This is a genomic window from Clostridium sp. (assembly GCF_036660475.1).
Taxonomy (GTDB): domain Bacteria; phylum Bacillota; class Clostridia; order Clostridiales; family Clostridiaceae; genus Clostridium_J.
Window position 1 is genome coordinate 115,343 of the sequence record NZ_JAVXAO010000005.1, and the last position, 115,343, is coordinate 230,685.

Annotated in this window: 107 protein-coding genes and 1 pseudogene (2 of these 108 running past the window's edge); 24 read left to right on the top strand and 84 right to left on the bottom strand. The window is 30.2% G+C overall.

What is annotated here, in order from left to right; translation table 11 throughout:
• Positions 1–796: the 3' portion of a CoA-disulfide reductase gene (locus RSA29_RS08835; protein WP_346943189.1), read on the top strand. It extends 1,703 nt beyond the left edge of the window; the window shows 796 of its 2,499 coding nt (coding positions 1,704–2,499); its start codon lies off the left edge, out of view; the stop codon is at positions 794–796.
• Positions 797–1,183: 387 nt separating this feature from the next.
• Positions 1,184–1,351: a hypothetical protein gene (locus RSA29_RS08840; RefSeq protein ID WP_346933887.1), complete on the top strand. Its 168-nt coding sequence runs from the start codon at positions 1,184–1,186 to the stop codon at positions 1,349–1,351.
• Between the two features lie 147 nt (positions 1,352–1,498).
• Here the strand turns inward: RSA29_RS08840 and RSA29_RS08845 are convergent, their stop codons facing one another.
• From RSA29_RS08845 to RSA29_RS08865, 5 genes are all read right to left on the bottom strand, one after another.
• A complete protein-coding gene (locus tag RSA29_RS08845; protein WP_346943188.1) occupies positions 1,499–3,550 on the bottom strand; it encodes a methyl-accepting chemotaxis protein in 2,052 nt (683 codons plus the stop codon).
• Positions 3,551–3,870: 320 nt separating this feature from the next.
• Entirely contained in the window at positions 3,871–5,328 is a 1,458-nt protein-coding gene (locus RSA29_RS08850; protein WP_346943187.1) for a basic amino acid/polyamine antiporter, read from the bottom strand.
• A 373-nt stretch (positions 5,329–5,701) separates the two neighbouring features.
• A complete protein-coding gene (locus tag RSA29_RS08855; protein ID WP_346944399.1) occupies positions 5,702–6,787 on the bottom strand; it encodes an AI-2E family transporter in 1,086 nt (361 codons plus the stop codon).
• 165 nt (positions 6,788–6,952) lie between these two features.
• Complete coding sequence (locus RSA29_RS08860) at positions 6,953–7,654, bottom strand: hypothetical protein (protein ID WP_346943186.1); 702 nt, start codon at positions 7,652–7,654, stop codon at positions 6,953–6,955.
• Between the two features lie 141 nt (positions 7,655–7,795).
• Positions 7,796–8,563, bottom strand: coding sequence for an arginine deiminase family protein (locus tag RSA29_RS08865; RefSeq protein WP_346943185.1), 768 nt, complete (start codon positions 8,561–8,563; stop codon positions 7,796–7,798).
• 214 nt (positions 8,564–8,777) lie between these two features.
• On the opposite strand from RSA29_RS08865, the gene RSA29_RS08870 reads away from it, so the two are divergent.
• Positions 8,778–9,680, top strand: coding sequence for a DMT family transporter (locus RSA29_RS08870; RefSeq protein WP_346943184.1), 903 nt, complete (start codon positions 8,778–8,780; stop codon positions 9,678–9,680).
• A 62-nt stretch (positions 9,681–9,742) separates the two neighbouring features.
• Here the strand turns inward: RSA29_RS08870 and RSA29_RS08875 are convergent, their stop codons facing one another.
• From RSA29_RS08875 to hflX, 5 genes are all read right to left on the bottom strand, one after another.
• A complete protein-coding gene (locus tag RSA29_RS08875) occupies positions 9,743–10,483 on the bottom strand; it encodes a YebC/PmpR family DNA-binding transcriptional regulator (protein WP_346943183.1) in 741 nt (246 codons plus the stop codon).
• Between the two features lie 112 nt (positions 10,484–10,595).
• The gene (locus RSA29_RS08880) at positions 10,596–11,243 is read right to left on the bottom strand and encodes a YigZ family protein (protein WP_346943182.1); all 648 of its coding nucleotides are present in this window, start codon (positions 11,241–11,243) and stop codon (positions 10,596–10,598) included.
• 33 nt (positions 11,244–11,276) lie between these two features.
• Entirely contained in the window at positions 11,277–12,182 is a 906-nt protein-coding gene (locus RSA29_RS08885; RefSeq protein WP_346943181.1) for an EamA family transporter, read from the bottom strand.
• A complete protein-coding gene (locus RSA29_RS08890) occupies positions 12,175–12,849 on the bottom strand; it encodes a HEAT repeat domain-containing protein (RefSeq protein WP_346943180.1) in 675 nt (224 codons plus the stop codon). The genes RSA29_RS08885 and RSA29_RS08890 overlap by 8 nt, the downstream gene beginning before the upstream one ends.
• A gap of 241 nt (positions 12,850–13,090) precedes the next feature.
• A complete protein-coding gene (hflX, locus tag RSA29_RS08895) occupies positions 13,091–14,878 on the bottom strand; it encodes a GTPase HflX (protein ID WP_346943179.1) in 1,788 nt (595 codons plus the stop codon).
• Positions 14,879–15,010: 132 nt separating this feature from the next.
• On the opposite strand from hflX, the gene hpt reads away from it, so the two are divergent.
• Positions 15,011–15,538 (top strand): hypoxanthine phosphoribosyltransferase, encoded by a 528-nt coding sequence (hpt, locus tag RSA29_RS08900; protein ID WP_346943178.1) that lies wholly within the window; start codon positions 15,011–15,013, stop codon positions 15,536–15,538.
• A 90-nt stretch (positions 15,539–15,628) separates the two neighbouring features.
• Here hpt and yunB read toward each other — a convergent pair whose 3' ends face one another.
• A complete protein-coding gene (gene yunB, locus RSA29_RS08905; RefSeq protein WP_346933875.1) occupies positions 15,629–16,261 on the bottom strand; it encodes a sporulation protein YunB in 633 nt (210 codons plus the stop codon).
• 186 nt (positions 16,262–16,447) lie between these two features.
• Here yunB and RSA29_RS08910 point away from each other — a divergent pair, with 186 nt between their 5' ends.
• Positions 16,448–18,898 (top strand): transglycosylase domain-containing protein, encoded by a 2,451-nt coding sequence (locus RSA29_RS08910; protein ID WP_346943177.1) that lies wholly within the window; start codon positions 16,448–16,450, stop codon positions 18,896–18,898.
• A gap of 117 nt (positions 18,899–19,015) precedes the next feature.
• Here RSA29_RS08910 and spoVAE read toward each other — a convergent pair whose 3' ends face one another.
• The 16 genes from spoVAE to RSA29_RS08990 all read right to left on the bottom strand — a co-directional run bounded on the left by spoVAE (position 19,016) and on the right by RSA29_RS08990 (position 35,080).
• Positions 19,016–19,369 carry a stage V sporulation protein AE gene (spoVAE, locus tag RSA29_RS08915; RefSeq protein WP_346933893.1) on the bottom strand — a complete coding sequence of 118 codons (354 nt, stop codon included), beginning with the start codon at positions 19,367–19,369 and terminating at the stop codon, positions 19,016–19,018.
• Positions 19,370–19,376: 7 nt separating this feature from the next.
• On the bottom strand, positions 19,377–20,393 hold the full coding sequence (spoVAD, locus tag RSA29_RS08920) for a stage V sporulation protein AD (protein WP_346943176.1): 1,017 nt from the start codon (positions 20,391–20,393) through the stop codon (positions 19,377–19,379).
• A 4-nt stretch (positions 20,394–20,397) separates the two neighbouring features.
• Positions 20,398–20,850: a stage V sporulation protein AC gene (gene spoVAC / locus RSA29_RS08925; protein WP_346933872.1), complete on the bottom strand. Its 453-nt coding sequence runs from the start codon at positions 20,848–20,850 to the stop codon at positions 20,398–20,400.
• Positions 20,851–21,012: 162 nt separating this feature from the next.
• Complete coding sequence (sigF, locus tag RSA29_RS08930; RefSeq protein ID WP_346933871.1) at positions 21,013–21,768, bottom strand: RNA polymerase sporulation sigma factor SigF; 756 nt, start codon at positions 21,766–21,768, stop codon at positions 21,013–21,015.
• Between the two features lie 8 nt (positions 21,769–21,776).
• Complete coding sequence (gene spoIIAB / locus RSA29_RS08935; RefSeq protein WP_346933892.1) at positions 21,777–22,211, bottom strand: anti-sigma F factor; 435 nt, start codon at positions 22,209–22,211, stop codon at positions 21,777–21,779.
• 11 nt (positions 22,212–22,222) lie between these two features.
• Entirely contained in the window at positions 22,223–22,558 is a 336-nt protein-coding gene (gene spoIIAA, locus RSA29_RS08940; protein ID WP_346933870.1) for an anti-sigma F factor antagonist, read from the bottom strand.
• A 346-nt stretch (positions 22,559–22,904) separates the two neighbouring features.
• The gene (locus tag RSA29_RS08945; protein ID WP_346943175.1) at positions 22,905–23,540 is read right to left on the bottom strand and encodes a cyclodeaminase/cyclohydrolase family protein; all 636 of its coding nucleotides are present in this window, start codon (positions 23,538–23,540) and stop codon (positions 22,905–22,907) included.
• Positions 23,541–23,558: 18 nt separating this feature from the next.
• Positions 23,559–24,809 (bottom strand): imidazolonepropionase, encoded by a 1,251-nt coding sequence (gene hutI, locus RSA29_RS08950; RefSeq protein WP_346943274.1) that lies wholly within the window; start codon positions 24,807–24,809, stop codon positions 23,559–23,561.
• A gap of 190 nt (positions 24,810–24,999) precedes the next feature.
• Entirely contained in the window at positions 25,000–25,896 is an 897-nt protein-coding gene (ftcD, locus tag RSA29_RS08955) for a glutamate formimidoyltransferase (RefSeq protein WP_346943174.1), read from the bottom strand.
• A gap of 99 nt (positions 25,897–25,995) precedes the next feature.
• The gene (gene hutH, locus RSA29_RS08960) at positions 25,996–27,519 is read right to left on the bottom strand and encodes a histidine ammonia-lyase (RefSeq protein ID WP_346943173.1); all 1,524 of its coding nucleotides are present in this window, start codon (positions 27,517–27,519) and stop codon (positions 25,996–25,998) included.
• A 229-nt stretch (positions 27,520–27,748) separates the two neighbouring features.
• Complete coding sequence (locus RSA29_RS08965; RefSeq protein ID WP_346933866.1) at positions 27,749–28,633, bottom strand: DMT family transporter; 885 nt, start codon at positions 28,631–28,633, stop codon at positions 27,749–27,751.
• A gap of 32 nt (positions 28,634–28,665) precedes the next feature.
• Positions 28,666–29,319 carry an exopolysaccharide biosynthesis polyprenyl glycosylphosphotransferase gene (locus RSA29_RS08970; RefSeq protein WP_346943273.1) on the bottom strand — a complete coding sequence of 218 codons (654 nt, stop codon included), beginning with the start codon at positions 29,317–29,319 and terminating at the stop codon, positions 28,666–28,668.
• Positions 29,320–29,634: 315 nt separating this feature from the next.
• Positions 29,635–30,804: a DegT/DnrJ/EryC1/StrS aminotransferase family protein gene (locus RSA29_RS08975; RefSeq protein ID WP_346943172.1), complete on the bottom strand. Its 1,170-nt coding sequence runs from the start codon at positions 30,802–30,804 to the stop codon at positions 29,635–29,637.
• 52 nt (positions 30,805–30,856) lie between these two features.
• Entirely contained in the window at positions 30,857–31,963 is a 1,107-nt protein-coding gene (locus RSA29_RS08980; protein WP_346933864.1) for a Gfo/Idh/MocA family oxidoreductase, read from the bottom strand.
• 35 nt (positions 31,964–31,998) lie between these two features.
• Positions 31,999–33,837 (bottom strand): nucleoside-diphosphate sugar epimerase/dehydratase, encoded by a 1,839-nt coding sequence (locus RSA29_RS08985; protein WP_346933863.1) that lies wholly within the window; start codon positions 33,835–33,837, stop codon positions 31,999–32,001.
• A gap of 181 nt (positions 33,838–34,018) precedes the next feature.
• The gene (locus tag RSA29_RS08990) at positions 34,019–35,080 is read right to left on the bottom strand and encodes a capsular biosynthesis protein (protein WP_346933862.1); all 1,062 of its coding nucleotides are present in this window, start codon (positions 35,078–35,080) and stop codon (positions 34,019–34,021) included.
• A 380-nt stretch (positions 35,081–35,460) separates the two neighbouring features.
• Between RSA29_RS08990 and RSA29_RS08995 the strand changes: the two genes are divergently transcribed.
• Positions 35,461–36,951: an aminotransferase class I/II-fold pyridoxal phosphate-dependent enzyme gene (locus tag RSA29_RS08995; RefSeq protein ID WP_346943171.1), complete on the top strand. Its 1,491-nt coding sequence runs from the start codon at positions 35,461–35,463 to the stop codon at positions 36,949–36,951.
• A gap of 155 nt (positions 36,952–37,106) precedes the next feature.
• Here the strand turns inward: RSA29_RS08995 and RSA29_RS09000 are convergent, their stop codons facing one another.
• The 4 genes from RSA29_RS09000 to RSA29_RS09015 form a co-directional block, all read right to left on the bottom strand.
• Positions 37,107–37,961: a hypothetical protein gene (locus RSA29_RS09000; protein WP_346943170.1), complete on the bottom strand. Its 855-nt coding sequence runs from the start codon at positions 37,959–37,961 to the stop codon at positions 37,107–37,109.
• Positions 37,962–38,421: 460 nt separating this feature from the next.
• Entirely contained in the window at positions 38,422–38,997 is a 576-nt protein-coding gene (locus RSA29_RS09005; RefSeq protein WP_346933860.1) for an indolepyruvate oxidoreductase subunit beta, read from the bottom strand.
• Between the two features lies 1 nt (position 38,998).
• Positions 38,999–40,765 (bottom strand): indolepyruvate ferredoxin oxidoreductase subunit alpha, encoded by a 1,767-nt coding sequence (iorA, locus tag RSA29_RS09010; protein WP_346943169.1) that lies wholly within the window; start codon positions 40,763–40,765, stop codon positions 38,999–39,001.
• A gap of 83 nt (positions 40,766–40,848) precedes the next feature.
• Entirely contained in the window at positions 40,849–41,745 is an 897-nt protein-coding gene (locus RSA29_RS09015; protein WP_346943168.1) for a phosphate butyryltransferase, read from the bottom strand.
• A gap of 385 nt (positions 41,746–42,130) precedes the next feature.
• On the opposite strand from RSA29_RS09015, the gene RSA29_RS09020 reads away from it, so the two are divergent.
• From RSA29_RS09020 to RSA29_RS09035, 4 genes are all read left to right on the top strand, one after another.
• Entirely contained in the window at positions 42,131–42,391 is a 261-nt protein-coding gene (locus RSA29_RS09020; RefSeq protein ID WP_346943167.1) for a hypothetical protein, read from the top strand.
• Between the two features lie 247 nt (positions 42,392–42,638).
• A complete protein-coding gene (locus RSA29_RS09025) occupies positions 42,639–44,021 on the top strand; it encodes a TldD/PmbA family protein (RefSeq protein ID WP_346943166.1) in 1,383 nt (460 codons plus the stop codon).
• A gap of 1 nt (position 44,022) precedes the next feature.
• Positions 44,023–45,318, top strand: a complete 1,296-nt coding sequence (locus RSA29_RS09030; protein WP_346943165.1) for a metallopeptidase TldD-related protein — start codon at positions 44,023–44,025, stop codon at positions 45,316–45,318.
• 276 nt (positions 45,319–45,594) lie between these two features.
• On the top strand, positions 45,595–46,143 hold the full coding sequence (locus RSA29_RS09035; protein WP_346944403.1) for a class I SAM-dependent methyltransferase: 549 nt from the start codon (positions 45,595–45,597) through the stop codon (positions 46,141–46,143).
• A gap of 148 nt (positions 46,144–46,291) precedes the next feature.
• On the opposite strand, the gene RSA29_RS09040 is transcribed toward RSA29_RS09035, so the two are convergent.
• From RSA29_RS09040 to RSA29_RS09065, 6 genes are all read right to left on the bottom strand, one after another.
• Complete coding sequence (locus tag RSA29_RS09040; RefSeq protein WP_346943164.1) at positions 46,292–46,930, bottom strand: HD domain-containing protein; 639 nt, start codon at positions 46,928–46,930, stop codon at positions 46,292–46,294.
• Between the two features lie 140 nt (positions 46,931–47,070).
• Entirely contained in the window at positions 47,071–47,835 is a 765-nt protein-coding gene (locus RSA29_RS09045; protein WP_346943163.1) for a GNAT family N-acetyltransferase, read from the bottom strand.
• Between the two features lie 175 nt (positions 47,836–48,010).
• Positions 48,011–48,328 (bottom strand): DUF3795 domain-containing protein, encoded by a 318-nt coding sequence (locus tag RSA29_RS09050; protein WP_346943162.1) that lies wholly within the window; start codon positions 48,326–48,328, stop codon positions 48,011–48,013.
• Between the two features lie 162 nt (positions 48,329–48,490).
• Positions 48,491–49,354 (bottom strand): S66 peptidase family protein, encoded by an 864-nt coding sequence (locus tag RSA29_RS09055; RefSeq protein WP_346943161.1) that lies wholly within the window; start codon positions 49,352–49,354, stop codon positions 48,491–48,493.
• Positions 49,351–49,896, bottom strand: a complete 546-nt coding sequence (locus tag RSA29_RS09060; RefSeq protein ID WP_346943160.1) for a hypothetical protein — start codon at positions 49,894–49,896, stop codon at positions 49,351–49,353. The genes RSA29_RS09055 and RSA29_RS09060 overlap by 4 nt, the downstream gene beginning before the upstream one ends.
• A gap of 107 nt (positions 49,897–50,003) precedes the next feature.
• Positions 50,004–53,087 carry a GNAT family N-acetyltransferase gene (locus tag RSA29_RS09065; protein WP_346943159.1) on the bottom strand — a complete coding sequence of 1,028 codons (3,084 nt, stop codon included), beginning with the start codon at positions 53,085–53,087 and terminating at the stop codon, positions 50,004–50,006.
• A gap of 551 nt (positions 53,088–53,638) precedes the next feature.
• Here RSA29_RS09065 and RSA29_RS09070 point away from each other — a divergent pair.
• On the top strand, positions 53,639–54,937 hold the full coding sequence (locus RSA29_RS09070; RefSeq protein WP_346943158.1) for a hemolysin family protein: 1,299 nt from the start codon (positions 53,639–53,641) through the stop codon (positions 54,935–54,937).
• Positions 54,938–55,109: 172 nt separating this feature from the next.
• On the opposite strand, the gene RSA29_RS09075 is transcribed toward RSA29_RS09070, so the two are convergent.
• The 4 genes from RSA29_RS09075 to RSA29_RS09090 form a co-directional block, all read right to left on the bottom strand.
• Positions 55,110–56,093 (bottom strand): effector binding domain-containing protein, encoded by a 984-nt coding sequence (locus RSA29_RS09075; protein ID WP_346943157.1) that lies wholly within the window; start codon positions 56,091–56,093, stop codon positions 55,110–55,112.
• 189 nt (positions 56,094–56,282) lie between these two features.
• On the bottom strand, positions 56,283–56,996 hold the full coding sequence (locus RSA29_RS09080) for an HAD family hydrolase (protein ID WP_346943156.1): 714 nt from the start codon (positions 56,994–56,996) through the stop codon (positions 56,283–56,285).
• Positions 56,997–57,336: 340 nt separating this feature from the next.
• Entirely contained in the window at positions 57,337–58,725 is a 1,389-nt protein-coding gene (locus RSA29_RS09085; RefSeq protein WP_346943155.1) for a DUF4367 domain-containing protein, read from the bottom strand.
• Positions 58,718–59,272 carry a sigma-70 family RNA polymerase sigma factor gene (locus tag RSA29_RS09090; RefSeq protein WP_346943154.1) on the bottom strand — a complete coding sequence of 185 codons (555 nt, stop codon included), beginning with the start codon at positions 59,270–59,272 and terminating at the stop codon, positions 58,718–58,720. Before RSA29_RS09090 ends, RSA29_RS09085 begins: the two co-directional genes overlap by 8 nt.
• Before the next feature lie 175 nt (positions 59,273–59,447).
• On the opposite strand from RSA29_RS09090, the gene RSA29_RS09095 reads away from it, so the two are divergent.
• The 3 genes from RSA29_RS09095 to RSA29_RS09105 all read left to right on the top strand — a co-directional run bounded on the left by RSA29_RS09095 (position 59,448) and on the right by RSA29_RS09105 (position 61,020).
• The gene (locus tag RSA29_RS09095; protein ID WP_346943153.1) at positions 59,448–59,912 is read left to right on the top strand and encodes an RNA polymerase sigma factor; all 465 of its coding nucleotides are present in this window, start codon (positions 59,448–59,450) and stop codon (positions 59,910–59,912) included.
• A gap of 152 nt (positions 59,913–60,064) precedes the next feature.
• Positions 60,065–60,613 (top strand): hypothetical protein, encoded by a 549-nt coding sequence (locus tag RSA29_RS09100; RefSeq protein WP_346944400.1) that lies wholly within the window; start codon positions 60,065–60,067, stop codon positions 60,611–60,613.
• 248 nt (positions 60,614–60,861) lie between these two features.
• Positions 60,862–61,020, top strand: a complete 159-nt coding sequence (locus RSA29_RS09105) for a DUF6143 family protein (protein WP_346943271.1) — start codon at positions 60,862–60,864, stop codon at positions 61,018–61,020.
• A 231-nt stretch (positions 61,021–61,251) separates the two neighbouring features.
• Here the strand turns inward: RSA29_RS09105 and RSA29_RS09110 are convergent, their stop codons facing one another.
• On the bottom strand, positions 61,252–62,079 hold the full coding sequence (locus tag RSA29_RS09110) for an undecaprenyl-diphosphate phosphatase (RefSeq protein WP_346943151.1): 828 nt from the start codon (positions 62,077–62,079) through the stop codon (positions 61,252–61,254).
• A 432-nt stretch (positions 62,080–62,511) separates the two neighbouring features.
• Between RSA29_RS09110 and RSA29_RS09115 the strand changes: the two genes are divergently transcribed.
• Complete coding sequence (locus RSA29_RS09115) at positions 62,512–63,477, top strand: aldo/keto reductase (RefSeq protein ID WP_346943150.1); 966 nt, start codon at positions 62,512–62,514, stop codon at positions 63,475–63,477.
• Positions 63,478–63,532: 55 nt separating this feature from the next.
• Here RSA29_RS09115 and RSA29_RS09120 read toward each other — a convergent pair whose 3' ends face one another.
• The 4 genes from RSA29_RS09120 to RSA29_RS09135 form a co-directional block, all read right to left on the bottom strand.
• The gene (locus RSA29_RS09120; RefSeq protein WP_346943149.1) at positions 63,533–63,715 is read right to left on the bottom strand and encodes a hypothetical protein; all 183 of its coding nucleotides are present in this window, start codon (positions 63,713–63,715) and stop codon (positions 63,533–63,535) included.
• 3 nt (positions 63,716–63,718) lie between these two features.
• Positions 63,719–63,952, bottom strand: coding sequence for a hypothetical protein (locus tag RSA29_RS09125; RefSeq protein WP_346943148.1), 234 nt, complete (start codon positions 63,950–63,952; stop codon positions 63,719–63,721).
• Between the two features lie 253 nt (positions 63,953–64,205).
• Entirely contained in the window at positions 64,206–65,468 is a 1,263-nt protein-coding gene (locus tag RSA29_RS09130; RefSeq protein ID WP_346943147.1) for an acyltransferase family protein, read from the bottom strand.
• An 11-nt stretch (positions 65,469–65,479) separates the two neighbouring features.
• A complete protein-coding gene (locus tag RSA29_RS09135; RefSeq protein ID WP_346943146.1) occupies positions 65,480–66,049 on the bottom strand; it encodes a TetR/AcrR family transcriptional regulator in 570 nt (189 codons plus the stop codon).
• A 513-nt stretch (positions 66,050–66,562) separates the two neighbouring features.
• Here RSA29_RS09135 and RSA29_RS09140 point away from each other — a divergent pair.
• Positions 66,563–67,987: a DUF4317 family protein gene (locus RSA29_RS09140; protein ID WP_346944401.1), complete on the top strand. Its 1,425-nt coding sequence runs from the start codon at positions 66,563–66,565 to the stop codon at positions 67,985–67,987.
• A gap of 75 nt (positions 67,988–68,062) precedes the next feature.
• Here RSA29_RS09140 and RSA29_RS09145 read toward each other — a convergent pair whose 3' ends face one another.
• The 11 genes and pseudogenes from RSA29_RS09145 to RSA29_RS09195 all read right to left on the bottom strand — a co-directional run bounded on the left by RSA29_RS09145 (position 68,063) and on the right by RSA29_RS09195 (position 78,551).
• Positions 68,063–68,491, bottom strand: a complete 429-nt coding sequence (locus RSA29_RS09145; RefSeq protein WP_346943961.1) for an N-acetyltransferase — start codon at positions 68,489–68,491, stop codon at positions 68,063–68,065.
• A 339-nt stretch (positions 68,492–68,830) separates the two neighbouring features.
• On the bottom strand, positions 68,831–69,763 hold the full coding sequence (locus tag RSA29_RS09150; protein WP_346943960.1) for a phosphotransferase: 933 nt from the start codon (positions 69,761–69,763) through the stop codon (positions 68,831–68,833).
• A 244-nt stretch (positions 69,764–70,007) separates the two neighbouring features.
• The gene (locus RSA29_RS09155) at positions 70,008–70,634 is read right to left on the bottom strand and encodes an HD domain-containing protein (protein ID WP_346943959.1); all 627 of its coding nucleotides are present in this window, start codon (positions 70,632–70,634) and stop codon (positions 70,008–70,010) included.
• An 11-nt stretch (positions 70,635–70,645) separates the two neighbouring features.
• Entirely contained in the window at positions 70,646–71,215 is a 570-nt protein-coding gene (locus tag RSA29_RS09160) for a GNAT family protein (protein ID WP_346943958.1), read from the bottom strand.
• A 360-nt stretch (positions 71,216–71,575) separates the two neighbouring features.
• Positions 71,576–73,306: pseudogene (locus RSA29_RS09165) on the bottom strand (ABC transporter ATP-binding protein).
• 20 nt (positions 73,307–73,326) lie between these two features.
• Positions 73,327–75,063, bottom strand: a complete 1,737-nt coding sequence (locus tag RSA29_RS09170) for an ABC transporter ATP-binding protein (protein ID WP_346943957.1) — start codon at positions 75,061–75,063, stop codon at positions 73,327–73,329.
• 188 nt (positions 75,064–75,251) lie between these two features.
• Positions 75,252–75,746, bottom strand: a complete 495-nt coding sequence (locus RSA29_RS09175) for a carbon-nitrogen hydrolase family protein (protein ID WP_346943956.1) — start codon at positions 75,744–75,746, stop codon at positions 75,252–75,254.
• Positions 75,747–75,980: 234 nt separating this feature from the next.
• Positions 75,981–76,418, bottom strand: a complete 438-nt coding sequence (locus RSA29_RS09180) for a VOC family protein (RefSeq protein WP_346943955.1) — start codon at positions 76,416–76,418, stop codon at positions 75,981–75,983.
• A 143-nt stretch (positions 76,419–76,561) separates the two neighbouring features.
• The gene (locus RSA29_RS09185) at positions 76,562–77,458 is read right to left on the bottom strand and encodes an alpha/beta hydrolase (RefSeq protein ID WP_346943954.1); all 897 of its coding nucleotides are present in this window, start codon (positions 77,456–77,458) and stop codon (positions 76,562–76,564) included.
• A gap of 145 nt (positions 77,459–77,603) precedes the next feature.
• Positions 77,604–78,293, bottom strand: coding sequence for a hypothetical protein (locus tag RSA29_RS09190; RefSeq protein WP_346943953.1), 690 nt, complete (start codon positions 78,291–78,293; stop codon positions 77,604–77,606).
• A gap of 120 nt (positions 78,294–78,413) precedes the next feature.
• On the bottom strand, positions 78,414–78,551 hold the full coding sequence (locus RSA29_RS09195; protein ID WP_346943952.1) for a hypothetical protein: 138 nt from the start codon (positions 78,549–78,551) through the stop codon (positions 78,414–78,416).
• Between the two features lie 481 nt (positions 78,552–79,032).
• On the opposite strand from RSA29_RS09195, the gene RSA29_RS09200 reads away from it, so the two are divergent.
• Positions 79,033–79,473: a nuclear transport factor 2 family protein gene (locus RSA29_RS09200; RefSeq protein ID WP_346943951.1), complete on the top strand. Its 441-nt coding sequence runs from the start codon at positions 79,033–79,035 to the stop codon at positions 79,471–79,473.
• A 260-nt stretch (positions 79,474–79,733) separates the two neighbouring features.
• Here the strand turns inward: RSA29_RS09200 and RSA29_RS09205 are convergent, their stop codons facing one another.
• From RSA29_RS09205 to RSA29_RS09225, 5 genes are all read right to left on the bottom strand, one after another.
• Positions 79,734–80,234: a hypothetical protein gene (locus RSA29_RS09205; protein WP_346943950.1), complete on the bottom strand. Its 501-nt coding sequence runs from the start codon at positions 80,232–80,234 to the stop codon at positions 79,734–79,736.
• A 22-nt stretch (positions 80,235–80,256) separates the two neighbouring features.
• On the bottom strand, positions 80,257–80,703 hold the full coding sequence (locus tag RSA29_RS09210) for an NUDIX domain-containing protein (RefSeq protein ID WP_346943949.1): 447 nt from the start codon (positions 80,701–80,703) through the stop codon (positions 80,257–80,259).
• A gap of 127 nt (positions 80,704–80,830) precedes the next feature.
• On the bottom strand, positions 80,831–81,439 hold the full coding sequence (locus RSA29_RS09215; protein ID WP_346943948.1) for a histidine phosphatase family protein: 609 nt from the start codon (positions 81,437–81,439) through the stop codon (positions 80,831–80,833).
• 377 nt (positions 81,440–81,816) lie between these two features.
• The gene (locus RSA29_RS09220) at positions 81,817–82,509 is read right to left on the bottom strand and encodes an SdpI family protein (RefSeq protein WP_346943947.1); all 693 of its coding nucleotides are present in this window, start codon (positions 82,507–82,509) and stop codon (positions 81,817–81,819) included.
• On the bottom strand, positions 82,487–82,777 hold the full coding sequence (locus tag RSA29_RS09225) for an autorepressor SdpR family transcription factor (protein WP_346943946.1): 291 nt from the start codon (positions 82,775–82,777) through the stop codon (positions 82,487–82,489). Before RSA29_RS09225 ends, RSA29_RS09220 begins: the two co-directional genes overlap by 23 nt.
• A 265-nt stretch (positions 82,778–83,042) precedes the next feature.
• Here RSA29_RS09225 and RSA29_RS09230 point away from each other — a divergent pair, with 265 nt between their 5' ends.
• The gene (locus tag RSA29_RS09230; RefSeq protein ID WP_346943945.1) at positions 83,043–83,372 is read left to right on the top strand and encodes a hypothetical protein; all 330 of its coding nucleotides are present in this window, start codon (positions 83,043–83,045) and stop codon (positions 83,370–83,372) included.
• Between the two features lie 113 nt (positions 83,373–83,485).
• Here RSA29_RS09230 and aac(6') read toward each other — a convergent pair whose 3' ends face one another.
• The 3 genes from aac(6') to RSA29_RS09245 form a co-directional block, all read right to left on the bottom strand.
• Positions 83,486–83,914 (bottom strand): aminoglycoside 6'-N-acetyltransferase, encoded by a 429-nt coding sequence (gene aac(6'), locus RSA29_RS09235; RefSeq protein WP_346943944.1) that lies wholly within the window; start codon positions 83,912–83,914, stop codon positions 83,486–83,488.
• A gap of 54 nt (positions 83,915–83,968) precedes the next feature.
• The gene (locus tag RSA29_RS09240; RefSeq protein WP_346943943.1) at positions 83,969–85,366 is read right to left on the bottom strand and encodes a hypothetical protein; all 1,398 of its coding nucleotides are present in this window, start codon (positions 85,364–85,366) and stop codon (positions 83,969–83,971) included.
• A gap of 64 nt (positions 85,367–85,430) precedes the next feature.
• Entirely contained in the window at positions 85,431–86,837 is a 1,407-nt protein-coding gene (locus RSA29_RS09245; protein WP_346943942.1) for a VanZ family protein, read from the bottom strand.
• A gap of 423 nt (positions 86,838–87,260) precedes the next feature.
• Here RSA29_RS09245 and RSA29_RS09250 point away from each other — a divergent pair, with 423 nt between their 5' ends.
• The 5 genes from RSA29_RS09250 (at position 87,261) to RSA29_RS09270 (ending at position 92,621) form a co-directional block, all read left to right on the top strand.
• Positions 87,261–87,938, top strand: a complete 678-nt coding sequence (locus RSA29_RS09250) for a polyphosphate polymerase domain-containing protein (RefSeq protein ID WP_346943941.1) — start codon at positions 87,261–87,263, stop codon at positions 87,936–87,938.
• A 20-nt stretch (positions 87,939–87,958) separates the two neighbouring features.
• Positions 87,959–88,630 carry a DUF4956 domain-containing protein gene (locus tag RSA29_RS09255; protein ID WP_346943940.1) on the top strand — a complete coding sequence of 224 codons (672 nt, stop codon included), beginning with the start codon at positions 87,959–87,961 and terminating at the stop codon, positions 88,628–88,630.
• Between the two features lie 260 nt (positions 88,631–88,890).
• Positions 88,891–90,540 (top strand): CotH kinase family protein, encoded by a 1,650-nt coding sequence (locus RSA29_RS09260; RefSeq protein WP_346944404.1) that lies wholly within the window; start codon positions 88,891–88,893, stop codon positions 90,538–90,540.
• Between the two features lie 106 nt (positions 90,541–90,646).
• Positions 90,647–91,333 carry a response regulator transcription factor gene (locus tag RSA29_RS09265; protein ID WP_346943938.1) on the top strand — a complete coding sequence of 229 codons (687 nt, stop codon included), beginning with the start codon at positions 90,647–90,649 and terminating at the stop codon, positions 91,331–91,333.
• Entirely contained in the window at positions 91,326–92,621 is a 1,296-nt protein-coding gene (locus tag RSA29_RS09270) for a HAMP domain-containing sensor histidine kinase (protein ID WP_346943937.1), read from the top strand. The genes RSA29_RS09265 and RSA29_RS09270 overlap by 8 nt, the downstream gene beginning before the upstream one ends.
• 173 nt (positions 92,622–92,794) lie before the next feature.
• On the opposite strand, the gene RSA29_RS09275 is transcribed toward RSA29_RS09270, so the two are convergent.
• The 6 genes from RSA29_RS09275 to RSA29_RS09300 all read right to left on the bottom strand — a co-directional run bounded on the left by RSA29_RS09275 (position 92,795) and on the right by RSA29_RS09300 (position 98,824).
• Positions 92,795–93,682 carry a class I SAM-dependent methyltransferase gene (locus tag RSA29_RS09275; RefSeq protein ID WP_346943936.1) on the bottom strand — a complete coding sequence of 296 codons (888 nt, stop codon included), beginning with the start codon at positions 93,680–93,682 and terminating at the stop codon, positions 92,795–92,797.
• A gap of 176 nt (positions 93,683–93,858) precedes the next feature.
• Positions 93,859–94,182, bottom strand: coding sequence for a hypothetical protein (locus tag RSA29_RS09280; RefSeq protein ID WP_346943935.1), 324 nt, complete (start codon positions 94,180–94,182; stop codon positions 93,859–93,861).
• Positions 94,183–94,495: 313 nt separating this feature from the next.
• Entirely contained in the window at positions 94,496–95,557 is a 1,062-nt protein-coding gene (locus RSA29_RS09285) for a hypothetical protein (RefSeq protein ID WP_346943934.1), read from the bottom strand.
• A complete protein-coding gene (locus tag RSA29_RS09290; protein WP_346943933.1) occupies positions 95,558–96,316 on the bottom strand; it encodes a hypothetical protein in 759 nt (252 codons plus the stop codon).
• A complete protein-coding gene (locus RSA29_RS09295) occupies positions 96,309–97,199 on the bottom strand; it encodes an ATP-binding cassette domain-containing protein (protein ID WP_346943932.1) in 891 nt (296 codons plus the stop codon). Before RSA29_RS09295 ends, RSA29_RS09290 begins: the two co-directional genes overlap by 8 nt.
• 23 nt (positions 97,200–97,222) lie before the next feature.
• On the bottom strand, positions 97,223–98,824 hold the full coding sequence (locus RSA29_RS09300) for a hypothetical protein (protein ID WP_346943931.1): 1,602 nt from the start codon (positions 98,822–98,824) through the stop codon (positions 97,223–97,225).
• Between the two features lie 467 nt (positions 98,825–99,291).
• Here RSA29_RS09300 and RSA29_RS09305 point away from each other — a divergent pair, with 467 nt between their 5' ends.
• Entirely contained in the window at positions 99,292–99,531 is a 240-nt protein-coding gene (locus tag RSA29_RS09305) for a hypothetical protein (protein ID WP_346943930.1), read from the top strand.
• A 321-nt stretch (positions 99,532–99,852) separates the two neighbouring features.
• Here the strand turns inward: RSA29_RS09305 and RSA29_RS09310 are convergent, their stop codons facing one another.
• The 13 genes from RSA29_RS09310 to pheT all read right to left on the bottom strand — a co-directional run.
• Entirely contained in the window at positions 99,853–100,500 is a 648-nt protein-coding gene (locus tag RSA29_RS09310; protein WP_346943929.1) for an ATP-binding cassette domain-containing protein, read from the bottom strand.
• A gap of 19 nt (positions 100,501–100,519) precedes the next feature.
• The gene (locus RSA29_RS09315) at positions 100,520–101,371 is read right to left on the bottom strand and encodes a hypothetical protein (RefSeq protein ID WP_346943928.1); all 852 of its coding nucleotides are present in this window, start codon (positions 101,369–101,371) and stop codon (positions 100,520–100,522) included.
• A complete protein-coding gene (locus RSA29_RS09320; RefSeq protein WP_346943927.1) occupies positions 101,358–102,146 on the bottom strand; it encodes a hypothetical protein in 789 nt (262 codons plus the stop codon). The genes RSA29_RS09315 and RSA29_RS09320 overlap by 14 nt, the downstream gene beginning before the upstream one ends.
• 19 nt (positions 102,147–102,165) lie before the next feature.
• Positions 102,166–103,299: a hypothetical protein gene (locus RSA29_RS09325; RefSeq protein ID WP_346943926.1), complete on the bottom strand. Its 1,134-nt coding sequence runs from the start codon at positions 103,297–103,299 to the stop codon at positions 102,166–102,168.
• 170 nt (positions 103,300–103,469) lie between these two features.
• On the bottom strand, positions 103,470–103,859 hold the full coding sequence (locus RSA29_RS09330) for a hypothetical protein (RefSeq protein ID WP_346943925.1): 390 nt from the start codon (positions 103,857–103,859) through the stop codon (positions 103,470–103,472).
• A gap of 493 nt (positions 103,860–104,352) precedes the next feature.
• Positions 104,353–105,477: a hypothetical protein gene (locus RSA29_RS09335; protein ID WP_346944402.1), complete on the bottom strand. Its 1,125-nt coding sequence runs from the start codon at positions 105,475–105,477 to the stop codon at positions 104,353–104,355.
• A 370-nt stretch (positions 105,478–105,847) separates the two neighbouring features.
• A complete protein-coding gene (locus RSA29_RS09340; RefSeq protein WP_346943923.1) occupies positions 105,848–106,873 on the bottom strand; it encodes an alpha-hydroxy-acid oxidizing protein in 1,026 nt (341 codons plus the stop codon).
• 57 nt (positions 106,874–106,930) lie between these two features.
• Positions 106,931–107,404 carry a DUF523 domain-containing protein gene (locus RSA29_RS09345; RefSeq protein ID WP_346943922.1) on the bottom strand — a complete coding sequence of 158 codons (474 nt, stop codon included), beginning with the start codon at positions 107,402–107,404 and terminating at the stop codon, positions 106,931–106,933.
• Between the two features lie 19 nt (positions 107,405–107,423).
• Positions 107,424–109,790, bottom strand: coding sequence for an endonuclease MutS2 (locus RSA29_RS09350; RefSeq protein ID WP_346943921.1), 2,367 nt, complete (start codon positions 109,788–109,790; stop codon positions 107,424–107,426).
• A 17-nt stretch (positions 109,791–109,807) separates the two neighbouring features.
• A complete protein-coding gene (locus tag RSA29_RS09355) occupies positions 109,808–112,249 on the bottom strand; it encodes a U32 family peptidase (protein WP_346943920.1) in 2,442 nt (813 codons plus the stop codon).
• Positions 112,250–112,470: 221 nt separating this feature from the next.
• Positions 112,471–113,466 carry a glycosyltransferase gene (locus RSA29_RS09360; RefSeq protein ID WP_346943919.1) on the bottom strand — a complete coding sequence of 332 codons (996 nt, stop codon included), beginning with the start codon at positions 113,464–113,466 and terminating at the stop codon, positions 112,471–112,473.
• A 168-nt stretch (positions 113,467–113,634) separates the two neighbouring features.
• Positions 113,635–114,291, bottom strand: coding sequence for a cell division protein ZapA (zapA, locus tag RSA29_RS09365; protein ID WP_346943918.1), 657 nt, complete (start codon positions 114,289–114,291; stop codon positions 113,635–113,637).
• 395 nt (positions 114,292–114,686) lie between these two features.
• A protein-coding gene (gene pheT, locus RSA29_RS09370) for a phenylalanine--tRNA ligase subunit beta (protein WP_346943917.1) crosses the window boundary here: on the bottom strand, positions 114,687–115,343 show its 3' end. The gene runs 1,722 nt beyond the window's last position; only the last 657 of its 2,379 coding nucleotides appear in the window; the start codon falls outside the window, past its right edge — the gene reads right to left on this strand; the stop codon is at positions 114,687–114,689.

The window sequence follows — 115,343 nt, forward strand, 5'->3', positions numbered from 1 at the left end:
TTGTTTCAGTAGTAACAACGAGTTAAAGTGTGAAGAAATTCCAAAAGCTACTGTAACTATAAATGCTTGTGGGCTTCAATGCCCAGGACCAATAAGAAAAGTATTCGAAGAAATGACAAAAATGAATTCTGGCGACGTGTTAGAAATTAAAGCCTCTGATCCTGGATTTAAAAAAGATATTGAATCATGGTGTAATAAAACTGGAAACATACTGTTAAAAAGCGAATTTAACAAAGATTCAAATGCCTTTGTAGCTACACTTCAAAAAGGATCAAATACTTCTCTAACTGAAAGTTGCGCTACTGATATATCTACAACTTCACCTAAGGATGGTGCAACTCTTGTAGTTTTTAGTGGAGATTTAGACAAGGCCATAGCTTCCTTTATTATAGCTACTGGGGCAGCTTCCATGGGAAAACCGGTAACAATGTTCTTTACCTTTTGGGGACTTAATATACTAAAAAGAAAAGATAAGCCTTCAGTTAAAAAAGATGCCATGGAAAAAATGTTTGATATTATGCTGCCTAGTAATACAAGTAAATTACCGCTATCTAAGATGAATATGGCTGGCATGGGACCTGTAATGATTAAAAACATCATGGAAAAAAATAATGTAGATAGCCTTGATACTCTTATCATTAATGCCCTCAATATGGGTGTTAAACTCTTAGCTTGCTCTATGTCCATGGATTTAATGGGAATAAAACGCGAAGAGCTTATTCCTGAAATTGAAATTGGTGGAGTGGCCACTTACCTAGCTTCTACGGAAGATTCAGGCCTTAACCTATTTATTTAAATAATATAAAAAAGGTTAAATCATCTTTATTCCAAAGATGATTTAACCTTTTTAACTTATAAATAAACCATAATAAATTTATTTTTCTTTAGGAGCTTTCATCCCTGCCTTGGAAGATATATGACCCTTCGTATTGCCAGTCTTTGGACTACTTGAAGTATGCTCTCGGTTTTTGTTATTTTTGCCCATATTCAATTCCTCCTATGTCAATATAATTTTCAATATTATTATGTGTACAAACAAGCAAATAATACATCTAATATAATCCAATACTTCTTTAATACCCATTTATCCTTTTCATTTCCAACATATTTTTATCACTTTAGTATAAACTACTTTTATAATCATTAATGATTATAAAAGTAGTTTATTATAGGAGGAATTTTTATGGCTGATAACAATAAAAGTCGTTTAAAGGATCATGAACGAAGTCAAACAGAACTTAGAAAAATGTACCCTAAGGATGGTGCTGATGTGGGCATCATAAATGGTGTTAAAATTGGCTCTTATGCAAATAGCAAAGATCATTCAGAGAAAGATGAAATAACCTATTAAAAATTATTTTAATAGATGCAATTCTCTCTCGCATTAATGAATTATACAAAAATTACCCAGTATAACACACTTGTTATTTACTGAGTAATTTTTTGTACAACATATTTCTAAATTAGGTATAGTTTTACAACCTAAATACAACTACATCTATACTTTAAATATGCTTAACTCTTTTTCTAACTCTTCCGTAAGCTCTGTAATTTGCTTCGCAAAATTATTTATCTCGTCTACAGAACTGTTAAATTCCTCTGTAGATGCAGCTATCTCTTCCGTAGTTGCTGATAATTCTTGTGATATAGATGTAGAATTTTCTATCTTTTCACTAATAATTACTTTATCTTCTACAATTTCATTAGAACTAATGTCAACACCTTTTATCTTTGGTATTATTTCACCTATTAATTTCCCAATATTTCCAAAAGAATCTATAGCTTTTTCTATGCTTGCCTTCTGAAGCTGTATATCAGTACCCATAACTTCTGTAGACCTTATAATATTTTTATTTTCCACTACTACACCACTTATTAATTTACTTATTTCTACGGATGATGCTTTACTTTGTTCCGCAAGTTTTCTAACCTCTTCTGCTACTACCGAAAATCCCCTTCCGGATTCTCCAGCTCGTGCTGCTTCTATAGCTGCATTAAGTGCTAAAAGATTAGTCTGCTCTGAAATCGAGTTTATTACATTAACTATGTTGTTTACTGAACCTATTTTCTCATTCATTGCATTTATAATTTTTGTAAATGCCTTAAAACCAGCTTCGAAACTTTCTATAGATATTATTAGCTTCGAAGTATCTTGTCCACTTATTTCTGCTTTTTTATGAATTGTCTCAGATAATTCATTTACTAAAGTTACGTTACTAATCATCCCATTTATCTTATTATTAAATTCTTCTATTACATTACTTATAGAAGTTAAATCTGATGATTGAATATCATTTCCTGCAGCTGCCTCTTGCACTGATTGAGTAATTCCTTCAGATACACTAAGCATATCTTCTGTAGTATCTGACATAGTCCCCATATTAGATTTAAGTGTATTGGCTACAGCCTTAACTGAAAAAATAATGCCTTTTATGTTTTTCCTTGTTTCCTCCATAGCTCTGTATATACTTCCAATTTCATCTTTTTTTATTAAATCTTTACCTTCTATTTCTCCAGTAAAATCTCCACTTGAAAATGCATTTATAGCACCTTCAACTTTTTTAAGATTTTTAGCTAAACTATTTGCAATGATATAATTTACTACACATGTAATTATAAATCCTAAAATAATAAATATAACTAAAATACCTACCATATTTTTTACTGGTTTCATAACTTCTGATTCTCTAATATAAAATCCTAGTGACCACCCATTACTACCTTTGATTGGTTGATATGCTATATACTGCGTTGCCCCAATTCCATTATCATATTCAACTTTTCCAACTCCGCTTTCACCAGCCATCATCTTAGCTTCTAAATTTGCTAAATTTTTATATCCAGGCTCTGTTTTTGCTATTTCAGTTGTATTATACCCACTAGCCACAAGATCAAAACTACTATCTGCTATCATAGTACCCTCTTTGTTTATTATATAAGCCTCTCCCGTTTCTCCATATTTTATTTTTGAAGTAAGCTCTGAAAATTTCTCTGCTTTATCCACTATAGCTAAAACTCCTACTATATCCCCATCTTTATATATAGGTCCTGAATAAACCATTACATATTCATTTGTTATGTCTGATAAATATGGACTAGTTATATGTTTTATTCCACTCATTCCATCTTTAAAGTATTCTTTATCTGCTACATTACCCTTGGTTTCCCCCCCCATAATGTCTCCATTTGAACTTATAAACAATACATCTTCCAACTCGTAGTCACTTTTCAATTTATCTAATTTATATGATTTTTCACTTTTATCACTATTTGGATCAAAAAAAATATTATCATTCACTATAACATCTATAATCATTAGTTTTTTCTCTGATTCTAAGGAAATTATACTTGCACCCTCTTCAGATATTTCCTCCATTAATTTTTTTATATCTGTTGTCATTATACTACTACTTATAATTCCGGCTAATAATAAAATAGTTAATAATATCACCCCTGATGATATTAGATTTTTTATCATTAATTGTGCCTTAATGCCATTGAAATTAATATTATTTTTCTTTGTTTTTTTAATTTTATTTTTATTTATCATAAGTTTATCCCCCTTTTATTTTTAACCTTATTTAACTCTCTATTATATACTCGTATAATTTTATATTTTCTTTATACATATATAGTATGTTTTGTATTTTTAAGTCCTTTTATGGGGGTTGCTACTTTTTATTTTCTTTATTTATGTACTACACTTATAGTATTGTATAAATCAAAACTATTGCTAAATATTTAGCTTTAAAAAAGATGTGAAATTATAGGATTAACCTTTAATTTCACACCTTCTTAATTTATATTAATTCAATTCACCCATACTGCCAACTCTAATAGTTTCTCTTCTTAAATCAAATTTCACCTAATTTAAAAAGGACTTATTGTACCATTTAAAATTAGAACTAATGATAATATAGCAAGGGCAACTAATGCCACTAATATTACCTTATCTCTAGTACTCTCAAAACATTTTTCACCTTTTTCTTTTTTAGCTTTCATATATACTAAGGTTCCTGGTGCATATAGGATTGCTGTAATTAATAGTCCTGTAAGTCCGCTAGCATAAATAAGCCAGCATCCATATATAGTTCCAATCACACCTATAAACCTTGCCAAATTAATTGATTTACTTGTTTCTGTTTCAAATCCATCCTTCTTAAACGAAATAACTAAATAATAAAGTGCACTTAAAAGATATGGAATCATAATCATACTAGCTGATATAGTATAAAATATTTGATAAGTAGATTCATTTAAATAAGTTATTATAAGAAATATTTGAATTACTCCATTTGTTAAAAATAATGAATTTACAGGTGCTCCATTTTTATTTTCCTTTGCAAACACCTTTGAAAATACACCATTCTTCGCTGCAAGATATGGACACTCTGATGCTATTATTGTATATCCAAGTGTTGCTCCAGCAAGGGATATAATTACACCTAAGTTTACAAGTACTGCCCCCCATGGCCCTACTACTGTTTTCAAAATTTCTGCCATTGGTGGATTACCAAGTTCTGCAAGTTCTGCACGTGGCATAACTCCCATACTAAGCATAGAAACCATAATATATATTGCAATTACACATAAAAATGCTGTTATTGTTGCTTTACCAACATCTCTAGATCGTTTAGCTCTACCTGAAATAACTACTGCTCCTTCAATTCCTATAAACGCCCAAACTGTAGTTCCTGATGTAGCTTTTATTTGTTCAACTAAAGACATTCCTCCTGGTTCTCCCCAGAAATTCGACATAAATATTTCTGGATTAAATGATTTTATAAATATTAACGCTACTATAAATACAAGAATAGGTACAATCTTACTTACTGTAACTACAAGATTTATACCTGCAGCCTCTTTTACACCTCTTAATACTAAGTAATTCATAAACCATATAACTAGTGATGCACATACTATAGACCATAGGTTGTTTCCTGTTCCAAACACCGGTGCAAAATAAGATATAGCTGCAAATAATAAAGTTGCATAAGATACGTTTGCAAGTAATGCACTTATCCAATATCCCCAAGCAGAGTTAAATCCTACATAATCTCCCCAGCCTTCGTTTGCATAACTATATATTCCCCCTGTTAACTGTGGTTTTATTTTATTTAATCCAAAGAAACACATTGTCAATGCAAGCATACCAATACCACAAATTATCCATCCAATAATCACTGCCCCTGTATTAGCTCCATTTGCCGCCATATCTCCTGATAGACTAAATACTCCTCCACCTATAGTTGCTCCTATTGCAACTGCCGCAAGCCTTGCATATCCAAGTCCACCTGATTTACCTTCTAATTGGTTGTTATTTGCCATGTTAACCCCCCCCTATATAATTAGTTTAGTATCTGAGTGGTCGTAAAGCTTCATATATACTTTTTTGCCTTACATGATTTTTTCCAATTACACTTTAGTCCTTTTCACCTCCTTAAATTATTATTTTTAACTCTTATAAAAATAGGTTTCACAATACATGTTGGTAAATATATTAAATTATTGTATTAAGTGTAAAACACACACGCAAAACCTTCAATACTTTACCGTGAAAGTTTTTCATAATATTCAATATATTTTAAACATTCTAACTTTATGCCTTTTTTCTATATCATTTACTATTTACATATAAAAAGAGCTACAGAGCTTTAGAATTATTTTCTAAAGCCCTGTAGCTTCTATCACCGTTATATATTTAATCTTCTTTTTCCCTATATTTATACTTCTCAATTATTTTATCTAAATAAATCTTAATAACTCCCATAACTGGTACTGATAAAACCATTCCTATGATTCCAAAGAACCCGCCACCAATCGTTACTGCTAATAGCGTCAATATTGGACTTAATCCTAATTTCCCCCCAACAAACTTCGGCTCTATTATATTGCCCTCAATCTGTTGTAGAATTACTAAAAACACTAAACACCCTATAGCTACTGATGGACTATAGAACATGTTTATAATCACTGTTGGTACCATACCTATGATAGGTCCAAAATAAGGAATCATATTTGTAATTCCACAAAGTATTCCAAGAAGTAATGCATACTTTGATCCAATTAATGATAACCCAATAAAACTTACTAATCCTACAAAAAATGAATCTATAGATTTCGCAACAATATAGGTTCCAATGTTAGAGTTAAATGTTTTAATTACTTCAACAACTAATCTTGCCTTTTCCTTTTTTAATAATATATATGTAACTTTTTTAATATAATATAAGATATTTTCTTTATCAATAATTATATACACTGATATAATTAATCCTAAAATTAAATTAACAACTAATGTAGTCATTGTTACCATTCCATTTAATATATAGCTTAATAGGACATTGATTAACTCCCCAAATTTAGGAACAATTAATAACAAGCTTTCCTCAACTTTAGCCATTGAAGCACGATCAACTTTTCCAACAATATCCACAATCCATGATTCAACTTCACTTGAATACTGTGGAATTTGGTTTATTATTTCTATAATGCTATTCGTAATTGATGGGACTACCATAATTAAAAACACCACGGTTATAGTTAGAGTCACTCCATAAATTATAAGAATAGTTAACCATCTTTTAAGCTTTAGCTTTTTCTCCATAAACTCCACTAAAGGAGATAAAATATATGCTAAAATCATACCTATAAAAAACGGTGTCAATAATGATAAAAACTTAGTAATAATTCCCCAAAAATAACTATAGCTATCCACAAATTGTATCAAAACATATGATACTATAATTGTAATAATCAATCCTAAATAAAATTTTATATTCTTCAATAAATCACAACCTTAATCGTTAATTTTCCATTTATGACCCATGATACCAAAAACATATATGTTTTACAACATAATATTATCACATTTTTTAAATTAGTGTAACCAATATGACTTTATGGTATTAATGATATGATCATATAATTCTTTACACTTTTTATTTATTATTCAAACTTCCACCTTAGCAAATGGGCTAACTTTAATAGCACCACTATATTGGTAAGGATAAGAATCTTCCAAATGACTAAGGTAACGAACCCATTGATATGCTAATGCTTTATACACCCTAGTTGTATCAACTTTAAGATGATTATAATCTGTATCACTAAGTTTTTTATCCTTGAAAAATATAAATTCATCTCTTAAATGCATTAATGATATAAGTAAATCAGCAAAAGATTCATGCTCCAAAATGCTTTCATTACCTATAAGCTGAGCCAGTACATCTCTACTAGCTAACAGTGTTTCTTCAAGCTTAAAATAATTTATCTTATGAAAATTTATATCATGCGGATGTATTTTAAGCTTACTTTCAACTACCTTTAAATCTGAAAAATCCAATTTAAGTATTTTAGCTTCTTCATCACTATCTACCATTAACCCCAATAGCTTGTACCCGACATCACTGAAAAAGAATCCTATTATCATATTTAACCTTCCTAATCGCTCTAATCTCTGACGTTTTTCCATTAGTTTTTCAAAGACTAATGTAACCGCAAGTATGTTTATAGGAATAGAACATATATTCATCAGTGAATAATACATTGTATTTTTTAATTCTCCAAATACTAAATAATGAGCATAAAACATTGTTAATGATAAAACTATCAATCCCAATGAAACAAATATATAGTGTCTTAACTTTTTCATTTAATTCCTCCAAATGGCATATAATCTGTTTCTATTATATACCATTAAATTTAACTATTAAATATATTTATAATAGTTAAAAGATATGAAATTTAAAGATTACATCTTTAATTTCATATCTCTTAATTTAAATTTATTATTTTAGAATCTAAGTGATAGACAACTTAATCCACCATCTATTTTTCTGTATTCTGAAGTATCAACTTCCATAACCTTGTATCCTGCATTCTCTATAGCTGCTTTAGTAGTTGGATATCCTTCCGGTACTATAACTACATCATTTACCCATATACAATTTGCAGAATAACTTTCATCATTATTAATTACTATTTTATTAAAACTTTCAAACTCTGGGCTTGTTACAAATTCTCCAGCCACAAGTAAATTATTATTTTCTATATATGAAAGTCCCGTCTTGAGATGTAATACTTCCCTTAATGAAACAATCGAACCACTTAATTCATACTTCTCAAGAATCTCAATCATTTGTCTTGCACCGTCTTCATTTGTCCTTGCAGAAAGACCAATGTAAAAATGATCTCCCACCATCATTATATCTCCTGCTTCAACAGTTCCTGGATCTCTTATATATTCGATTTTATCAAAAAAATTTTCAAGCGCCTTTTGCATATCTGGTTGTAAAACTTCATTTCTTCTACTGATAGCACCCGGGCGAGTAATTATTACACATTTTCTTGTACAAAGTGCTACATCTTCTACAAAACAAGAATCTGGAAACTCTTCATTTGCTTCTAATACAGTAACTTCCACTCCACATTTTTTTAAGGTGTCAATGTATTTATCATGTTGTTTTAATGCTAACTCATAATTTGGCTTTCCTAAATTAGCCGTTGTTATTCCTTCTACTAACGCATTACATGGTCTTCTTACAATTACATTATTAAACATCTTAACTCCCCCTAAAACTTTTGAAATTTTTTTACATAAGTATTAACTTTAGTATGTAGATTTATAATTATAGCTTTTAATATATACTACCATATTTTTAGTTTATTTTCTAGTATTTGTAATAATGCGTTTAATTGTTAACATATGTATTATATTGTAGTATAATGTAACTAAAATAAATTTACCAATAAAATTTATATTTAAGGAGACTATTATGAGAAATAAAGGGTATTTGCTAATAGCTTTAGCAGGAATCTTATGGTCACTTCTTGGAATTCTTGTAAATGGATTGATAAATAATAATTTTACCCCTGAACAAGTTGGCTTCACCAGGCTCTTTTTAGGCTTTCTATTTTTATCTGCATATTCATTTTTTAAAACCCCCAACTCCCTAAAATTAAACAAAGTAACATTTATGTATTCTTTAATTATTGGTATTATCACTCAAGCTTTATTTAATCTTAGCTATTTCAATGCTATTAATAAAATTGGAGTTTCATTGGCTGCAATCCTTTTATACACATCCCCAATATTCCTAGCTATATTTTCTAAATTAATCTATAAGGAACACTTAAACAAAAACAAAGTTTTTTCTTTAGCTTTATGCTTTATTGGAGCCCTTATGAGTTTAACTGGAGGATTTTTAAATTTCTCAACCCTTAGCATATCTGGCCTACTATTAGGATTATGCTCAGCTTTGACCTATGCTTTAATGCCTATTATCAGTAAAACTGCCTTAAAATCCTGTGATAGATTTTCTCTTTTAATATATGGATTTCTCTTTGGTTCAATATTAATGGCCCCATTTGCAAATCCCCTAGAAATACTTCCACTTCTTCATGATAAGAATAATATAATCTTGTGCCTATGCCTTGGATTATTACCTGGCGCTTCTGCCTATATATGCTATGTATCCGGCATAAATACCGATATAGAGTTATCAAAAGTTGGTATAATCAGCTCTATTGAATTAATTATCTCCGTTATTATAGGTTGGGTTATACTAGATGAACCTTTTTCCATTATTAAGTTAATAGGGCTTTTCACTATGATTTTATCTATATTTATAGTAAAAGATAATGTGAATCCAAAACAAGATATTAAAGAAACTATATAACCTTTATAATGTATAAATAACCCCCTATAGCCTCAGCTATGGGGGGTTCTATTCTTTAAGTATTAACCTTCCCAACCTTCTGGGAACTCTGCATTATGATAGACGTTTTGAACGTCATCATCATCATCAAGGACATCTAACATTTTTTGAATCTTAATCGCAACTTCTTCACTAACTTCAGTATATAAGTCTGGAATCATTTTAACCCCTGCTTCTAAGAACTCAATTCCATTAGATTCCATTGCTTCTCTTACTGTACCAAAGTCTTCTGGTGTTGTTGTCACTATGAATACCTCATCTTCTGATGCAAAATCCTCTGCACCAGCATCTAAAGCCATCATCATTAATTCATCTTCATCTAGCCCATCAGTTCTCTCTATGATAATTTCTCCCTTACTTTGGAACATGAATGAAACACATCCGATATTACCCATATTTCCACCTTGTTTAGAGAATGCATATCTTACATTTCCTGCTGTCCTATTCTTATTTTCAGTAAGACATTCAACTATAACTGCTATTCCTTCTGGACCATATCCTTCATACATTATAGTTTCGTAATCTACATTACTTAACTCACCTGAAGCTTTTTTAATTGCTCTATTTATTGTATCATTAGGCATGTTTGCAGCCTTTGCTTTTGCTATAACGTCTCTAAGCTTAGCATTTATTTCTGGATTTGCCCCACCATTTTTAGCTGCAACAACTATTTCTTTACCAATTTTAGTGAAAATCTTACCTCTTTTAGCATCTATTTTACCCTTTTTACCTTGGATATTACTCCACTTTGAATGTCCTGACATATACATTCCCTCCCGCATTATATATAATTGTTAACTTTAAAATCAATGTACCTATTATAACATAATATGTATAATAATTTCAAATTCAAAGCTCATGTCCTGATTTTCCCCTCTAGTAAGCTCTAAAATATCTATGTCCTTCTTTAAATAAATACTCATGTTCATCTTCACATATATTAACCCTACCATTTGTAGCCTCTACAAATGCAGCAATTATTTCATCCCTATTGCTTACCTCTACAAATATTGATAATTCTACCATATCTGTATATATTGTATCTTCTATATGCCAATTATTTGTGCCACACAAATATTGAATTTTACCAATCAAATCATACTCTAATATAATCTTTAAACTAAGACCTTTTACTTTTTCCACTACTCCAGCTTCTTCAATTGCGGTAGATGCCCCTTTAGAATATGCTCTTATAAGGCCTCCTCCACCAAGTAGAATCCCACCAAAATATCTAGTAACCACCACAGCTACATCTGTTAAATCATTCTTTTTTATAACTTCTAATACCGGTATACCTGCAGTTCCCTGTGGTTCCCCATCATCACTATATCTCTGTATACCCTTATTTTCTCCAACCACATACGCATAAACATTGTGGGTTGCTTCTTTATGCTTACTTTTTATCTCACTAACAAATGCTTTTGCTTCATCCTCTGTATTTACTCTTTTTATATACCCTATAAATACTGATTTTTTCTCTTGAAACTCTGATATAGCATTTCCCTTAACTGTAAAATAACTCATTATTTAACCACCTAACATTACTTAATTACCTCTCTAACTCATAAGAACTATGGCTACTATTGTAAGACCTATTGCAATAACTTCATTTCTATTTAGCTTCTCATTAAAAAATATTACTCCACAAAAGTTTGTAACTAATATAGTTCCTGCACTTACTAATGGAAATGCTATCACTGCTTTAACATGTTCTAATCCCTTTATTAAGAAACTAGGCATTAGAACATTTGGTATTCCTACTAAAACTCCAAAGCATATATCTAAAAATTTAACCTTTCTGTTGTTAATCAACATCATTGTAAAGCTTATTATGAATCCTGTTAGAAAGGTATAAAAAAGATATAATCCCTTATATTCTACCATCCCAAAATTCTGAAATAGTTTTGTTAAAAAGTCTCCACCTCCTGCTAATATAAATAGCCATATTAAATCTAATTTTATATTTTTTTTAGTAGTTTTATTATTAATACCCAAATTCATAACTATTATTGCTATGATTGATACTATTATACCTACTGCAGAAAGAATATCTATTGTTTCACCTAATAGTATAATTGATAATATTGTAGGAATTAACACTCCTAACTTCATAAATGTAGCTGAAACTGATACTCCATTTTCTCCCACAGACTTCTGATATAGAATAAAACTTAGAAAATATAATATTCCTGTTCCTACACCTAGTATAATTGCCAGAGCCATGGTTCCTTCTATTGAAAAAAGTTGTCCATTTGCAAATACATTATGCCCCTCAATAATAAAGTTGGAGAACCACTTAAAATGAAATACATCTAAACTATTCATCATTATAATACTTGCTATCATCCCTGATAAATAATTTATATTGGTAACAATATACCTATTACTTTCTCTACCCTCACTAAACTTGAAAACAATCGCAATTAAGGAACTACATAAGATAGCTAGTAATATATTAATCATTTTTAATATCCTCGTTCTTCGCTTGTCTCATATAATCCTCACAAGCCTTTTTAATATACTCTTTATCTGTATTCTCAAAAAGTAGTTGAACCTTCTTATCTGCTTCCCGTGTATTAATTTTTTGAAGTGATTTCACTGCATAGCTTACAACTTGAGGGTTTTTATCCTCTAAAGCTCTAATTACAGCTATTGCAGCTTTAACATCTCCTATTTTGCCAAGAGCTGAAATTGACATTCTTCTAATATTTACATGGTTATTTACTGTTGCCTTTATTAAAATATCTACACATGCATTACTACGTAGCTCCCCCATTATCCAAATTGCAGCTTCCTTATCCTTAAGCCCCATATCCATATATGATTTAGTTATAAAGTATATTAATTTTTCTCTATTTACTCTATCAATGCTATTTAAAACCATAATTCTTTCTGACTTCACTGCTACCATTAAAGTTTTAAATAATTCTGCTGGAGACTCACTTTTCACTAAAAATCTATATTTAATTTTACAACTTATAATATGTTTTTGTACTGCTGCTCTGTCTATATTTCTTATTTTACTTATAGCGTCTAAGGACTTGCCTTCTAGGCTTAAGAAATAACTTATTTCTTCATCGCTATAGTTCTCAATAAAATTCCAATCATACTTTATTAATCCTGTACTCAAATCACTATCTCCTATTGAAATTATTTGTTATTATTCGATGTTCTAATTGTATACTTACATTATTTCTTTTTCAATGATTTTCAATTGTATACGACTTTGAACTATTCATTTCCTATTAATAAAATATACTTTCACGAACTAAAAATCATTAACCTCATACAATAACCACATTTTCTTAACCACTTAAAGCTAAAGCCCATCTAGAATTCTTCTAAATGGACTTTGATTTAATTCTATTCTTCTACAACACAACATACTTTGAAGACTTATTATAAACCTCTTCATCTCCTTGAACTACAAGTACTGTTCCTTCTTCAACATACTCTTCACTCTCAACCATTGCATTTCTATGAAGATACGCTACTGCTGAGGAATCACTATATGGAACTAAAACCTTAAATAATTTTAACTTATAAGGTAATATCTCTGTACATGTACTTAGGAGTTCTTCAAAGTTTGTTTTATGCTTTGCAGATACTTCTAATATTTTATAGTTTTTAAATCTTTCTTTAAGTGAATTTAAAAGCTCCTCATTAGAATTATCTATCTTATTAAGTACTAGTACCGTTGGTTTATCCCCAGCTCCAAGCTCACTTAAAACTTCTTCAACTACAGTTATTTGTTTCTCTGCTGATTCATTAGCAGCATCCACAACATGAAGTAAAAGATCTGAATATATTACCTCTTCAAGTGTAGATTTAAAAGCTTCTACTAAATCATGAGGTAGTTTTCTTATAAAGCCTACAGTATCCGTTACCGTTGCTAATCTATTGTCTGGAAGTGCCATAGCTCTTGTAGTTATATCTAGAGTTGCAAATAACATATCTGCTTCAAAAACCTTCTCTTTAGCTACTGCTGACTTCATTGGTGAATAATCACAAAGGGCATTTCTTAGTGTTGATTTTCCAGCATTTGTGTATCCAACTAAAGATATTTTTGAGATACTCTCCTTATTTCGTCTCTCCCTTTGAGTGGCTCTTATTCCTTTTATTTTTTCTAACTCTCTATTTAAATCATATATTGTCTCTCTAATCTTTCTTTTATCAGTCTCTAACTTTTTCTCTCCTGGTCCTTTAGTTCCTATACCTCCACCGGTTCTAGACAGCATAGTTCCAAGTCCACCAAGCCTACTAAGTCTATATTTTAATTGAGATAATTCTACCTGTATTTTTGATTCCTTACTTCTTGCTCTTGTTGCAAATATCTCAAGAATTAGAGTTGTTCTATCAATAACTTTTGCACCAATTGCTTGCTCTAGATTTCTTACTTGGGAACCAGATAGCTCTTCATCAAAAATTACTACGTTAGCCCTTAGTGATTGTCTTAGATATGCAATTTCATCTACCTTACCACTACCTATAAAGAATGCAGGATCAATTTTATTTCTTTTTTGAAGAATTTCGTAAACTGGTTCCACTCTACAAGCTTTTGTAAGTTCCTTAAGTTCAGCAAGACTTTCTTCATCCTCTATAGATACTAAAATTGCTCTTTCAGTATCTTCTTCATGGACAGTATCACCCTTGAAAATTTCTTCAATGTACCTAAGTTTATCTAAGAAATTATACTTTAAAATTTCTTCTGTATTTATATTATGAATTTCATCCTCAACTAAAATATTATCCTTCACATCACAAAATCCTATGTCATAACATGTTTCCTTATCCTTGGCTACACCTATAGCTACAATACAGTCTAGCTTTAGTTTCAGTAATGCTGATATATCAAGGGCTGATAACCTTGGATTCCCATTCGGATGAGTGTGTATAACTCTAATTTGAGATAATCTGCCTTCTTTCGTATCAATCATAGGAACTTCTACAGTAGAACTATCTCCAACGGCAACACTGATAACATTTCCTTTTCTATCTATTGCAACACTTACTTCTCTTTCTATCTCTAATGTTACCTCTTTTAATAATTCACTTAATTCCTCTGTTAATATATCTGACTTCTGAAATTTCATATCATATACTAACTCTAATTTTTTCAATATGAAATTTTTTACTCCATCTACATTTCCGTTTATCATATATTTCATCTCCAACTCGGTTTTATTTCTTTATACTGTATTTCTATTTCTACCTTTTTATACTATTGACATTTTTAACTTAATTTTATACTATGAAACCACTAATGTAAATATAAATTGAGGTGTGATTACATGGAAAACAAACAAAGAAACATTCTATTTTCTAGAGAAGAACTTAATTCTGCTGTAGAAAAAATTGGTGCTAAAATCACTAAAGATTACGAAGGAAGACCTATTTATGTATTATCTTTATTAAGAGGAAGCTTTATTTTTGCAGCTGACCTTGTTAGAGAACTTGATCTTCCCACAACTATAGGCTTTATGACTACGTCAAGCTATGGTCATGGCGAAGAAAGTACTGGAGTTTGTAAAATAGTTCAAGATGTACCTGACAACATTGAAGGTATGGATGTACTAGTAGTAGATGACATCGTTGACAGTGGTATTACTATGAAATTTGTAGTAGAACACGTGAAAAAACTTGGTGCTAAAAGTGTTAAATGCTGTACTCTTTTAGATAAACCTGAAAGAAGAGCTGTAGATATTAAACCTGACTACTGTTGCTTTGAAATCCCTGATTTATTTGTAGTTGGATATGGATTAAATTATGGTGATTTATACAGAAATATTCCTTATATATTTAATTGGGAAAGTAAATAATTTCATATTAAATATATAATTTAAACACCACCACCAAAACGGTTTATAACTAATTTGGTGGTGGTGTTTCTTTTATATATATTTTGCTTTTTATTTGCCATTTAGATCCATCTGCACAGCCGTATTTGGAACTTTACCAACTATTATAGTTTCCACTATAGGTATTTGATTTACAATCTCCAAATCGCTAGTATCCGTCGGTATCATTATTCTAATTTTAGTAGTTGTTTCTATATAAATCTTATGCCTTGTTTGATTAATTCCTGCAGATTCAAAGTCTGATATATATCTAGTAGTAATATTTCCTATTGGTTGCATCCTTATTTTAACCTTAGGACCTAAATCTGATAACAGATTATTTTTTGTAATATACCCAATTGGTATCTTCAATTCAACTTCATCTATTGCATCCAATTTTTCTTGTGCTTTCAACACCGTCATAGTTGCAATCTCATTAAGCTTTAATGTGTCTGCCCTAATCATTGTAATATCATTGGCAGCATTTTTTTCAACCTTAATTATGGAATCATAATCAAATTTATTGGAGTACTCCTCGAAGATTGTCTTACTCATTATATTTGTTACTTTAGCTCTCATATGTGCATCACAGGTTACTTTAATTGTTGGTAATAGGACCTTATCTAAAGTGTATATAAATGTAACGCATCCTACCATAAATAAAAATATTATTACCGTAAATTTTATTTTACTTGACAACTTCATTGTATTACTCCTTTACAATTGTGGTATAATGTTAATAAATGTATCTTTTTTACATATGAACATTTATTAGCTTTAGCATTCTATGTATATGTTAAAAATCTTCATTGAAGAATACTATATTGTATTTTTATTCGTATATAGTTATAATATAGTATCTAAATTATATTTCATCTTAAGGAGGAGAATATGGGAGATAATAAAAAACCGACCCCCAAAAACACTAAACACAAAAAGAAAAAAAGAAAAATATTTAAAGTAATATATATAATTTTATTGTTACTAATTGTTACTGGTGTAGCTGCTGGTTTTGGAATCCTATCCGGTATGATTAAAACCGCGCCTAAGCTAGACCTAGATACCTTCCTATCTAATGGAGAGACTTCACTTTTATATACCAATAATGCTGAATACATGGATGAATATAAAACTACTGAAAGAAGACTTTCAATAGATATATCTGCTGTGCCAGAAGATCTTAAAGATGCCTTTATTAGTATTGAGGATCAAAGATTTACTGAACATAAAGGTATAGACATTAGACGACTTGGTGGAGCATTAATTCAAGATGCTAAGATTATTCTTAAATTATCTAATGACTCTATTCAAGGTGCTTCAACTATTACCCAACAACTGGTTAAATATAAGCTATTTCTTGAAGAATCAATTGATGACAGATTAAATATTGAAAGAAAAGTTCAAGAAATTTACTTAGCTCTTCAAGTTGAAAGACAATTATCTAAGGACCAAATTTTACAAGCTTATATGAATACCATATTCCTAGGTGGTAATGCCCATGGAATTGAAGCTGCATCAAATGTATATTTCGGCAAATCTATAGCCGATGGTTTAACCCTTAAGCAGTGTGCTTTCTTAGCTAGTGCAGCACAAAATCCAACTATTTCATATAACAATGCTTATGAAGCCTTTCAAAACAATGAACCCTTTGACTCACCAAGAACAAAACTTGTACTTGGTAAGATGTTAGAGCTTGGTAAAATATCTCAAGAAGAATATGATACTGCTGTTGAAGAACCTCTTACTCTGAGTTTCTCAACTCAAGAAGCAAATAAAATGGCCTATGAATGGTTCTCAAGACCAGTAATAAAGCAAGTTGCTAAAGATTTAATGTCAACCTATGGTTATACTGAATCTGAAGCTTACGATAGAATAAATTACGGTGGTTTACGAATATATACTACCATGGATAAAAACCTTCAAGATTCCGTGCAACAAGTAATGAATGATTACGTTGCTAAGTACCCTGAAGTTCAAGCCTCTGGTATAATAACAGATTATCTTAGTGGTGAAGTAAAGGCTATAATCGGAGGTGTTGGTGATCAACCATCCATGTCCTACAATAGAGCCATTTCTATAGGTAATGATGGTCAGAGCTTTAAACGTTCACCTGGTTCTAGTATAAAACCTTTAACGGTATATGCTCCAGCTATTGACTCCAAAAATCTAACTGCTGGATCGGTACTCGTAGATGGACCACTCCCTAAAGAGACAGGTTCTAAATATCCAACTGAAGATGGTCCATACAATCCAACGAATTTACCTAACGAATACGCTGGGTATATAACTGTACGAGATGCTATTAAGTATTCTAAAAACACAATAGCAGCAACCATAGTTGACAAAATTGGTTTAAACACCTCTGCTTCCTATGGAGAAAAATTTGGTCTTAGTATAACGGATAGAGACAAGACAAGTATTTCTGCACTGTCTCTTGGACAAATAGACGGAACTACGCCTTATGAAATGGCTCAAGCATTTGGTGCCTTTGGAAATCAAGGTGCTATGACAACATCTAGAATATATACTAAAGTAACTGATAAGGATGGTAAGGTTCTACTTGAGCCTAAGTTTGAATCAACTCAAGTTATATCACCTCAAGCTGCTTATATCGTTTATGATATGATGGCTGGTTCAGTTGCACAAACTGGTCCTGGTGCAGCCTTTGGCAATATGGAAGTTAGAGGTAAAACTGGTACAACTACTGATTTTAGAGATCTTTACTTTGCTGGCTTAACTCCATATTACTCTGGAGCTGTATGGCTAGGATGTGATAATAATGATAAACTACCTTTTACTGGCAGTAATATGTCTGCTGCACTTTGGGGTAAAATTATGAAAATTGCCCATGAAGGTTTAGAAAACAAATCCCTTAAAGCTCCATCTGGATTAACTAGCGCATATATCTCTAAAGATTCTGGAACCCTTCCAACGGAGCTTACAAAAAAAGATCTTAGAGGAAATAGACTTTACTCTGAGCTATTTATTACTGGAACCCAACCAACTACACTAGACAGCATTCATGTTGAACTAGAAGTGGTTAAAGGTGCCGATGGAAAATACTACTTGCCATCAGATAAAACACCTAAGGATAAAATTGAAAAAGTAGTATTTATTACTCGTGACCCTAAATATACTGGTGATATGGCTGATAATCAGTGGTTAGCACCTAAGGATAAAGATCCAACTGATTATAAGGTTGAACCTGATAAAGATAAGGATAAAGACAAGGATCCAATTAAACCTGATCCACCTAAACCTAACCCACCTAAACCTGACCCACCTAAACCTGACCCACCTAAGCCTGGGGATGGGGATGATGATAAAGAACCTAATGACTAACCTAAAAATAATAAATACATGTTATGCAAGAAAGCTTCTCAATTTAATGAGAAGCTTTCTTTATTTTACTTAACTAATTTCATTATTTACATAAGCTGCATTTTCACTACTTAGAGCTTATTTTGTTTTTGAATTAAAGATAATTGACATTATATATCCAAATACTATAGCTGCCGTTATTCCCGCAGCTGTAGATTTTACTCCTCCAGTTACAACTCCTAGAAGTCCAATTTTATCTACTTCCTCCATAACTCCCTTTGCAAGTGAATATCCAAATCCAGGTAATGGAATCCGTGCTCCCGATAATCCAAATACAGCTATCTTTTCATATATACCTAACCCTTGAAGCACAACCCCAGAAACCACAAATAATACTAAAATTCTAGCTGGAGTAAGTTTAGTTGTATCCATTAAAATTTGTCCTATAACACAAATTATACCACCTACACAAAACACTTTTAAAAATTCCATCAACATTTTATTCACCTCCGAACTCTAGCGCAATTGCATGTGCAATACCTGGGATAGTTTCCCCTTGGAGGTTTGAGGTAGTACTAAGTAATGCTCCTGTAGCAATTAATAAAACTCTTTTATATTTGTGTTGCAGCAATCCTTTATAAACCATACTACTCATTATTGTTGCAGAACATCCCGCACCACTACCACCACAGTTAGTTCCTTGGCACTGACAATCAAAGATTTCATCACCACAATCTATATAATTAGGTGCAATATTATAGCCATATTCCTTTAATAATTCAGTAGTTATTTGTTTACCTACTGACCCTAAATCACCTGTTACTATTAGGTCATAATCACTAGGTTTTCTACCTGTGTCTTCAAAGTGTTGCTTAATTGTATCCACTGCTGCTGGAGACATTGCTGCTCCCATTTCATTTGGATCCTTTATTCCATAGTCTTTAACTTTTCCAATAGTTATATGAGTTACATAAGGCGCCTTACCTTTCTTTGCTAGTATTACAGCTGCGGCACCAGTTACTGTCCATTGTGATGCTGGTGATCTTTGACTTCCCATTTCTAGTGGTAACCTAAATTGACGTTCTGCAGATGAAAAATGAGATGATGTAGCCACTAAAACATGTTCACCAAAGTCTCCTTCAAGTGCCATCGAAGCCATACATAAGGACTCTACAAATGTTGAACATGCCCCATACATACCTATAAACGGTATATCTACTTCTCTAGCCATAAAACATGATGACATTATTTGATTTAACAAATCTCCTGCAAACATGCATGAAATATCTTTTTCTTTAAGGTTCGCTCTCTCTATAACCTTTTGAACTGCATTTAATTGCATCTTACTCTCCGCAAGTTCAAAACTTTTGCATCCACACATATCATCTGCCAATATTTCATCAAAATAAATGCCTAAGGGGCCTTCGCCCTCTTTAGGTCCTACAATTGTATAAGTTGTCATTATCCTCGGTTTACTTAATAACTCTGCTGTTTGTATTCCCATTTTTCTTGCCATAACATTACCACCTAAAAAAATAATATAGTAGTCCAAGTATTACAGATGCACTTATACTATATACTAGTACAGGACCAGCAATAGTAAACATTTTTGCTGCAACACCAAATACATATCCCTCTTTTTTAAACTCTATAGCTGGTGACACAATTGAATTTGCAAATCCAGTAATAGGAACTACAGATCCTGCCCCTGAATAGTCCCCAATTTTATCATATATGCCCATACCAGTTAACAACGCTCCAATAAATATCATAATTACAGTTTCCCATGTCATTGCCTGTAATTTATCTTGACCAAAATAAATTAATATTTTAAAGATTATTTCTCCAATAATACATATTAATCCACCAGTCCAAAATGCCCTAAAGCAATTTTTTAATATGGGTGGCTTTGGTTTAGAACTTTCATACACCTTTTGAAATTGACTTTTTATCTTACTCTCCTTTACTTTCATTACGCTCCTCCTTATATAATTATAAAAGTGCTAAAGATAGTATTTGCATTTAATAGAATTTTAAACAAAAAAAAAGATGCTAATGCATCTTTTTAAACTAATACTATAAAATCTTACTGTATTTTCTGAAATTTATATAGTAAAGTTTATTTTAATTTTTCATTACCCTATAAGTCTATCCTTCATTATTTTTAAAACCTTCTTTTCTATTCTAGATACTTGAACTTGACTTATACCCATTAACTTTGCAACTTCAATTTGTGTTTTATCCTTAAAATACCTCAATATTATAATCTGCCTAGATTTCACATCTAGTTTGTTTAATGCTTCTTTTAATGCAAGTTTATCAATAACTTCATTATCTTCCTCATAAACCTCACTAAGTTTATCTATAAGAAGCACTGGAGCTCCATCATCTTGATGAATTGTATCATATAAATATTGCATACTAGTAGCAGATTCTAATGCTATAACTATATCTTCTTTTTCTACCTTAGAAAATTCAGAAAGTTCCTCAATCGTAGGATCTCGTCCTAGAGATTTTGTTAATGCGTCCTTATCATAATGAAGTTTTCTAGCTGTATTTTTAATACTTCTACTAACTTTTATCATTCCATCATCTCTAAGAAATCTTTTAATTTCTCCAATAATCATAGGTACCGCATATGTAGAGAATTTCACATTAAAACCATCATCAAAATTATTTATAGCTTTAACGAGACCTATACATCCAATTTGAAAAATATCATCATATTCATACCCTCTATTTAAAAATTTCTTACTTATAGAGGATACTAATGGTAAATTCATTTCAGTTAAATAATCTAGTGCAGAACCATCTCCTGCCTTTGCCAATCTTATAAGTTGTTTATTGTCATCATAATTGTAATTATTATTTTTATGAATTTTTCCACTCATATTTTCACCTATCTTACAGAGTTAAAAACTTTTTTCATTGTTATCGTCGTTCCCTCACCCTTTATAGACTCTACTGTTAATTCATCCATAAATGTTTCCATAACTGTAAATCCCATTCCCGATCTTTCTAAATCCGGTCTAGATGTATACAATGGTTGCATTGCCATATCCACATTATCTATCCCTTCGCCAATGTCACTTATTTTAACAGTGAGTTCATTTCCATTTATTACACCCTCTAGCTTTACATAGTTGTCTTCACTCTCATTTTTATACCCATGGATAATTGCATTTGTAACAGCCTCAGACACCGCTGTTTTTATATCGCTAATTTCATCTAGTGTAGGATCTAATTGTGCTGCAAATGCTGAAATAACAACCCTAGCAAAACTTTCATTTTTTGACAAACTAGTAAATTCAACTTTAATTTTATTCTCCATAATAATTCCTCCCACTAAATGTTCCTTAGTGCTTCTTCAACATTGTCATATATTGAAATTATTTTAAACATACCCGAAAGTTCAAATATCCTTTTAACCGCTGGTGTTACATTTGTTAAACATACTTTACCACCTCTAAGGGACATTTTTTTATACCTTCCTATTACGGCGCCAATTCCTGAACTATCCATAAAATTTACTCCAGAGAAGTTGAAAATCAAGGCTTTAAAGCCATCTTTGTCTAAAATGTCATCAACTCTAGTTCTAACTTCCTCGGCGCTATGGTGATCAAGCTCACCCTGAAGTGTAACTATCACTTTATCATCTAAAGGTTCAAACCTAAGTAACATATACTTCCCTCCAACCTATATTGTATTAATAATTATTCTATTTAGAACACTAAAATTATTATACACTAAATTTATAAACTATTACAGTATTTTCCAAAATTTTAAAAAGAAAAATAATACATATTATGTCATTTTATTGTTTCATTCTACGTTTTATCCGTTGAATAGACCTCATGTTTTCCTAATTAGAAAATAAGATCTTATTCTCTAATTCAATTTTCATAATATGAATTTCCCTAAACACTCATATTAAAAACTAATTGTATATTTAAAATATATAAAAAGGCCCAGTTTAATTAAAAACTGAACCTCTACACATGTTATTACAAATATATTTTGCACACTTTTACATATGACTATTTACAATAGCCAATATCTCTTGTTGTTTCTTCATACCATTTTCACTTAATGATTTAAGTTCTTTTCTTATTTCTTCATTATACACTTCATCCTTTATAGATGATAAATTTATTTTAACATTCATAATTGCACCCTCTACAGCACTCTGTATAAGTAGTGCAGCTACTCCGCCATCTGATATGGCATTCTTGTTACCATACTTAACACATACTAGAATTCCCTCATATACCTCATATGCTTTTCTAGCCACCTTTAATGGTACCTGTGTAGCGGCTTTATAACCTTCTTGAATTTTAGCACTTCTATTAGCCTTTTCTTCATCTGTTTCCTTCGGCATTTTAAATGCTGCCATAACCCCATTAAATGCTTCTGTATCCTCATTCATAAGATCTAAGAATTCATCCTTTTGGTTACTTGATATTACTAAGTACTTATCCACTAATTCCTTTTCTTCAGCTGATAATGCTTCGTATACTTTTTTACCTATTGTTAAGTTAAACACCATCGATGATAGTGCACTTCCTAAAGATGCACAGAGTGCAGCTACACTTCCACCACCTGGCGCTGGTGAATTTGATCCAAGTTCATCTATAAATTCTCTTATTGTTTTTGTATCTAACATACTATATTCCTCCTGTAACTACTTATTTATTTCTCTATCCACAACTATTTTACCATTTTTTATAACCTTGTCTACAGAATTAACTCCGAAATGATACACAAGATAATTTAAATTTTTGCTATTAAACATAGTAATGTCTGCTTTCTTTCCTATTTCAATAGACCCAATAGATTTTTCTCTATTTATAGCACAAGCCGCATTTATTGTCATTGCATTTATAATCTCACTTGGAAGCATTCTCATACCAAAGCAAGCAAACGTCATAACACTTTGCATAGATTCAGTAGGTGAAGTTCCTGGATTACAATCAGTAGCAAGAGCTACTGCAACATTATTATCAATCATGTCTCTTGCTCTTGCAAATTTACCAAGCATTAAATAAAATGCTGTAGATGGTAAAAGTACAGCCACTACATCATTTTCGCTAAGAGACTTTATACCTTCATCAGAAGCTGCAATTAAGTGCTCTGCTGAAATACATTTTAAATCTCCAGCAAGCTCTGCCCCTTTTACAGATTCAACCTCATCACCATGTAATTTAAGTTTTAGCCCATATTTCCTACCCTTTTCAAGTATTTCTCTGCATTCTTCTGTAGTAAATACTCCTTCTTCACAGAAGCAATCTATAAACTCCGCAAGGTTCTCTTCTGCAATAGTCGGTATCATCTCATCCATGATTAACTTTATAAACCCTTGTCTATCTTCCTTATATTCTTTAGGTATTGCATGAGCCCCCATAAACGTTGATACTATATCTATAGAGTGAGTTTCATTTAATATTTTATTAACTTCTAATATTTTTTTCTCGCTAACTAAGTCTAGACCATATCCTGATTTGCTCTCAACAGTAGTAGTACCATGATTTAGCATTATATCAAGTCTACCCTTGGCTTCTTCAACTAAATCATCTACTGATGCCTTTCTAGTGTTTTCTACTGAACTCAGTATTCCTCCACCCATTTTTAAGATTTCTATGTATCCAACCTTATTTAACTTAAGCGGCAACTCATTCTCACGACTACCACTGTAAACCAAATGAGTATGTGGATCAACAAGCCCCGGTGTAACAGTTTTTCCTTTTCCACTAATAACTACAGTATCCTCACTTATGTAAGTCTTATAATTATCATCTTTTCCAACTGCAGTTATAATATCATCAGTTATAACAATAAAACCATTCTCTATGATTTTAGCATCATTCATTTCTTTTCCTTTTTTTCTATGACTGCCTTCACAAGTTACAAGACAATCGATATTTTTAATTAAAATATCCAAAACATCAACTCCTAAACTTTAATTACCTATAATAGTTGGTATGAAATAATTTCTAAATACTAACTAATATTTTAATAACCATATTTAAATATTTCTATTTATATTTATATCATATTTGCTTGATAAGTTTCTAAGCTCCAGAGGAAATTTACACTTTCCCTGAAGCTTAGAAATGTTTAGCTAATTACTCATTTACTCTTCTCTCTAGTATTTGATCCATAGAGAAATTTTCTATTTGCAGATAATATTCTGCACTATTAATCAATGCTGCCATTGGTACAAGTCCAATAACTTCACTTCCGATAACAGGCACACCATAACGTTTTGCTTCCATCTTAATCATTTCGAAAGCTCTATAGACTGCTGTCTTCTCATAGTTTACTAGATTCATAGATACTTGAGCAATATTTCTATCCTCAAGCTTTACACCCATAGCTTTTACAAATCTTAAACCACCACCTAAGTGTCTTACAGTTTTTGCAATTGTGTCAGCAATTTTAACATCGTCAGTGCCTAAGTTTACATTAAATGCCACCAATGGTTGTCTTGCACTAATTGCTACACATCCACCTTTTACATTTACTTCACTTGGACCAAAATCTGGGGCCCAGTTAGCCTCTTTTATTTTTTCAAAGAAACCTTCATACTGTCCTTTTCTAACCGTAGCTAAATTCTCTCTATGCGGTGCTGACGCTGCTTTTTCATATAGGTATACTGGAATGTTAAATCTCTCTCCAATTGCCTTACCTACTCTGCTAGCCATCTCAACGCACTCATCCATTGATACTCCATCGATAGGTACAAATGGAACTACATCTAAAGCTCCCATTCTTGGATGTCCACCTTGGTGTACACTCATATCGATATTTTCATAAACTTTTTCTGCCATATTTATAATAGCATTTTCAAGTGCCTCTGGCTCTCCAACAACAGTTACAACAGTTCTATTATGATCTTCATCACTAGAATAATCTAAAAGCTTTACCCCTGAAACTCCTCTAAATACATTAACTATAGCCTCTATCTTATCCTTGTCTCTACCTTCACTAAAATTAGGTATACATTCAACTATTCTTGCCATATTAACTCCTCCTCTTTATTAATAATTTATACTAAATTTATTCTGTTTTGATATTAATTTTAATTTCAATAAATTTACTACACCTGTAATAAACTTATATTAATAATTAACTTTAACAACCTGTTCTACATTTTTAACTATTTCTCCACTGCATAAAAGTTCTGTAACCTTATCAATTTCTTTATACATAACTAAATCATTTTCTATAAAATCTACTTTACTTCTAACAGTGTCATAAGCAATCTTAGTTCCTTTACCTAATGTACACTCGCCTCTAAAATCAATTGCTTGACATGCCGCTAAAATTTCTGTAGCTATAACTCTTTCAACATTTCTTATGATATCTCTTGCCTTTCTTGCAGCAATTGTACCCATACTAACATGATCTTCTTGGTTAGCTGATGATGGTATTGAATCTACACTTGCAGGATGTGCTAAAATTTTATTTTCAGAAACTAACGCCGCTGCTGCATATTGAGTTATCATAAACCCAGAGTTTAACCCACCATGTTTAACTAAGAATGCTGGAAGGTCATTTAGCTGATAATTAATTAATCTTTCTAATCTTCTTTCAGATACGTTTGCAAGTTCACACATAGCAATTCCTAAAAAGTCAAAACTTAAAGCCATAGGCTGACCATGGAAGTTTCCACCGGAAATAACATCGCCCTCTTCAGTTACAATAGGATTATCCGTAACTGAATTAATTTCTATTTCAACTTTGTGCTGCACATAATTTAAAGCATCCTTAGAAGCACCATGAATTTGTGGTAAACATCTTAATGTATATGCATCCTGTACTCTTATCTCCCCTTGAGATGTTATTAGTGAACTTCCATCAACTAAAGCTAAGATATTTTTAGCAGTCTCAATTTGCCCCTCATGTGGACGTATATTGTGAGTTCTTAGGTCAAAGGCATCCTTTATACCTCTTAAGCCCTCTAATGTTAATGCTGCCGCTATATCACCGTTTTTAATTACATTTATTCCATCCCATAGTGCAAGAGTTCCAACTGCTGTCATAACTTGAGTACCGTTGATTAATGCTAAGCCTTCTTTTGCTATTAACTCAACTATTTCAATACCAGCTCTATTCATAGCTTCTCTACCATCAATAACCTCGCCTTGATACTCTGCTTCGCCTTCTCCTAACATCGGTAATACCATATGTGATAACGGTGCTAAATCTCCTGATGCTCCTAATGACCCTTTTTCAGGAATTATAGGATGAACCCCTTTATTTAGCATTTCTATTAGCGTATGTAACGTAGATAATCTTATTCCTGAATATCCCTTTGACAATGCATTTGCTCTAAGTAGTATTATTGCTCTAACTATATCAGTATCTAAACTATCTCCAAATCCACAGGCATGTGATATAATAAGATTTCTTTGAAGAGCTTTACAATCTTCACCCGATATAGATACGTCAGAAAACTTTCCAAAACCTGTAGTTATTCCATAAACAACTTTATCTTCCTCAACTATCTTATCTACTATAGCTCTTGAAGTCTTAACTCTTTCTATTGCTTCTTTACTAATTTCAACCGTATAATTATTTCTAGCAACATTTATCACATCTGCTATTGTTAAGTCATTTCCATTTATGATTACTTTATTCATTACTAATTCCCCCTTGATAATTTAAGATTATCTTCTATTAAATACTATTCTTGATAAACATAAAATAACCTTCTATTTGCCCTGTCAGAAAATTGCGAATATTTTTAACATATTATCAGTTTACCTTATTAAAGGGTTAACATTTATCCCTGTACCAAAAATTAAACCTACAATAATTTTCATCATTGCAGGTTTTCACACTTAATTCTTAATTCTTAATTCTTAATTCTTAATTCTTAACAGTATCCTTTGCTAAAGCAATCATAACTAAAATTATCATAATACTTCCAACAACTATTTTAACCGTTATTGGTTCTCCTAATACTATTATTCCTAACACTAAAGATACTATAGGCTCTAATGCACTAAATATAGCTGCATTTGTTGGTCCTATAAGCTTGACCCCTTTTAAGAAAGTCATAAGTGCGATTACTGTAGATATAAATGCAATTAATAATATAGAAATTAGTCCATAAAAATTTATTCTTCCTACAAAGCTATTACTTATTATCCCTATACCCCCACCTACAATAGCAGATATTACCGAAATATAAAAAGTTATAACATAACTATTTATATTTCTAATTTTTTTATTTGATGCACCTAACACATATATAGAATAACAAAATGCAGATGATAGTACTAGAACTACGCCCAAAGTATTAAAGTTACTCCCCTTTATATCCAACATTATAAATACACCCAATGTTGTTATTATCAAGTATATAAGTTTTTTCAATTTAAACTTCTCTTTATATATAATAATAGATAAAATCATAACCATTAAAGGATATGTATGTAGAATCATTCCCGCTATACCTACATCAATATAATTATAAGCAATAAATAATAATATCGATGTCATTGAGTATCCTACTACACCTAAAAAAAATATAATTTTAAATTGCTCTTTCGTTATCTTAAGTGAGATATTTTTACTTTTAATATAATAAAAAAGTAGTAGAGATGCAAATGTAAATCGTAGTGCGAGAGTACTTATAGCATTTGCGCCTCCTTCATATGCAAGCTTTGCAAGTATAGGCATTACTCCAAATGCCACAGATGCTATTACAATATAAAAAATCCCTCTTATTTTATCACTATTCTTGTCCATAACCTTTACTTTCCCCTAACTTATTTACTCTACTAAAATGCCCCTTCTTTTTTAAATACTTTAAACACAGTTGTAAACAATATTTCTATGTCATACCAAACAGAAAACTTACTGATATATGTCAAATCATAATAAATAGTTTTTCCTAATTCAATTTCGCCTCTTCCACTAATCTGCGCAAGTCCTGTAATCCCAGGCAATACTAATAATCTTTGATAATAATTTTCCGGGTAATATTTTACTACTTCCGGTATCTCTGGTCTTGGTCCAACCAAGCTCATATTTCCGATTAAAACATTAAATAACTGCGGTATTTCATCAAGGCTACTATTCCTTAAAAAAGCTCCCACTTTAGTTATTCTATTGTCATTTTTATTTTGAAATACAAAATTGTCCATATCACTAGGATTTATTTGCAAATCTCTTTTGCCTTCTGCCGATACTACCATAGTCCTAAATTTATATATTTTAAAATTTTTTCTATTTTTCCCCACTCTTACTTGTTTAAATAATACCGGACCTTTACTATCAAGTTTTATAGCTATCGCAATAATCAGATATACTGGTATAAGTACTATTATTCCTATAAGTGATAAAAACATATCTAAAATTCTCTTGGCAAAAAACTGCATTTTTTTGTTATCAATTTTTTCTTTTATGTTTATAATTATATTATTCTCCAAAATAAATCCTCCTCTTCAGCGTCCAAAACTATTATACCATTTATTGAATAAAAAAAATATTTTTTTATTATTAAGAATTTATTACAGTATGTATTAATATTATATGAATAAATGAAATATTTATTCTCTCCATGTATTTCCTTCACTTTATTATTTAATATATACTAAACTCTTTGTTATTGTTCATTATGTAAATTAATATCCACTCTATCTTTTCTATGTATTACATAAAAAAAGGTTTAATTATTACAATAAATCCTTGTAATAATTAAACCTTTTATAGTTTTAAAACCAAAGCCTTACCTTGAAATATGATTATTACTTTTTATGTGTATTAATTATATCTGTAACTGCATTGATTACATCTTGAGTATCAACCTCTGTCATCTTTGGATAAAGCGGTAATGATACTATTGTATCAAAATAACTTTCTGCAACTGGGAAGTCACCTTCACTATATCCATAAGTTTCTCTATAATAGCTCATAAGATGTACTGGTATAAAGTGAACACTAGTACCTATATTTGCCTCTCCCATAAGTTCTATAAACTTATCTCTATCAATTGTAAGCTTTCCAAGATCTAACCTTAAAACATATAAGTGCCAAGAATGTGTTGTGTATTCTGCTACCTCAGGTATCTTAACACCATCTAAATTTTTAAAAGCTTCAGTATATTTATCAACAATATGTTTTCTCACATCTTGCATGTAATCCAACTTTTCCATTTGTGTTTTTGCAAGTGCCGCTTGAATATCAAACATGTTATATTTGTGACCTGGATATTCTATATCATATCTCCAAGCTCCACCTTTACCATATCTATTCCATGCAGCTTTACTCATACCATGAGTAGATAAAACTCTTGCTTTTTCAGCTATATCTTCACGATTAGTAGTAAGCATTCCACCCTCACCAGTGCAAATATTCTTAGTTGCATAAAAACTAAAGCACGCACAATCACCATTTTTACCTATTAAATCACCCTTGTAGAATGTTTCAACAGCATGAGCAGCATCTTCAGAAACAAAAAGATTATGTTTCTTTGCAATATCTCTAATTTTATCCATATCACAAGCATGGCCAGTGTAGTGAACCGGAACTATAGCTTTTGTTCTTTCTGTAATTTTTTCTTCTATTTTATCTGCATCTATACAGAATGTTACTGGATCTATATCTACAAATACCGGAGTTGCCCCTGCATGTATTATTGTATTAGCAGTAGCAGCAAATGTCATAGGTGTAGTTATAACTTCATCCCCTGCCTTTACTCCTGCTGCTATAAGTGCAATATGAAGTGCAGCTGTTGCTGAATTCATAGCAATTGCATACTTAGCACCTGTATACTCCGCAAATTTCTTTTCAAACTCGATAGTTCTTGGACCCTTAGCTACCCATCCTGATTTTAATGTATCTACTACTTCATTTATATCATTATCATCAATTAAAGGAATTGCATAAGGTAAAAAGGTTTCTCTTTTTTTATACATATAATTCACTCCCTACTTTAACTCTCCATATTATTAAATATATATTTATGTTTTAATTAGTTGTTTTTTTAAGTTCTTTCATATCCATAGTTGAAAAATCTCCAATTGGGAATTTTACTGGCATTCCTGTTGCTGTTGATTTATATGCAGCAAGTATAATTTCCAACGGTTTTTTACCTTCTTCACCATTTATAAGTGGCTCTCTATCATTTACTATAGCATCAACTACATCCTTGAATAATAATGTATGTCCAAATCCATATACGCTATCTGGATCTGATTCTTGAGATGAAAGCACTTTTTCTTCGGATTCTTCTGAACCTTCAATTCTCCATGTTTCAATTTTATTAACAGCAAGGCCTCCGATAGAAACTGCAGCTTTTTCTCCAAATAGGCTTAAAGTCTCCTCTAAGTTCTTAGGATATACACACGCACTACCTTCAATTATCCCTATAGCACCACTCTTAAATCTTATCATTATAGCTCCAAAATCTTCAGCTTCAATATCTCTAAGGAAAGTATCGCATTGAGCATATACAGTGTCAACTTCTGAGTTCATCATCCATTGTAACAAATCTATGTTGTGAATACATTGATTCATTAGAGTTCCACCATCAAATTCGTAAGTTCCTCTCCATGGTGCCTGCTCATAATATCCCATATTTCTATTCCAAAGTATTCTAGCAGTACCATTTACCATTTTCCCAAACTTATCTGCATCTACTTCTTTTCTTAACTTTTGAATTGCATCATTAAATCTATTTTGGTGTGATACACAAAGTTTAACATTATTTTTCTTAGCACATGCTATCATATCATCTGCATCCTTAGTAGATAATGCCATTGGCTTTTCAACTATAATATGACTACCTTTATTCATGCAATCTATAGCTATTGCCGGATGATATCCACTCTCTGTAGCAATATATACTATATCTATATCTTCCTTATCTAACATCTCTTTATAATCTTTATATGTATTAACTTTAACGTCTTCACCTAATTTTTCTATATATTCAACTTTCTTTGCTATAGCTTTTTCCTCTGCTGGATCACAAGTTGCAACTAACTTCAAAGTTCCCTTATTATTTACTATAGCCTCTATACCCTTATATGATATTCTTCCACAACCAACAACTGCAACATTAAATATTTTCATACTAATTCCTCCTAGAGTTTTTTAAAATTATTATATTAACTTTTCCTTACGTAGGTAGGCACCTTCTCCTGAATCAATTTTATTATTTCTTCTTTATTCATGTTATCAACATTTCTAAACCGTGCTATAGATTCTTCTATAAACTCCATAGTAGCATCCTTTGGCTTTTCTACAAATATTTTACTATGTTCTGTTGAAGTCAATGCAATTTCATCCATTAGAAGTTCTTCATAAAGCTTTTCTCCAGGTCTTAACCCTACATATTCAATTTTTATATCTACATCTGGCTTGAATCCTGAAAGAGTTATTAAATCCCTTGCTAAATCAACCATTTTTACTGGTTTTCCCATATCTAACACAAATATTTCTCCACCATCTGCGAGTCCACCCGCTTGTATAACAAGCTGAGCTGCTTCTGGTATTGTCATAAAGAATCTAGTTATCTCTGGATGAGTTATCGTTACAGGCCCACCCTTTTCTATTTGTTTTTTAAATAATGGTATTACTGAACCATTACTACCTAATACATTACCGAATCTTACTGCTACATAATCAGTACTACTTTTCTCATTAAACGCCTGAATTATAAGCTCACAAAATCTCTTTGTTGCCCCCATTACGTTTGTTGGATTTACAGCTTTATCTGTACTAATAAGTACAAATTTATCAACATTGTATTTATCACAACACTTAGCCACATTATAAGTTCCAAGTATATTGTTCTTAACAGCATCGCCAACGTTATCTTCCATTAAAGGAACATGTTTATGTGCTGCTGCATGGAATACAACCTCTGGTTTATGCTCATTAAATATCTGTTCTAATCTCACTAAATCTCTTACTGATGCAATTAATACTCTTTTATTTATCTCAGGACAATTTCTATTAAATTCCATTTCCAAATCATACGCATTGTTCTCATAGATATCTAAAATCAAGATTTTCTTTGGATCAAATTTCGCTATCTGCCTAATGATTTCTGACCCAATGCTTCCACCACCACCAGTAACTAAAATTGTTTTACCTTTTATATATTTATCTATATCCTCTGATTTTAATTTTATAGAGTCTCTGCCTAGCAAATCATCTATATTCACATCTCGCATGTGCTTAACATTTACATTGTCGTCAATGATTTTATATATGCCTGGCATAGTCTTTATGTTATTAGTAACTTGCTTACATATATTTAAAATATCTTTCTTTGTATGTTTATCTACTGAAGGCATAGCCAACATGATTTCATCAACTTTATTTAATTTGCAAATTGATATAATTTTATTTCTATCACCTAATACTTTTACACCATTAATTCTCTTTCCAATTTTATTTGTATTGTCATCTACTAAACCAACAATTTTATAATTTAAACTAGTGTTATTTTTAATCTCTTTAATTAATATCGCTCCTGCATCTCCAGCACCAATTATTAGCAAATTCTTTGTTTTAATCATTTCTAATTTGCCTGCACAATTATTTTCTAAAATACGATATATGAAACGTATTCCGCCAAGACTTAACACACCTAATAGCCAAAATATTATATGCACTGTAATTGGGAATCTAAAAAATTGAGTTTTAAATAACATACGATTTATAAAATACCCATAAACAACAAATACAATATTTGATGCGGCCATAGAATAAACTATGGATAATAGTTCACCAACCGATGCGTATTTCCAAATGTTACTGTAAAGTTTAAAGATAATATTAAATACTATTGTGAAAATCACAACTGGTATTATAGATATCTTAAATAAATTTATATACTCTGGTTTAATCTTAAAGTCAAATTTCAGTAATAATGCTAAATATAAGCTTACTACAATTAGAATTATGTCCACTACTATAATTTTGTTTTCTTTTTTCATTATTTCACTTCCTAAAATCAATGATACTATTTAACTAATTCATTCTTTACTATTCTTCATAAAAATAACAGTTTACTATACATGATTATACTGTTTTCTATAAATAAACTCAATTAAATTTAGATTTATTAATAAAATATTATTTATTATTACAATATTACAACCTTGTTATTCACTTTAATTACTTTAATAGCTTTGCTATATCTTTAACGATTTCATCATTCGGATCTAATTTTGTAGCAATTTCTAAATGAAGTCTTGCCTGTTCTAAATCCTTATTATTTATATAACACATTATAAGATTTGTACATACTTCAACTGAACTTGTAAGTTCAAAGACTTTTCTGAAGTACTTTATAGCTGTTTCAAATTCGTTTAATGAAGCATAATTTATTCCAAGCTCATTGAATACTTGAACATAATCACTATCAATTGATAACGCTTCATTTAAGTAATATATGGCTTTTTCGTGATTTTGCAAAACTCTATAAGCAATAGCTATGTAATAAAATAATTCTGCATTATCTCCTAAAACATCCATTAAAGGTAATAATATTTCTAATGCATTTTTAGAATCTTCATAAACTAGTTCTTTTCCTTTATCAAAAGTATTTATTAAATTCAAACTAGCTTTTAATTCTTCAATTTCTTCTGTTATAGTTCCACCTAGTGCAATATATTGATTAATATTAAAATATGCTTTTTCAAAATTGTTATCTTCATAATTAATTAAACCTTCATAATAATAAGGTTCTGCATAATCTTGAATTTTTTTAGCATCTTCAATGAGAACTAAAGCCTCTTGTTTAAATATTGGATTAGTTTTTCTTATTCCATTTATTAAAATTAAAGCCTTCTCCAATATCTCTTTAGTATTCTCAATTTTTAACAATCCTTTTAACATTATATACCCATCTTCGTATTGTTCATTTTGAATACTCTCAAATATTTTACCTTTTATATACTTAGTACTATTAGGAATAGATTTTATAACCTCCATATAAATACGGTTAAATTTAAACTTCTCATCTGCACCTAACGCATAGAACATACCTTCTACAAAAAGATTTACGGGTATATCCGATAAATCATCCCCTTCTTTAGTTTTAGACACTATTCTATCTGATTTTACTGGCAAATATACATTTTCTTTAAATATGTATTCATTTATCTTACTACCCTCTTTTATTTCTAAGAATAACATTTTCTCCAATTTTTCCACAAAATAATTTTCATTACTCATAGTACACCTTCTCACAATTTTTATTTTATAACACTTATGTATTTTAACCTATACATAGATATATTACCATTTAATTAATGATTAATCACCTTTTTTTTATTCACTGCAATTCAGCAGCCTTCATCCGCGCCAAATTCCTCACATGGTTGTTTATTCATATTATTTTAAAAATTGTATTATAATTAATTTAAATCAATATTTTCAAAAAAATAAACAATATCCCCTTACTAATACAAATTTTTCATTGCATTGACACACATATTATCTTATAATAGATTTGTTTTATAGGTTTATGAATAAACCACTAATTACATAAATAATAACTATACATATAAATATAGTGATATATGCATTAAATAAATTAGAAAGAGGGTATGGAATTGTATAAATTAAATCAAAATGAAACCCCACTATTTGACGCCTTAATGGAATATGTAAATAGGGACACCCTTCCATTCCATGTTCCTGGTCATAAAAAAGGCGTAGGCGCAGATATAGACTTTAAAAATTTTATAGGTGAAAATCCCTTTAAAATCGATGTTACGGTTTTCAAACTTGTAGACAGCTACCATCATCCAACTGGCCCTATAAAAAAAGCTCAAGAACTAGCTGCTGATGCTTATGGCTCAGATGCATGTTTCTTCTCTGTTCACGGAACTTCTGGAGCTATCCAAGCAATGATTCTCTCTGTTGTTGGCGCAGGAGACAAACTAATTGTTCCAAGAAATGTACACAAATCAATTACTGGTGGAATTATATTAGCTGGTGCAATTCCTGTATATATGCAACCTGAACTTGATAAAAAAATAGGAATCGCAAATGGTGTTACTCCTGAAACTGTAAGAGAAACCCTTGAAGCTAATCCTGATGCTAAAGCAGTTCTTATAATAAATCCAACTTATTATGGAGTATCTACTGATATTAAGCAAATAGCTGATATTGTTCATGAATATGATATTCCTTTAATTGTGGATGAAGCCCACGGACCACACTTAAACTTTAATAAAAAACTACCTATTTCCGCTATGGAAGCAGGTGCTGATATATGTGCTCAAAGTACACACAAAATAATTGGTGCATTAACTCAAGGTTCACTTCTTCAAGTTAAGTCGAAGCGAGTTAGTATTCCTAGAGTAAAACAAGTTTTAAATTTAATGCACACTACTTCTCCTTCATATATATTAATGGCATCTCTAGATACTTCTAGACGCCAAATAGCACTACACGGAGAAGAGCTTTTAGATAAAACAATAGAACTTTCTAACTATGTTAGGGATGAAGTAAATAAAATACCTGGTTTCTATTGCTTTGGTGAAGAAATTTTAGGAGTCCCTGGCTCTTATGCCTTCGATCCAACTAAAATAACTATAACCTGTCGTGACCTTGGTATAACTGGTTATGATTTAGATATGATTTTATGCAATAAGTATCACATACAAATGGAACTTTCTGATTTATATAATGTACTTATTGTAGGTTCATTCGGAGACACTGAAGAAGGTATGGAAAGACTTCTTATCGCTTTAAGAGAAATAAGCGAGGACTACTATGGAAAAGGTTCTACTAAAGCTGACTTTATAGATATTCCTAGTATACCTGAACAAATTCAAATACCTAATGAAGCTTTCAACAGTGTAAAAACTGACGTAAGAATTAAAGACAGTGTAGGTATGATAAGTGGTGAATTCTTAATGGCTTATCCACCAGGTATTCCAATACTATGTCCTGGTGAAAAAATAACTCAGGAAATTGTAGATTACGTTCAAAAACTTAAAGATACAGGATTATATGTACAAGGTACTGAAGATCCTGAAGTTGAATACATTAAGGTAGTTAAAGAAGAGGATGCTGTATTTATCTGTGTAGAGTAAAGATACAGAGAGATATCAATCTACCTTCACTACACTAATTATCCTTTAAAATTAAAATACCAATTAAAAGACTTCTCTTTTAATTGGTATTTTTTAATTCTTGAGTTTTACCATATTACTACTGATTCTAATCCTCACCTTCAATAATGTCCATTTTATTTACGCCCTCTAAGAATTGATGCTTTATATTCAGCATTAACTTTTCCTGCATTTTCTATAGCTTTCATATATTGATTATATTGCATTTCTACAATACTACCATAAGACCTTATTAGATTCTCAAAGTACCCCATCATATAGTGAACCCGCATTAATGCTTCGGTATGTGCTGTAACAAACCTTATACTATAATTCCTTCTTGTTTTCTCTGCCGCTTTTTTAATATAGTTATAGCTTTCTGCTCCCTTATTAATAAGTTGCACTTTCTCATAGTTACAACTCATTACATCCTTATATTTAGGCATACAAGCTTCTATAACATCTTCATCAAAATATTTCTTTTTACTCATTTCTTTAGCTACTAATTTTAAAAATATATCTAACTTTTCATTTGTCTTGGCTCTAAGCTGTAGTAATTTTGATAATATTTCTTTTACGTTTTCTACCTCTTCAGCATTTATAGTATATTTTTTATTTTTTCTCTCTATTAGCTGAAATCCAGTCATCATTAACTCTAAATCATCGTTATTTTTTTCTACATCATCATCATTCTGTAATGCCTTTATTATACTATCACTTTCATCATTTAAAAATGCATCCATAAAAAAGAAAATTCTACCTAATCTCAATATAGTATTTTCATTAGTTACAGCTGTATTATTTGAATCAATATATAAATAACTTGTCCCCTTGCTCTTAAACTTCGAAAGCACTTTCTTTTTGAAGATTACTTCTCTATATGTAGTACCTCCTAATAGCACTGGATCAGATATCTTAACACTTTCAAATAGCTTACCATACTTTTTTATTGCCCTCATTTCTTCTGAACTAGGCACCTTGTATATTCCCATGAACCTTCCTCCTTAAAATATCATTTTTCATATGTGTACACTCTTTTATAAAATCTTAATTTATTCTTCTTTGTCATCTTCAAAAATAAATAAGTCAGTATGTCCGACTTGTTATTTATTTTCAGATGCCTTATCTAATTATTATTTAAGTATAAATCCTACTGTATGCGTCCACTTAAATAGATATAATATTCTTATATTATACATTATATCAAATAATAATTAAAATCCTATAAATTTATTATAGTTATTAAAAAAATATTAGCTCCACTATTATTAAATAATTATGTGGAGCTAATATTTACTGTACTATAAGTAATCGAAACTCACTTTCATAGTTTTCCAATGAGTAAGTTCCCTTAACTAAATCATAGCTTTGAATCCAAACCATATGAAACTCATTTTTCCTTCGTTCAAAGGATTAAGTTTCATTAATTAAATCAAAGATTTAGAATGATACTTAGCCTTCCATTCCTGCCACCAATGCTTTTTTATTTAACTCTATGGCTTTAGCTGGCACTAATGATGTTACAACCTCTTCCCAGTTTACTTCTTTAACATCCAAAGCCTTAAGTAAAGCTCCAAGTAATACAACGTTTTGAGCCTTAATATTCCCAAGATCCTTTGCAATTTTAGCAGCATTAATTATAACAGTATTTTCTACTGAAGTTTTTAACACCTCATTTATTCCCTCTGGATACTTTTCTTGTCCAATAAGTACTGGAACTGGGTGTATCTCATAGTCATTTACTATTAAATGACCGCCATCTTTTAAATAAGATACAGCTCTTAGCGCTTCACTTTTCTCAAAAGCAACTATAGCATCTGCCTTACCTTTTTCTATTAATGGTGAATGTACCTTTTCCCCAAATCTAACTTGAGTAGTAACACTTCCACCTCTTTGAGCCATTCCATGAACCTCTGACATTTTAACATCATATCCATGTCTTAGTAACCCTTCAGTTAATATCTTTGATGCAAGGATAGTTCCTTGACCACCTACACCTATAAATAATATACTTTTTACTTCGTTCATATTATTCACCAACCTTTTCTATAGCTTTGAACGGACAAACTTGTTTACAAAGTTCACAACCATTACACATACTTTCATCAATTTCCACTACACCATTTTGGAATTTCAATGCTGGACAACCAGTTTTTAAGCACATTTTACACTTTCTACATTTCTCTGGATCTACCTTACATTTAAGGTTAGCTCTCTGTTTTAATACTTCTTTAATTAATGCACAAGGTTGTTTTGTAATTATTACAAAAGGTTCTGTGCTGTCATGAGCTATTTTTACAGCCGCAGTTGTCTCTTCTAATTTATATGGATCAACTACTATTAGATTTTCCTTCTTTATTCCACATGAAAGTACAAGTGCTTCTATATCAACAATTGGTGCTTGTCTATTTTGAAGAGTCTTACCTGTACCTGGATTTTCTTGGTGTCCTGTCATTCCAGTAATTCTATTATCAAGTATTACTGTTACAATTGGAGTACTGTTATATACACTTTCGATTAAGCCTGTAACTCCTGAATGGAAGAACGTTGAATCTCCTATAAATGAGAATACTTTTTTACCTTCTCTATTTCCAACAATGTTTGCTCTCTCAATACCAACACCTGCTGATATTGATGCACCCATACATATTACTGTATCAGTAACATTAAGTGGAGCATTCATACCAAGAGTATAGCATCCAATATCCCCTGAAGATATTACATCTTTATACTTAGATACCGCATAGAATATTCCTCTATGTGGACATCCTGGGCATAATACTGGTGGTCTAGATGGTGGATTTGTATCTAAAGTATAAGTTATTTTATTTACTTCTCCAAGTATTGCTTTTCTAATTATATCTGGGTTTAACTCTTCACATATAGGAATTATTTCTTTACCCACACAATTAACACCTAAAGCTTTTACTGCATTCTCTAAATATGGATCATTCTCTTCCACAATATATAACTTATCTACTTTACCAGCAAACTCTTTTATCATTTCATCTGGTAATGGATATGAGAATCCTATCTTAAGATAAGATGCATTGTCTCCCAAAACTTCTTTACAATATTCATAGGAAATTCCGCTAGTTATTATACCAATCTTTGTATCTCCCATTTCTATTCTGTTTAATTTAGTATTATTAGAATACTGTCTAAGTTTCTCTAATCTTTCTTCCACTTCATAATGCTTTGCCTTTGAGTGGTTTGGTGTCATAATATATTTTTTAATATCCTTTTCATAAGGTCTAACTTCTACTGGTTTTCTCTCACCTAGTTCAAGTACTGTCTTAGAGTGACATACTCTTGTTGTTACTCTGAAAAGTACTAAAGTATCAAATTTTTCACTTATTTCATAAGCTTCCTTCATATAATCAAGACATTCTTGTGAGTCAGATGGTTCAATCATTGCAACCTTAGCGTGTGGTGCATAGAATCTATTATCTTGCTCATTTTGAGAAGAATGCATTCCTGGGTCATCTGCTGTTATAACTACAAAACCACCATTTACGCCCTCATATGCCATAGTGAATAAAGGATCTGCAGCTACGTTAAGACCTACATGCTTCATAGTTGTTAAAGCTCTAGCTCCTCCAATTGAAGCTCCCGATGCAACCTCGAATCCAACCTTTTCATTTGGAGCCCATTCTGCATATACCTCTTCATATAAAGCAAAATTCTCTAATATTTCTGTACTCGGTGTTCCTGGATATGCTGATGCAACATGACATCCTGCTTCATAGGCACCTCTAGCCATGGCTTCATTACCACTCATTATAACTTTTTTCATAGTATATACCCCCATAAATTATTTATATATTAATTTAATCATTAACCTATTTTTATATTTTTCATTACCTCTTATTATATTTTCTATACTAAAATACTTCCTAATGCTATTGAATAGAGCTTAGATTTAGCACTATCTGCCCTTGACACTAATACAACTGGACATTTTGCTCCCACAATAACTCCTGCACTTTCAGCCCCTGCAAAGTAAGTTAAAGATTTTCCTAGGAAATTCCCTGATTCAATATTAGGTACAAGCAGAATATCTGCATCTCCAGCTACATCGCTAACAATGCCTTTATGATGAGCCGCTTCCTTTGATATTGCATTATCTAAACCAAGTGGTCCATCTATTATACAACCTTTAATTTGTCCCCTTTTACTCATTGCTGACAATGCTGCTGCATCCAGTGTAGCCTGCATTGATGGGTTTACAACCTCTACTGCGCAGATTGGTGCAACCTTAGGTGTATCTATTTCCAAAGCCTTTGCTACAGTTACAGCATTACTGATTATTCCAATCTTATCTTTAAGCTCTGGATAAGGCACCATTCCTCCATCCGTAAGAAGTAGCAACTTTTCATAAGTTTTCACGTCATAAACCATAACATGTGACAACAAGTTACTTGTTCTTAAATTTGCTTCCTTATTAAGTACTGCTTTAAGTAAATCTGAGGTTCCAAGTAAACCCTTCATTACATAACTTGCCTCACCATTTGTAACAAGTTCTACAGCCTTTGCCGCAGCCTTATTTATGTTCCCTTCATTTATGATTCTAACTTTAGATAAATCTATATTATTCTCACTAGCTATTTTTTTTATTTCATCTTCATTTCCAACTAGTATAGCATTTATAATATTCATTTCTACCGCCGCTATAACAGCTTCTAAAACAACACTGTCCTGTGCCACTGCAACCGACATAGTTTTCTTCTCTTTCTTCTTTGCAAGTTCTAATAACTCCTCTAAACTTTTAACCACAATATCCCTCCTAATGTATACGTTTTAACTTTAAACTATAATTTTTTCAAATGAATATAACACATATTATTATTTTTATAATATTTTATATTTTCTTAATTTTAAGTATAATGGTTATCTATACCTTAGTCAATTTCAACTGCTAAAGTGTGTTAGTAATATTTAAATTATTATTCGTACATAAATATCCTTATTTAAATTATCATTTTTCCAAACAAAATCTAATTAATCGATATTGATTTATTTCCACATTGAAATTTAAAATATAATTAATATTTTTGGGCAAAATAATTATAGATTTAACTTATTATTTATTTTCACATAGAAAGTTAAATCTATAATTTGGTTTCAAATCAAACTAGCCATATTTGAAAGGAGCATTGAAATGGATAATAACAATTTAACTCAAGTAAAAAAACAAAATGCACAATCAAGACAAAATAACAAAATGAATACTACTTTCACAAATGATTCAACCTCACAATCTAGTATAAATGGTGTGTCAAATTCAACTAATTTTAGTAATTCAAATGATGAGAATTATCTACAAGAAGTAAGAAAACAAAATGCCATATCTAGAGCTACGGATCCAACCTACCAAGAAATGTATAGTATGTTTGGCATGGGTGAGAAGAAAGAAAAATAGATAAATATCATTTTAAGTATCCAACACTAATTTTTTCTTAAGTATTTGATGCCGTAAAAGAAACCATCTAAAATGGAGCTTCTTTTACGGCATCTGCAATTGGTTTTCAATGTAATTGAATATAGGTCGGAAAATATTCAACTAATATATATGAATCAATTCATCGCAATTTCATTGACATATTTTATAAATAGTGTAAATATATACTTAATGTACGTAGTAAAAGCTACTATTCAAGGAGGATTTTATGATTATATCAAATTTAGGTAAATATACCGACTTATTAAAAGGATATACTGAGCTTCGATGTCAAGAGAATTCATCAATCGGTATAGTGATGATGAATGGTAATTTAACTCAAAATGTTAGATCATCTTCTAGCGGTATTTCTGCAAGGGTAAACGTTAATGGGGCCTGGGGATTTGCATCGAATTCTAATATCAATGATGAAAGTATTAGACAGGTGTTAAATCTTGCAAGACAAAACGGAGAATTTTTAAATTCTAAAACAGTAAGCAAGCCTAAGGAATTAATAACTACAAACTATTCAATAGAGAAATCCTTTGCTACAAAAAAAGCAAGATTAACGCAAAGTGAGTTAATAGAATTTACTAAAGAGATAGACCATTATATTGCCAAAAAATATAGTGATCTTATCAGCAGAGGTATAAGAATTAATGAATTAAATATGGAAAAAAGTCTTATTACCTCTTCGGGAGCTCAGTTGTATTCATTTTTACCAAGGGGAAATATAATGATTGATCTAGTAATTAATGATAAAACTGGAGTACCTATAGAATTATATGAATTAATAGGTGGATTAGGTCAGCTTGAAGATATCTTAGATAAGCCAGCTGATTTATATGAAAGAATAGATAATATTTATGAACGGCTAAGAGCCAAGGCTGAGGGAGTATATGCTAATGCTGGTTTAAAAGAGTGTATATTAGCTACAAATTTATCAGGTATTCTTGCCCATGAAGCAATTGGTCATACTGCTGAGGCTGACTTTGTTTTATCTGGATCCATAGCAGGTGAATATATGGACAAGTCTGTAGCTAGTCCATTAATTACTTTAGTTGATTATGCCAATACAGCTTTTGGTGATACATGTCTAGTGCCTATATATATAGATGATGAAGGAACTAAGGCTGAGGATGTAACTATAATAGATAAGGGTATTTTAAAAGGATATATGCATAGTAAGGAAAGTGCAACCATGTTTAATGTAGCACCAACTGGAAATGCAAGAGCCTATGAATTTTCAGATGAGCCTATAATAAGAATGCGAAACACCTGCATACTTCCTGGAAATGACAAACTTAAAGATATGATTGCTTCTGTAGATGACGGATACTACCTTATGGATCCTGGTAATGGCCAAGCAGATGCTACTGGTGAGTTTATGTTCGGAGTAAGCATGGGCTATGAAATAAAGAATGGAAAGTTAGGCAAAGCCATAAAGGACACGACTATATCTGGCGTAGCTTTTGATATGTTAAAGAGTGTTACTATGGTATCTGATAACTTTTTATGGATAAATAATGGAATGTGTGGAAAGAAACAACCTATAACTGTAGGTATGGGTGGCCCTGAAATTAAATGCATGATAAATATAGGGGGGAAATAGTATGGAAAATAGAGAAATCGCCTTATATTGTATTGATAATATAATAAAACATGGAGCTGATAAAGCTCAATGCATTCTTCAAAGTAATAAAAAGTATGAGTTAAATTTTACAACTGAAGGTATAGGTCTTTTAAGAACTACCATAGATAGTAATATAGATTTAACCTCTATAAAAGACCATAAAAAATCTACTATATCCTTAAATAAGTTAGATGAAGACATAATAAATATGAAAGTTAAAGAGTTGATGGAAATGTGCCAATCGGCGGAGAGTGACCAGTGCAATGATATTTCAGAAGCGCAGCCACAGGAAGAATTTATCAATGGATCTAACACGCCAGATTTAGATAAAATGTATGAATTCACCAGTACATTTCTAAAAAAGTTAGAGGAAGAGTTTCCGCAGATTAAATTTTTAGATGGAACTACAGTAGAATTTAATAGTAGTGATACTTATTTCTTAAATTCCAATGGAGTAGACTTTAAAATATCAGAAGGAATATATAGCGTTACCATGATTTTTTTAGGGAAAGAAGGTAAAAAATCTACATCATTTATAGGATTTTCTTATACATTTAATGAATTACCTTTAGACTTTATGGATTATGCTGATGTTAGACAAAAGTTTAAGGACCTAATTAGTCAACTTAACTGTGAGTGTATAAATGATAAATTCGTGGGTGATATAATCTTAACTCCAGAGTTAGTAGTAGACATGCTATATTACTATAATATAACTTTCCTTGGAGACAAACCACTGATAAGTGGCACAAGTATTTTAAGGGATAAGTTAAATGAGAAAGTTGCTAATGAAAATCTTGCAGTTAGATGTATGCCTGTATGTGATGAAATAGTTAATAAGCGTTTTATAACTAAAGATGGCTATAAAACAGAAAATATAAGTATCATAGACAAGGGGATATTAAAATCTTTTATTATAGGTTTATATGCTGCAAATAAAACTGGAAAACTAGTTACTAAAACTGCCTTTAATATAGTTGTAGATAATGGAGATAAGTCCTTAAAAGACATAATTAAATCCACTGAAAAAGGAATAATTTTAGGGAGATTTTCAGGAGATATGCCAGCAGCTAACGGCGATTTTTCTGGGATTGCAAAAAATAGTTTTTATGTTGAAAATGGAGAAATAAAATATGCCATAACTGAGACTATGATAACCTCAAATTTAAATCATATATTTAATAATATAGAGGCAATATCTATAGAAACTTTAAATACTGGTGATTCCATAACTCCTTGGATGAAGATTAAAGATGTTAATATTTCTGGAAACTAAAATATAACTCAAGTTATAAAAATACAATTTCTTGAAAATCTAGACATATTCTTAGGATTTTTAAATATAAAAGTTAAAAACTGAAATTCTTTAATGGATTTCAGTTTTTTATTACTTCCATCCATACCATTAAAATTATGTTTAATATGGTATAATATTAATAATATTTCAAATAATTCTATATGCAAAAGGAGAGGAATCTATGAACCCAATTTTTACACAAAACCAACTTTTTACATTTCTACTTTATTGTAATGGACAGGGATTAGAAAAAACATATTAGACTGTGGAGCAGGTGGAGCATTACCACCATTAGCATTATTCAAAGAACAAGGATATGAAACTTTAGGCATAGATATTAGTGAAGTAGCCATTCAACGTGCAGAAAAGTTTGAAAGTGAAAATAACATTAATTTAAATATCAATAAAGGTGATATGAAAGAACTATCATTTGCAGATAACTCATTTAGTTATTGTTTTTCATATAATACAATATTCCATATGAGCAAGGTAGAAATTAAAAAGAGTTTAAAAGAAATGATAAGAGTACTTGTACCAGGTGGTTTGATGTTCGTAAATTTTGTTTCAACTGAAGATGAAAGATGTGGGACTGGATACGAAGTAGGCCCCGGCGAATATTATGAAATTGAACACGGTGAAAAAGTACTTCATAGCTATTTTCATGAAAACGAGGGTGAAGCCTTATTTGAAGAATTAGGGTTAAAAAGGATTTATAAAGAAGTCCGAAAGCGAATTGGTCCAAAACGTGATGGTGGTTTTGTGACATTGGGGTATATCGATTATATCCTAGAAAAACCGCTATAAATATATGTTTATACTTTAATTTTATTAATATATTGTTATGCTCTAGTGATAATTTCAAGCAAAATCCTAATAAAAGAGATAATAATAATTATCTCTTTTATGTAATAATTTTTCAGTTAGTTTTACTGAGCACCTTCTATTTGTAGTTTTAATTTATTAAAGTATTCTTCATTATACTTAATAATCTCTCCAAACATTTTTTACTTTCCATGAGCCATGAATGAGGATATAAAATCATATCATTATCTATAATATAATTTATGTAGGATAGACATGCTTTTTCTAATGAAATAGATAAATCTTTAATTACTACATCATAAAATGGTGGTGTTCCATCTTGATCCCATGAAAGTTTATCAGCAATGAAAAGAGCCATATCATACTTCGAAGGATTTGATTTTAGAGTTGTATGACACTCTATAGCAGATAATATAGTTTCGTTATCTATATTGAAAACTTCCTTTGCTAGTAATCTTGAAATTCTTTGATGTAAAATAAAAGGATATTTCCTTTCTGCTTCATCGATGAACAACTTATTTTCTACCATATAAGTTAACATGTCATTAGGTTGAATTACTGCACTTATATCATGTAGATAGCTACATATAATACATATATCTTTATCTAATCCATATCTTTCTGCTATTTCACTATTTCTATTAGCAACATTCGTAACATGTTTCAAAGTTTCTTTCTTATTATTTTCTAAGAGAAAGTTATTTACATCTAGTACTATATCCCCAGTTATTTCTGTAAAATTAACATATTTATAGTTATTTAAATTCATTGATATCCCCCGCTCTATAAAATATTCAAGTATAATTTAATAGGCAATTTAAAACCATTACCCTCACGTATTTCCTTTACATTCGCCTTATCACAAGAGTTGGAATTCAATTTTTAAAATATCATGCTCAATATAGAGTGTTAAAAAATAATTTGTATATCATCTTCATAAGGTGCAGTTCTATCAAAAGTATTTTTATATGAACACATCCACGTTGGGATAAATCCACTTCTATACGCAACAGATTGCGATGCTATATTGGATGAAGCAGTTCCATAATAAGGTACAATCCCTCGCTCCATAATCATTAATGCAAGATTGCTTACTAAACTTGTTGCAAGACCTTTATTTCTGAACTTAGGTAACACATCAATACCTATTTGCCACATTAAATTACTATCGGCTGATGCTCCTGCCATTGCTACAATTTCATTGCCATTAGTTGCATATATTGTAATTACATCTGGGCGAGGATGATTGATATCATATTGAATTGCATTTTCAAACCCTGAAATTTTATATAAATCATGAATTTCTTTACCCTCCTTTATGTGAAAATCAAAACCATCAGGCAAAGGCAACTTTTTTATCCTATTACAATCAGGAATATAATAAAGAGAGTGCCCAAATATAAATGGGGCTACAAATATATCTTCCCTTGTTTTATCTTCCAATAATGGGGTTACCTTTTTTAAGATATCACAATCTCCTGAAACAACTATACTTTTTCCCATGGTTGCAATTTCAAGAAAAGGCGATTGTCTATCAATCATCCTTCTTCCCTGATTTAATTTTGCTTCACAAAATACTATGCCATCTTTAATGAAATCTTCTACTCTACAATTCATATCTATTGATAATTGTTTTCTCACAATTTCTAACATTACAGCTTTATTCAAATCCATAATACACACCTCTATAACTTATTTTTGTTAAGTCTATTCAAATAACTCATTTATAATGGGGATAATAACCCCACCCTTACATCTAAATGTTTATAATGCTATCATGTACCCATCAAAACTAACTGCTATACCCATTATATTTTTTCATAACGTAAAAATCCATCCATCTTACTTACTACTGATCCTCATCTGACTTTATCGTTCCTAACTTTAAATATATTTTCTTACCACATTTCCAATTCTTTAAATTAATTAGTCTTTCCCCCTTATCTCCATGCTCCTCATTGTTATATGCATTCTGTAATTTTTCACATGGTAAATATGGACAATGTCCACAATGATTATATTCCTTATCAATTGAACATTTTGCAATTAAACATTCTCCCCAGAATGGTTTTCCTTGACAAGCTTGACATCCTGGGCAGTTTGTTTTATCTTTCCATTCACATACACCACAGTATGTACCACACATCCCAATCATTTGTTTATCCATATACACTCCCTACTTCCTATTAAATAAATGATGCCGAAAATCATTTTTATTTTTAATCCATAACCATATAATATAATTCAAACTATTTTCTAAGTTCTTAAAGTTAAATTTCAATTTTGGACCGAATATATCATATCCGCTCACCTTTTATTATAAAGTTCTCTACTTCTTTAAATGAATAGCCTTACCTACAACTATACACTTAGTACTTGGACTATGCCCAATATCATCTGTTTTAACAATTGGAATATTTCTATCCCCTAAAACCTCGTTAACCAGCTCCATAAGATCTGGCGTATAATTTTTTTCTTTCATCTCTGTAAACTCTCCCAGAATAATTCCCTTAATCTTATCAAATGCTCCCACATGATCTAATTGAAACAATATTGACCCTATTAAATTAGGTGCTCCACCTAAGCTTTCTAGTAGCAATATTTTATCTTGAAAATCTGACATATATTTTGTTCCTACTATTTTTGAAAGTGCCTGCATATTTCCACCTATGACTATACCACTCATTTCATTACCCTGAATCCACTCTAAATTTATCCTATAAATATCATCTTTTCCATTTAGGAAGGATTCTTTAAAGCTTCTTATTTGTTCCTTCGAACATTCCTCAATTAAATTTGCTATTGAATAATGATAGGTCTCTATACTTGCACATTTATATAATGCATTTAATAAAACTGATAAACCACTCATTCCGAGATAAGGTTTATTATTGTGTTTAATAATTTCATAATCAAGATACCCTAATATTTGATTTGCAGAAGCTCCCCCTGAAATATCAAAAATAGCTTTAATGCTTTGATCCCTGAATAATTTCATTAACTCATTAGCTCTTTCTTTCCCTGTTCCTGCAAAAGGTCCATTTGTCTTATAAATTGTCTTTGCATATTTAACCTTTAATCCCATACCATTAAATATTTCTTCTATTTCTTCTATATATTTTTTATTCTCATTGCTTATTCCATCGCCACATGAAATTAATCCCACGGTATCACCTTTGTATAACTTTATCACTTTATATTATCCTCAATTCTATTTTTTATTTTTATTGGTAAATTTCCACGTAAGGCTCTTTCTAATACAAATTGATTTTTAATTCCATTTGATAATAAATAATTTTCTATGAGCATTACTTTTGATTCTCTATTAGGAATTAGCTGATATAAAACATACCAATCTTCTAAAGATGTTAGTGGAATACTTACTCCACTAACATCTTTCATCTCTGAAATTGATTTATAATCAAAATTATACTCAAATACTCCATTGCTATGATTAATACTAAACCCTGACATTACATCAATCTCAACTCCATTTATGACATACTCATAAAAATATTGTGTTGAGTATATGTCTGTTTTCTCCCATATTTTCTTTTGTCCCATATTATCAAGAATTTCTTCAACCCGTTTAATATCATCTATACCAACCAAAATATCTATGTCATTTGGCTTATCTACTAACCCAAAATGATTTAGTAGTATTGATCCTCCAACTGCCCATAATACATTTGCCTCATTCAATTTTAATCCTATATGTCTTAAACAATTAAACATGTCATTCACTACTCCATATAATTATTTCTTCTTAATTATTTTATTATAAATCCATCTGAGACTACGATAACTGCATATATAAATTTATATCCCCGTTAGCTTATTATTTATTCAAATCTTATATTTTGCAAATTTTTAATAAGTTTGTCTGATATATGTTCCTTTGTAAATGTATAAAACACATTAGGTAAAATTTTTCTTTCACCTGAAGCTAAATGTATATCATTCCCATTCATAGACACTAAGTCTCTAGTTGATAAATATGCCAAGTGATCACTCCCATTAAAATCTGTATTTACTTGAAGTTTATATTCAAGACTGTCACAGCCATAAAGAGGGGATGAACTAGTGTTTATCTCATAATCTCTTGTGCCAACTTTATATTTATTAATATCTCCTTGATGATTTTTAACACTTACCCAACTATTCTTTATTTCATCACCAATTTTGAAAAATGCGATATTCATAATTCTCTCACTGCTAATATATTTATCCATGCCATTTACTAATTCAGTGGTATTCAAAATAATAGGAACTCCTGGCAACATTAAAAAATATTGATTTATTTCAAGTCCTTTATAGTCCTCCATATGCTCCATACACATACTAGTTTTTATGCCACTCCACATATTCCCAAGTGTATCTATTTTTTCAACAAACTCCACCTTAACCTTTTCATTAAGTATGCTTCTCCCATTTTCAACTAGTTTCTCTGGCACATTTTGAATCCCTCCGAACCATGGATTATACCAACTTCTTGGTCCTGCACTTGGAAATGAATTATCTAGCCACTCTCTGTCCATAAATTTAATCGAGAATATTCCTGTTGAGAATTTAGGAGATGCTTTAATATTCATAACTCCATTACTTATTGAGTAAACCTTAAGTCCACTTTCCTGCGTTACCTTAGATTTAAATTCCATATTTTTAATGTAGAATACAGATGCTTTTCTTTCAAAACTCACTGAACTAAAATTACTTTGTATACAAATTAAGTCATTTTCCAATCCCTTTTTTGTATAAATTGGAACAGTAATATTGTTTACATCATCTTGAACCTTTGCATGCACTTCATCAAAGGAATTATTTTTGGATTTAACGATTATTTCTCCATTATATAAAAGTTTTCTATTCTCAATAATATTTATATCAAAGTACTCTTTTACAAATGGATTCTTATTATTAACATCTATTTGAAAATCCTCAGCTAAAGATATGTGATTTACATTATTTGATTTTAAAGCAAACCTTCTAACTTCATCTATGTTCTTAAATGTTGAAAAAGCTAAATAAACAGGCTCAGTAAGAATTTTTTCCCTGCCTTTTAATTTGCCCATGGGATATTCAATATGCATTAACCAACCGTCAAATTCGCACTTTAAATTCTTTGGCCATATTATACTTTCCTCAACACTTGAGAATATCCAATTCTCACTAATTTTCCCACTATCATAATAACCTGGATATTCCATACGAGGTTCTGTAGCTTGTACAACCTTGTTGTCATATGGAATGTATGCCCCTTCAATTCTATAGTGGAAGCTATTATCAATATATATATCATCCTTAGTTTCTTCATTTGAATTATTCATTATTTCATATAGATGTTCAAATATTCCATTATTAGATATTTTAAATATAGTTTTAACTGTTATATTCCTAAATTCATTCGAAACATACTCACCACTTAAAACCATCTTTTCATTTTCAAAATACCATTCAATATTTTTCACTAGTATGCTTCCAAACTCATCTGAATATGGCATTCCAAGCTTTGGATATACTATGTAGGTACTTTTTTTCTTTTCTCCTACAAATATTTCAACTCTATTATAATTTTTCTCCAGAGTTAGTTTATATACTCCATTTACAATTACATATTTACCTTCAACTTCTCCACCAAATGCAGTGTTACGTCCTCTGAAAATAACTGCAGCATCCTTTTTGAACTGAATGCTTTCCCCTGATTCTAATGCTACTTTAACATTAATTTCTTCTTGATATATACACGGATTTTTAAGCTTACACTCTAATGGTATTGAAACTTTCTGTTTTTTTGTCATCTTAATCTTAAACAATCTTTTAGCGAATTCTATATCTCTACATCTAGGAAGTTCGAATTCAAATACTCCATTCTCATTAATGCAGCTTTCAATATCAATATACATATTGAACGTTTCTCCACTACATCTTTCTACGTCATCACATGCTAATAATATTTTTGCTGGGAATTTAGGCACTATTCCAAGCTTAAACAAAGCCTTCTTACCATTTATAACAACCTCAGCTACAACTGCTGGATGAGTTTTAAAATTGCCAAACTCCTCTTGAATTTCTGACAAATAAAATTCGCCTTCAACTATTTCTTTTTCAACAACTTGAATTTTTTTATTTAATGAAAATTGAATATTTTTATCATCTCTTCCTATTATTTCAATATTTAATTGATTACCTGTTTTATTAATAATTTCATAAGTAGCCTTATAGCTTCTACCCAAAATCAGATTTTGTGAAGCAACTGACAGTGAAATCATATAATCATCCGTTTCAATAAGTCTTAATCCTCTACCTCTTCTTTCAAATTCCATCCTAAGATTTTTTCCATCCTTGTCCCAACAATACTCATAAAAATCAAAACCGTTTTCCCCTCTTCCATCTGGCTCTATATTGATTTTTCTTTTCATATCATCATACCAATCTACATCCTTAAAATAATCTTTTACCGCCTCCGTGTTAACCACTGTTGGAATAAAATTCATAAGATGAATAGTATCTTGCCTATTCTCAAGAAAATATCCACACCTTTTATAAAGAGGTATTGCTTTTGTATTTGCAGGCCATGTATATATGTCAAGACGAGGCCAATTAAGTTCAATTGTCCTTTCTACTGATTTCTTAACAAGAGCCTTCCCAATTCCCTTTCCATGACAATCATATCTAGCATTTAACCTTCTAATATGTAACGCTCCCTCATCCTTTACATACTTTGAAAATGCACAGTACCCAAGTACTTCATCCCCCAGTATAGCAAGATATGTATTTATATCCGTTGAATTAACATGATCAGCCAGTACTGTTTCCTCTGTTTCGTTCCCATTTTCACCATTCCATCCTTCAGTGCTCTTTTGCCACATTTCTGCAATAGCCTTCGCATAGACTGGAGTATATTCTACGATTTTCAAACCTTCCATGATTTTTCCCCCTATGTTAATTAAAATGTATATTTTACCACTGATATCTCCCTATACTTAACCTTTATCGTTTTATCGCCTTCACATATTCTCTTCTTTCCCACTACTGCTTAATTAGTAAACCCTCTAATTTGCTTTTATTCTTAAAATAATTCTTTTCACTATATTTACATAATACCACATAATTAACATATTTTCGCATCAGTAAAATAGAAAAACTTTCATCTAACTAGCCCTTAAACTATTATTGAATTCTACTCTATATACAAATACTCTATAGTTTCTCTTTTTTCAAAAATAAGTCATTTACCATAGTTAAGTTTAAAATTCCATGGTCATAATATTAAACTGGTATAATAACTGATTTTATTAATAAACATAATTATAGGTATCAAGGAGTAGCTACAGTATGCTACATGGAGCTATTTAACACCTTAGATTAAATATAGATAAATATAAAACTAAATGGGTGAGTACAAGCTTTTGTTAGTATACATATTTATGTTATACTTGTAACATTATGTTTTTAAATTATAAGGGGGAATTATTTAATGGACGGAAGCCCGAGTGGCAGTTTTATTTTTATATTTATACTAGTATTAGTAAATGCTTTTTTTGCATCAGCAGAAATGGCTATAGTATCTATTAATAAAACAAAGATTAATTTATTATCTGAAGATGGTAATGAGAAAGCTAAACTCATCCAAAATCTAATCAAAGAACCAAGTGGGTTTTTAGCTACTATACAAGTTGGGATTACTTTTGCTGGTTTTTTTGCATCGGCATCAGCAGCTACTTCTATATCAGGAGGTTTAGCACAAAAATTAGAGGCTATTAATATTCCATATAGTGAAAATGTAGCACTTATTCTTGTAACATTATTTATAGCTTATCTCACACTTGTACTTGGAGAACTACTTCCTAAGAGAATAGCACTTCAATATGCTGAGAAGGTAGCAATGTTTTCAGTAAAACCTGTGATAATAATTTCGAAATTTACTAAGCCTTTCGTATGGCTTTTATCAATTTCTACTAATTCCATATTGAAGTTAATAGGAATGAACACTGTAGGAATTGAAGAAAAAGTTTCAAGAGAAGAACTTAGAAGTATTATTGCCATTGGTGAAGAGCATGGTGCAATCAATGAAAGTGAAAGAGATATGATTGATGGAATAATCGAATTTGACGATAAGATTGCAAAAGAAATCATGACTCCGAGAACTGAAACCTTCGTTCTTGAAGTAACTGCGAGCATTAAAGATAATATAAATACTATTTTACAAGAGGGATTTTCTAGAATACCAATATATGATGATGATGTTGATAACATTGTAGGTATACTTCATATTAAAGACCTTTTTAGTAAAATAATATTAAATGGAATAGAAAATATAAAAATTAATGAAATTATGCGAGAGCCTTATTTTGTTCCTGAAACTAAGAATATTGACAAATTATTTAGAGACATTCAAGGATCTCAAAATTATATAACTATACTAGTTGATGAATACGGTGGTTTCTCTGGTATTGTAACCATAGAAGACTTAATTGAAGAAGTAATGGGTAGTATTACCGATGAATATGATCAAGAAGAAGCTAAGATTCAAAAAATAGATAATAATAACTTTATTATAAGTGGTCTTCTTACAATAGATGATATCAATGATGAATTTGACCTTAATATTACTTCTGATTCAGCAGATACCATAGCAGGGTTCTTCATTGAGTGTTTAGGCACTGTTCCTAAAAAAGATGAACATAATGAAGTAGATTTGGGAACTATCACACTAAAGGTTTTAGCTTTAGATGATAGAAGAATTGAAAAACTCCAATTAACATTAAATCTTTAAAATAAATAAACAACCCTTCAATAAATACACCTAGTGTGCTTTATTGAAGGGTTGTTCCATTTATGCTTTTGACTAACTACTTTTCTTTATCTAGAAAATCAAACTATATATTAAATGTATTTTCTATTATCTTTATTTGACTATTTAAAAATAAATAACTTGTCCAGTATGACTATAAGTCATTCTTTAGCTTAATTGGAATTAGTAAATCAACCTGTTTGAATTCTGCATCCGCTTTATTTTTTTCATAAAAAGTATATGCATTTAGGTGTTCTTCTAACGAACCGCTCATACCTAGCGGTTCCCTAATATCAAACGTATATTCATCGTTATTAGCAATCCAATCATAAATAAGTTGCCACTCATTAAAATCCCCCATTTTAATACAGTGAGCTGCATATAATCCACCATCAAAATATTTTTTCTCAAGTGATTCAGGAACATCCATATCATGAGGAATAGTCACCCAAAACTCATATCCATATCCTTCTTGCGTGTCCTTAGGACAAGGATTATTAAAGCCATATATCCTCAAATCTGGCTTAATTTTGTGTAGGCTGCAATTCCTAATAAAATCATTTAATACATCCCCTGAAACACCTTCAGGATTTCCACCTATAAAATGACTTGATGCAACTGTTGATGGAGGTAAATATATAATCCTAACATTCTTTAATTTTGATAATTTTTCATTTGCTTTGTTTAACTCTTCCATTGACCTTTCCTCCTTAAAATTAATTTTAGAAAGGGTTAATGAATCTATAATCTTCATAACAGAGTCATCGTTAAATAAGTCGGAACTAATATTAAGGTTTGCATTTTCACTTAACCCCGCTATAAAAGTTTGCAAAATTGATTTAATAGTAGTCAAAGCTGTTATCTCACCATTGATTGCCTCTAAATTTTCATTAAAAACTTCAAGTGCTGTAACCGCATCATCTTCCTGTAAAATTATCGCAATTTCTTTTAGCTTTATTCTTAATTTCCGTAAAATGATAATTTGCTGTAGACGTCTTACCGCCGAATCATCATATGTACGGTAGGAATAATCATCCTTTTTAATACTTTCTAAAAGCCCTATTTGCTCATAATATCGAAGTGTTCTTGTGGAAATATTAAACCTTTTTGCAACTTGGCTAATTGTTACTAACTCCATTCTGCTTATCCCCCCTTCTAGCTAAATTATAAAAGTTAACGTCGCGTCAAAGTCAATAGTTTTGAGATTTCTTAATATATTTATAGGCCTACTTTTTTCAAGTAAGCCTTTCATAGATAACTATTTGATCAGAGTATATTTAAATCCTATTTTCATTTTCCATATATAGGCAACTCTTCTGCCTAACTTTCATCTCTCATATATATCAGTTATCATCTTTGTTATCTCACATATGCTTTTTACTTCTATACAATCCACATTTTTATAAGTAGTCTTATTTTTTCTATTATACCAAATAGGAACCATACCTGCATTTTTTGAACCTTCAACATCATACTTATAATTATCCCCAATAAACCAGATATTTTCTGCATTTAAGCCTAATTTCCTCTGTGCTAAATCAAATATAATTTTATTAGGTTTCCGCAAACAATAATCACTACTTGAAATTATAAATTCAAAATTTGGATAAAGATTATGCTCTTCAAGTTCACATCTTAATGTATCCTCCGTAAATGATGAATTGCTTAATGCCCCATATTTTATACCTAATGTATCTAATGTTTTAAATAAGTCTTGAATTCCTTCGCTGGGGTTACTTCCATAAGTATATTTGCAAAACATCTTCTCTACCTCACTAATATGAACCTTAAACTTTATACCATAGTATTCATATAATAATCTTTGAAAACTTTGAAAACTAATTTCAACATTAGTTTCATCACGCCTATCAAAAGTTTCTTTTGTTAATTTTATGGCTAAATCTTGAACTTGCTCAACAGTTATTCCATATGGATTATCTGAGACTTCTAATATTCTTTTGGTTGCTTCACTTGGAGTATTCTTGTAATATTCTAAAACTGTATCTCCTAAATCAAACAACATTCCTAAAGGTTTATTCATAAAGCCCACCCCTTACAATCAATAATTAAAAATTAATGCACCCTTCAATGCTATTATAAGTATATTGTAGCATTACTTGTAAATAAGGGAATGTTCAAGTTTAAAAAATTATAAATTAAAGAAATAATACTTTTAAGCATACTAGCAAATAAAGATTAAAAAACATTGGAATTTTCTTAATTTCAATATTTTTATGTTTTTATGTTTTTATGTTCTTAGGGCTATGTAGCCTTAGAAACTACTACGGTTGAGGCCTCTAGATAAAACTTAATTTTCAACTAATAAAAAGTCTATCTTAAAATAAAATAATTTCAAGATAGACCCTCTAAATTTTATTTAATTACTTTATCTTAACATAACCTTGAAAAATATTAGTAAAATTATTTCCACTACCACTAACAAACATTCCTATTTTAGAAAAATAAGCATCATCAAGATGATCTTCATCTAATAAATATATTAAATGAACCTCTCTAGTTTCATTTGGTTCTAAATCACAGAAAAAGTAGTAACTCCCTTTATAATCTGCTTGATCAAAATATATTGGGAATTTACTACCTGCAATATCATTACCACCTCTACTATCATTAGGAAATGCTTTAAGCGTACCATCCGACGCTTTAGTTTTGTATTCAATTATTGGGAAAATTCCTATATCTTTCAGTTCTTTGTCAAAGGGATTTCTCAATGTTAGAGTTACATAAGCAAACTTTCTACTAGCCGTTTCAGTAACATAATTCATTTTATTGTTTTCCCATTTAATCGAAACACTTCTTTCATAATCCTTAAGAGTTCCATCTTCATTTATTGCTTCAAGGTATTTACCATAATCCCAAAAATAATTTTGATTTACCTCTGGAAGTTTATCCATAATCTCTACTTTATTTAAAGCGAAGGTTGGATTTTTATTTGGTGATATTTCATCAGTCATTTCTTCACCAAGATTAAACACATGATCAGCTGGAACCGAAGGAGCAACATGTACATCATCGCTTTTTTCAATAACTTGCTCATAAAGTTTTAAGAATTCCCCAGGAACTACTTCATATTTAATATTCTCTGCTACTTTTTTCAGCTCCTCTAAATCTCCAGTACCACCAACTGAAATAATTTGACCATCATCTTCATAAATTAAATCAATTTTATATTTATAAAGCATTCCTTCACTTGAGTTTATATATGCCTTCACACCACCAATAGTTGTTTCCTCTACATTACTTATGTTATAACTTTCAGGTTGATATATATAATCGTTTTGGTATATAAGTATCCCCTCTTCACCACTAGGTTTGCCATTAGGTGAGTATTTTCCTGGGGCACCATTAAGTGGTAAATAGCCTTCTGGAAGATATTGTGGAGTTATATTAATTAGGGGTATTTCAGTAATTTCTGATTCTGAATCTATATTATAAGTAACCGTTCCTGCCTCTTCATCTCTACTCGTTGTAACAAAGATTTTTCTGCAAATCCCATAGGCTGTTATTGATATTGCTAAAGTAGCTGTAATAGCCGCAATAAGCACTATTAGCTTTTTCTTCATCATTCCTCTACCTGTTCTATTTGGCATAGGAATAGACTCTATATGATTTTCCTTTTTAATCATTTTCATCTTCTCCATTTCATATTTTTTTGAAAACTCATGTGGTTCTGTAAATTTATCTAATTCTTCTATAGCATCTTCTTGACCTATAAGATATGCCATTCTATCAATATTAAATTTATTATCCATACAATTCATCTCCCATCATTTCTTTTTCCATGATTTCCTTTAACAACTTTTTTGCCCTTTCACATCTTTTAGCTGCTACTTTTTCACTAATATTTAATAATAGTGATATTTCCTTATAACTAAATTCGTAATAACAACGATACCTAATTATCTCACGGTATTTTGATGGTAAACTTGAAAGTAATTGTACAACAATTTGCCTATCTTCTACTGTTTTTACTGAATCAATTCCTTGTTGATTTCCACCTGTCATGGGCTCGTCTACCCCTTTGGTAAACAATTCAGATTCTTTCCTATTCCTACGATATATATCAATTGCAATATTTTTTATTGTGTATGTTATTAATCGTTTCGTCTCTATACTTACTGGGCTATTAATATCTCCAAGGTGTGGAATTAACTTTATAAATGCATCTTGAACTGCATCCTCTGCTTGACCAACATTATTTAAAATTGAATATGCAATGCCATACATTTTATATTCATAAGCATCATAAAGCTGCTTTAGCATGTTATTTTGAAAATTTTCATCTTGTGAAGCTTTCACTTAATCACTCCTTATCATTTAAGAGTACTCTCAACCAATATAACGAATGAAACTTAACTTTGCGACATTTTTTCATTAAAATAGTTAATTAATTGTAATATTTATATTATTTTTTCATTTTTATGCAACATTTTATAAATCTTAATTGTATATAGTGTGTAAAGGAGGCGACAATATGAGGGATTTTGAAAAGGTTTATGAAAGACAGGTTGATAGAGTATTAAAAATATGTGTTTTATATCTTAAAAATACTCATGACGCAGAAGAGGCAACCCAAGACACCTTTATAAAATATATGAGGTATAATCCTGTATTCGAAAATTTAGACCATGAGAAAGCTTGGTTTATTAAGACTTCTTCGAATATATGTAAAAATCTTTTTAAAAGCTCTTGGTTTAAAAAGGTAATATGCTTTGATAATTTATCCAATTTCTACAAAGAAGAAACTGAATACCAGCTGTTATATAAAATACTTGAGCTTCCCGGAAAGTATAAAATGCCCTTATATCTCTTTTACTATGAAGGATATAGTACTGAAGAAATTTCAAAAATATTAGTTTTAAAACCAGCGACAGTAAGGTCAAATTTACATCGAGCAAGAAATATATTAAAAAGTATCTTAGAAAGTGGTGATTATTAATGAACAACCATGATATAAAAAATATTTTTGATAATATCAAATCAGATAATTCAATGAAATCTCGTATTTTAAAAAATGTATATGAAAAGGTCAACGATAATACCCAAACTAAAAAACAATATTTATCAATAAATGAGAGGATGATGATATTTATGAATAATAAAAAAATTGGAGCCATTGCTCTTGCAAGTTTGTTTTTAATTGGCGGATTTGCTATTTACAGCACTAAAAATAATATAAACAATTCTCAACCACCACTATCTCTATCTCCACCTATAAATGAACAATATATACCTGACAAGGAGTTTAATAACTTCGATATAGATAATGTAATTAAATATACAACGGAAATCAAAATCAAAAATCATACTAATAATGAAACCTTTAACACTATTACAAATAAAGATGATATAGATAAGATGACTTCATTAGTTAAAGAGGCTACTACAAAAGAAATGACTTCAAAGATATATGAAAAAATAGGTAACTCTCAAGCCACTGGAAACAGTATTACAATAAGCTTTATATTAAGTGATGATACTGTAACTTATGCAAGAGTAAACCTGGACTTAGATATAATTTGTATAAACGAAACCTACTCCGATATTCCAGCAAAATTTATAAACATGCTGCATCAAGAACTAAAGTCTATACAAAATTTTCAAGATATGAATAAACCTTCACCTGGTTCTCAAAATTAAATTGGGCTATATATGTTAAGCTCAAACCTCTTAATTATAATTTACAATATTGCCAATATCCTTTAAGGATATTGGCTAATTTTATTACGTCTTAGTTGTTTAACTCTAATTTCTTAATATTTTCATACCTCATTACAATATTTCCTATTACTCTTTATTATTATACTTGTACATGTTGTATATATTATGATTATTATAAAAATTTAAGGAAGAGTATTTCCTTAAATTTTTATATACAGGTGATTATAATGTCATGTTATGATAAAAAAAATCCATTGGAAGTATCTATTGAATATCCATTATATCAATCAGAAAAAGGTAAGTATTTTATCGGTCAAACACCTATTTTAACTGGTGAAAATGAACATGCTCTAGCTGCATTAATAAACCCAATTAATTCAAACTAAAATTCATGTGCATTTTATATAACTTCATTTTACTAAAGCTCTTTTATAGTGTTAAATTTATCGTTATGCTTTTTTCTATTCTATTCATTTTTTACATAAATTACATAGTTGGAATAAAAACAGAAGCAAGTAGATATACACTCTACTAGCTTCTGTTTTTTATATTTTTTCTGCTATTACAATTTATTTTTCAGCTTCATTTGAAAGTTGAATCCTAAAATATTTTACACCTTAAACAATTAGGTAAAAGTATCCAAGCACTAGAATACCTAAAACAATTCTATACCAACCAAATACTTTAAAGTCATGCTTCTTAATATAAGACATTAAGAATTTTATTGATAAAATTGACACTACAAATGCTACACCCATCCCTATAAATAACAATATTAATTCAGCCCCTGTAAATGCAAATCCAAATTTAACAAGCTTCAATGCACTTGCACCAAACATTACAGGTATTGCAAGAAAGAACGTAAATTCAGCGGCAACAGTTCTAGATACACCGATTAATAGAGCCCCCACGATTGTAGCACCTGAACGAGACGTTCCAGGGAATACTGCTGCTATTAATTGGAAAAGTCCAATCATAATAGCTACGTTGTATGTGATTTCACCTAAACTATTGATTTTAGGACGTTTACCTTTATTATAATTTTCAATTACAATAAATAAAATACCAAATACTATCAGCATTATTGCAACGGTTGTAGGATTATAAAATAATGCATTAAGCTGATCATCCCATAAAAGTCCAACAACTGCAGCTGGTATACAGGCTACTACTATTTTAAACCACATAACAAATATATCTTTTTTAATTTCCACTCCCCTTTTAAAAGAGAAAGGAAATATCTTATTCCAAAATAGTAGAATAACTGCTAGAATTGCACCAAGTTGTACAACAACTAAAAACATCTCCATAAATTCAGCGCTTACCTTAAGCTTTAAAAATTCATCAACTAATATCATGTGACCTGTACTACTTATAGGAAGCCACTCCGTAATACCTTCCACTGCCCCAAGAATAATGACTTTTATAATTTCTAGAAATTCCATTTAAATACCTCCAAGATAAATTTATAAATTAATTATACTCTTCTAATTATACATATATTTTTTAATATGTGATAACATTTTGAATTAATTTCAACAACATTTTTATATCCAATGTAATTTACATATAAATATCCGCCATGAACCACTACAAATATTAAAGTTGTTACTCATCTAATGCTATTCTCATTCATTTGTACTTTCTTCATTTGCAATTATAAATGCTTATTCCTTACATATCCTCCTTAATTTCAAATAATAACTCTTTCAATAACATGAAAAAGATAATATACTAGTAGACGAGAGTTTAGAGATCCTAAATGACATATAAAACAATATACTATTTGCATCTTACTCTTATAATCATAGTTCATCTCTTAATTGTCTATGCTTATGATTATAAACGAATATAAGGAAATATAAAGGAGTTTTAAAATGAAGAATCTTCAATTAAAAGGAACAGATTTAAATATAAGTAATATATCTTTTGGAACTGGGAACTTCAAATCAAATATTGACAAAGAAACAGCCTTTAATCTTATGGATTACTATGTTGACCTTGGCGGTAATTTTATAGATACTGCTAATGTTTACTGTAGATGGCTTCCCGACACAACAAACTGCTCAGAGCAATATATTTTTGAATGGCTGAAATCTAGAAATGCTTATAATAAAGTTGTCATCGCAAGTAAAGGTGGTCATCCAAGCTTGCTTGATGGAAGTACCCGTGTAACAAAGTCGGAACTTACTAAGGAATTAGATGAAAGTCTTATGACTCTTGGCCTAGATTGTCTAGACTTTTACTGGTTCCACCGTGACAATGAAGCCTTACCTATCGAAGAAGTTGTAGAAATTGGTGAATACTTCGTTAAAGCTGGAAAAATACGTTACTTTGGAGCTTCCAACTATAAGCTTCATAGAATGGAAGCAGCTGTTGACTATTCGAAAAACACCTCTGGAAATGGATTCTCAGCTTTATCTAATCAATGGAGTTTAGCTTATCCAAACGATGATAAAAGACTTATCAATGACCCTACACTAGTTGATGTTGATGCTCCTTATTATCAGTGGCTAAAAAAAGAACAGTTTCCACTTATACCTTTCAGTTCTTCCTCTAATGGTTTTTTTAGAAAATTAGAAACAAACACCATGAAACCAGCAGTATCTGAGGCATATACAAATGATAGAAATATGGAAATTTACAAGACATTAACCATGTTAAAGGAAAAGTACAATACAGATATGGCAGCCTTATCACTGGCTCCTATAATGCATCAAGATTTCCAAGTAATTCCGGTTACAGCCTTTTCATCTAAAAGCCAAATGACAGAAATGCTGGCAGCAGGAGACCTTGAAATTTCTCTTGAAGATATGAAATTAATAAATAAATTTTTCTTATAAAAACTAAAAAGTAATCTAATTTATCTTAAATTAGGTTGCTTTTTTATAATGGAAACTATTCAGAGAATATCCTTGTGGTTAATGCATTTTCTCTATATTTCTCACCTAAGAATTCTTTCATCAAGTCTCCTAACAAAACTAAGTGATGGCCTTCAGCTTTAATATCATGAATTTTTAACTGTAAATCAACTAAAAGAATCATGTATTTCTCTGCCTGTTCTGGCTCTTTCAATAACATATCTCAAAGGGTTTGACCTTTTATATATTCCATAATAATCGCTTGCTTTTCGTTTACAGTAGTTACATCAAAAATTTTTGGCACTGGTAATCCATACGAATATGCTAATTTCTGCTTTCTTGACTCATATAATGCTTCTGTTTCTGGCGACCTATCATTAAAAAATTTTATAATTTTATTATCAAGAAGATAAATTGTTGCTGCATTTCCTCTTGCAATAGGCTCACCTAAATTCATTTTCAGCCTACTCTTACATAATTTCTATTAAATTTCTCACACTACAAATTCCTATCTATATCTATTTAATCCCTTCTTATAAGAGTTATTCTGTTTAAAATGCACAAAATATTGAACCTATAAAATTCCTTAATAAAATTTAAAAATATCTTTAGGTATAACAACTATATCTAAAGATATTCTATAACTTCAATATTATTTTACTTATTTATTAAACTAAATGATTTATTTAAACTCTCCTACAAATTATAATTTAAATGTTAGTTAATATAGCTAATAATACTGTACACACTACTATTACACCAATAAAAATATTTGGATATTTTTTTATCACAAATCGACTAATTGCATAACTTGCTAATATAGTTGTTACTGCAGTAATTATAAATTTTATTATTACTGGTCCAGAAATCCAACCACTTAAAGTTAAAGGTATTATCATTGCAAAGAAATAATGAACTAAATACATATTGTATGAATTATTTGATATAGTACTGTTAAATAATGTTGATTTATTCCAATACTTATACCCAAATGCTAAAAACACTCCCAAAAATGACAAAATCCAAAAAGGATAAAGAACTACATGTAATACTTTGTATATTAAAAACGGCGCATCGCTTGAATTTATGACCTTAAATACTAACATATTTGCACCAAATAACACATAACAACCTATTCCCCACATCCATGGACGACCAATGTTCCCTGCTGAAGTGAACCATCCTCTAGTATACGCATAAATACCAAAAGTAAAGTACACTGAATAAATCATAAACTTTCCTAATTGGAATTCAAGAATATGACCGAAGGAAAACCAGCCTGATCCTAAAATTTCATCATAAACAAATAACTTAACAGTACCAAATAGAATTACTGTTAAAATACTTACTATTGCAAATGCTACCCCCTTAGATTGGTTCTTATTTTCTTTCATTTTAACTTCTTTAAACATTTTATTCTTTATCCACATATAAAAAACAAAAATAATAAAAAATAGTAATAATAATGATAAAAACCACATATAACGTTGATAATATTGATCTGGCATCCCAATATATTTAGACATATCTAAGAATCCGAAATTAAATTCAAGAATTTTTTTCATGCTCAATAACCAATATTGCCCAAAGCTTGTCCCTATTAATCCATCAGATAAATTAAAAATATAATTTATATAATCTATAATTGGAAGAATTAAAACTGTAATGACAAGCCATGGAATTCCTAATATTTTAAATTTGTCCTTTAAAAACCCTCTGCCTCCCCTTTTATTGTAGGATGGCATTGCAAAGTAACCTGCTATAAAAAATAAGGTGCTCATCATAAATACATCACCTAATAGCATATAAAAATCAATTAGTCCACTAGATGATCTCTCATGAAATGGCCAAAAATCTACCGCAGAACTATATGCTGCTCCAGCATGAAAAATCAACACTAAAACTACCATAAGTGTTCGTATGTTATCTAAAAATGGAATTCTATTTCCTTTTAACAAAGAATTTTTATTCATATATATTTCCCCTAATTATTTTTTATTATGTCAACTATCCATCTGTAATCTGGACAAGGCATTTTCTCATTCATTATTAAGGTTTGACAAAGCCCTTGTATGGCCGACCAAAATGCAACAGCTAAAGCAGTAGAATCGCCTTCTCTAATTGTTCCTTCACTCTGCCCAAGACGAATTATTTTTTCAGTACTTTTAATATTATCCCATTTAAGATGATATCTCATTTCTTCCGATAATAAATCATTATTTGAAGCTTGCGCCATAAAAATAAACATCTTTGCAACAAAACAATTGTTTTGTATTTCATTTAGTAATTGTTTTGCTATTTCTTCAAAAATGTTAATAGCACTACCTGAAAAATTATTTAATCCTGCTTTGGATCTTGAAACTCCAGCATTAACTAATTCAATATACAAAGCTTCCTTTGAACTAAAATAATGAAATAATAATCCTGTACTCATTCCACATCCATTTGCAATATCAGATATCTTTGTTGCTGCAAATCCCTTATTTACAAATAAATCAAGTGCAACCATTAATATTTGCTTTCTTCTTTCTAATTTCTGATCATCTCTTTTCATGAATACTAACCGCCTTTATCTGTAATCATAATTAATTACTATATTCAATAAAATTAATTTTAAATTCATTGAACTATTATTCAATTTATCTCAAAACTGTTTATTTGTCAAATTATATGCACCGATTATTTTCATGCTATATATTCCACCAACAATTTAATCTGAATTTTTTTACAAATCTTATCTTTAGCTTGCCATCCCCAAACATATTTATGTATATATCTTTACTTATGAATAAACAAAAACAACAACTCCAATTAATTAAAAAGTTATTCACCATTAACTTATACTATTTTTAGTTTCTTCAAATAAAAGTGACTACTCGATAAATTCTTTATAACTGTTTTACCATATGATAAAACTAATGCAACAAAATAACTATAACTTCTCTTTAAAAGGAGTTTAAATAATATAGAAATAATACTATACTAATAAGTGAGAATCTAAATCTCTACCCTAAAGGTACTGGTGATTTGGTGTATTCGAATAAATACTAGATTGAGGGGTTTATATATGAGAAAGAAAGATATACTTGAGTTGAAAAGACGTTTAAAAAAAGATCAGTGTACCTTCACTAAGATGTGTGGTTGCTATGTTAATGGAGAAAAAAATGTTATTTTAAAATTTAGAGAATCCTTTCTAAACTTAGATGATGATGAGTTCTTTAAATACATGGAAATTGCTAAAAAAGTCCTATCTGGAACTATTGGAAATAACATTTTAGAACTTAACTTTCCTGTTAATGAAGATTATATAAACGAAAGACAAATTTCTCTTATGCAGCTTAAGAAAAGTCAATTAAAGAATGATGCTCTTCTTAATGATTTTTATGACTCCATTATAGATAATTATGATTATACTGGTAACATTTTAATACTTGTTTTCTATGATGCTTATGATGTTATTACTAAAACTAGTGATAATGCAAAGCTAGATGAATCTGAAGAGGTTTATGAGTATGTGCTATGTGCAATATGTCCCGTTTCACTTTCAGAGCCTGGCCTTAGATACTTTGAAAAAGAAAATAAAATAGAAGCACGTATTAGAGATTGGGTGGTTGATGTTCCAACTCATGGCTTTGTGTTCCCTGCTTTTATTGAGCGTAGTTCAGATGTTAACTCTATAATGTACTACACCAAAAATGCAAAGGACCCACATCCTGAGTTAATGGAAAATGCTTTAGGCTGTTCTTCAAAGCAGACTGCTACTATACAAAAGGAAACCTTTGAGTCAATTATTAAAGATTCTTTGGGTGATGATGAACAAAAAGCTGATAAAATTTTTATGGAAATACAAGATAATCTAAATGCTATGGTAGATGAATATAATGCCACCTATGAAGATATAGATTGTGAACCTATAACTTTATCAAAAAATGATATACAAAATCTTTTAATGGACAGTGGAGTTTCTGAAGAAGTTACTGCTAAGATTGAAAAATCCTATGTAGAATGCTTTAGTGATGAGCTTCCTTTAGCCGCGAATTTAATTGACACAAAAGCACTTAAAGCAAGTGCCCAAAAAAGAACGGAAACACACCTTCTAAAACAAGTTGAAATTCTAGAAAATAAACTTGAACAAGTTAAACAAGAGGCTTCTATCGATAAGGAAACACGTTCATCTAAAGATAGTGATGAAGATAATGTTACCCAAGACGCTTTAGAGACTAATTCAGAAGAAGTTTTAGAAACTAATATAGAAGAATCTCCAGAACCCAATTTGAAGGAAGAATTACCAGCTAATATAGAAGAAACTGACCATGCAACTTCAGCGGATGAGGATAAAAAAGCTACTCCTCACTATGATGTTATACTTCAAGTAAAGCCTGAAAAAGTATCTCAAATAAAATCTCAAATAATTGATGGCCAGAAATACATAGTTATTCCGATTAATGAAAATGAACAAACTACTGTTAATGGCTTAGAGGATTTAATATAGAAAAATTTAAAAGTAGCAAATTTCAAAATGAAATTTGCTACTTTCTTTGAATGAAATATTTTATTATTAAACAAACTATTTTTTATCAAAAGACATAATATATTCTAGCTCTTTTGTATCCCCATTAATACGCTGTTCCTGAACTATAAAACCATTCTTATGATAGAAGTTTACTGCCTTTTTATTCTTTATAAACACATCTAATATGAGGCATGGATACTGGCATTTGCAATATTTTATTAGTTTCTCCCCAATACCTTCTCTTTGATATTCTTTTCTCACAAAAATCCCAGCTATATAATTTTGTTCTACAATTCCTATAAAGCCTTTTATAATATTACTTTCTTCATATATATAAATATCAGCTAATGGCAACATTTGCTTAACCATATCAAAATTTTCAGTCCAGTATTCTTCCCGTATAAAATTGTGAGCATCTATGTTAGTCTCAAGCCAAATAGCCATCACTTCATCTAATTTACTTAAATCAAATTTTTTAATCATAATATTCTCCTTACATTTTTCATGTTAAAAGTAGGCGTAGACTCTGCTCCTCCTCTTAAACACTTAAAATCTATCACCTAAATATATTGGCATAATAATATATCCTTATTTGTTAAAAACATCTTTTAGCACTTCAGGATATATAGTTTACCACTGGCCTTAAAACTTATCCATTCAATGCCTACTTGATTATCGTCACTATTAGTGACCTTAGCTAAGACTATTGAAGTCTTAAATGAATGGCTAAGCAATTGGAAACTATTAACTTTTAATTATTCAAGGAAATTATTTTCATGAATTTCATGAAAATACTTGCCATTTACAGCCTACAGATTGCGTCTAAAAATCCACTATTAATCCATCATAAATTTCTTCATAGATTTCGTTTAATTTTTCTACTTCATTTATATTTACTTCAACAACTTTATCTTTAAATTTCATTCCCTTTTCACCCATAAAGTCTACACAAAACACAAGGGTATACAATTTTAATATTTCGTTTTCTACTTCAGACATTTTCATTTCTTCTATGATATAATCAACATATTTTGTATCATATCCCAAACTAATAAGTGCCATATTTGTTAATGCAATATAATAGATTTTATCGCCAAAACAAATCCAATCAAAATCAATTACTCCCGATAATTTCCCTCGATTTATTAGTATATTTTTTGAACTTAGGTCATCTAAAAATGGAATGGGCTTTATAGTCGTAAAATAGTCATCATACTTTGATAACAATTTTTCAATTTTATCCACTTTCTTATTGTCAAATATTTCATTTTTTTTAATTCTATCTCTAGACCCATCAAGATGCTCTATTATAACTTCCTTCCAACATTTTTTATAGTTTTCATCATCATATGAAGTTAGATAACCATATCCACGATTTAGAGGTAATGTAGCTACAACATTTTGTATATTAACTATATCCATTGCAATACCTTTTTTCTCCTCATCGGATAAATCCTCATATATATTGCCTAAATCAGTTCCATCTATATAATTCAAAATTAAATATGAAAGGTTATCATATCTTCCTTTACTAATAACTTTAGAAACTGGAATTTCTAAACGGTTCAACTTATCCAGCCAATAAATAGTATCTTCGCAAGCATTTTTATCAGAATTTATTCTTATTACAAATTCATGCTGTTCAATGCAGATTCTATATACATAGTTACCATACCCAATTTCAAATCGTTTAATTTTATCTGGATATTTATTAAAATTATTAAAACAAATTTTGTTTACAATGAAATCATTCATCTTTATTCCCTCACCCATACTTTACTATTGCACCTATTAATTAAATTTAATTTATACTAAAAGCTATCCACTCTCTAAACAATGCCCATTCCTTGAAACTCAGTCAAAATAACATATCACAATTCCCTAGCCTTTACATATGAAATTTATAGATTCATATATTCTGATTGAACTTGCTAAATATTACTTCGTCCATTGTGAGTTATTATAACTCTAGCCACTAGTGAACTGCGGTAAAAACCGTCTATAATCCCAATGTATTTTCAACTACTCCTGGTAGTATACTGTAAACAGATTTCCCCATTTTTTGCTCAAAGTACTCTTTTATTTCAATGGTTGCCTTCCATTTAAGTGTAGTATATTCATTTATACCATGTCTTAGTGCGGCCTCGACCATTCTTTTCTCAATTAGATAGTAACCATCTATAAATGCTAAGGCATCACATAATTGTATAAGCCTATCATAATCATCATATTCAGTGCTTTCCAAGTATTGTTTTACAAATTCATACTCTTCATCAGTGCAATCCCATTTTCCAAATGCAGATCGTATATCCTTACAATCAAAGGAATGAGTAATGCATACCTTGGCTGCTCGATAGAATCCTTTTTCCATTAAAAAGTTATATCCATCTAAAATATGTCTCATGCCTGTTACTCCAAATCTTCTACCTATATCATGTAGCATTCCTAATATTAATGCAGTACCAGAGTCTAAATCATCACAATTTTGTGCTATCAATTGTGCCGCTTTACCAGCATAAATAGAATGTTTAACCCAGAATCCTGGATTTAATTTTTCTGCCTCTTCTAAAAATGCTTTTGCTTCCTGTACTGTTGGCATTCCTTTTCTATCATTGATTTTTAACATAGTTCAACACCTTACACTTCTTTATAATTTTCATTATATTCTCGCTCTAAAATGCTAAAATAGAATTGATCCACCCATTTACCACCACATTGATATTCTTCTCTAAATACACCTTGTTTTGACATTCCTGATTTTTGCATTATAGCTGCTGATTTAATATTGTCACAATGGCACATACCTAATACCTTATGGGCATTCAATTCATTAAATGCAAAGGATATTAAAAGCTGTGCACTCTCTAAACAATAACCATTACCTTGAAACTCAGGCAAGATAACATATCCAATTTCCCAACTTTTACGAGTTGAAATACATTGCCATATATAAGCTACTCCCATCTGTACCCCATCTGAACTACGTTTAACAATAAAATCGAAAACATCTGTTTGTTCAATTCGTTTAGTAAATTTTTCTCGAATAAGCTCTTTGTTAGTTTCAACGTATTCTTCATAACACCATAATTCTGAATCACTTTCTTCATCACATATAAAATCCATATGTTCCTTTGTTACAGGAACAAGTTCAATATCCTTACCTTCTAACATACGATGAACTTGATTTTTAATATTTATATTTTCCACATTTATCCCCACCTTCATGTTATATAATTTATCTTCTGCTCTAGTTTTTAAGCTAGCGGAGTTTGTCAAGATAGTTGTAGTATAAAATTACATAGATTTTAAAATCGTAGTTTAATTTATGATTTAAAGTAATATTTCACTATTTAAATTTACAAAACGTACTACCCTATTCAAAATGTTGGTTAAAATGTAAACTACTTTTGAACTTAGTTTATATTTTATTCCATCTGTAAGATTTAAGATAATTTTCTCACTAATTTCAAACTATAATTAATATAACCAAATAATGGATAGCTAAAAACATTACTCATGCATAGCCCACAACCATTCATTAGTCAAAAATATTAAAGTAGACTATTACTAAGCAGATTGAAATTGCGATTCATATAGCTTTCTGTATGTTTGATTATTTTCTAACAACTCAGGATGCTTGCCACTACCAACAACCTTGCCCTCGCTAATAACTACAATTGTATCCGCATTTTCCACAGTTGATAATCGATGTGCACAAACAATTACTGTGATATCTCGATGCTTATTATAAATTTGATTGAAAATACAACTTTCTGACTTACCATCTAACCCTGATGTTACTTCATCAAGTAAAAGAATATGCCTATTCCTTATTAGCGCTCTAGCCAAAGCGATCCGCTGTCTCTGTCCAACGGATAATTTGGAACTGTTTTCTCCAGTCATAGTTTGATATTTCTCCTTAAGTTCCATTATAAAATCATGTGCATTAGATGATTTAGATGCACCTATAATATCTTCATCACTAAGGCCTTAATTTTGTAATATAATATTTTCCCTTAATGAGAGGTCGAATAAATATGCTTCCTGGGATACATAAGCAAATTGTTCTCTTAATTCACTTAATGTTAAGTCAGAATCTTTTTCACTACTTAGTAAAATTTCACCTTTTTGAGGCTTATACAACCCCATTAACAGTTTCAATATAGTGGATTTTCCTGATCCACTTGCACCAACAAATGCAAGAATTTCTCCTCTTTTTACATTAAGGTTTAAACTATTTATCACTTTTTTATCTCCATCATAACTGAAATCGATATCCTTCATAGTTATTATTATGTCATCATTCTTTGAGATTGCTCTATATTCTTTGATTTCCTCATCCTCTATTCCTTCATCAATAAACTCCAGAATTCTCTCTGTTCCAGCTAATGATTTTTGAATATTTGTAATACTACTTCCTACACCAACAAACAATTCTTCAACTCTTTCCCTCAAAGAAAAGATTGCAATAACAGTTCCTGGATCAATTAACTTATATGCAACCATAAAAGCTCCTATACCTAATATACTTATGAATGAAAATGCTGAAAACAAATAATTTATACTATCTCGATGAGCTTCCTTCTTAACTAGATTAATGTTCTCTTTAAGAATATCTGTATTCTCTTTATCAAACCTCTCAAATATAATATTTTCAGCATTAAATAGTTTAGCAACTCTATTACCAAAACAAATATCTATAAATCTTTGACTTAATTTAGACAATTTACATTGTATTTCTGCACTGTAGACTCTAACTGGTTTTACATATAAAACATTGATAAATAGAGATAAAACTCCCAATAAAATTATTACAATAGACAATCTCCAATCAAATATTATAATTGCAATTAAAGCAATGCTACCATTCATTATTAAAAAAATAACTTGATATAGTTGTCCATCGTATATTGATTTTAGTCTATTGAAATCATTCAATAACTTAGAAAGGATTTCTCCTCCACCATTTTTATTAAAATATATCATTGGTAATTTGATCAAATGAAGATAGAGCTTTGTTCGAATTTCATAACTTGTTTTGTGACATAAGTACATACTAAAGAAACTGGTAAAAGGAGTTATAATACATACAAAAGCCAATGATATAAAACTTAATTTAACAGCTGTATTAAAAAGTTCTACTTGCCCATTAAATACACTGTTTACAACATTTTTGTATATAAAACTATTTATGATTCCTACACCAACAACACTTACACTGGTTATAAAAACACTTAGAAAAAATATATATTTCTTTCTTCCCATCATTTCAAATAATCTACTAAGATTTTTTATCATAGTTCCCTCCTACTTGATGACTATGCTGGTATTTCATCTTTAAATATTTCATAGAATTCACCTTTTTTGCGAATAAGTTCATCCTTTGTCCCTTTTTCGACTATTTCACCCTTGTTCAAAACTATTATTTGATCCGCATTTAATAAAGTAGATAATCTATGAGATATGACCAAAACGGCTTTATTCTTAGATAATTTGGCTAATGTTTCTTTCACTAAATTTTCAGCACAATAATCTAATGATGCTGTTGGTTCATCAAATATCACAATTGGTGCATCTTTTATTAATGCTCTAGCTAAAGAGATTCTTTGCTTCTGCCCTCCTGATAATCCAACTCCTCCTTCACCGATTAATGTGTCGTATGAATTTGGTAGTTGTTGAATAAACTCATCTGCAAATGCAGATTGTGCAGCTAATATTACCTCTTCATAAATTGCATTAGAACTTCCATATTTAATATTCTCGGCCACTGTACCAGGAAATAAATAAGTTTCTTGGGAAACAATTGAGATCTGCTCCCTAACATCCTTTGGATTCAGTCTTTTAAGTTCATTACCAAATAATTCTACGCTTCCATCATCATACTCATACAAGCAAGTAATCAAATCAGCAATAGTACTTTTACCACTTCCACTAATACCAACTAAAGCAGTAATACTGGAATTCTTTATTTCAAAACTTATTTTTTTTAATACTGGCTCTGAATCTAAGTAGCTAAAACTAACATTTTTAAACCTAATTGTTGTCTTACTTTCTAACCTTTCAAATGGCTGCCCAACTGAACGTTCTAATGGTAAATTTAATATTTCTTCTACTCTTTCAGTTGCTGCTAACATTCTATTAAGATCATTCATAAAAAACGGAGCAAACACTGTAGGTGCTGCAATCCATTCTAACAAAAGTAGTACTAATATAATTGTCCCAATCGTAATTTCACCTTTTGATGCTAAATATCCACTATAAATAACACCTATTAGTCTAGGAGCAAAAGACAATGTGAAACAAGCGGGCTGAATCAATGATACATACTTCTGTGCTTTTATTTCTGCCTTAAAGGCATTTTTGTATTTATAATCAATCTTTTTATAAAAATAATCATACAGGTTGAAAGACTTGATTACATCAACTCCTAAAATACTTTGTTCCACCTCAGCTGTCGCCTTTCCTAATTCATTAAAATAAAGCGGATAATATTTTTGTGTATTCTTATTAACAAAGTATGCTACGATCATTCCAAAAGGTGTAATTATCAACCCCATGAGCAGTATTTTCCAATTAATAATAAAAAGATATATAGCTGCAATTATAGCTAATAGTAATTGAGAAACGAATGTTGACAAACTATTTTCTAAAAATTGTTGCATTTGATTAACATCATTATTTAATCTCGAAACCATATCACCAGCGTGTTCATCGTCAAGTTGTTTAAACTCAATTCTAGTTACATGCTTTGCCAATTTATCCCTTATATCCTTGATTGTATAATTAACAAATTTCCCATTATATAATTTTGATAAATAACTCAAGATGATTCCAATAGCATTCACACAAATAAATGCCAAAATTATTAATAGAAGTGTGGATATTTGGGAGTAAATTGCTCCATTAATTAATTCTTGTATTAAATAAACTTTTACAACATTTATTCCAACTAGTAATGTAGATATAACAATACTAAGAAAAAAATAGAATTTATATAACTTAACAAATTTTGTTAGCCACTTAATAGATTTGTATCTATTATTTTTTTTAGCCATATCAAAGCCTCCTTTTAGTAACCTAGTCTAGCACCTTCTTTTTTAAAAGTGCTAAAATAATATTTAAAATCTTATTTCCATATAATTCAAAATCATCATCTATAAGATTATGTTAAACTCTTCTTCTACTGGCATTTATAATTGAACTGTTTATTTTACTTACAAACAAATTAAAATTTGCATATATTCTAATTTCTAATAAATGGTGGTTTAATCTCAGCATTTAATAATTCTTCATATGCTTTTACTTTACTAAATGTATTTTCCATCATCTCATGCTGTCTATATTCACTAATTATATCCATATCAAAGTCTGCAAAATATAACCCTTCTGTCATATCATCTGCAAGTAAGATAGTGTTATCTACACATTCACCGTTTTTATCTATTACTAAAGCCGTATTTTGTGGTTTGATTTCCCCTCGTGAAATGGCTGTAGCAGCAACTCCCAAACTGTACTCTTTTGCAACGTTGCAAATTTCTTTTATATCGATATTATCATCTTCTAGTGCATCTTCATAAGCTATTGTCAAGTCATATCCTGTGATAAAACACTCTGGTAGTAGCAGTATATCATCATTATTTTTAGAAGCTTCTTTTATTTTATCAATAATAGTTTGAACATTCTTACCTATATTATTTCTTACTGAATGCATTTGTAAAACTGCAACTTTTAAATTCATGTTTATTTCACTCCTCGATATGCCTACTTTATTCAACTGCCTATTTATCTAACTCATAATAAAATACCACTATAAATTTTTTATAATATATTTTATAAATTTAATACTATTCAATTTTCAAAATCCTATTCTATTATCTAATTTGCCATATCTTCAGATTGTGTCTTAAAATCCACTGTCAGTCCATTATTGCTATGATTTTAAATAAGAATAGGATGAATTAAAATTAATGAATTAATCCAAATAATTTGAGTCTTTAAAGTATATTTGATTACTATAAATAAGTCCTATCCCAATCAATCTTCCATCAATATCTTCAATAACAAATTCATAACTGCCATAATCTGTTTTATGGGGATTGGATACTATGTGGACACCTTTGGAAACAAACTCTTCATAAATAATATCAACACCACTAACTGTATCGGTGTCAATATAAGCGTCATACCCTGAACCATATCTTTTAGTGTTTGATTGTATTTGCCCAAACTTTAATTGTACAATTACAAACTCAATAGAATCCCTGTATATTGTTGCAAAGTTATCAATCTTATCATAATGTGCTGCAAATTTAAATCCAAGTTTTTCAACATAGAAATCCACAGTTTTTTTTACATCTTCAGATATAAAAACTGGACATACATTTATTAGTTTAACCTTACTATTTTGCATGATATATCACTCCAATCACTTTGGGCTTTTTCCTAGAAAAAAATTTTTTGTACAATATCCTTGGATTCTTCTTTATCATTACTTTAATCCGAAATCCAATTTGTAAGCTATCATTGTGTATTTCTAACAATGTATCTACATCACTATTTATATATTAATTCTTTAATCGAATGTACTACTACATTTCCTTTATCAAGATGGATTGAATGACCACTTCCTTCAACTTGTTTAAAATCACTTTTATTGGACAAACCACTTAATTCACTTGATAATTGTTGCCATAGCCCTTCAATTTTCTCTGCTTCATCCCTAGGAATTCCATCTTCATCAATGCTTTTTCGAACACAATACTCATAATCTCTAGCTAATATTATTAATGGAACATTGGGAAATTCACCTTTACTATCAATATTTCTTACTGTACTTTTTAAATCTATAGTTTCTGCTAATACACTTCTATATAATTTGGGTGTAATCATAAAGTCAATTATTCTTTCTTGAATATCACTTGGTAATTTAAGTTCATCTAATTCTAAAGTTGGCTGTATTTCTGCTTTTAATTGTTCTTTAGTATATTGAGAATAACTTGTCCATGTTTTTATATAGTATTCATCTGATTGAATTTCATCGGATACTTGTAATTCCAATTCATTAAATTTGTATGCATTAACAGAGCTTGAATCAACAAGAACTATCCCTTTTATAATCTGTGGATGTAATCTTGCAAAATTTTGAACACATAAGCCACCATACGAATGACCTACTAAAATAATCTTCTTATTTATATTAAGCTTTTCAATCAGTGCAAATAAATCCTCGGAGGCTGTAGCCGTTGTATTGCCATTTTCATGTTCATCACTATTTCCAACTCCTGCCCTATGAATAACTATAACCTTGGCATATTTGCATATTTCTTTTACAATATTCATCCAAGCATATATACTACACCCCATTCCTGGCTGAATAATGACTGTATCTTCTCCTTCACCCTCTATTAAACATTCAAGATTTCTTTTGCCTATATTTATTAACTCTATCAAATTATTCACCCCTCTAAATTCCTATTTATCGTTGACAATCTACTAATGTTTCTGCTTCTTTAACATCCAATTATTTTTACTATAAACATACTCAAATGACTTCAATATTTCATTAAATGATTCACTGTAAAATGACCCTTCTTGATTAATATTGTTTAGTTATTTCTTCGTCTACAAGTCCAAAATGTTTAGCCAATGCACTCACTACCGCTTCCTTAGTATCAACTCCAATATTATCTCTAACTAGTGTAAAAAAGCCACTATTTTTATATTCTTCATAATGTTCTTTGCTATTTACCCTCGCAATTCCTTCTAAATAATTAGCCATAGTCTTTTCTGGATTTTTAGACTGCATAATTTGTGCTTTTATAAATTTTTTATCAGAATCCTCTCTATTAAAAAACTGTTCTACAGACATTGATTGTGGTGATAGCATAATTGCAACTTGATTGTAATCAGCAATGTTTTTTAATAATTCTATTGGTATATTGGTATCAACGATAACTTTTCTATCCTTAGACACTCTAATTAATTCTGCTATTTCAAATTCTGCAATCTCCAAATTACTTTCCAAAATCCATTTTTCATATGCTTCTGGACTTCTATTAACAAACTCCTGCCAATCTTTCATTGTTTCAAAATAACAGACATTAGGAAATAAGTCTGGCTTTGCAATTTTACTTGTCATATTAAAATGGTAATTTTCTTCACATGAAATTAAATTATACTTTTCCGCAAGCCACTTAACCATTGTTGATTTTCCAGCATAAGCTGTACCAGTAATAAACATTACATTTTTTAAACAATATTTAATAATACTATCATCTATTTTCATATTCCCAACTCCTTTTTATAACAAATAAACCTATGTGTTTTCATAAGTTTTTACAATAACTATTTTTATTAATTTCTAACGCAATTTATTGTTGTTGAATAAAAGAAACCTCATATGATTTCACTCCTCAAAATTTAATAATCCATTCTCTTGAATATCACTATCCTTATTTCTTTCTTGTATTAATATGTAATCTACTCCATTTTCATTCTTTTCAATAATTGCTCCAGCACATGGCTTTCCAAAAGTTTCATTCATATAAATTCCATTCACTCACGTTATATAAGTTATCTCTTATTCTCAATTTTGAGCTAGAACATATAACTCTAACTATACGAACTAACATATCTATTTAAAAGAAAAAAATTAGTTATTATTCCAACTATTAATCTAGTTAAACATTTGATATAGTTTACAAAAAATCAAACTTCTCATATAAATTAATAGCAGGTTTATTATCACTGTAAAATATAATTACATAGCAACAACAAGTAAATTATATCATTTTAATCCACATATTACTATTTTTAGAGTGGTTGCCCATAAGTTATTTAATCACTTTATCTTACTGTGGCTTTTGATCTGAAATATTGGCCTTACCCCTTATAAACCAATTACTCATTTTCATCTAATTTACATTAGCGTTAAACTATTACATATTATGGAATTTGTATTGAATAAATAATTTTTGGGAGGATTAATTAAATGATGATGAGATTATTATAACCGTATATTTGAAATGCCTAAAATAAATTCATATGAAGAGTGTGAAGAAGTAAGAAAAGTACTTCAAGTATTTCAAGATGGATATATAAAAAAAGATGTAAATTCTGTTGATGAATACATGAATGAAGTTTTTCTATTAAATGAGGACTTACTAATAATAAGAACAGATGCAGGTGAACTTTGCTTTGGTGTTGATGCTGCTAGATGCATTGTTGAATCAGATTGGAAATACTGGGGTGACTTTAAGTTTAATGTAGATAATCCAATGATATCTGTTAATGGTGATGTTGCTTATTTTACTACAAAAGCATTTTTAAAAATAATTGCCTCTGATAAAAAAATACTTGGATGGGCTAGTAGCTCAAATGAAGATACATTTAATTCTGAGGAGTCACCAAAACAAAAATTATTGACAGCACTTTACGATACTATATATTATGTTTATCAAACTTAAAAGGGAGAGACCATTATTATACCAATGAGATTCTCAGGAGTTTTAGTGAAAAAAGATGGTAAATGGCTTATTCAACATCTACAATACTCAGACTACAATGAGGGAATGCCTGAAGTTAGAATATTTTAGTTATAGAAACCTTTAAATAGAAATAAGAGGATTAGCTAATCCTCTTATTTTATCAATATTTATCTTAAACATAATGTAATATAACTATACTTAGCTGTTCTTTTATAATTAAATAAATTTGTATCATTAGGTCATATACTAACAATGCTACAACTATAATTCAAGTTAATTTGTTCCAAATATACTACGCCGTCACGTCTAACCACTTGAAATTTTAAATTATCCTCTAAGTTAAGCACATTGACACCATCTTTATAGCCTTCCCCTCCAAAATTTATACCATATCCATTATTATCAGCATATCCATACAAATAACAAACTACTTTTTTATCCTTCAAAAAAACTATTTGATTCATTCCTTCGTTAACTGTTTCTACGATATTGTCCCATTTATAACCAACTGTCTCATATATATCATCTTCACGTGTATATGGAGCAAATGAATATGCCAAATCCCAATTAAATGGTGCTATATCAGATAAATCTACTATTTCAACTGACTCATCAATTGATAATACGTTTTTTCTTAACAACTTTTCATTTTTATCCCATATATCTTCCTTAATTAAATTCATAAAAAAACCAATACATATTAGACTAATTATATAAATTGCAATTTTCTTTGATTTCATATTTTCAATTCCCTTCACGCAGTTATTCCATGCTTTCATCCCCAAGATAAACATCTGTTTTTTCATTGTTAAAAAGATGAATTATTTGAGAACGAAGTTTTGACGGATATAGCGGTTCATTCATTAAATTTTCAATAGAAAGCCATTCAAATCCAATTTGGTTTTTATCTCCATGTATTTCTGCATTCTTTATTTCTCCAATATAATCACATAAGAATACCAAATCAACTCGATGAAATGATTCTCCATGCAATCCTTCCACTACAAATTCCAGTGATTTTGGCTCTACCACTATACCCATTTCCTCTGCACACTCACGCTTTACTGCATCTGTAAGTAACTCACCTGTGTCTTGACCACCACCTGGCATTATATAAAAAATATCGCCATTATCATTGATTTTTGATGCTAACATTTTTCCATCTTTAATAATTAATGCTTTTGCAGAATTACGTATTTTTCTTCCCATAAACTTGCTCCCTTCATAACATATACAACAATCTTATTTTCCATATCTTATCCCTATTTCTAACTGAAATTTTTATTGTGTTTTTTAATAATTAATACAATTGACTTCTGAAAAAATCTAAGTCATTTTACCCCATATTAGATAGATATGTAATATCCTTTGCCATACAATTGATTAACAGTTCACTATCAATTTCTACAATTGCAGTATTATCAGTTTTAAAGTTGGTCATTTTATCAAAGCTAGTATTAGTTATATAACATTGCAAGCACATAATTACAGCACTATGAGTTACAATGGCAACATCATTAGAATTCTCATTAATAATCTTATAAATCGCTGTTATAACACGCTCTAACATCTCTTCATAGGCTTCTCCCTTTGGAGGTTTTGTATATCTTCTATTTATATACCACTCCTCATATTCTACTGGATACTTTGCTTGTACTTCTGTCCATGATAAACCTTCCCATTCTCCAAGATTTATTTCTTCTAATCCTTTTATAGTTATATATTCAATGTTAGTAGTCTCACTCAAAATTTCTGAGGTTCTAACCGCCCTGATCTGCGAACTTGAATATATTTTTGAGAATTTATAATTCTCTCCTATTATCTTATTGCCCAACTCTTTTGCTTGTTTTATTCCAGTATCATTAAGCTCAATATCATAACTCCCTTGTATTTTCCCTTTTAAATTCCAGTCTGTTTGTCCATGTCTTATCAAAAATAATCTCATGTCTTCCTCCACATATATCTATTTAATTCCATTACAACCAATTATAACATATTCGTGTTTGCAACAGTATTAAAGCTTAAAAGAACATATTATATTCCTCCATGGACTTTCCCCTTAGATTATGAACTGAAAAACACCTAATATTCAGTTTGAATATTAGGTGTTTAAATGAATTATATAATTTATATTTTCTTGTTATTTTTCTTCTTATTATTATCAATGCTGATCGTAACAACGGCACCTAATATAGCAGCACCTATTGCAATCCAAATAGTAATATTCATTTGAAATCACCCTCTCAATTCATATTTGTATATTAATTGAATAAAAACAATTGTACATTGTTATGACATTTTATTTTGACGTATCAATATATATTATTTTCTCAATGTTTTTCTATATGCCATATTGCTACCTATTACCGTTACAACTGACCCAGCTATTAGACAGCCTAAAGTAAAAACTATTACTAAACTCTTTGCTATAAAAAATGACCCTATAAGTGAAATTAGTCCAACTGCAATAAATACCCTGCCACCAATTCTTTGACTCATTGCCCATGATTCAGAATTTGCTCTACTCCATGAAGTCCTTACTCCAATAAGTGAATTCATCCTTGTTTTTGGAAGAATGTTTCCCATAATTATTAATAGTATACAAATCATAATGTTTATAATTTGTATACTATTAATATCTGGCAAATAATTATTTGGTGAAGCCAATGCAAAACCCTTATAAATAAATACAAAGAAAACAACATTCAAAAGTGTCAGTGCTGCTATTCCATTTATCGTGAGGGACTTTTCATTTCTAGTTGTAGCATTTTCAGCTTCAACATCCTTTTTTGCTTCCTTTTTAATACTGTACTTAACTGATAATCCCATTATTATAACAATAACTGAAAGAATTATTAGTGTATATTTACTTCCCATACTAGTTACCTGACCTGAAAGACCTATATGAAGTGGCATTTTATCTGGCATAAATGGTAGTAATAATAGCGTTACTATAATTGGTAACCACATTAATATATTAAAGATTTTTTCTCTACTTTTCACTTTCTTCTTCATTTTTACTTCCCCCTTTAAATCCTTCAAACCATAATATTATTTCATCAAGTACCGATGTATTTAACTCATAATAAATAAAATTCTTAAATTTTGTCTCATAAATCAAATCTGCTTTCTTTAATTGATTTAGATGATAGGAAATTGCTGCCCCTGTCATATCAAAATGCTGCGCTATTTCCCCAGCTGATAATTTACCCGGTTTAAGTAGAGTTAAAATTTCTCTTCTAACAGGATCTGATAGCGCTTTAAACGTTTCTGGAAATCCCACTTTTTCTCCCTCCTTTGAATCTATTTAAATATCTATTTAAATAGATTATACTCCTATATTTACCCGAGTTCAATATCTATTTAAAAATATTTTTAAATAGATATTGAATTATTTCTAAAATTTAATCAAGAATGTTATTGCAATATATGCTTTGATTTACCTTTAAATTGCAAAACAAAAATGCCGCATATCAGAATAATACGGCATTTAAATCTGTATATTATTATAGATATTACACAAGCTAAGTTTGAAAGGTGGTTACGCTATGAAAAAATTTGATATTATATTATTAATTTTAATTATATTAGTATTTATTACATTTATTGCAACTCCTGCATTTGCTGCTAATACATTTAAAGAGGGCGTTTATAAATCATCCGATTTTAATTTTTCACCACATGAAACTTATATCGTTCAAAATATCTCACCAACTGATAGTGCTTACCTTACCCTTTACGATGAAAATCAACTTATAATACAATCTATTCGACTAGAACCTAAATCAGCTAAATATAATTTAATTCCCCTTAAACCTGATTATAGGATTGTAATAGTTGGTAATGGTGAAATATATATTGATACCGGGACACAATAGAGTGTCCTTTTATTATTTAACTTACCCTTATCATTTTGTTATTCTCGAGTAAATGCTCTACTGCGTATTCATACAGATTTCTCACTACCCTGAATCCATTTTCAAAATCATATTCATAACTTTTTCTTAAAACATATTATTCTATTTGTTTCTTCAAAACCAAGTTGTAAATGAAACTTTAAGCTATCTGTATTATTCAATTCACAATCACTTGCAAATTCACTACAGCCCTGACCCTTTGCCCAATATTCACATTGATTTAAAAGCTTCTTTGCAATTCCTCTCTTACGATACTCTATCCTTACAAAAATACCTTCTAAATATCCAACTGGACTACTTTCAGTACCCTCCACATAATCACTTCTTAAATTGCACTGTGCAAATCCCACTGCCCTATTTTCATCAAAACAAATGAAAATAGCTCCCTTATTAATATACTCTTTCATTTCTCTTTCTAAATCATCAGTTTCATTATCTGGCCATAATAATATAGCCAACTCTGCAACTGCTTTACTATCATCCATAACTGCTTGTTTTATCATGACTATCACCTCCTAAATCACTAACAATTTAATACAACTACACTTCTGATTTCATTATTTATCTTCATTTGATAATTTTCTTTCAAAATTGGTATATAGCTGTCTTTGTATATCACTAAAGAATAAATTTTTCATCTCTGTTTCCTCGTAAGGGGCTATAAATGGATTTCTGTGATGGATATAATTAAATACAATTCCCCCATGCACAACATCTTTTCCAAGCTCTAATTCATAGAAAACATAACCTCTTTGGTCTTTTGAACCAAAAGGATAATTTACTGCACCAGTTATTTTTTCTCTCCTACGTCCATTTTCCAACCAACCAGTTTCAGAAACTATATCACATTTCAATCTAGGTATATCCGCTGAATAATTTATTCCATCCTTTTCATATAATAAATTTCCAGCTATTACTTCTACAGGTGCAGAACCACTAATTGTAAACCCATCATTCCAATAAGCACTTCCATCCTGCCAGTAAAAATATTTAATCCCATACATCCTATTATCCTTTAATAAAACATAAATACTTGTTGCTCTTAAATTTATCCTTCCTGGTTTTTCCTTATTAGTCACAATAGTATGTACGCCATTATTAGTTTTAATAGTTTCTTGTTTAGGGTCAAACATCAATAATTCACTATAAGCCTCTACTTTTATAGCATCTTTAATCAATGATATCTCATCCTCTGTTATATCTTTAAGAATTTCCTCTGGAAAACCCATATCAATAAGTTTTTTGCCAACTTCTGCATCGCTAGTTGGAATAAATCCTACTGGTTCCAATTTAATATGGTTTGAAATTCCAGAACAAAGAGTAAATATAAACACACATACTGCTAAATATCCAGCAAAGCACTTTTTACTCCTAACCCTAATATCCCCTTCAGAACACATAAAGTTGATTTGTTCCAACTGTTCACTTAATCTATAAAGGGATCTGAAATTATAAAAATAAAAGTATATTAAAGGAATAAATATAAACCAAACACTACCTAACTGAGTCAATGCACAAATTACAATGACAATTCTCCAAATAACCAGCCAAAAAATAGGATCTTTATTAGGCTTTATGTTAGCCTCTTGGAACACTTTATTTAAACCTGCTCTAAATACAATAAAAAAAGTTATTTGAAAAACTGTAGATATAAAAATCATAGCAGAACTATTACTAAATTTAATATGCAATGGTGTAACCGTATATATTAAACTTAAAATATTCATTACCAAGCTTAATATGGAAAAAATCCATGCAGTATGTAATTCTTTATTTATTTTACGTAAATCATAGAATCCAATAAATAAAAGTGCTACTCCAATTGTTGGCAAAATATAATCCAAATTATAAAAATTTAAAGTCGTTACTGTAAATATAAATCCCCAAGTTATATTACCCATAGGTTTATTCCAAGAATTACTGTTACTAGAACTCTGACTTCCTACATCACTCATATAAATCACTCCCCTACCCGTTTAAATTAACTCTTTAATCCCAGTTCTTTACTACTACAGCATTTTATAGCTTTAATGCTGGTACTAATATATTTTCCTTGCTATCAGTGCCCTCCAAAATAAACTCATACACCGGTTGATAAAATCCTTTACTGTCAATTTTATAAATCAAATGAACATCTATTATCTGGATTTCTGGTTTCTCTCCTAATGAATATACCTTAAACTTTCCCTGTAAAACCTTATCATAGGCTTCCTTTTCTGATATGATTTCATATTCCTTATATTTGATATAGGACATAATTTTATTAGTAAACCTTGATACAATTCCATCATTACTAATATCACATGTTAATATTCCATCAAGATAAATATCACCCAAACTAAGCATATTTATTGATATCTCATAAGCACCTTTACCCTTATCCGTAAAATCAGCTTCTGCTGGTAACTCAATAGCAAAACTGCTTAATAATTTTTTTACTTCTTTATAGCTTAATCCTTCCTTCCCTGAACTCCCACCTTTTGTAAAAGCTACATACCGGGTGGTCAATCCAAGATAATCTACCAATACCGAATATTCTTCATTTCTAGAATGATAGAATATTGTCTCATCATAAACATCATTTTTAGACTCATCTACTTCAGTGTTTACTGCCCTTAGAATTTCATTTGCAACTTTTAATGTATCTTCCTTAGACCCAACAACTGACTTATAAACATATGAACTATCTGGTGTATCATCAAATTTTACTTTTGCAGTTATATTGGATATATCTTGACTATAGCTACATGCAACACTTAAATTACCTAATTCCTGGTTAGCATAACTTGCAAATATTACAATAAAAACTACAACGGTAACGCATAATGGTATTTGAAGATATGTTAGAGTTACCACACTACTTTTTACATGTTTTTTCTTATGCCTAAAATATGATATACAAATCATTAAGATTCCATATCCTATCATAACTCCTAAAGTATTATTCCAAATATCATCTAGATCAAAAACTCCCATTCCAGTTACAAGCTGTATTAACTCCAAAAACACAGTAGATAAAAATCCTACAAAATAAGTTACCCACCAAGTTTCACATTTGTTAAAAATCAAAGGAAGTAAGAATCCTAGTGGAGTAAACATTAATATATTTAAGATTATGTTTCTCCATTCTACTACTGAAAAACTATTCCATGCTTCTTTGTAAGAGCTAAACAAATGCATATTTACACCGCCACCACCATACCTTGGAATTCTTGTTCCAAGTGTTGCTCCAAGCACTATAACAATGTAAATTAAAAGCATAGCATATAATGATAATTTCCTCAGTTTTAGTGTTTTTGAACCTTTTAGTAATCCTTTATATACGATAAAATATCCAACCCAAAATAGAATAGCTACCATAGCTACTAAAATTATGCCTACTAAAAAGTATTCCCGTGCTATTTTTATAATTGCTGAAAGTCTCATCCTTATCCCTCCCTTAATTTACCAATATAATTCTCATCTGCTGCACACCCCAAAATTCCCCTCATAATACAATATATACCATTTATAGTAAACCTTCTATTTTGTTAACATATGCAATACTACTAGTACTAGTAGCATTAAGTAAATTATATCATTATTCTCCATATATTTCTAACTAGAAACCTGCTAAAACCCATCTTTCTTTAGCTATATTTAAATTTATTAAGATTAGTTTTGAAATATAAAATACATACCTTTATTAAATATCATATTTTTTGAGATTCTTGACCTAAGTTATCCCCTTATCTTCATTGCCTTGAAGTTAAGAATCTAGAAAGTTCAGTTAAAGTTCAGATAAGCAACAAGGAGAGTTCAGTTAGATATTATAAAATCTAAATAAACCAATAGATAGGAGTGATGAATATGAGACAAACAGGCGGACGTCATGAACTAAAGCATTACATAAATTATGCAGATTTTGTGCAACTCCGTTCAAGACTGCAGCATGTAGCTTCGCCAGATGAAAATGCTTATGAGGGTAATAGTTATAAAGTTAGGAGTCTTTACTTTGACAATTACAATGATAAGGCACTTCTGGAAAAGATAAATGGTCTTGACTATCGTGAAAAGTTTAGATTGAGGCTTTACAACGGCGATTCTGCATTTATACGCTTAGAAAAAAAGAGTAAAAAAGGAGGTATGTGTTTTAAGGAAAGTACTGTTATATCAGCATCCGATTGTGACAGATTACTAAATGGAGATTTGACTCCTTTAAAAGAAAATGGAGCTCCTCTTCTTTTAGAGCTTTATACTAAGATGCACTATGAACAACTTAGACCCAAAAACATTGTGGATTACAATCGTGAAGCCTATGTGTTTAATGCTGGCAATGTCCGCATCACCCTTGATACTCAAATTCGGACAAGCTCCAATGTGAGTACATTTCTAAATCCTAACATTATCACGGTTCCAATTCCCAATATTATCATTCTTGAAGTTAAGTATGATAATTTTCTGCCTGAGGTTATTAGAGGTATCACCTCTCTTTCTAGCAGACAAAGCACTGCATTTTCAAAGTATGCAGTTACACGAATAATATAAAATTTTGGAGGTAAATAATTATGACATTTAACGATATTTTAAAGAGTAGTTTTTTAGAAAAAGCTACAGCCTTTTCAATCACTGACATAGGGCTGGCAATGCTATTATCTTTTACAATAGGACTTTTCATTTTCTTTATTTATAAAAAGACCTTTACTGGTGTTATGTATTCTTCATCCTTTGGTGTTTCTCTTATGGCAATGACCCTAATTACAACCCTTATTATCCTTGCTGTTACCTCAAACGTCATCCTTTCACTAGGTATGGTTGGTGCTCTTTCCATCGTTCGTTTCAGAACAGCTGTAAAAGAACCACTAGACATAGCCTTTCTATTTTGGTCAATTTCTGTAGGTATTGTAACCGGTGCTGGACTTATTCCCCTTGCAGTCATAGGCTCTTTATTTATTGGTATTGTCCTCCTTATCTTTGTAAATAAGAAAAGTACTGACACACCATATATTATTGTACTTAATCTTGATAACGATAAGGCAGAAAATGATGCAGTTGCCATGATCAAAGGTAAAACTAAAAGAACCCTTATCAAATCAAAAACTGTTTCTAAAAGTGGCATAGAGCTCACTATAGAAGTTCGACTTCTTGATATGTCAGCAAAACTTGTAAATGAACTCCTTACAATAAGTGGAGTAACCAATGCTACTTTGGTGAGTTACAACGGAGAATACACTACGTAAATACGTTTTTGAATTGAGGTGAAAACATGATACAGAGCAAATGTATAAATATTGTAATTGCGATTGCGGTGGTTTTCGCCTTGATTGCAAGCATAGCACTTATTGGTCTAGGAAATGCACCATCAATATCCAACAGTGCAAAAATCGAGCCATTGTATACTACACAACTTTTTGGTACAGATATAATTTCAATAGAAATACTTGCTGATGAAGCTCAGTGGCAGGAAATGCTGGATAATGCCATTTCAGAACCCTTTATTATGGCGGATGTTATTGTTAACGGTACAAAGTTTCAAAATGTAGGAATTCGCCCAAAAGGAAATTCTAGCCTTACCCAGGTTGCAAACAGCGATAGTAATCGCTACAGTTTTCGTTTGCAGTTTGATGAATATGTGAAGGATCAGACCTGCTTTGGACTTCAAAGCTTTGTTGTCAATAATATGTTAGGCGACAATACTTATATGAAAGAGTATATTTCCTATGACATAATGAAAGAAGTCGGTGTAGACTCTCCATGTTTTGGCTATGCGGATGTAAAGCTTAATGGTGAGAATTGGGGACTATACCTTGCTGTAGAACTTTATGATGATAGCTATGAGCAGCGTGTCCAAGGCACTACCGCTGGTATACTTTATAATGTAAAGACAATGGATATGGGTGGTGGTGCTGATAATGGGGGCGCACCAAACATTAAAAATAATGGAAATAAGGGTGAAATTCCAGGTGGTGGTAATTTAGGTGAAAGACCACAGATTAATGCCGATGGAACTGAACCTAAGGATACCCTAAGTGTTCCTCCTGAAAATATTCAAACTAATCAGGATGGTACTAATACAAACATTGACTCTAGTAAGGGTGGTTTTCCTGGGCGTCCTGATGGAGGTAATATGGGCGGCGGTAAAATGGGTAGTAGCGGTGGTAGCCTTGAATATACGGATGACACCTCATCAAGCTATAGCAGTATTTTTGACAATGTAGTTGGTAAAAGTACTGAAGATGATTATCAAAGAGTTATTACTGCCCTAAAAGCCTTATCTGAAGATCAGTCTTTAGAAACCTATTTTGATGTTGATAAAATACTTCGTTACTTAGCTGCTCACACTATGGTAGTAAATCTAGATAGTTATTCTTCTAGTATGGCTCAGAATTATTACATCTACGAGAATGATGGTAAGATAACTATTTTGCCTTGGGATTATAACTTAGCATGGGGCGGCTTTAAAAGTGGCAGTGCATCCTCTGTTATAAATTTCCCTATCGATACACCTGTCAGCGGCGTAGAAATGTCAACAAGACCTTTACTTGAAAAATTGTTTGCAAATGAGGAATATCTAGAGCTTTATCATAGCTATTTACAGTCACTTATTGATGAATATTTTATAGATGGTAAATTTGAAGAGAAGGTTTCACATATAAACACTTTAATTGAAATCTATGTAGAAAATGATAAAACTGCTTTCTGCACTCTTGATGAATACCAAACGGCAGTTAAGGCTTTTGTCACCCTTGGAAATTTAAGATCTGAAAGCGTACAAGGCCAACTTGATGGCTCAGTACCAAGTACTATTGCAGAGCAAAATTCAAATCCAAATGCACTTATCCCAGCTGAAAATCTTAATTTAAACGATTTAGGCTCCATGATGGGTGGCGGTATGGGTGGTAATCATACTGATGGAAATATTCCGAGTAGCAATTCACCGTATGGTAATACTATTGGTAAATTACCTAATGAAAACAAGCCAATTGGGAATAATATGTCTGACATGCAACCAAATAACAATGCCCTCCCAACCTCTGGAACCGTAGCTTCTAATGAATCAAATCAGAGCTATCTTATTCTTGTCGGATTGTTAGTATTAACCCTTATGGTGGCAATTGTTTTTGTTGCTAAATACAAGAAAGGATATTAAGAAAAAGGCCACAAAACAATATTTGTTTTGTAGCTTTTTTCACTTTAAATAATCGCTGATTTCTTATGAAGTCCATGGTATAATTATACAAAATGAGGTGAATGAAATGTCTAAAATACTTATTTGTGATGACGAAGCAGGTCTCCGCTCAGTCATTAAGCGTTATGCTATTTTTGAGGGTCATCAGGTATATGAGGCTGGTGACGGCATGGAAGCTATAGAGCTTTGTCTAAGTGAAAAGTTTGATATGATCATTATGGATATTATGATGCCTGAGCTTGATGGTTTTTCTGCAGTAAAAGAAATACGTAAGACTTCAGATACTCCCGTTATCATGCTTTCGGCTCGTGGTGAGGAATATGACAAGGTTTTAGGCTTTGAGGTTGGCGTTGATGATTATGTTGTCAAACCCTTCTCTTCAAAGGAAATTATGCTAAGAGTAAATGCAATTTTGCGTCGGACCGCAAAGCTTACTACTGCTACCCCTGATAATGAAGGTCATATCATCTTTGAAAAAGACGGCTTTAAAGCTGATATGACTGCGTACAAGGTTTTCATTGACGGTGAACTCATTGACATGGCCCCAAAAGAATATGATTTACTGTTTTTTCTCATTCGCAATAAAAACATAGCTATTCCGAGGGAAAAAATTCTCACTGGGGTGTGGGGATTTGATTATTTTGGTGATGATAGAACCCTTGACACCCATATGAAGCTACTTCGCAAGCATATAGGAGTCTATGCATACCTTATCACTACACTTCGAGGATTGGGGTATCGTTTTGATGGATAAATTAAAGCTTAAGTGGAAGATATTTTCCTTTCTTCTAGGTTTTTCAGCCCTACTGCTTGTGATTTTATGGTTTTTTCAAACTGTGCTACTTACAGATATGTATAAAATAATACGTAAAAGTCAAATCGAAAAAGCTATAACTCTTGTGGAGGAGAATATCAATAGCCCTAATTTACAAACTGTTTTAAATGAACTTGAAGCGGATAAAGAAATTATTGTAAAGCAAATGCAGGAGTTTACTCCTCCACAAAGACCATTGCAGGATGATCGTGGCAGACCACAACCCGAAACAATTACCAAAACCCAAGCCTTCACATTGCATAATGGCAGTATAATATCACTAAGTTTTTTTGCAATGGTAACCCCTGTGGATGCCACGGTTTCCACATTACAAATGCAACTCTGTATCATCACCGTCATCATGCTTTTACTTTCTATTGTCATTGCATTTGTCATTGCAAAGAAAGTTTCCAAGCCAATTGAGAATATAAACAAAAGTGCAAAGCAGTTGGCCTCTGGAAAGTATGATACGAATTTTTACGGACAAGGATTTTTGGAAATCAAAGAACTATCAGACACTCTTAATACCGCTGCAAGTGAGCTTTCAAAGGTGGAATGTCTACGTCGAGAACTTATGGCAAATATCTCACATGACCTACGTACACCCCTTGCACTTATTTACAGCTATGCCGAAATGATGCATGATTTCCCAAATGAGATTACACCTGAACAAACACAAATAATCATGGATGAAACAAAACGACTAGCTTCCCTTGTAAATGATGTTTTAGATGTATCAAGGCTTGAAACCGGCACAATGGAGCTAATCTGTCATCCATATAACCTAACTCAAAGCATTTCCATAACTCTTGATAGAATTGTTGAACTTGTGAAAAAAGAGGGTTATTCTATATCCTTTGAATATACCGAAGATTTATATGTTACTGCCGATGAGGTTAAAATCACCCAGGCATTTTACAACCTATTGATAAATGCCCTACATTACAGTGGTGATGATAAAAAAATAACCATCCGTCAAAATAGTTTTGATGACTTGGTAAAAATTCAGGTCATTGACAACGGTGAAGGTATAGTCCCTGAAAACCTACCTTATATTTGGGATAGGTATTATAAAGTGGATAAAAAGCATAAGCGATCTGTGATAGGTACAGGATTGGGACTGTCCATTGTAAAGAAAATCATTGAACTACATGATGGTAACTATGGTGTAGAATCTCAAGTAGGTGGTGGCAGTACCTTTTGGTTTACTATAAAATTAAATAAATAATAAATTGTATCCTTCAATAATTATAATCATTACAAATTACTGTTTAAATTATAAATAGAGCCAATAACTTATTTATATTTAAGTTATTGGCTCTGTTTTTTAATTTAATATATACTTTTTCAATTTCTTCTCTCGGTACCAAACTTAACATAAAATGAAAGATAAAAAGAATCCTAAAGTTTTATACCCTCAACAACAACTATAGCAAACCATTCTCCCTCAAAAGGTACTAAATCAAATTCATTTTTTTCTCCTATTGATTCTCCAATAGTTGTCATGCTTATACTATCAAATTTTGCTTCAATATAAGCTTTTTCTATCCCTGTTTTTAAGGTAAATTCTTCTGCTCCACCAATATTGTTCTCTTTACAAAATTCCTTTAGCTTTTCAACTCCTTTAGAGTCTTCTTTAAGAATAATATAACTATCAAGTAATGATTGTCCTACTTTTAGTACCCTTCTAGCCTCTTTTATTCCATCCGCAGCCAGATTTAACATGTTAGCAATTCCACAAAAAGATACAGCAGTATCAATTGAATTATCCTTAAATGGCAGATTTGTTGCATCACAAGCTATATAGTTTACTTTCATTTCTGGATTAGTTTTTTTAGTTCTTAGTCGATCATGTTTCAATACTATAAAACTTAAATCTGTACATATTATCTGTGATTCAGTTTTTACATGTTTCACCATCTCTTTAAATAATATTCCTCTACCAGTTGCTATGTCTAATATAAATTCACTATTTTTATTATTAATACTATCAATAATAAACTTTTTAGCTTTATCACCTATTATTACTTGGTTCTGCGGAACGTCCTCAGCTATTTTTTTATCCATCTCCGCCTCATCATACTGCTCATAAACTTCTGTCCAGTTATTTGCAATTTCCTGTTCTACTGAACCAAAGTTAATTACACCCGCCCTAATGGCCCAGTCATGACCATCATTACAGCGTAATTTCCCATCAATAATCTCACTATTTTCCTCATTTTCAACTGTCAAACTTAATTCCCCATTACATTTTGGACATTTTAATAATTTAAGAATTTCTTTATACATTCTTATTCAACCCCTCTTTAATAAAATATATATCTCAAACTTGTGAGCAAGAAAATCACATCTTTTTAACATATTGTCTTCAATAAACCTAATACCTTTACCTGTTCTGAGTGTTATATCTCCTATATAATGCCCAACATTATAAATTGTAGAGTATCTTCTTCTGATTTCCTGTACTAAAGTGATTTGATAAAGTTCACCAATGATGTCATGAATGATTCTATGTCAATCTTCCATACATTATCTACTTTTACTGAATTCACATTAAATACAAATTGATCTCCTGATATTTCTGATTCAATAATAAACTCTAAAGTAGCAGCATCTCCACCCACTTTGCTTACTTTTCTAATGCCATATAAAATCTCACTCTCAATTTTAGCTTCAATGGCTTCGTTATCAAATGCATAGACTACCCTACTTGAAGTTTCTTCAAATATTTGTTTTAGCTCTTTATGCTTATCTTTATCCAGTGTGCTAGAATACTCTAAAGCTCCCACAATAAATACAATTCATACTGCACCTCTTTCATAAGTATATATAACTATTTAGCTATTATATAATTTAACAAAATTATAATGTTTCTTAATTGTAATTTTATCAGTAATATTATGCTATTTTTGTCATAATGAGAGGTTTGTAATAAAGAAAAAACGACATCCTTCTGCAAGTATGCCATTTCTCCAATTATAATCTTACCAATTTAAATTATTCAGTAGCAATCTCAAGTCCTAATGTCCTTTTGCTATCCACCCAGGTGACCTTTCGAAAGAGGGAATCGAATGAGTTTACTAATCATCATTCACAAATGGATTAACCTATATAATATCTTTTTATAATCTCTGAGTCCTTTTCAATAATAAGCATAGTTGGTCCAGGTATAAAACTGGTTTCTTGTGTTTTAACATCCTTTAACATAATAAAATGGCTACAGAAAATCTTGTCATCTACTTTAAACATATTCATAGGGTCATAACCACAAATGGTGAACTCACCCTCATGAACAATTGGATTTTTACTATAAAAATCATCAATTAACATTTGCTTTCTCAGTTGCTCTTCTTCAAAATATACTTTGATTACATCATAATTAGGTTGGTTTATACTTATATCCCTTATATCTATAAACTCAGAAACCTGTTCAAAAATTGTAAGTTTTTGATTTGATATTTCTTTAGAAAATTCTATTCCAATTTCATCTAAAAGCATTAAAAACAATGTTCCTGTAAAATAGGAACATCTACGAATATCAAATAGCATCTTTTTATCAGAAACAATTTTTTTCTTATAATCTTCAATGTGCTTTCTATATAAATCACTAGATATAACTTTCAATGCATTTGTTCCACAATATTCAGCACATCCTTCAAGGGTTTCAATTACAAATTCATACTTTATTAGTTCTCCAAACTTTTCTAATCTTAATTTTCTTGCAGCTATTATCTGCTTTAATAAATCTATCTTCTTATTTCTGTCTATTGAATTTAATGCTTCAACCAATAATATATTTTCATTATATTTTAGTTGATAATTTTCTAATGTATTAGGATATGATAATGCTTTTATATCATCCGGAAATCTAGTTTCATTTTGAGATTTTTGATAAGAATGAAACATCTCATGAACGATATTTGCTGAAAGCTCTTCTAAATTTACATCTTCAACACTGTCAAGAAACCATATTGCTAAATTTTCACCTTCATAATTTATACTTGTGTTACCTAAAAATCTATTATCATAAGGAATAATGCCTTTATCCAGGTACACGCTATTTTTATTATATAACGCAAAATCTGTCCTAGTAAAACCACTCCATAGTTCATTAAAATCCACATTAATCAAAATGTCTTTGACCTTTTCGTACAATTCCCTCAATTACTTATGCCCCCTAAAAATAAAATGAGCTTTACCACTAAATTTCCTTTTGGAAATTTTATAGGTTATTAGTAGTAATGCTATAGCTATTAATATATAAATCAACTTAAACTTTATCATTTCTCCATTTTCATAATTATAATATTGATATAAATGGCCAAGAACCCCATATTCTTTAAATATTTTGCATCTCCATAGAGATTCCTCAATTAAATAATATGAAGCAATTATAGTTATACTAACAGTTATATCTCTTACTAAAAACAAAATTAACAAACTTAAGGATATTATGAAAATATTTGTAGAAAATGAACATAGTATTATTTCTGAAAATGGTATTAAACTAGCTTTATGACCTATTAATTTTATATATAAACTATATATATTAATAAATGAAATCATATGCAAAATTATATACAAAACTAGTAATGAGATTAACTTTCTTACCATAAATTTATTAGTGTTGCTTCCACCTATTGCTAATGATATCTCTTCCATACTGTTACCAAAGTCTGTCCCTATTGAGAACAATATTATCACTATAAATAAAAGAAGTAGATACACATCACAATAAGTAAATAGATTTATTGGAATAATGGTCCTGAAAAATGAATTGTAATTATCTATAAAGCTTACGTCAATAAATGTGGCTGGGAAAATCCTTATTAACACATTGAATATAATTACAATACCCGTTATTATATATAATAAATTTGTAGTAATCATATTATTTTGGATTTTTAGATGAAACTTAATCATAGCTATACTCCTTTTCTTTAAGGCTACTATGAATAATATAAGCATCTTGAAGAGTTATACTTACTTTTTTAGAATTTGATGTTAGTGGCTTAGGACTTACATACTGGATATGCATAGATTCACCTAGAGGTGACGTCTTCAATATTTTATTGGTGTTGCATATTTCTCTATAGGTTTCAAGGTTTACATCACATTCCCAGGCTAATCCCTCAACCGCATTTATAAACTTGTCCTTTGTCCCCTTATAAAGAAGCCTTCCATCCTTTATTACCAATAAATAATTACAGTAAAATTCTATATCCTCAATGATATGAGTTGTTACAAGTACTATTCTATCTTGACTTATTATTGGAAATAACTCACGTATATAATTTCTCTGTTCTGGATCTAGCCCAACTGTAGGTTCATCAACTACTACTAACTTAGGTGAACCTATAAGTACCTGGGCAAATCCCAACTTTTGTTTCATACCACCTGAATATTCTTTAATTTTTTTGTCAATATATTCATTCATACTTAATTTAGATACAATTTCCTCGATTTCAGACTTTATGCTTTTTTCATCATAATCTAACTTTAAACTTCCTATTATCTCTAGGAATTCTCTACCTTTTAAATTACCATAGGTAGCAAAATCCTGTGGTAAATACCCTATGTTTTTTCTTGCTTCCTTTATATCCTTCTTGTAACTTAAATCATTTAGAAATATCTCACCATGTTCTGCTTTAAATAAAGTGGTAATAAGCTTCATTGCTGTAGTTTTACCAGCGCCATTAGGTCCTAAAATTCCGATTAACCCATCCGTTACTTCAAAGGAAATATCCTTTAGTGCTTCATATTTACCATAACTATAATTTAATTTATCTACTTTTAAAGTATTCATAACTATATTTCACATCCTATATATTAATAATTTGCCCCTAGATACATTTTAATATAGCCCTTATCAATTTTTCCACCCCCTGCAATAAATGGTGCAAAAATAAGTTTCTTTATATTTATCTCACTTTCGTTACCCTTTGTCATCCTAAAAATTAAATCATCACACTTCCTATCACTATTAACTAATTCTTCATTCCCAACAAGTAAGTAATCCTTATAGTTTCTTTCTATTATTAAAGGACTACTCATTAAAAATATTTCTCTATCTTGTCCTTTAAATGTATATTCATAACCATTTATTGACTCTTCCATATTTGAATAAATTTTATTTTTAGAGTTATATTTAACATTTACAGTGTAATCTTTCACAATACTGTCATTAAGCTTAGGATACCATTCAAAAACATCTGCTAAAAAAATTCCATCCATCCTTGCATAGAATAGCTCTTCTCCTTGTTCCCATTTAGTATTTATTTTTCCACTATATACTATTTTCATGTTAATAGTTTGTCCTGCTTTGTATTCTCTTTCAAGAATTGCTTCGAAATTATTGTTTGTCCTTTTAAAATCAATAGTTTTTCCATCAATACTTAACTTAGAAATATCCAACCCTTTATATAGACCCATTTTTAAAGATGTAACTGCATCTTTGGTAATACTTATCTTCATATCACAAGTATTTTCTAACATACTATCTATATTTATATTCATGTCATACTCATCTACCCTAAAGCCTATATTCTCATCACAAAAAAATGTAGCATTAGTATTGCTGTAATTAGTATACTCTGCATCCCTTCTTGAAATAATATCATAATAATCTGGCTTCATCTCATTTATATTTACCCCTAAATACACACAAACCCATACTGAAATAATTGAAATTGCTACTGGTAAAATATAAAAGCTTAGTGTCTTTTCACGCCTCCATATTTTACAATATGTAAAAATAGAGCAAACAAATCCAATTAGTATCCAAAATATATTATGATATATATAGCTTTTATCATAGGTAATAATATCAATAGAACTTGTAAAATTTCTAATATTGATAAGCGGAAGAACTACATTAGAAATCTTATAGAAATTTGAAATTATTCCAAATAACATAAGTAATACTATAAAAGTTAGAACACTCCCTAAGTATTTACTAATGACTTGCCCTAAAAATAACCCTAATGCACTAGTTATAATTAAAAAAATCAGAGTATTTACGGTATACCCTAACATCAAAACAAGAAAATAATCCATAGAAACTTTACATAATAAACTTACAACAACAGCAACAATGATATTCGCAGCAAAAATTATTATACCTATAGTTGAGGATATAAAAACTTTGCTTAAATATGTTTCAAAGGATGATATATCCAAAGTTTTAAATATATCATTTTCACTTTCTCCAATTTTCATATTTAAAAGCAAAAGTGGAATCATTATAAGATTTAAAGGCAACCATGAGGTTGAAACCACTCCATCTAATGACAAAAATAAATGTCCTGCTGAAAACATACTACCTATAACCTGCTGCCATCCAAATACGTACAAAACAATAATGCTCCATATTAGGATACCTCTTCTTAAGTTAATCGTTTCATATTTAACTAAAGCATTAACTTTTTTCAATATCTTCACCTACTTTTTAAAATTAAATCTGCATTCCTAACTTCCTAAGTCCCCCCTTCTTAACTTCCTAACTTCCTGCACCTTGAACCCCTTGGTACTACTAATATTAATGCCCTAGAGCTATACTGTATTTCAATGAAATTCCACTCTATTTGTATTATAAGTATCTTTAATTCAAGTGTGTTTATTACCATATTGTAACATATTTTCAAATACAATACTTGATTTCCCTTATAATATATATTCTTTAACTGAATTTATACATTCCATTCTTTAAAAATCCACCAAAATTTTTATACTTTTTTAAAATTACATCTATGTAAATTTTTCATTAGAGCATATATATTTCAATTAATTAGCTATAATATATTTATGAAAAATAGTATAATAATTATTAAGTACTTTAATATTAAATCTTTAAATATGGTATTTTTATAATAGATAGTATTAATACAAGGAGTGATATTATGCCAACAAAAAATAATGTGGACAAAGACCCTGAATTTCTTAATCAGAATTTAATTTACAGAAAAAAATTTATTAGAACCATATACACTACAGTAATTGATATAATACTGTTAATATTTGTTTGGATATATATTGATAATTTTGCTATTAATATCTTCTTAACTCTATCTTTTCCACTTGTAGCTGGAGGTCAACTTATATACACATACGTGAAATGGAAATCCTTCGAGGAGCCTTAACCACATCAATCTCCACTTTAATAAAGATGTTTACTACATGAACTAATCATCAGATGAAATTACAATTTATCTTTTTACATATGAAAAATACCACCACAATGATATTCACATTGCGGTGGTATTTTAAAATTTCCTGTTTTTTAAAATAAGTTTATTACAATTTTTATCTATTCTTTTCAAATATAATTCTTCTATTTATACTAGCCATACCTAATATTAGTCGTGTATACCTAATATATCCTATAAGTTGTCTTGCAAATTATACTTAATATACACTATAAGTTACTTTACCCATTATATTTAATAAATACTACATTGCAATTAATAATTAATATTCACTTTAGATAATATTCCTTTATCCATTGAAAATACTTCATCACATAAAGTATTAATATCCTCCTTATTATGGCTTGCGATAATTATTAGTTTGCCTTCTTCCTTTAAGGATAACAATAATTTTCTAATATCTTCTACACCATCATTGTCTAAACCATTCATTGGTTCATCTAAAATAAGCATTTCTGGATTCTCCATTATAGCTTGTGCAATACCTAATCTTTGTTTCATTCCTAAGGAAAATTTACCAACCCATTTTTTACTATTAGGATCTAATCCCACCCTATCTATTGTGTTAATAATTTGATCTTTTCCAATTTTATTCTTTATCATTGCAAGGATTTTCAGATTTTTAAAAGCGCTATAATTAGGTAAAAATCCTGGGTTTTCAATTATAATTCCTACACTCTCAGGAACATCTATATCTTTTCCAATTGTCTTATTATTAATTTTAATAAATCCCTCTGTTGGAATAACAAATCCGCATAAACACTTTAATAACATAGATTTACCAGACCCATTTCTTCCTACTATTCCGTAAATTTTTCCTTTTTCAAAATTTATAGAAATATCATTTAAAACCTCTATATCTTTAAATGATTTACTTAAAGAATTAACTTCAATCATGCTCATATTAATCAACCACCTTTTATTATTTTAAATTACATATTTCTATGGGTTTCTTTTTACTGAAAATAATTGCTATACTTATTAAAATAGAAATTATTATAATAAGGGCACCAAATACATATGAAATAGGTGGCATAGTAGCAGTTTTTTCAATACCTATTTTATCTAAGCTCGCCCATGAAACAGGTGAAAACCATAATAAATCATCATTATACTTAGTTAAAGTATCAACAAGAACTAAGACTATTCCTGAGAGTATTCCCAAAAATTGAGAATTTGTAATACTATTAATTACGTATATTAAAAGCCCAATAAGGGTTGCAACCAAACTAGATAAAATATATGAAATAGACATAGCTTGTAATGGTGTATAAAAACTTATTATTTTTCCAGAAACCCACACTTTAGAGCTAACCATATCTCCTACATTCGAAAGACCTAATGTTCCTAGGACCTTTCCCCAGTCTAAATTAAATTCCATATACCGTAGATTAAAAATAATAGCTATAGCAATGATAAATAAAAAATATAAAAATGAAGCTAAAAATATATAAGAAATTTGACCAATATTCCAGGATTTTCTTCCAGATCTAACCACCACATACTGTTGTGTATTATCAATAAATGGTGCATCGCAAAATAACAATATAACTCCCATGAAAATAATTCTTTTCATATAACTTTGAGTGAAAAGAAATGGAAACATCCAAGGTGCTACTTTGTAATTTACAGCATAAGCAAATTTAATAATCTCATTAGCATAATCAAATACAAAAATTGAAATCATTATAAAAAGTACCCAAATTCTATAATTAGAAGACCACTTTCTTATATTTTCATTGCAAATATGCATTGATTGTTTAAATAAGCTCATTTCCAATCCTCCTTCTTATATTTTTTATAAATAATCCTGATACGCCCATGGTTAAAATTGCATAAAATATAAACGTATAAATTATAGTTATAGTAGCATTCTGATTAATTATATTATAACCTTCTGCCAATAACCGAAAATTAAAAAATGGTGGCAAAAACTCTCCTATTTCACCTAATATATAGTAACTTACAAAAGGTGCTGAAATTGCTACAAAATTATTTGGTATGTACGATGATATATAAAGCCCTACCGTTGACCAAAATGCTGCCGATAAACTAAATAAAAATGATTTTATAATAAAATATAAGATAGGAGTTCTACCTAGTAATATATGTCCATAAGGTTTGTCCATAAGCATTTGAGAATCTATACTTTGGGAAAGTAATGGCATTGTAAGATTTAGTAATACTACAAAAAACATTAAACCGAAAAAACAAACTAGAAATGTTACCAAGATATTGACAACTATTTTAGCCTTTGAATAGGCCTTTACTCCATCTCTTATAATAATATCTTGAATAAAGTTATTGTTTAAATCACTGCAAAATGTTGAGATATAAGGCATTGGTGCAAGTAGAATAACCATATTTTTAAAAGCCCCTAATCCAAATAATATTTCATAAATATAAGTTACATCATGCCCTGAAAGATTTTTAGCCAAATCTTCATAACAACTCAGACAAGAGAAAACAGTTATAAGTGGAAAGGTTATCCAAAATAAGGGCGATGTAATTACTCTATATAATTCTGTTTTTAAAGTTCTATTGTTCATTTTTATTCCCCCTGCATTATCATTTGATTTCCTTCCCTGTAATTGCATCAACTAAAATAGCTTTCGTTGATTTTTGGATTTTTTTATTATTAGTGATAGAATCAATCACTTCATTTTCTTCTTCTGTTGTAAATACCCATGCCGGTGTTAATTTAAATTCTCCCAATTTTTTATCTTTTAGCCTTGGAATATATTCTAAATTTATATTAGTAATTTTAATTGGGTCTGTGATAATTATATTTTTATATTTATTTTTTACTACCTCTAAAGCTTGTGAATAATCAATACAAGATAAATTTTCAGTGTCTATCGAAACTAAATCATACATTGAAGATACCTCAAAGCTTGCAATCCCGTTTTTTGTAACAACTGCATTTAGTTCACTTCTGTTTAAATGAGAATTGTCTGATGAAAGAACTAAATCCCTAGAATATATAGGAATGTTATTTGAACTAGATTTAAAAACAATTAGATATCCTTCCTCATCCTCTGTCCAATTTCTTTTACCGGTTCCTGGTTTCATAGCTTCCCACTCTGCAGCCTCTTCATCTGTCATAAAGTTATTTTCTGCCGCTTTTAAAGAATCTATATCCATTGAATATACTATAGGCTCATCATCTATATGTAAATTAAGCGCTTTAGCAATTTGTCTAACTTTATCAATGCTCTCCTTCTTATTTAAAGATATTAATTCATCTTTAGGAAATTTATGTTTCATGTCATCAAATAAAAATTGATCTAATTCAAATCTCAAACGAGAATAACCATTGTCTTTTAAGCTAAAATATAAACTCTCTTTACTAATACTTAAAACTTTATTATTTTTAGTTTCTATAATAATACTCTTATCACTACCAGTACCATACTCATTTCTTGTGTCAATAATATCATCCTTAAGCAATAAATCGCATACCTGTTCTGAATTATATTCTTTATACTTCACATTTAAGACATTATAATTTTCAGCATCAGGTACCTTCGCTTCTGCATCTATAGTTAAATTTTTATCTAGTTCTTTTGACACATTAGTAGAAGAATTTTCGGACTCAATTACGGTGTTATTTTTCATGTTTTCATTAGTATTATCTGATAATGAACACCCCGTTAGTAGTAACGTTATTAATATTACACTTACAAAAAAAAATCTTTTCATTTTAAACGCTCCTTATGTATAAACTATTTTACTCAAAAATTAATTTAATATATATGTATCGTGAAGTTATAATGTCCAATTTTTATTTCTTTTCATTTAGATATTATCTAAATGAAAAGAAATAAGAATTCAAGCCAAAACAAGTTTGAATTCCTACATACTTTATTATATTATGGACAAAATTTCCCACTAAGCTTAACTTTATATCTATCAGTATCACCAAGCAATTTATATTTTTTCCACATTATACTTTCATTAGCGTCATAAAGAAATTTAGAAGATCCATTTTTCGCTTTACACCACGCACTAACTCTAGTTCCATCCTCCTTAGCAATTCCATAAAAAACTTTATCAAAAATATCAAGATTGCCATCGGTAGTTGTAACGTACCAAAAGTTCTCACCATCATCTTTTGTAGCTTTTTCAGAATATACTCTTCCTTCATCTATATTTGGATCACATTCAAATGAAAAATCCATATTTCCTGCAAATGCTACAGTTGCCATACTGGACAAAATAATCGCCCCAGATAAAACCCCAACAATTCTCTTTTTATTCATTATTGCACCTTCTTTCACGATTTGTAACTAAAGTTATATTATTTTTAGTTACGTTACCTAAAGTATAAATCATAATTATGTAAATTTCAACTGTATTTGTAAAATATATATATATTTTGTAAGTGTAGCATTAAATTGAATTCTCAGTAGTATAGCCACCAAAAATGTATTATCCTTATTTTAATAAAAATCACCTCTATATATTATTTCGCTACATTACTATTATATAGTTTTATATTTAATTTTATAGTTAACTGTAATTTTTATTTATACCTCCCAATAAACTCATCCATGGCCAAGCTTATCAACTGCTAGACCTTAAATGCTTTATGATCCTTTACAAACTCATCCCATTTATCAGATACTTCTACATCTATCTTAAATAATTTCTGCTTAACTTCTACAACGGTTTTAGTCTTAAGTTCTATAGGCTTTACATCTACTATATTTATACTTTTGTATAACTTCTTTTGATTTTATTTCCCCCGCATTATCATTTGATTTCCTTCCCTGTAATTGCATCAATAAGTATAGCATCCGTATCTTTTATAACTATTTTACTATTACTTATAACATCATCTATGATGTATTCATATTCGGTTAAAAATACCCATGCCGGTGTTAATTTAAATTCTCCCAATTCTTTATCTTTTAGCCTTGGAATATATTCTAAATTTATATTAGAAATCTTAATTGGGTCTGTGATAATTATATTTTTATATTTATTTTTTATAGTTTTCAAAGCCTCAGTATACTGAATACAAGATAAATTTTCAGTGGACAGTGAAGGTGAATCATAGATTGAAGATACATCAAACAGTACAATACCATTTTTATTTACCACTGCTTTTAAATGATTTGGACTCAAAAAAGAATTATCAGATGAAGGTCTAAAGCCTCTAGAGTATATTGGAATATTATTTAAAGTAGATTTGAAAATAATTAGATAAGCTTCATCTTCTTCTGTCCAATTTACTTTACCAGTTCCCGGCTTTGTTTTCTCTGAGTCTGCATACTGTTCATCTGTCATAAAATTATTTTCTGCATCCCTCAAAGAATTTACATCAAGGGAATATACTATAGGTTCATCATATAAAGACAAGTCTAAATCTTTAGCAACTTGTTTAACTTTATCAATGCTATCCTTTTTATTTAAAGATTCTAAGGTATCCTTAGGGAATTTAAGTTTCATCTCATTAAATAAATGCCGATTTGATTCAAACATTAAATGAGTATAATCCTTATTATCCACGTCAAACCTTAAGTAATGTTTAGAAATAATTAAGTCTTTATTACTTTTAGTCTTTATCCAAACATTTTTGTCATTATCTTTCCCATTTTCAGTTCTTGTATCTATAATCTCATCCTTAAGAAATATATTGGATGCTTCTGTTTCATCATATTGTTTGTACTTCACATTTAAAACATTATAATTTTCAGCATCAAATACTAGTGTTTCTGCATCTATGGTTAAATTTTTATCTAGTTCCTCCGAGATATGGCTAGGGAAGTTTTGCAATTCAGTTCTACTCATTTTACTTTCAACAATTTTATTTGATGAACATCCAGTTAGTATTAATGCTGCTGCTAATATACTTAGTAAACTCTTATTTTTCATATTTACTTCTCCTTATAATACTTTGCCTTAAATTTATTCTATATTTTTCTATTACAACAATATATTAACATGAATTCTTTTCCTTATTATTACTTTATTATTACTTTTATATTTAATTTTAATTAATACAAATTATTATTTTCCGAAAATCTTTAATACAAATTAGTATTTAAATTTATTTAAGTCATCTGAAAATAAATAATAACTCAAAATAGCTGATGATACCGACTTGTTTATTTTTGAAGATACCTAGGTTTTAATTTTTGAATATCACATTAATTTTCCCTATAAAAAATACCACCACAATGATATTCACATTGCGGTGGTATTTTAAAATTTCCTGTTTTTTTAAACAAGTTTATTACAATTTTTATCTATTCTTTTCAAATATAATTCTTTTATTTATACTGGCAACGTCATTACAGCCTGTAAGTACCATTGCTGATTTTAAATCACCTTTTAACTCTTCGATATAGGTTTTTACACCTTCTCTTTGAGCTCCAAAGGATGCCGTTACAAAAGGTCTTCCAATTAACACTGCATCTGCTCCAAGGGCTAAAAACTTAAGTACATCAACTCCAGTTCTAACTCCTCCATCGGCTAAAATTTTCACTTTACCTTTTACAGCTTTTGCGATATCTTCAAGAACATCCGCAACTCCTGGTGTCTCATCTAGAACTCTTCCTCCATGGTTTGAAACTACAATGGCTGAAACTCCAGCTTCTACTGCAAGTAATGCCTCATCCACTGTCATTATTCCCTTTAATATAAATGGAAGTTTAGTACTTTTAACTAGCTCTTTTATATCCTCAATATTTTTAGGCATCACAGGTTTTCCATGAAGTGCTAGTGTTATAAGTCCACATGCATCAATATCTACTCCAACTGCGAAGGCACCTGATTCCTCTGCCATTTTAATTTTTTCTATTATATTTTTATTTTCCCAAGGCTTTATAAATACAATACCTTCACACTTAAATTCTTTTAGCACTTTTAAATTTGTAGTTAGAAATGAATCTACTGCTGTATCTCCTACCATAGGATATATTCCTGCATCTAAAGATCCACCTATAACCCAAGATATGTATTCTTCCTCTGAATATTTTCCACCCATATTAAGGGTTGTACCTGAAACTGGTGCTGCAAATACTGGAACATCAAGTTTTCTTCCGAAAATTTCAATAGATGTATCAGGATTTTTAGCATCATGTAAAACTCTCATATTAAGCTTATATCTCTCTAGCGCTTTAAGATTTTCTTTAAATGCATTTCCAGTACCTTTCCCACCCATGCCAGGAACTTCCCCTGCACATGCAACTCCATTACAAACTGGGCACGCCTTACAACTATTATTTAAATTTACTTTTGCTTCTTTTTTTATTTCTTTATAATTCATTTCATCCCCACCAACCTATATTTTTATTATTACCTATACTTTACCTTATTTCTAAATTTATATTTGATTTTCTTCAAAGAATTTATCCAATTCTTCTTCAGTATATACCTTAATATTATTTCTTATTAAAAGTTCTGCTGTTACTCCATTTCCTGGCTTCTTACCTCCAGAGAAGGTACCATCATAAATGATACCTTTTCCACAAGAGGGGCTTCTTGCCTTTAGTATAGCTATATTAATATTCATTTCCCTTACAATACTTAAAGTTTCCTCAGCACCTTTAATAAATTCAGAAGTTACATCGTCATTTATATCTGTTCCTAGAACTCTACACTGACCATCTAAGACCATTGCTCCATTTCCATCTATTATCTCATGGGCCACTCTAGGAGTTGCCTGACCACCCATCTGCTCTGGACATACAGGAATTGCCTTCCCCTGTCTCATAAGTTCTAAGACTCTTTCATTTAAATTATTTTTCCCATCGTATTTGCAATTGATTCCACAAAGGCACCCACTTACTAAAATCATATCCCATACCCCTATTCTTTTACTTTAATTCTGCAATTGTAACTCCAGTTCCACCTTCACCATAGTTTCCAAGTCTATAACTTTTAACATGTGGATGTCGTCTTAGCATATCTGTTATAGAACTTTTTAGTACTCCTGTACCGTTACCATGAATTATTGTAACTTCACAAAGACCTCCAAGATAAGCCTCATCTAAATATTGATCTGTAGTATAAATTGCCTCTTGTGAGTCCATGCCTCTTAAATCCACTGATGATGAAACAGATTTCAAATTAAGTTTTGCTTCTCTTTTCTGCATCTTTCTTTGTTGCTTATCATCTTTACTAGCTTTTCCTTTTCTTAAATCTTTAAGCTTAACTGAAATCTTCATTATTCCTGCTTGGACTTGTACTTCACCTCTGTTATCCACTTCTGTGATTACTGTTACATTTTGATTTAGCGATGGAAGGTATAATTCTTCTCCTGGGTTTACAGATGTTAATACATCACCCTTAGGCTCTTCTTTTTTGTTTAGGTTATCTTGAATATTATCTAGAGAGTCTTTTATTTTCTTTCTCTCTTTTTCAATCTTTGTTCTAGCTTCTGAAGAATATCCAAGTTTCTCAAGCTCTCTTATGCCCTTAACAATTGTATCAGCCTCTTCCTTAGCTGCCTTGATAACATCCTTGGCTTCTCTTTGAGCTTCATACATTGCTTTTTCTCTAACTTTTTCAAGTTTATATAATTTTTCTTCGTATTTACCTTTTAATTTTTCTGCTTCTGACTTTAATCCTTCAGCTCTTCTAGCATCATTTTCTGCCTTAATACTCTTTTGTTGAAGGTTTTGAATTAATTCTTCAAATTTTAAACTCTCTGTAGATATATTTTCCTTAGCACTATTTATAATATACTCTGGAAGTCCAAGTCTTCTTGATATTTCAAAAGCATTTGATTTCCCTGGAACCCCAATAAGCACTTTATAAGTAGGTCTTAACGTTTCAACATCAAATTCTACAGAACCATTTTCAACCCCTACAGTCTTTAGAGCATATCCCTTAAGTTCACTGTAGTGAGTAGTTGCCATTATCTTTATATTTCTTTCTTTTAGGTTGTCTAAAATACTTATGGCAAGGGCTGCCCCCTCTGTTGGATCTGTACCTGAGCCAAGCTCATCAAATAAAGCTAAAGTCTTATCATCTGCCTCACCAATAATATTTACTATATTAGTCATATGAGAAGAGAATGTAGATAAGCTTTGTTCTATGCTTTGTTCATCTCCAATATCCGCAAATACTTTATTAAAGAAACTAACTATAGATCCATCTCTTGCTGGAATCATCATTCCACTCATTGCCATAAGCTCTATTAATCCCACAGTTTTTAGAGTTACAGTTTTACCACCTGTGTTTGGCCCTGTAATAACTAATGATGTAAATTCTCTGCCAAGATATATATTACTTGGCACTACAACTCTTTGATCTATTAATGGATGTCTTGCTTCTATTAAATCTATAATCCCATTATCATTAACTTCAGGACAAACACAATTTAATTCATTTGCATACTTAGCTTTTGCAAATATGAAATCTAATTCCCAAACTATGTTCCCGTTGTTTTGTATAACATCAATGTTTCCTGCAATCTTTAAAGTAAGTTCTTTAAGGATTCTATTAATCTCTACCTTTTCCTTAATTCTAAGTTCTTTTATTTCATTATTAAGATCTACAAGTCCCATAGGCTCTATAAAGAGTGTAGCTCCTGTACCACTTTGGTCATGAACTAATCCCTTAACCTGCTCTTTATACTCTGCTCTTACTGGGAGTACATATCTATCTCCTCTAATTGTATACAGACTTTCTTGAAGATATTTTGAATAGGTTCTTACCATACTATTTACTCTATCCTTGATAGAAGAACTTTTATCCCTTAATTTTTTTCTTATTGTAAATAAAGTTTCACTGGCTCTATCTGCAATTTCATCTTCTCCAATAATAGCTTTGAATATTTCATCCTCTATATTCTTAAAAGGAACTATTCCCGCTATTATGTCTTCTAGAACTCTATAAACTGTTTCCTCATTTTTTGTAGAAACATATTCCTTAAAGTTCCTAGAACTTTTTAGCATATTTCCTATTCTAAGTAGCTCTACTGGCATAAGTGTAGAACTCTTTTTTGCTCTTAAAAGTCCATCCCTTACGTCATATATTCCCTCAAAGGGAGGTGCTCCTTTAGTTGTAATTAAAAGTAGCGCCTCCTTAGTTTCTTGTAGATGCTCCTTAATTTCATAAAGATTCGTATAAGGTCTAAGTCCATCAATTAAATCTTTACCAGCTGTTGTAACCGTGTATTTTTTAAGTATTTCCTTTATTTTGTGATATTCTAATACTTTAAAAGTTTTTTCATTCATTTGCTAATCCCCACTTTCTATTCAATTCCCCTTTTATAATGACCCTTTGTACTCTTTCCTATATTTATATACTCGTCATTAAAAACATATCCCATTACATTTATAACTTCTTCATAGGTCTCATCTATAAAGTCAATTCTATAGTTTTTTATATTATTCTTCTTAAGTTCTTTCATAAATGGCACTAGATTAACCGGCACTGTATTGTAAATATGACTTCTACAATATTTATCTGTAGTAACTAAGAATTCTTCACTCATCCTATCTTTTAAAACAAATTTATCCTTATGACAGCTAAAGTTACAGTTCGATGTAGCACTCTTTGTTCCAAATGTACTTCCAATAACACAATACTCACTAACCATAAGCTCATACTTACCATAAACAACTATCTGCACCGGCGATGTTGTATTTTTAGAAATTGAGAATAATTCCTTATTGTTTAGCTCTGCACTTAAAGCTGATATATCATTGAATTTACTATAAAATTCATAGCTATCACTATTCAAAATGTTAAGCTTATAATCCCCAATTATCTTAAGTTTATCTTTAAATACATTAACTATCCCTAGGTTACCAGTAACTATTCCTTTAATCTTAGAAATGTTCTTTTCTACGACCTGACACACTAAGTTAAATTCGTTCTTTATTATGTTAGGAACTACTAAATATAGATTTTCATAACTTACATTCTGTAAATCTATATTACATCCCTTTTGAAATAAATCCACCGCTATAGCAGGAGCTACACCATGATTATTACAATTAAAATCTAGAACTGCTTTTAATTGTGTTTCAGTCTTTACACAAACTAAATATTCATCATTAAATCTTTCCTTGCAATCTGAAGCGTCTCTAGTTATTGAATCTTCTTTATTACATACACAGTTCTCTGTAACTTCTAAGACTAAATTACCCTTAGAACTGCAATTGTTTTTTTCATCTTTAGCTAAACTTTTAACTTCTCTTTTATCTCGTGTTTCTATATGGTGCATTACCTTCTCAATAAGTTCACGTCTTCCACTATTTATTGATGATGCTCTTAGGAATCCATCCTCAAACTTATCAAATTCTACTGCATCTAGTTTAAATGCTGTATCACCCAGCTTACCTAGATTTTTGATTATAGATTCTTTATCCATAGGTTTATTTGCTGCCACTTCCACCGTGTCTCCATAAGCCTCAAAACGCTTTCCATCATAATTTGTAGCTAAATAAAATGGTTCTCCTGGCGCAACTCTAACCTGCATAGTTATTGGTAATTTTATACCATAGATATCCTCATAATTCTTTTGAAGCTCTGTCAAAAGCTTGTTATCCGCAGTGACATATACAGACTCTCCTGGCTTATACTTTGTAGGCATTAATTTTACCATATCACCCTTTAATGCCTCTTTAACCTTATCCTTACCCTTTATTATATTGGTAATTGTAAAGCCACTACTATCAGTTCTAACTCCATCTTGAACTCTTATGTCCTTTTGAAGTTTTATAGTTAAATCATTTCCTACCTTTCCAAGGAATACCCCTGTATTCTTAGGACAATTATAAGCCATCATATCTCTTCCTACATTCCCTTTAAGATAGGCCTTTGAAAATCCTTCTCTATTAAATAGCTGATTTAACATTGCCTTCTTTGGAGCTATATCAAAGCTTTTATTTCCATAAACGCTATCTATAGCTTCTTTATATGTGGTTACAACTCCACTCACATATTCAGGCTTCTTCATTCTTCCTTCAATCTTTAAGGAAGAAGTCCCGCTGTCAATAAGTCCTTTAATTTCTTCTATTGTACAGGTATCCTTAGGACTTAGTAGATATCCCTCTTTACTTTCTCCAGTACCCTTGCTTATTATATTATAAGGAAGTCTACATGGTTGCGCACATCTACCACGATTTCCACTTCTTCCACCTATTACGCTACTCATGAGACATTGACCCGAGTAACTTATACATAGAGCTCCGTGTACAAATACCTCTGTCTCTATACCTAAATCCTTAGAAATATATTTTATTTCATCAAGGCCAAGTTCCCTTGAAAGTACAATTCTTTGAAATCCTAAATCCTTTAAGAATTGTGCTCCCTCACCGTTGTGTATAGTCATTTGCGTTGATGCATGGATTTCAAATTCTGGTATGGCTTCCTTCAGCACTTTAAATAAACCCATATCCTGAGTTATCACTGCATCTACTCCAATTTTATACAAAAACTTTCCATATTCTAAAGCTTCATTTAATTCATTTTCCTTTATTAAAGTATTAAAAGCTATATATACCTTAACATTATATAAATGACAATAAGTCACTACTTCTATTAATTCTTCTTCACTTAAATTATTTGCATACGCCCTAGCTGAAAATTTACTTCCACCCATATATATTGCATCTGCACCACCTTGAACCGCAGCGTATATACTTTCCTTGCTTCCACCTGGTGCTAGTAATTCTATTTTATTCATATGTTGTCAACTCCTATTATCTCAAATGAAAACCAGATTAAATTTATCAATTTCACAGGTTTTCAAGGGTTCCAAATATAACCCATTGTTAATTGTTTAAAATCACTTCTTCAAAAGCTTCTCAATCATTATTATACCACAACTAATTAAGTTGCAAACCTACCAATAAGTATAGCTATTAATTACTTTTTAATTTATATCTCCTCAAAAAAAATGAACCGCTAAGGGTTCACTTTTGATTTATATCCATTGTATATTTGTGTTATAACATTATCTAAATTATAATTTTCTCTTACATATTCTTTAAGTTTATTATTCTTTTTCTTTATTATACTTTCTTTAACCGCATTTTTCACGCTATCATAATCATAAGGGTTACAATATATAGCCATATCCTTAAAATATTCTTTAGATGCACCTTCTTCGGTAACTACAATATTACATCCATATGCAGCTGCTGTAAGGGAAGATAAACTAGTAACCTCTGAAAAACTTGCAAGAACATGGGCACTTGAAAATGTATATGCATTATAAAGATCATAGTCATTCATAAACCCAAGATAATGAGTAGTATCATACTTTAAACACTTACTAAGATAAGCATCCTCTACTACAGTTCCAACTAATACTAAATCAATACCAATTTCATTACATACTTTACTTAATGTAAGTTGATTTTTGCACTCACATATCCTCCCTACACATAAAATATAGTTATCTAATTTATGCCTTTCCTTAAAATTATAAAGTGGAACTTCATCATAATTTATGGCTACCCCATTATTAACTATAATTATTTCCCCTTTAGGATTAAAATCTTTCACAATAATATCTTTTTCGTATTTGCTATTACAAAATATCAAGTTGCTCTTTTTCAAGATTTGTTCCCTATAAACCTTGCAACTGTTCCATATATTATAACGCTCAGTATTGTTAGTATAGTTAAAGAATCTACTCATATTAAAGTACATAGGTGAAATAACAATATTGCATTTACTATTGATAGCTAATTTAAAATGTTTATATGCATCAAATATATTCTTTATATCAAAAATATGCACTACATCATAATTTCCATACTCTACCTCTTCATTCGGCTCACATATTGTAACTTCAACATTTATCTCCTTTAGAAATGAATATATCTTAAACATAATTGCAGTATCTCCACCACTACAATTTACATACTCTCCTCTAGCACATAATAAAACTTTCATGGATAATCCCCCTAAGAATTATGGTTTTAACTAATACCTATGCCTCTTAGATTTTAATTATCACAAATATAATAATATTATTTCTTAATCCACCTCATACCTCTTCAAAAAAGCACAAAAGATACCAATATTAAATCATATTGGTATCCTTACATTTTACCTTTTTCACTATTTACTTGTAGATGTTTGTCCATTTTTCATCAACTCAATAGTTTTATGTTCAAGTTCATGGTTAAGTTTTTCTATAGTTCCAACCTTAGCAAGTAATTGATATTTTAAATCTGTTTTTTCTGATAAAAGTTTTTTATTTGACCCATTTTTTTTCTTATTATCATACTCTAACTCTCTTACTAGTTGCTCCATAATATCTAATTGCTCTTTAAGTTCTGAAACTTCAACGTTTAACTCTGCATTTTGATTTTGAATCTCTTTAGTTATCTCTTGATTTTGTTTTTCCACTTCTTTACTTGCAGCATTTTCTTTTAAGGTCTCCATGGATTCTTTTAAGTTATCATTCTCTTTTCTCGAAGCTTCTAAATCTCTTTTTATTCCTTCAAGCTCAGAAATAAGCTCTTTTTGTTCTCTTACAATCATTTTATAATTTTCATTGGCTCTCTCGTAAGCCTCTTTATTTTTAAAAACCTCATCGCCTAAATTTATAGCCGCAAGTATAGTAGCATCTGGACGACTTATTTTAGAATTCTTAGCTAGTAGAATATTTATTTTATTATCCACATATTGTCCAATCATTTGTAAATATTCATCGTTTTCTTCGCCTCTTAGGTTGTACTCCATCCCATTTATCTTAACTGTTATAATGCTCACGTAAACACCCTCTTAAATATAAATTTACACCTATATAAACTTATTTCCATTTTAACACAAATTACATATTTATTAAATAAGGTATTTAATAAATATACCAATTAGTTATCAACATTATACTCCATATACTTTAACTTTAATGAAAAATTTTCATTTTTTTTACAATAAATTAATTTATTATATAATAATTATAAATTTTCATCTGATTTTCTATATGAAAAACACTAAGTATGTAGTAATTTAGCTACATACTTAGTGTTTTCATTCTTTAAAATTCATTAAGGATTTTATCCTTTATTTTAAATCCTAAATCCTAGATTCTAAATTGTGCATTTTGAATTAGAATTTATACACTTATTACCTTCGTAAAACTTGTTAACTTCTTATATTCTACGTTATCTTAGCTCTGCACCTAGCTTATGCTCTAAGCTTCTTAAGATTTTATCATGAACCTTATTAACTTCAACATCAGTTAAAGTCTTATCTACATGTCTATAAATTATAGAGTATGCGATACTTTTTTTACCTTCTGGAATTTGACTTCCTTTGTAAACATCGAAAAGTTTAGCACTTTCTAAAATTCCTCCACCTTGTTTTTTGATAGTGTCTTCTATCTCTTGTACAAGAACGCTATCATCTACAAGTACTGCTATATCTCTTGTTACTGCTGGGAATTTTGGAAGCGCTTTGTATCTTCTATCAAGTTTCGCACAATCCATTAACATATCTAGATTTAATTCTGCAATAAAGCATCTTGTATCTACACCATAGTTATCACTAACATTTGGATGAATCTCACCAAATACTCCAACTATCTTATTTCTAAGCTTTAATCCTGCTGTTTTTCCTGGGTGGAAGCTTTGGTTTTCGCTTTCTCTTATAAATCCTGCATTATCTATACCAAGATCATTTAAAATATTTTCAACTACACCCTTAAGCTCTAAGTAGTCTCCTGCTCCATACATTCCAATAGTTAAAATATTTCTTTCCTCTGGAAGTTTTGTTTCATCCTGATTCTTAATATATACTCTACCTATTTCAAATAGCATAGC

What these genes read in the sequence shown, in the direction of transcription:
- spoIIAA (WP_346933870.1), bottom strand. Translation starts at nt 22,558, where the DNA reads ATGTTACTTAGGTTTGAACCTTTAGATGATAAAGTGATAGTTACACTT.
- RSA29_RS09340 (WP_346943923.1), bottom strand. Translation starts at nt 106,873, where the DNA reads ATGAATTATAAAGAAATAAAAAAAGAAGCAAAAGTAAATTTAAATAAT.
- RSA29_RS08875 (WP_346943183.1), bottom strand. Translation starts at nt 10,483, where the DNA reads ATGTCAGGACATTCAAAGTGGAGTAATATCCAAGGTAAAAAGGGTAAA.
- RSA29_RS09045 (WP_346943163.1), bottom strand. Translation starts at nt 47,835, where the DNA reads ATGGATTTGAATAAAGCTGTAATGTTAGAAATTGTGAGAAAACAATTA.
- RSA29_RS09115 (WP_346943150.1), top strand. Translation starts at nt 62,512, where the DNA reads ATGAAGAATCTTCAATTAAAAGGAACAGATTTAAATATAAGTAATATA.
- RSA29_RS08975 (WP_346943172.1), bottom strand. Translation starts at nt 30,804, where the DNA reads ATGTATAAAAAAAGAGAAACCTTTTTACCTTATGCAATTCCTTTAATT.
- RSA29_RS09105 (WP_346943271.1), top strand. Translation starts at nt 60,862, where the DNA reads ATGTCATGTTATGATAAAAAAAATCCATTGGAAGTATCTATTGAATAT.
- RSA29_RS08850 (WP_346943187.1), bottom strand. Translation starts at nt 5,328, where the DNA reads ATGGCAAATAACAACCAATTAGAAGGTAAATCAGGTGGACTTGGATAT.
- RSA29_RS09120 (WP_346943149.1), bottom strand. Translation starts at nt 63,715, where the DNA reads ATGTTATTGAAAGAGCCAGAACAGGCAGAGAAATACATGATTCTTTTA.
- RSA29_RS08910 (WP_346943177.1), top strand. Translation starts at nt 16,448, where the DNA reads ATGGGAGATAATAAAAAACCGACCCCCAAAAACACTAAACACAAAAAG.
- RSA29_RS09345 (WP_346943922.1), bottom strand. Translation starts at nt 107,404, where the DNA reads ATGATTTTAGTAAGTGGGTGCCTTTGTGGAATCAATTGCAAATACGAT.
- RSA29_RS09155 (WP_346943959.1), bottom strand. Translation starts at nt 70,634, where the DNA reads ATGTTAAAAATCAATGATAGAAAAGGAATGCCAACAGTACAGGAAGCA.
- RSA29_RS09290 (WP_346943933.1), bottom strand. Translation starts at nt 96,316, where the DNA reads ATGATTAAGTTTCATCTAAAAATCCAAAATAATATGATTACTACAAAT.
- RSA29_RS09205 (WP_346943950.1), bottom strand. Translation starts at nt 80,234, where the DNA reads ATGAAATCAAAGAAAATTGCAATTTATATAATTAGTCTAATATGTATT.
- RSA29_RS09000 (WP_346943170.1), bottom strand. Translation starts at nt 37,961, where the DNA reads ATGGGAATATACAAGGTGCCTAGTTCAGAAGAAATGAGGGCAATAAAA.
- RSA29_RS09050 (WP_346943162.1), bottom strand. Translation starts at nt 48,328, where the DNA reads ATGGATAAACAAATGATTGGGATGTGTGGTACATACTGTGGTGTATGT.
- RSA29_RS09325 (WP_346943926.1), bottom strand. Translation starts at nt 103,299, where the DNA reads ATGAAAAGATTTTTTTTTGTAAGTGTAATATTAATAACGTTACTACTA.
- RSA29_RS09210 (WP_346943949.1), bottom strand. Translation starts at nt 80,703, where the DNA reads ATGGGAAGAAAAATACGTAATTCTGCAAAAGCATTAATTATTAAAGAT.
- RSA29_RS09095 (WP_346943153.1), top strand. Translation starts at nt 59,448, where the DNA reads ATGAGGGATTTTGAAAAGGTTTATGAAAGACAGGTTGATAGAGTATTA.
- RSA29_RS09200 (WP_346943951.1), top strand. Translation starts at nt 79,033, where the DNA reads ATGCCTAAAATAAATTCATATGAAGAGTGTGAAGAAGTAAGAAAAGTA.
- RSA29_RS09305 (WP_346943930.1), top strand. Translation starts at nt 99,292, where the DNA reads ATGCCAACAAAAAATAATGTGGACAAAGACCCTGAATTTCTTAATCAG.
- RSA29_RS08945 (WP_346943175.1), bottom strand. Translation starts at nt 23,540, where the DNA reads ATGTTAGATACAAAAACAATAAGAGAATTTATAGATGAACTTGGATCA.
- RSA29_RS09130 (WP_346943147.1), bottom strand. Translation starts at nt 65,468, where the DNA reads ATGAATAAAAATTCTTTGTTAAAAGGAAATAGAATTCCATTTTTAGAT.
- RSA29_RS08985 (WP_346933863.1), bottom strand. Translation starts at nt 33,837, where the DNA reads ATGAAAAAAGAAAACAAAATTATAGTAGTGGACATAATTCTAATTGTA.
- RSA29_RS09025 (WP_346943166.1), top strand. Translation starts at nt 42,639, where the DNA reads ATGATTATATCAAATTTAGGTAAATATACCGACTTATTAAAAGGATAT.
- RSA29_RS09180 (WP_346943955.1), bottom strand. Translation starts at nt 76,418, where the DNA reads ATGCAAAATAGTAAGGTTAAACTAATAAATGTATGTCCAGTTTTTATA.
- RSA29_RS09005 (WP_346933860.1), bottom strand. Translation starts at nt 38,997, where the DNA reads ATGAACGAAGTAAAAAGTATATTATTTATAGGTGTAGGTGGTCAAGGA.
- RSA29_RS09150 (WP_346943960.1), bottom strand. Translation starts at nt 69,763, where the DNA reads ATGAATGATTTCATTGTAAACAAAATTTGTTTTAATAATTTTAATAAA.
- spoVAD (WP_346943176.1), bottom strand. Translation starts at nt 20,393, where the DNA reads ATGGCAAGAAAAATGGGAATACAAACAGCAGAGTTATTAAGTAAACCG.
- RSA29_RS09250 (WP_346943941.1), top strand. Translation starts at nt 87,261, where the DNA reads ATGAGACAAACAGGCGGACGTCATGAACTAAAGCATTACATAAATTAT.
- RSA29_RS09070 (WP_346943158.1), top strand. Translation starts at nt 53,639, where the DNA reads ATGGACGGAAGCCCGAGTGGCAGTTTTATTTTTATATTTATACTAGTA.
- RSA29_RS08885 (WP_346943181.1), bottom strand. Translation starts at nt 12,182, where the DNA reads ATGATTAATATATTACTAGCTATCTTATGTAGTTCCTTAATTGCGATT.
- RSA29_RS08965 (WP_346933866.1), bottom strand. Translation starts at nt 28,633, where the DNA reads ATGGACAAGAATAGTGATAAAATAAGAGGGATTTTTTATATTGTAATA.
- yunB (WP_346933875.1), bottom strand. Translation starts at nt 16,261, where the DNA reads ATGAAGTTGTCAAGTAAAATAAAATTTACGGTAATAATATTTTTATTT.
- RSA29_RS09030 (WP_346943165.1), top strand. Translation starts at nt 44,023, where the DNA reads ATGGAAAATAGAGAAATCGCCTTATATTGTATTGATAATATAATAAAA.
- RSA29_RS09060 (WP_346943160.1), bottom strand. Translation starts at nt 49,896, where the DNA reads ATGTTTAATTGTTTAAGACATATAGGATTAAAATTGAATGAGGCAAAT.
- RSA29_RS09350 (WP_346943921.1), bottom strand. Translation starts at nt 109,790, where the DNA reads ATGAATGAAAAAACTTTTAAAGTATTAGAATATCACAAAATAAAGGAA.
- ftcD (WP_346943174.1), bottom strand. Translation starts at nt 25,896, where the DNA reads ATGGCAAGAATAGTTGAATGTATACCTAATTTTAGTGAAGGTAGAGAC.
- iorA (WP_346943169.1), bottom strand. Translation starts at nt 40,765, where the DNA reads ATGAAAAAAGTTATAATGAGTGGTAATGAAGCCATGGCTAGAGGTGCC.
- RSA29_RS09110 (WP_346943151.1), bottom strand. Translation starts at nt 62,079, where the DNA reads ATGGAATTTCTAGAAATTATAAAAGTCATTATTCTTGGGGCAGTGGAA.
- RSA29_RS09335 (WP_346944402.1), bottom strand. Translation starts at nt 105,477, where the DNA reads ATGAAAAATAAGAGTTTACTAAGTATATTAGCAGCAGCATTAATACTA.
- RSA29_RS08865 (WP_346943185.1), bottom strand. Translation starts at nt 8,563, where the DNA reads ATGTTTAATAATGTAATTGTAAGAAGACCATGTAATGCGTTAGTAGAA.
- RSA29_RS09170 (WP_346943957.1), bottom strand. Translation starts at nt 75,063, where the DNA reads ATGGCTAAAAAAAATAATAGATACAAATCTATTAAGTGGCTAACAAAA.
- RSA29_RS09135 (WP_346943146.1), bottom strand. Translation starts at nt 66,049, where the DNA reads ATGAAAAGAGATGATCAGAAATTAGAAAGAAGAAAGCAAATATTAATG.
- RSA29_RS08860 (WP_346943186.1), bottom strand. Translation starts at nt 7,654, where the DNA reads ATGAAAAAGTTAAGACACTATATATTTGTTTCATTGGGATTGATAGTT.
- RSA29_RS08980 (WP_346933864.1), bottom strand. Translation starts at nt 31,963, where the DNA reads ATGAAAATATTTAATGTTGCAGTTGTTGGTTGTGGAAGAATATCATAT.
- RSA29_RS09320 (WP_346943927.1), bottom strand. Translation starts at nt 102,146, where the DNA reads ATGAACAATAGAACTTTAAAAACAGAATTATATAGAGTAATTACATCG.
- hflX (WP_346943179.1), bottom strand. Translation starts at nt 14,878, where the DNA reads ATGATAAACGGAAATGTAGATGGAGTAAAAAATTTCATATTGAAAAAA.
- RSA29_RS09260 (WP_346944404.1), top strand. Translation starts at nt 88,891, where the DNA reads ATGGCGGATGTTATTGTTAACGGTACAAAGTTTCAAAATGTAGGAATT.
- RSA29_RS09125 (WP_346943148.1), bottom strand. Translation starts at nt 63,952, where the DNA reads ATGAATTTAGGTGAGCCTATTGCAAGAGGAAATGCAGCAACAATTTAT.
- spoVAE (WP_346933893.1), bottom strand. Translation starts at nt 19,369, where the DNA reads ATGGAATTTTTAAAAGTGTTTTGTGTAGGTGGTATAATTTGTGTTATA.
- RSA29_RS09360 (WP_346943919.1), bottom strand. Translation starts at nt 113,466, where the DNA reads ATGAAAGTTTTATTATGTGCTAGAGGAGAGTATGTAAATTGTAGTGGT.
- RSA29_RS09085 (WP_346943155.1), bottom strand. Translation starts at nt 58,725, where the DNA reads ATGGATAATAAATTTAATATTGATAGAATGGCATATCTTATAGGTCAA.
- RSA29_RS09065 (WP_346943159.1), bottom strand. Translation starts at nt 53,087, where the DNA reads ATGGAAGGTTTGAAAATCGTAGAATATACTCCAGTCTATGCGAAGGCT.
- RSA29_RS09255 (WP_346943940.1), top strand. Translation starts at nt 87,959, where the DNA reads ATGACATTTAACGATATTTTAAAGAGTAGTTTTTTAGAAAAAGCTACA.
- RSA29_RS09040 (WP_346943164.1), bottom strand. Translation starts at nt 46,930, where the DNA reads ATGAATTTAAATAACTATAAATATGTTAATTTTACAGAAATAACTGGG.
- RSA29_RS09075 (WP_346943157.1), bottom strand. Translation starts at nt 56,093, where the DNA reads ATGGAGTTAGTAACAATTAGCCAAGTTGCAAAAAGGTTTAATATTTCC.
- RSA29_RS09355 (WP_346943920.1), bottom strand. Translation starts at nt 112,249, where the DNA reads ATGAATAAAATAGAATTACTAGCACCAGGTGGAAGCAAGGAAAGTATA.
- RSA29_RS08880 (WP_346943182.1), bottom strand. Translation starts at nt 11,243, where the DNA reads ATGAGTTATTTTACAGTTAAGGGAAATGCTATATCAGAGTTTCAAGAG.
- RSA29_RS09220 (WP_346943947.1), bottom strand. Translation starts at nt 82,509, where the DNA reads ATGAAGAAGAAAGTGAAAAGTAGAGAAAAAATCTTTAATATATTAATG.
- RSA29_RS09310 (WP_346943929.1), bottom strand. Translation starts at nt 100,500, where the DNA reads ATGAGCATGATTGAAGTTAATTCTTTAAGTAAATCATTTAAAGATATA.
- RSA29_RS09265 (WP_346943938.1), top strand. Translation starts at nt 90,647, where the DNA reads ATGTCTAAAATACTTATTTGTGATGACGAAGCAGGTCTCCGCTCAGTC.
- RSA29_RS09315 (WP_346943928.1), bottom strand. Translation starts at nt 101,371, where the DNA reads ATGAGCTTATTTAAACAATCAATGCATATTTGCAATGAAAATATAAGA.
- hpt (WP_346943178.1), top strand. Translation starts at nt 15,011, where the DNA reads ATGGAAAACAAACAAAGAAACATTCTATTTTCTAGAGAAGAACTTAAT.
- sigF (WP_346933871.1), bottom strand. Translation starts at nt 21,768, where the DNA reads ATGAGTGGAAAAATTCATAAAAATAATAATTACAATTATGATGACAAT.
- RSA29_RS09330 (WP_346943925.1), bottom strand. Translation starts at nt 103,859, where the DNA reads ATGAATAAAAAGAGAATTGTTGGGGTTTTATCTGGGGCGATTATTTTG.
- RSA29_RS08990 (WP_346933862.1), bottom strand. Translation starts at nt 35,080, where the DNA reads ATGAGTAATGAAAATTATTTTGTGGAAAAATTGGAGAAAATGTTATTC.
- RSA29_RS09190 (WP_346943953.1), bottom strand. Translation starts at nt 78,293, where the DNA reads ATGAAAATAGATGATAGTATTATTAAATATTGTTTAAAAAATGTAATG.
- RSA29_RS09295 (WP_346943932.1), bottom strand. Translation starts at nt 97,199, where the DNA reads ATGAATACTTTAAAAGTAGATAAATTAAATTATAGTTATGGTAAATAT.
- RSA29_RS09145 (WP_346943961.1), bottom strand. Translation starts at nt 68,491, where the DNA reads ATGATTAAAAAATTTGATTTAAGTAAATTAGATGAAGTGATGGCTATT.
- spoVAC (WP_346933872.1), bottom strand. Translation starts at nt 20,850, where the DNA reads ATGAAAGTAAAGGAGAGTAAGATAAAAAGTCAATTTCAAAAGGTGTAT.
- RSA29_RS09215 (WP_346943948.1), bottom strand. Translation starts at nt 81,439, where the DNA reads ATGAGATTATTTTTGATAAGACATGGACAAACAGACTGGAATTTAAAA.
- RSA29_RS09195 (WP_346943952.1), bottom strand. Translation starts at nt 78,551, where the DNA reads ATGAATGAAACTTTTGGAAAGCCATGTGCTGGAGCAATTATTGAAAAG.
- RSA29_RS09080 (WP_346943156.1), bottom strand. Translation starts at nt 56,996, where the DNA reads ATGAATAAACCTTTAGGAATGTTGTTTGATTTAGGAGATACAGTTTTA.
- RSA29_RS09230 (WP_346943945.1), top strand. Translation starts at nt 83,043, where the DNA reads ATGAAAAAATTTGATATTATATTATTAATTTTAATTATATTAGTATTT.
- RSA29_RS09240 (WP_346943943.1), bottom strand. Translation starts at nt 85,366, where the DNA reads ATGAGTGATGTAGGAAGTCAGAGTTCTAGTAACAGTAATTCTTGGAAT.
- RSA29_RS08845 (WP_346943188.1), bottom strand. Translation starts at nt 3,550, where the DNA reads ATGATAAATAAAAATAAAATTAAAAAAACAAAGAAAAATAATATTAAT.
- RSA29_RS08840 (WP_346933887.1), top strand. Translation starts at nt 1,184, where the DNA reads ATGGCTGATAACAATAAAAGTCGTTTAAAGGATCATGAACGAAGTCAA.
- RSA29_RS09140 (WP_346944401.1), top strand. Translation starts at nt 66,563, where the DNA reads ATGAGAAAGAAAGATATACTTGAGTTGAAAAGACGTTTAAAAAAAGAT.
- RSA29_RS09020 (WP_346943167.1), top strand. Translation starts at nt 42,131, where the DNA reads ATGGATAATAACAATTTAACTCAAGTAAAAAAACAAAATGCACAATCA.
- RSA29_RS08870 (WP_346943184.1), top strand. Translation starts at nt 8,778, where the DNA reads ATGAGAAATAAAGGGTATTTGCTAATAGCTTTAGCAGGAATCTTATGG.
- RSA29_RS09270 (WP_346943937.1), top strand. Translation starts at nt 91,326, where the DNA reads ATGGATAAATTAAAGCTTAAGTGGAAGATATTTTCCTTTCTTCTAGGT.
- RSA29_RS09175 (WP_346943956.1), bottom strand. Translation starts at nt 75,746, where the DNA reads ATGAATTTAAAAGTTGCAGTTTTACAAATGCATTCAGTAAGAAATAAT.
- RSA29_RS09245 (WP_346943942.1), bottom strand. Translation starts at nt 86,837, where the DNA reads ATGAGACTTTCAGCAATTATAAAAATAGCACGGGAATACTTTTTAGTA.
- RSA29_RS09275 (WP_346943936.1), bottom strand. Translation starts at nt 93,682, where the DNA reads ATGTATAAAGAAATTCTTAAATTATTAAAATGTCCAAAATGTAATGGG.
- RSA29_RS09100 (WP_346944400.1), top strand. Translation starts at nt 60,065, where the DNA reads ATGAATAATAAAAAAATTGGAGCCATTGCTCTTGCAAGTTTGTTTTTA.
- hutH (WP_346943173.1), bottom strand. Translation starts at nt 27,519, where the DNA reads ATGAATAAAGTAATCATAAATGGAAATGACTTAACAATAGCAGATGTG.